70 protein-coding genes and 1 other annotated feature are annotated in these 90,001 nt (G+C 53.0%); of the genes, 52 read left to right on the forward strand and 18 right to left on the reverse strand.

Annotated features, from left to right (window positions below):
- Positions 1-29: 29 nt before the first annotated feature.
- Entirely contained in the window at positions 30-968 is a 939-nt protein-coding gene (locus BN3772_RS20835) for a tyrosine-type recombinase/integrase (protein WP_042201951.1), read from the reverse strand.
- Positions 969-1,502: 534 nt separating this feature from the next.
- Between BN3772_RS20835 and alaS the strand changes: the two genes are divergently transcribed.
- The 11 genes from alaS (at position 1,503) to BN3772_RS20890 (ending at position 13,715) form a co-directional block, all read left to right on the forward strand.
- Entirely contained in the window at positions 1,503-4,136 is a 2,634-nt protein-coding gene (gene alaS, locus BN3772_RS20840; RefSeq protein ID WP_042202039.1) for an alanine--tRNA ligase, read from the forward strand.
- 331 nt (positions 4,137-4,467) lie between these two features.
- Positions 4,468-4,743 carry an IreB family regulatory phosphoprotein gene (locus BN3772_RS20845; RefSeq protein ID WP_036696603.1) on the forward strand — a complete coding sequence of 92 codons (276 nt, stop codon included), beginning with the start codon at positions 4,468-4,470 and terminating at the stop codon, positions 4,741-4,743.
- Positions 4,743-5,159 (forward strand): Holliday junction resolvase RuvX, encoded by a 417-nt coding sequence (gene ruvX, locus BN3772_RS20850; RefSeq protein WP_197071453.1) that lies wholly within the window; start codon positions 4,743-4,745, stop codon positions 5,157-5,159. Before BN3772_RS20845 ends, ruvX begins: the two co-directional genes overlap by 1 nt.
- 13 nt (positions 5,160-5,172) lie before the next feature.
- Positions 5,173-5,481, forward strand: a complete 309-nt coding sequence (locus BN3772_RS20855) for a DUF1292 domain-containing protein (protein ID WP_039871393.1) — start codon at positions 5,173-5,175, stop codon at positions 5,479-5,481.
- Complete coding sequence (locus BN3772_RS20860) at positions 5,474-5,782, forward strand: DUF1292 domain-containing protein (RefSeq protein ID WP_042174555.1); 309 nt, start codon at positions 5,474-5,476, stop codon at positions 5,780-5,782. Before BN3772_RS20855 ends, BN3772_RS20860 begins: the two co-directional genes overlap by 8 nt.
- Before the next feature lie 167 nt (positions 5,783-5,949).
- Positions 5,950-6,999: an endolytic transglycosylase MltG gene (gene mltG, locus BN3772_RS20865; RefSeq protein ID WP_244444805.1), complete on the forward strand. Its 1,050-nt coding sequence runs from the start codon at positions 5,950-5,952 to the stop codon at positions 6,997-6,999.
- 56 nt (positions 7,000-7,055) lie between these two features.
- Positions 7,056-7,988, forward strand: a complete 933-nt coding sequence (locus tag BN3772_RS20870; protein ID WP_042201953.1) for a peptidase U32 family protein — start codon at positions 7,056-7,058, stop codon at positions 7,986-7,988.
- 319 nt (positions 7,989-8,307) lie between these two features.
- Positions 8,308-9,636, forward strand: a complete 1,329-nt coding sequence (locus BN3772_RS20875) for a peptidase U32 family protein (protein WP_042174559.1) — start codon at positions 8,308-8,310, stop codon at positions 9,634-9,636.
- A gap of 356 nt (positions 9,637-9,992) precedes the next feature.
- Positions 9,993-12,104: a methyl-accepting chemotaxis protein gene (locus tag BN3772_RS20880; RefSeq protein ID WP_244444806.1), complete on the forward strand. Its 2,112-nt coding sequence runs from the start codon at positions 9,993-9,995 to the stop codon at positions 12,102-12,104.
- A 171-nt stretch (positions 12,105-12,275) separates the two neighbouring features.
- Positions 12,276-13,340, forward strand: coding sequence for a LacI family DNA-binding transcriptional regulator (locus tag BN3772_RS20885; protein ID WP_042201957.1), 1,065 nt, complete (start codon positions 12,276-12,278; stop codon positions 13,338-13,340).
- A gap of 45 nt (positions 13,341-13,385) precedes the next feature.
- Positions 13,386-13,715 carry a hypothetical protein gene (locus BN3772_RS20890; protein ID WP_042201959.1) on the forward strand — a complete coding sequence of 110 codons (330 nt, stop codon included), beginning with the start codon at positions 13,386-13,388 and terminating at the stop codon, positions 13,713-13,715.
- Between the two features lie 127 nt (positions 13,716-13,842).
- Here BN3772_RS20890 and BN3772_RS20895 read toward each other — a convergent pair whose 3' ends face one another.
- The 4 genes from BN3772_RS20895 to BN3772_RS20910 all read right to left on the reverse strand — a co-directional run bounded on the left by BN3772_RS20895 (position 13,843) and on the right by BN3772_RS20910 (position 18,009).
- Positions 13,843-14,265: a VOC family protein gene (locus BN3772_RS20895; RefSeq protein WP_042201960.1), complete on the reverse strand. Its 423-nt coding sequence runs from the start codon at positions 14,263-14,265 to the stop codon at positions 13,843-13,845.
- 390 nt (positions 14,266-14,655) lie between these two features.
- Positions 14,656-15,828, reverse strand: a complete 1,173-nt coding sequence (locus BN3772_RS20900) for a glycoside hydrolase family 130 protein (protein ID WP_042201962.1) — start codon at positions 15,826-15,828, stop codon at positions 14,656-14,658.
- Positions 15,828-17,042, reverse strand: a complete 1,215-nt coding sequence (locus BN3772_RS20905) for an AGE family epimerase/isomerase (protein WP_042201963.1) — start codon at positions 17,040-17,042, stop codon at positions 15,828-15,830. Before BN3772_RS20905 ends, BN3772_RS20900 begins: the two co-directional genes overlap by 1 nt.
- A 10-nt stretch (positions 17,043-17,052) precedes the next feature.
- Positions 17,053-18,009 (reverse strand): glycoside hydrolase family 113, encoded by a 957-nt coding sequence (locus BN3772_RS20910; protein ID WP_042201964.1) that lies wholly within the window; start codon positions 18,007-18,009, stop codon positions 17,053-17,055.
- 302 nt (positions 18,010-18,311) lie between these two features.
- Between BN3772_RS20910 and BN3772_RS20915 the strand changes: the two genes are divergently transcribed.
- Together BN3772_RS20915 and BN3772_RS20920 are read left to right on the forward strand one after the other, a co-directional pair.
- Positions 18,312-20,378, forward strand: a complete 2,067-nt coding sequence (locus BN3772_RS20915) for a methyl-accepting chemotaxis protein (RefSeq protein ID WP_052380625.1) — start codon at positions 18,312-18,314, stop codon at positions 20,376-20,378.
- 190 nt (positions 20,379-20,568) lie between these two features.
- Positions 20,569-22,353, forward strand: coding sequence for a peptidoglycan D,D-transpeptidase FtsI family protein (locus tag BN3772_RS20920; RefSeq protein WP_042201965.1), 1,785 nt, complete (start codon positions 20,569-20,571; stop codon positions 22,351-22,353).
- Here the strand turns inward: BN3772_RS20920 and BN3772_RS20925 are convergent.
- Positions 22,314-23,522, reverse strand: coding sequence for an AI-2E family transporter (locus tag BN3772_RS20925; RefSeq protein WP_042201966.1), 1,209 nt, complete (start codon positions 23,520-23,522; stop codon positions 22,314-22,316). The two genes, BN3772_RS20920 and BN3772_RS20925, sit on opposite strands and share 40 nt — an antisense overlap.
- Before the next feature lie 290 nt (positions 23,523-23,812).
- Between BN3772_RS20925 and BN3772_RS20930 the strand changes: the two genes are divergently transcribed.
- On the forward strand, positions 23,813-25,192 hold the full coding sequence (locus BN3772_RS20930) for a polysaccharide deacetylase family protein (RefSeq protein ID WP_042201968.1): 1,380 nt from the start codon (positions 23,813-23,815) through the stop codon (positions 25,190-25,192).
- A gap of 411 nt (positions 25,193-25,603) precedes the next feature.
- Here BN3772_RS20930 and ilvD read toward each other — a convergent pair whose 3' ends face one another.
- Entirely contained in the window at positions 25,604-27,289 is a 1,686-nt protein-coding gene (gene ilvD, locus BN3772_RS20935) for a dihydroxy-acid dehydratase (RefSeq protein ID WP_042201969.1), read from the reverse strand.
- A 476-nt stretch (positions 27,290-27,765) separates the two neighbouring features.
- A complete protein-coding gene (locus BN3772_RS20940) occupies positions 27,766-28,806 on the reverse strand; it encodes an acyltransferase family protein (RefSeq protein WP_042201970.1) in 1,041 nt (346 codons plus the stop codon).
- Positions 28,807-29,002: 196 nt separating this feature from the next.
- Between BN3772_RS20940 and BN3772_RS20945 the strand changes: the two genes are divergently transcribed.
- The 4 genes from BN3772_RS20945 to mgrA all read left to right on the forward strand — a co-directional run bounded on the left by BN3772_RS20945 (position 29,003) and on the right by mgrA (position 32,408).
- Complete coding sequence (locus BN3772_RS20945; protein ID WP_042201972.1) at positions 29,003-29,743, forward strand: alpha/beta hydrolase; 741 nt, start codon at positions 29,003-29,005, stop codon at positions 29,741-29,743.
- Positions 29,744-29,773: 30 nt separating this feature from the next.
- Entirely contained in the window at positions 29,774-30,538 is a 765-nt protein-coding gene (locus BN3772_RS20950) for an HAD family hydrolase (protein WP_042201974.1), read from the forward strand.
- A gap of 33 nt (positions 30,539-30,571) precedes the next feature.
- Positions 30,572-31,309: an NAD-dependent protein deacylase gene (locus BN3772_RS20955; RefSeq protein WP_042201975.1), complete on the forward strand. Its 738-nt coding sequence runs from the start codon at positions 30,572-30,574 to the stop codon at positions 31,307-31,309.
- A 94-nt stretch (positions 31,310-31,403) separates the two neighbouring features.
- On the forward strand, positions 31,404-32,408 hold the full coding sequence (mgrA, locus tag BN3772_RS20960; protein WP_042201977.1) for an L-glyceraldehyde 3-phosphate reductase: 1,005 nt from the start codon (positions 31,404-31,406) through the stop codon (positions 32,406-32,408).
- Between the two features lie 483 nt (positions 32,409-32,891).
- On the opposite strand, the gene BN3772_RS20965 is transcribed toward mgrA, so the two are convergent.
- Complete coding sequence (locus BN3772_RS20965; RefSeq protein WP_042201978.1) at positions 32,892-33,749, reverse strand: AraC family transcriptional regulator; 858 nt, start codon at positions 33,747-33,749, stop codon at positions 32,892-32,894.
- A 234-nt stretch (positions 33,750-33,983) separates the two neighbouring features.
- Here BN3772_RS20965 and BN3772_RS20970 point away from each other — a divergent pair, with 234 nt between their 5' ends.
- The 14 genes from BN3772_RS20970 to pulA all read left to right on the forward strand — a co-directional run bounded on the left by BN3772_RS20970 (position 33,984) and on the right by pulA (position 53,557).
- The gene (locus tag BN3772_RS20970; RefSeq protein ID WP_042201979.1) at positions 33,984-35,162 is read left to right on the forward strand and encodes a galactokinase; all 1,179 of its coding nucleotides are present in this window, start codon (positions 33,984-33,986) and stop codon (positions 35,160-35,162) included.
- A gap of 1 nt (position 35,163) precedes the next feature.
- Entirely contained in the window at positions 35,164-36,150 is a 987-nt protein-coding gene (gene galE / locus BN3772_RS20975; protein WP_042174603.1) for a UDP-glucose 4-epimerase GalE, read from the forward strand.
- A 45-nt stretch (positions 36,151-36,195) separates the two neighbouring features.
- Positions 36,196-37,776, forward strand: coding sequence for a UDP-glucose--hexose-1-phosphate uridylyltransferase (locus BN3772_RS20980; protein WP_042201981.1), 1,581 nt, complete (start codon positions 36,196-36,198; stop codon positions 37,774-37,776).
- A 160-nt stretch (positions 37,777-37,936) separates the two neighbouring features.
- Positions 37,937-39,100, forward strand: a complete 1,164-nt coding sequence (locus BN3772_RS20985; protein ID WP_042201982.1) for an iron-containing alcohol dehydrogenase — start codon at positions 37,937-37,939, stop codon at positions 39,098-39,100.
- A gap of 227 nt (positions 39,101-39,327) precedes the next feature.
- Complete coding sequence (locus BN3772_RS20990; protein ID WP_042201983.1) at positions 39,328-39,864, forward strand: NfeD family membrane protein; 537 nt, start codon at positions 39,328-39,330, stop codon at positions 39,862-39,864.
- Entirely contained in the window at positions 39,864-41,405 is a 1,542-nt protein-coding gene (locus tag BN3772_RS20995) for a flotillin family protein (protein ID WP_042201984.1), read from the forward strand. The genes BN3772_RS20990 and BN3772_RS20995 overlap by 1 nt, the downstream gene beginning before the upstream one ends.
- A gap of 148 nt (positions 41,406-41,553) precedes the next feature.
- On the forward strand, positions 41,554-42,264 hold the full coding sequence (locus BN3772_RS21000) for an ABC transporter ATP-binding protein (RefSeq protein WP_042174616.1): 711 nt from the start codon (positions 41,554-41,556) through the stop codon (positions 42,262-42,264).
- The gene (locus BN3772_RS21005) at positions 42,257-43,873 is read left to right on the forward strand and encodes a hypothetical protein (RefSeq protein ID WP_042201985.1); all 1,617 of its coding nucleotides are present in this window, start codon (positions 42,257-42,259) and stop codon (positions 43,871-43,873) included. The genes BN3772_RS21000 and BN3772_RS21005 overlap by 8 nt, the downstream gene beginning before the upstream one ends.
- A gap of 132 nt (positions 43,874-44,005) precedes the next feature.
- Positions 44,006-44,881 carry a glucose PTS transporter transcription antiterminator GlcT gene (gene glcT / locus BN3772_RS21010; protein WP_042201986.1) on the forward strand — a complete coding sequence of 292 codons (876 nt, stop codon included), beginning with the start codon at positions 44,006-44,008 and terminating at the stop codon, positions 44,879-44,881.
- Between the two features lie 285 nt (positions 44,882-45,166).
- Complete coding sequence (gene ptsG, locus BN3772_RS21015) at positions 45,167-47,233, forward strand: glucose-specific PTS transporter subunit IIBC (RefSeq protein ID WP_042201987.1); 2,067 nt, start codon at positions 45,167-45,169, stop codon at positions 47,231-47,233.
- 109 nt (positions 47,234-47,342) lie between these two features.
- Positions 47,343-47,618 (forward strand): HPr family phosphocarrier protein, encoded by a 276-nt coding sequence (locus BN3772_RS21020; protein ID WP_042201989.1) that lies wholly within the window; start codon positions 47,343-47,345, stop codon positions 47,616-47,618.
- Complete coding sequence (gene ptsP / locus BN3772_RS21025) at positions 47,611-49,323, forward strand: phosphoenolpyruvate--protein phosphotransferase (RefSeq protein ID WP_042174627.1); 1,713 nt, start codon at positions 47,611-47,613, stop codon at positions 49,321-49,323. The genes BN3772_RS21020 and ptsP overlap by 8 nt, the downstream gene beginning before the upstream one ends.
- Positions 49,324-49,522: 199 nt before the next feature.
- Positions 49,523-50,725 (forward strand): MFS transporter, encoded by a 1,203-nt coding sequence (locus BN3772_RS21030; RefSeq protein WP_042201990.1) that lies wholly within the window; start codon positions 49,523-49,525, stop codon positions 50,723-50,725.
- A gap of 435 nt (positions 50,726-51,160) precedes the next feature.
- A complete protein-coding gene (gene pulA / locus BN3772_RS21035; protein WP_042201991.1) occupies positions 51,161-53,557 on the forward strand; it encodes a type I pullulanase in 2,397 nt (798 codons plus the stop codon).
- A gap of 90 nt (positions 53,558-53,647) precedes the next feature.
- Here pulA and BN3772_RS21040 read toward each other — a convergent pair whose 3' ends face one another.
- The 5 genes from BN3772_RS21040 to BN3772_RS30950 all read right to left on the reverse strand — a co-directional run bounded on the left by BN3772_RS21040 (position 53,648) and on the right by BN3772_RS30950 (position 61,717).
- On the reverse strand, positions 53,648-55,246 hold the full coding sequence (locus tag BN3772_RS21040) for a sensor domain-containing diguanylate cyclase (RefSeq protein ID WP_157643634.1): 1,599 nt from the start codon (positions 55,244-55,246) through the stop codon (positions 53,648-53,650).
- 502 nt (positions 55,247-55,748) lie between these two features.
- Positions 55,749-56,921, reverse strand: coding sequence for an ABC transporter permease (locus tag BN3772_RS21045; RefSeq protein ID WP_042201994.1), 1,173 nt, complete (start codon positions 56,919-56,921; stop codon positions 55,749-55,751).
- Positions 56,921-57,622, reverse strand: a complete 702-nt coding sequence (locus BN3772_RS21050; protein WP_042201996.1) for an ABC transporter ATP-binding protein — start codon at positions 57,620-57,622, stop codon at positions 56,921-56,923. Before BN3772_RS21050 ends, BN3772_RS21045 begins: the two co-directional genes overlap by 1 nt.
- Complete coding sequence (locus tag BN3772_RS21055) at positions 57,619-59,073, reverse strand: efflux RND transporter periplasmic adaptor subunit (RefSeq protein ID WP_042201997.1); 1,455 nt, start codon at positions 59,071-59,073, stop codon at positions 57,619-57,621. Before BN3772_RS21055 ends, BN3772_RS21050 begins: the two co-directional genes overlap by 4 nt.
- 52 nt (positions 59,074-59,125) lie before the next feature.
- On the reverse strand, positions 59,126-61,717 hold the full coding sequence (locus BN3772_RS30950) for a hypothetical protein (protein WP_052380626.1): 2,592 nt from the start codon (positions 61,715-61,717) through the stop codon (positions 59,126-59,128).
- Positions 61,718-61,973: 256 nt separating this feature from the next.
- Positions 61,974-62,242 (forward strand) — a binding site (T-box leader).
- Between the two features lie 58 nt (positions 62,243-62,300).
- Between BN3772_RS30950 and pheS the strand changes: the two genes are divergently transcribed.
- From pheS to zapA, 3 genes are all read left to right on the forward strand, one after another.
- Positions 62,301-63,335 carry a phenylalanine--tRNA ligase subunit alpha gene (pheS, locus tag BN3772_RS21060; RefSeq protein WP_042201998.1) on the forward strand — a complete coding sequence of 345 codons (1,035 nt, stop codon included), beginning with the start codon at positions 62,301-62,303 and terminating at the stop codon, positions 63,333-63,335.
- 320 nt (positions 63,336-63,655) lie between these two features.
- On the forward strand, positions 63,656-66,100 hold the full coding sequence (gene pheT / locus BN3772_RS21065; protein ID WP_042202000.1) for a phenylalanine--tRNA ligase subunit beta: 2,445 nt from the start codon (positions 63,656-63,658) through the stop codon (positions 66,098-66,100).
- Between the two features lie 212 nt (positions 66,101-66,312).
- Positions 66,313-69,087, forward strand: a complete 2,775-nt coding sequence (gene zapA, locus BN3772_RS21070; protein WP_425280450.1) for a cell division protein ZapA — start codon at positions 66,313-66,315, stop codon at positions 69,085-69,087.
- A gap of 61 nt (positions 69,088-69,148) precedes the next feature.
- Here the strand turns inward: zapA and BN3772_RS21075 are convergent, their stop codons facing one another.
- Positions 69,149-69,529 carry a cupredoxin domain-containing protein gene (locus BN3772_RS21075; RefSeq protein ID WP_042202005.1) on the reverse strand — a complete coding sequence of 127 codons (381 nt, stop codon included), beginning with the start codon at positions 69,527-69,529 and terminating at the stop codon, positions 69,149-69,151.
- Positions 69,530-69,806: 277 nt separating this feature from the next.
- Between BN3772_RS21075 and BN3772_RS21080 the strand changes: the two genes are divergently transcribed.
- Complete coding sequence (locus BN3772_RS21080; RefSeq protein ID WP_244444808.1) at positions 69,807-70,853, forward strand: GGDEF domain-containing protein; 1,047 nt, start codon at positions 69,807-69,809, stop codon at positions 70,851-70,853.
- Between the two features lie 82 nt (positions 70,854-70,935).
- Here BN3772_RS21080 and BN3772_RS21085 read toward each other — a convergent pair whose 3' ends face one another.
- Entirely contained in the window at positions 70,936-71,283 is a 348-nt protein-coding gene (locus BN3772_RS21085) for a phage holin family protein (RefSeq protein ID WP_042202008.1), read from the reverse strand.
- 142 nt (positions 71,284-71,425) lie between these two features.
- Between BN3772_RS21085 and BN3772_RS21090 the strand changes: the two genes are divergently transcribed.
- From BN3772_RS21090 to BN3772_RS21115, 6 genes are all read left to right on the forward strand, one after another.
- Positions 71,426-73,789, forward strand: a complete 2,364-nt coding sequence (locus tag BN3772_RS21090; RefSeq protein WP_042202009.1) for an endonuclease MutS2 — start codon at positions 71,426-71,428, stop codon at positions 73,787-73,789.
- A gap of 29 nt (positions 73,790-73,818) precedes the next feature.
- Positions 73,819-74,238, forward strand: coding sequence for a DUF350 domain-containing protein (locus BN3772_RS21095; RefSeq protein WP_042202012.1), 420 nt, complete (start codon positions 73,819-73,821; stop codon positions 74,236-74,238).
- 128 nt (positions 74,239-74,366) lie between these two features.
- Complete coding sequence (locus BN3772_RS21100; RefSeq protein ID WP_042202014.1) at positions 74,367-74,909, forward strand: hypothetical protein; 543 nt, start codon at positions 74,367-74,369, stop codon at positions 74,907-74,909.
- Positions 74,910-74,992: 83 nt separating this feature from the next.
- Positions 74,993-76,204 (forward strand): MFS transporter, encoded by a 1,212-nt coding sequence (locus tag BN3772_RS21105; RefSeq protein WP_042202016.1) that lies wholly within the window; start codon positions 74,993-74,995, stop codon positions 76,202-76,204.
- Positions 76,205-76,240: 36 nt separating this feature from the next.
- Complete coding sequence (gene dcuS / locus BN3772_RS21110) at positions 76,241-77,860, forward strand: DcuS/MalK family sensor histidine kinase (protein WP_042202018.1); 1,620 nt, start codon at positions 76,241-76,243, stop codon at positions 77,858-77,860.
- A complete protein-coding gene (locus BN3772_RS21115) occupies positions 77,857-78,591 on the forward strand; it encodes a response regulator (RefSeq protein WP_042202020.1) in 735 nt (244 codons plus the stop codon). The genes dcuS and BN3772_RS21115 overlap by 4 nt, the downstream gene beginning before the upstream one ends.
- A gap of 129 nt (positions 78,592-78,720) precedes the next feature.
- Here BN3772_RS21115 and BN3772_RS21120 read toward each other — a convergent pair whose 3' ends face one another.
- Positions 78,721-80,025, reverse strand: coding sequence for a hemolysin family protein (locus BN3772_RS21120; RefSeq protein ID WP_086074698.1), 1,305 nt, complete (start codon positions 80,023-80,025; stop codon positions 78,721-78,723).
- 211 nt (positions 80,026-80,236) lie between these two features.
- Here BN3772_RS21120 and BN3772_RS21125 point away from each other — a divergent pair, with 211 nt between their 5' ends.
- Positions 80,237-81,796 (forward strand): flavocytochrome c, encoded by a 1,560-nt coding sequence (locus BN3772_RS21125; protein WP_042202024.1) that lies wholly within the window; start codon positions 80,237-80,239, stop codon positions 81,794-81,796.
- Positions 81,797-81,895: 99 nt separating this feature from the next.
- Here BN3772_RS21125 and BN3772_RS21130 read toward each other — a convergent pair whose 3' ends face one another.
- A complete protein-coding gene (locus BN3772_RS21130) occupies positions 81,896-83,137 on the reverse strand; it encodes an NAD(P)/FAD-dependent oxidoreductase (protein WP_042202025.1) in 1,242 nt (413 codons plus the stop codon).
- Positions 83,138-83,315: 178 nt separating this feature from the next.
- Between BN3772_RS21130 and BN3772_RS21135 the strand changes: the two genes are divergently transcribed.
- The 9 genes from BN3772_RS21135 to BN3772_RS21175 all read left to right on the forward strand — a co-directional run bounded on the left by BN3772_RS21135 (position 83,316) and on the right by BN3772_RS21175 (position 89,947).
- Entirely contained in the window at positions 83,316-83,549 is a 234-nt protein-coding gene (locus BN3772_RS21135) for a hypothetical protein (RefSeq protein ID WP_042202027.1), read from the forward strand.
- A 64-nt stretch (positions 83,550-83,613) separates the two neighbouring features.
- The gene (locus tag BN3772_RS21140) at positions 83,614-84,006 is read left to right on the forward strand and encodes a spore coat protein (RefSeq protein WP_042202029.1); all 393 of its coding nucleotides are present in this window, start codon (positions 83,614-83,616) and stop codon (positions 84,004-84,006) included.
- Between the two features lie 277 nt (positions 84,007-84,283).
- Positions 84,284-84,784, forward strand: coding sequence for an Lrp/AsnC family transcriptional regulator (locus BN3772_RS21145; protein WP_042174684.1), 501 nt, complete (start codon positions 84,284-84,286; stop codon positions 84,782-84,784).
- Between the two features lie 13 nt (positions 84,785-84,797).
- Positions 84,798-86,018 (forward strand): aminotransferase class I/II-fold pyridoxal phosphate-dependent enzyme, encoded by a 1,221-nt coding sequence (locus tag BN3772_RS21150; RefSeq protein ID WP_042202033.1) that lies wholly within the window; start codon positions 84,798-84,800, stop codon positions 86,016-86,018.
- A 97-nt stretch (positions 86,019-86,115) separates the two neighbouring features.
- Positions 86,116-86,355, forward strand: a complete 240-nt coding sequence (locus BN3772_RS21155) for an aspartyl-phosphate phosphatase Spo0E family protein (RefSeq protein WP_086074700.1) — start codon at positions 86,116-86,118, stop codon at positions 86,353-86,355.
- A 139-nt stretch (positions 86,356-86,494) separates the two neighbouring features.
- Positions 86,495-87,124, forward strand: a complete 630-nt coding sequence (locus BN3772_RS21160; RefSeq protein WP_052380629.1) for a TetR/AcrR family transcriptional regulator — start codon at positions 86,495-86,497, stop codon at positions 87,122-87,124.
- Positions 87,125-87,153: 29 nt separating this feature from the next.
- Entirely contained in the window at positions 87,154-88,050 is an 897-nt protein-coding gene (locus BN3772_RS21165; protein ID WP_042202035.1) for an alpha/beta fold hydrolase, read from the forward strand.
- A 171-nt stretch (positions 88,051-88,221) separates the two neighbouring features.
- Complete coding sequence (locus BN3772_RS21170) at positions 88,222-88,785, forward strand: cob(I)yrinic acid a,c-diamide adenosyltransferase (protein WP_042202037.1); 564 nt, start codon at positions 88,222-88,224, stop codon at positions 88,783-88,785.
- Position 88,786: 1 nt separating this feature from the next.
- Entirely contained in the window at positions 88,787-89,947 is a 1,161-nt protein-coding gene (locus BN3772_RS21175; RefSeq protein ID WP_042202038.1) for an RluA family pseudouridine synthase, read from the forward strand.
- Positions 89,948-90,001: the final 54 nt, after the last annotated feature.

Below are 90,001 nucleotides of genomic sequence, written 5' to 3' on the forward strand. Positions count from 1 at the left end.
ATAATTCTGAGTTATTAGGAGGTTTTTTATTACAAATTCAGCCTGTTTCTTGCATTAAACCGGGTAAGCACATCCTTTTTTCGCTCGACCGACACTTCTGTATAGATTTGTGTGGTACTTACATTAGTGTGGCCAAGAATTTCCTGGACTGAGCGGAGATCTGCTCCGTTGTTCAGCAAATGAGTGGCAAAGCTGTGACGCAAATAGTGGGGAGTTGATTTTTTGCTTATATTTGCAAGATCTCTGTATTTTGCATAAATATCCTCAATGGAATAAATGGACAGCCTATCCCCGTATTTATTAATAAAGAGGGCCTCTGATTTTGGGTTTAACTTTTCCCGAAGATTAAGCCATTCTTGAATTTTTTGGATGACATCACTGCTTGAAATGTATAAGAGCCTTTCTTTACGTCCCTTCCCAAAAATCAGAATGGTCTTTTCCACGAAGTCAATATCGCCCAGATCAATTGAAACTAGTTCACCGATGCGTATTCCAATTACGTATAAGAGTTCGATGATAGCTGTATTTCTTACGCATATTAATCTTCTGAACGAGGTATGTAAATGTTTCATATGTTCGTGGGGGGAATTAAGCAGCCGCTCAATTTCACTTACGGACAATGTCTTAGGGATGCGCCTGGTTGTTTTGAAATGTCTCCCGAACCCTGCAATAGGAGAAAGGGGAAGCTCCTCTTTTTGAACCAAATAATTAAAAAAAGCTTTTATACTAATATATTTTCTTTTAATTGTAGAGTCACTCAATACGTTCTTGGAGGTCAGATCTTCTAAGTAAGAGGTAAGATTTGATTTTGTAATTGAATCTAGTGACTGAAGAATGTACCACTCATGCATTCCGTTTAGATCGGATAAATAAGCCTTTACAGATTTTACTGATAAATTACGTTCGACGCTTAAAAAAAGCTCATATTGATTTATGTATTCCTTAAAGCGAGCAATAGATAGTTCCATAGATTCTCCTTTTGTTGTTCTTGAAGTAATTAATCAGATTATACCAATTTATATAATTCAGTTTACTGTAACCTTAATATTAATTCTAGATAAGCAGTGGGTATGACGCAGAGCTAGCTCATCGAACCCCGAAACAGCCTGCCCCACACCCAAACATTGACACAATCCCCGCCGCTGGCTATACTTGAAATGTTAAAATGCAAATCGGATAAAACGTTGATGAAATGAAGTACGCCGGAGCATGGCTCCCTCAGAGAACGGGTTCCGTTACGAATTGCTCGTAATGGCTGTGAGAACCCGGAAGACAGACCGGCGGAAAGCTGATTTCGGAGTGCGGGGAAATCCCGCCGGGGGGGCGCCCGTTAACAGCCGCGACAAGGCGATCGTCTGCAGGTGTCCGTGTATATCACGGTCAAGGCGATAACCAGGGTGGTACCGCGATAATCATCGTCCCTGAATTTATTCAGGGGCGTTTTTGTGTATTCCGGCGTAAGGCCGGAATGCAGATTAATACTAAGACGGGGGCTGTACATGATGAAAGCAAGTGAAATCCGTTCCAAATGGCTGCAGTTTTTTGAGAGCAAAGGCCACAAAATCGAGCCAAGCGCATCGCTCGTTCCGCACAACGATCCATCCCTTTTGTGGATTAACGCCGGTATGGCGCCGCTGAAGGCATACTTTGACGGTCGTGAGATTCCTGAGAATCCGCGTCTGGCCAACTCGCAGAAATGTATCCGTACCAATGACATTGAGAATGTCGGCAAAACACGCCGTCACCACACATTCTTCGAAATGCTGGGGAACTTCTCGATCGGCGATTATTTCAAGGAAGAAGCCATTACCTGGGCCTGGGAATTCCTGACCGGCAAGGAATGGATCGGCTTTGACGGCGACCGTATTTCCGTTACGGTATATGCTGAGGACGAAGAAGCCTTCAAGCTGTGGAATGAAAAGGTAGGCCTGCCTGCGGAACGCATCATCAAGCTGGGCGACGAGAACTTCTGGGATATCGGCGAAGGCCCGTGCGGCCCTTGCTCGGAAATTTTCTACGACCGCGGCGAAGCTTACGGCAGCGATATGAGTGATCCAGAAATGTATCCGGGCGGCGAAAATGAACGCTGGCTGGAAGTATGGAACCTCGTATTCTCCCAGTTCAATCACAACAAGGACGGCAGCTACACGCCGCTTCCTAACAAGAACATTGATACCGGTGCAGGCCTTGAGCGTCTGACCTCCATTCTGCAGGACGTGGATTCCAACTTCGATACCGATCTGTTCCAGCCTGTGATCCAGAAGACTGCCGGTCTGGCCGGAGTGAAATATAAAGAGAGCCTTGAGCAGGATATCGCCCTGAAGGTCATTGCTGACCATGTCCGTACTGTAACTTTTGCGGTGGGTGACGGTGTGCTTCCTTCCAATGAAGGCCGCGGCTATATTATCCGCCGTCTGCTCCGCCGTGCTGTCCGTTACGGCAAAACACTCGGCCTTGACCGTCCGTTCCTGCATGAGCTGACTGAAACCGTCGGTGAAGTAATGGGCGTGTATTACCCGTCTGTTGTGGATAACCGCGAATATATCGCTAAAATCATCCGTCTGGAAGAGGAGCGCTTCCATGAGACGCTGTCCGACGGCCTGAATATTCTTGGTGAGATTTCAGCCAAAGCCAAAGCTGACGGCCTGAGCGTGATTGCCGGCGTAGATGCGTTCAAGCTCTATGATACTTACGGCTTCCCGTTTGACCTGACAGAGGATTTCGCATCCGAGCAGGGGCTGTCCGTTGACCGCGAAGGCTTCGATACAGCGATGCAGGAGCAGCGCGACCGGGCAAGAGCAGCCCGCCAGGACAATGCCAGTATGAAAATCCAGGGCGGCGCGCTTGCCGATCTGACGGTTAAAAGTGAGTTTGTTGGATATAATGACACGGTAGCAGAGTCCAAAATCCTCGCTATTGTTGTAGACGGTGAGCTTGTTGACTCCGTCAGCGAAGGTGCGGATTGCCAGGTTGTGCTCGAAGCGACTCCGTTCTACGCTGAAAGCGGCGGCCAGGTGAGCGATACCGGTCTTTTGACCGGCGGATCTGTTACGGCAAAAGTAACGGGCCTGTTCAAGGCTCCGCACGGACAGCATGTACACCTTGTAACGGTTGAAGCCGGTGACCTGAAGGTCGGCGAAAGTGTGCGTGCAGAAGTGAACCATGCTGAGCGGGAAGACATTGTTAAGAACCATACTGCGACTCACCTGCTGCATAAGGCGCTGAAGGAAGTGCTCGGCGGCCACGTGAACCAGGCAGGGTCCCTGGTAGAAGGCGCGCGCCTGCGTTTTGACTTCTCTCATTTCGGTGCCATTACACCGGAAGAGCTAAGTGATATTGAACACCGGGTGAACGCGCAGATCTGGCGCGGCCTGGATGTGGTCATTGAGAACAAGCCGATTGACGAAGCCAAGGCTATGGGCGCAATGGCACTCTTCGGCGAAAAATACGGCAACATCGTCCGCGTTGTACAGGTTGGCGATTATAGCCTTGAGCTGTGCGGCGGTATCCACGTCGGCAACACCTCGCAGATCGGGATCTTCAAGCTGGTCAGCGAGAGCGGCATCGGCTCCGGTGTACGCCGGATTGAAGCTGTAACCGGCCGTTACGCTTACCAGTTCACCGAAGGCCAGCTGGATCTGTTGAAGCAGGCTGCAGGCCTGCTGAAATCGTCGCTGAATGACGTGCCTAAGCGGATCGAAGCGCTGCATGCTCAGGTGCGGGAAATTTCCCGTGAGAATGAATCGCTACAGTCTAAGCTGAGCGCAACCTTTGCCGCTGAGCTGACCGGCAGTGTGAAGACTGTCGGCAACGGCACACAGCTGCTTGCAGTTGCTGTTCAGGCCGGCAACATGGACGCGCTGCGTTCCACCGCCGATGAGCTGAAAGCCAAGCTGCCGGATGCCATTCTGGTACTCGGCGCAGCGATGGACGATAAAGTGAACATTGTTGTCTCCGTACCGCAGACACTGGTTAAACAGGGCTTCCATGCCGGCAAACTGGTCAAGGAAGTTGCCGCAGTATGCGGCGGCGGCGGCGGCGGACGTCCGGATATGGCCCAGGCCGGAGGCAAGGATGCTTCCAAGCTGTCCGAGGCATTGGCTAAAGCTGAAGAGCTTGTAGCTGCACAGGGCTAAGCATTAATGTCCGGCTGCCTGAATGGCAGCTATCCTCTCATATAAATAAGCCCAGCGGTACTGAGAGCCTCATATCAGTACCGCTGCTTTATTGAGCGGAGATGGTGTGCATTTTAGCGAATATTCGTCCTGAAAGCGGTTATGCAATAGCTTAAAACCCAAAAATATCTATATTTTTGTAGACAAAATGCCAAAAAAAGCGCTATCTCAGAGGCAGGATTTCCAAGGCAGGGCATGAATATGTTATGATGAGGTCAGCAAGTGAGCTGTACAGCAGCAACTATGCGAAGGCGCCCTCTGAGGGTGATTTTGCAGAAGGAAGGTGTCACAGATGGACTCCATGGACAAAACGGTTAAATTCAATGTGAAGGGCGACGAAAAGGAAGCTTCTCCCCAGGAAATTCTGCTCGCCGTATACGACGCGCTGGTGGAGAAAGAATATCATCCGATCAACCAGATCGTAGGGTATCTTCTTTCCGGAGATCCGGCTTACATTCCGCGCCACAACAATGCGAGAAGTTTGGTCCGGAGAAAAGAACGTGATGAGCTGATTGAGGAACTGGTTCGTTTCTACCTGGCGAATCATCGGGTGGATCAGCCGAAATGATGAAGAAGCTGGGACTGGATTACGGCGACCGCAGAATTGGTGTCGCCACAAGTGATATTTTCGGGTGGACCGCCCAGGCTCTTGAAACCATTGAGCGCCGCGGAAACGGCAATGAATTTGAACGTATCCGTGAGCTGGTCAAGGAGCATGAGATTGGAGAGATCGTGGTTGGCCTGCCGAAGAATATGAACGGCTCAGTTGGACCCCGTGGTGAAATCTGTATAGAGTTTGCCGGTCAGCTGCGGGAGGAACTCGAAATACCCGTACACCTTTGGGATGAGCGTCTGACGACGGTATCCGCTGAGCGGGTGCTGATTGAAGGGGACGTCAGCCGGAAGAAACGCAAAGGGATTGTGGATAAAATGGCCGCAGCCCTGATTTTGCAAAATTTTTTGGATGCTAACAGTAAAAGGTGAGGGGTGCGCTATTATGACAAACGAACAGATTGGCCAAGAAGAAGAACCGGAAATTATCTATATTCCCGATGAGGAAGGTAATGAAGAGGAATTTGAGGTCATCATGAAGTTTGAAGTCGACGGTTCGGATGCAAAGTACATGATGGTTGTGCCGCTTGATTCTGAAGATGAGGACAGCGATGAAGTATATGCTTTCCGCTACGAGGAAGACGGAGACGATCTGCAGCTCTTCATGATTGAGAATGATGAAGAGTGGGCGATTGTTGAGGAGACCTTCAATACACTTGTAGACGAGCTTGACGGGGGAGCCGAGAATGACTGATTTTTCCGCCGAACAAGCGGTATGGACATCGAAGCTTAAGGAAGCCTATGGAGAAACAGTAGAACTGGAAGATGAGCAGGGCCGGTCTTCCGTTTACAATATTGTCGCCGAATTTGAAGTCGGTGACCGTGCATATGCGGTACTGGCAGGTTCCGGTAAGAATGCGGAGAGGGAGATTCTGCGGATCGTAGTTTCACCTGACGGTGTTCCGGAGCTGGAGAGTATCGTGGACGATGAAGAGTGGGAAGATGTCTCCGAGCTGTATGATGAGCTGACTTTTCCTGCCGAGGACACGGAATAAATGCTGTAGCCATATCAATGCTTGCAAGGAAGAGGGCGGAGTTTTTCCGCGCTCTTTTTGCTTGGTAGGCCATGTAAATGCGGTGAAATGTATATTTTCAGAAAATATATATTGAATTTAAATCAATACAATTCTATACTTTATAGTCGGAAAGTGAGGAGTTCTATTTGAAAGCCGCAATCCGCGCTGTGCTGATCATAATCCTTGTGCTGGTCCTGGCAGCAGGGGGAGGCGCATGGTATATCTGGAATGGAATGCAGCCGGTCCAGCCTGCAGGTCAGGCTGTAACACTTACGATAGAGAAGGGAATGGGCAGCTCTGAAATTGCTGATCTGCTCGAAGAGAACGGCATTATCCGTAACGCTTTATTCTTTAAAGGTTATCTGAGATGGGTCAAGGAAGGGTCCGGTTTCATGGCTGGCACTTATACTGCAAGCCCCGGCGATACGTATGACAACCTGATTAACCGGCTGAATGCAGGTGATGTTGTGAAGAAAGAGACGGTTGTCTTCACCATCCCGGAAGGATATACCGCGAAGCAGGTCGCGGATAAGCTTGCTGAGGCCTGGGGCCAGAAGCCGGAGGTATTCCTTGAGCTTATAGATTCGGGCGCGGGGCTGGCTGCAGCGGACCGGCTTCAGATTCCTGGGAATGCGGAGCTTCTGCACCGCCTTGAAGGATACCTGTTCCCTGAAACGTATGAATTGCTCAAGGACAGCACACCGCAGGAGGTTGTTGAGGCGCTACTGGAGCAGCTAGAGAAGAAGCTGGACAGCATTCCGGACTGGAAGCAGCAGCTGGCAGAGCGGAAGATGTCCCTGCATGAGCTGCTGACCGTGGCATCGCTGGTGGAACGTGAGGTTGTCGTCGATGATGAGCGGGCGCTGGTAGCCGGCGTTATTTATAACAGGCTGAACAAAGGCCAGAACCTGGAGATCGATGCTACCGTCCAGTATCTGCTGGATAAACAGAAGGAACGGCTGCTGTATAAGGATCTTGAGGTGGAAAGCCCGTTCAATACGTACAGGAACGCAGGGCTGCCGCCGGGGCCGATTGCAAGTCCCGGTCTAGCCTCAATCAAAGCAGCACTTGCGCCTGAAGCATCGGAGTATTACTTTTATGTGACCAAAAAAGACGGCACGCAAGGCCATCTGTTCGGCAAAACATATAAGGAACATTTAGCCAATATTAAAAAAAGTGAACAAACTGCGCCGTAACCTATTAAAATAGAGATTACTGCGGTTTGATGTACCGTAAGGCAGGAGGATGTAACATGATGAACAAACCGGAGCTGCTGGTAACAGCGGCATCCCTGGAGGAAGCGCGGGCACTGCTGAATGCAGGTGCAGATGCCCTGCTGATCGGAGACGACCGTTTCGGTATGCGGCTGGCCGGCCATTTTACGCTGGAAGATACAGCGGCCGTAATTGAACTGGCCCACGGTATGGGCCGCAAGGTATACGCCAGCCTTGGCGGGCTGATGTCTAACCGCCTGCTGGACGAGCTTCCGGCTTATGTGAAGGCAATCGGCGGACTGGGCATTGACGGAATTGAATTCGGTGACCCTGCTGTGCTGTACGCCGTGAAGTCAGAGGCACCGGAGCTGGGGCTGCACTGGAATGCCGAGATGACCTCGACGAATTACTATACGGCTAATTACTGGGGCCGCAAAGGGGCTTCACGGGTCGTTCTGGCCCGGGAGCTGAATATGGATGAGATTACCGAAATGGTACCTCTGCTTGAAGTGGAAGCCCAGGTGCAGGTGCACGGAATGACCAATATTTATCATTCCAAGCGCGGGCTGGTAGCCAGCTACATGGCGCATCAGGGACGTCCGGTGGAGGATGGCAATCTTGGCAAGGAACGCGGCCTGTTCCTGATTGAAGCAGAGCGCCAGGAAGAGAAATTCCCGATCTACGAGGATATCAACGGAACGCACATTATGAGCTCCGATGATGTCTGTATCCTTGAGGACCTGCATATCCTGCTCGCTGCCGGAGTGCACAGCCTCAAGATCGAAGGCCTGCTCAAGCCAGTTGCCTATAACGTTGCTGTCGTTAAGGCTTTCCGTCATGCAGTGGACCTGTATGCACAGGACCCGCAGGGCTATGAATTCGATGAGTCTTGGATGGATGGAATCCGTGCGCTGCAGGACCCTGAGCGTGACCTGTCGTTCGGCTTCTTCTACAAAGAACAGGTCTATTAATCAGTCTTTTTGGAAATAAAATAAGGCAATGATTTGCTGCTTTAAAATGAACTTGTAGCTTACCTTAAGGATAAAAGTAACGGAGGAAAGGTTTGGAACTGTAGGAGCGAACGCGTCCGCCTGAGAGCTTTCCGAAGGAAAGCTGGCTACGTAAGCATAAGCTATGTTTGGATTTCTACCGCGGCAGCGGATTGAAATCAGGAAATCCAAACATAACAGCGGCCGGAAGTCCAAACGCTTTCCGCAGTTACGGTCATATCCCGAAGGTTAGATTTCCGGTTTATTTTAACACAGCAAAGATATGGAGGGGAGAACATCAATGGGTACCATGACCAAGCCCCAGTACAAGGGGAAACGTTACCGTCTGGACAAACCGGAGCTCCTGGCTCCGGCGGGTAACCTCGAAAAATTGAAATTTGCCGTGCACTATGGTGCGGATGCAGTATATATTGGAGGACAGAAATACGGACTGCGCTCCGGGGCTGACAACTTCAGCTTCGAGGAAATGCGCGAGGGTGTTGAGTTCGCTAAAAAATACGGGGCAAAGGTATTTGTTGCCACTAATATCTATGCCCATAACGAAGATATCGCGGGGATCGAGGAATACCTGCGTAACCTGTATGAGGCGGGAATTGCCGCTATCATCGTAGCCGATCCGGCTATTGTTGATACCGCGCGCCGGCTGGTCCCTGGCCTGGAAGTGCATCTCAGCACACAGCAGTCTACGCTGAACTGGCAGGCGGTATCCTTCTGGAAGGAAGAAGGGCTGCCGCGTGTCGTCCTGGGCCGCGAGACCAGCCTGGAAGAGATCGCCGAGATTAAAAAGCATGTTGACATCGAAATCGAGAGCTTCATCCACGGTGCGATGTGCTCCTCGTATTCCGGCCGCTGCGTGCTGTCCAACCATTTTACAGACCGTGACTCCAACCGCGGAGGCTGCTGCCAATCCTGCCGCTGGAAGTATGACCTGTTCGAGGACGGACGTCCGGAAGGAACCTGGGTGTCGGAGGAGGATCAGGCGGAAGCTGCTCCGCCGCAGCATCTTTTACCGGGAGTAACCCAGCTGCCGCTGCATCAGCCTGAGGATAACCCGTTCACCATGGGCTCTAAGGACCTGTGCATGCTGGAGAGCATTCCCGACCTGATCGAGGTGGGCATTGACAGCTTCAAAATCGAAGGCCGGATGAAATCGATCCACTATGTAGCCACTGTCGTGAATGCATACCGCAAGGCAATTGATTCCTACATGGCGGACCCTGAGAATTACGTGCTGAAGCCGGAATGGCTGGAAGAGCTTCAGAAGGCGGCGAACCGTCCCCTGAATACCGGTTTCTTCTATGACACGCCGGATCACGAGGATCATATTTATGAGCCTGAGGAAAAAGCGGCACCGTATGATTTTGCCGGATTGGTGCTCGAATATGATTCGCAGAGCGGTACAGCGCTTGTGCAGCAGCGTAATCATTTTAAGCCGGGGCAGGAAGTTGAATTTTTCGGACCTGACAATACATTCTTTAAGCAGACCGTCGGCGAGCTGTGGGATGAAGCGGGGAATCCGCTTGATGCTGCCCGTCACCCGCTTCAAAAGGTGCGCATGAAGGTGGATCAGCCGGTTGCTTATTTTGACATGATGCGGAAAAGAAAATAACAAAAGCGTAAATGATAATATAGGATGCCTCCACCTGCGGGGCGTCCTTTTTGCGTATATGCAGAATGTGACAAAAGATTATAGAATATATAAAAATTCTCAGTTTAATTCTTGAAAAATCTAAGCATTTGGTCCTAATCAGCCGATAATAAAGGGTGAACGCTTACATACATCTTCTATTCTAACTGGCAGGTGATTGCATGGGAATTCCCGAGCAGGAGAACAGAGAGAAAAAGCAGAAGGGGAGAAGGGTAAAAGTGAGGAAGAACAATAAACAAACACTCAAAGAACAGAAAGAACATCCTGATTCGGCAAAGGGGATAAAGCCGTCAGGGAAAGGCAAGGGTAAGATAAAAATGCCTGATTTAAGCTTTAAAGGGGTGCTGCACGGCTCCGTCCGCCAGGTAAAGAGAGTAAATCCGATCCAATCAGTAGGGGTCAAGCTATTCCTGATTTTTCTCTCCTCTATCGTGGTGGTTGTGCTTCTTCTGGGACTCTTGTCGTATAACAAGGCTAAGACTACGATTAAAGATAATGTGTCGGAGGCGAACAGGCAGACCATTCTCCAGACCTCGGACAAGCTGGACATTATGCTTAACCAGTACGAGAATCTGGCGCTTCAGCTGTATTTCGATACCAAAATGCAAAGCGATCTGACCGCTCTGGTCTCTGCTGCATCCAATTATGATAGATTCGTCGCTACGGATGCAATCAGCAAGAAGCTGTCCAGCCAGACGACAACGGACTCTAATATTGTGGCGATTTCACTGATTCCGATTGAACCGGAAGAGGGCGTAATCTCAAGCGGCAATTCCAGTCTGAAGATGGAGGGAATCAGAGATCAGGAATGGTTCAAGACTGTGGTTGACCGGACTAAAGAATACACTGCTTACTATACAAAAGACGGTGAGTCGCTGCAGAACTACTGGTTCTCAACCTCTGTGCAAGGAAATGGCGGGAAGAATGTCGCAATGGTAAGATCCTTGAAGACAATGGGTTCCGGTTCAGGGTTCATCTTGCTGCTTGAGCTGAAGAACTCACTGCTTGAGGATGCTTTCAAAAGTGTGTCGCTTGGCGAAGGCTCACGGATTCAGCTGGTTGATCCGGATGGTACTGTAGTAGCCTCCTCTGTACCTGCTGATGACGGAACGGCTTCGGAATTCAGCTTCATTAAGGACAGCAAGGATGCAACTAACAGCCGGGAAGCCAAAAACGGGGAAGGCAAGGATGTGCTGGCCGTATTCGGAACGCTTACCAAGGCTGACTGGAAGCTAACCGGAATCATTCCTACAGGTGAACTGGTAAAAGCTGCGGCGCCTATTCTGTTCACCACGTTTATGGCTGCACTTGTAGCAGCTCTGCTTGCTGTAGTACTGGGCTTCTGGATGGTGCGGATGATCGCCCAGCCGCTGGCCCGCCTGAAGGACCTGATGGTTCAAGGGGCAAAAGGAGATCTTAGTGTTCGGACTGAATTTGTCTCGAAGGATGAAATCGGCCAGCTCTCAGACTCTTTTAATATGATGATGGAGCGAATTACTGATCTGGTGGCGCAGACCACCGATACAGCACGTGAAGTATTGGAGACTGCTGGTGAGCTTGGTGATGCTTCCCGCAAAACCGCTATCTCTGCCAAGGAAATTGCTGCAGCCACTGAAGAGATTGCGGGCGGCGCAGGCAGTCTGGCGCTCGAGGCAGAGCGCGGCAGTGAGCTGACCGATCTGATCGGTACCCAGATGCAGAGTGTGGTAGCTGCCAATGCGGCAATGGATGAAGCGGCGCATACGGTCGGCGAAGCCAGCGGACACGGTGCCAAGCAGCTGGAGGCCCTGCTGGAGAAGACGGGTCTGATCGGTGAGAAGACAGGGGCGCTGGTGTCCCGGGTCAACAATCTGAAGGATACAGTATACTCTGTCGTTAAAGTGCTTGACGTGATGAAGAATATTACCCAGCAGACGAATATCTTGTCGTTGAATGCAACGATTGAAGCAGCGAGAGCCGGTGAGGCAGGCCGCGGATTTATGGTGGTGGCCGGAGAAGTCCGGCAGCTGGCTGATCAGTCCAAGCAGTCGATTGCCCTGGTAGCCGGCATCATTGATAATATTGTCACTGAAATGAACGGAACCGTAGAGGAGCTGTCCGAAGTGGCTCCGCTCTTCAAAGAGCAGATGACGTCAGTGAAGAGTACAAGTGATATCTTTGTTTCGGTGCAGGCTCAAATGGAGGATTTCATTGCAAGTCTGGAGTCTGTTACAAGCGCGATAGGCAGCCTAAGCCATTCACAGGGTGTGCTGTCTGATGCCATGGGCAATGTAAGCGCAGTGGCACAGCAATCGTCGGCTACCTCCCAAGAGGTGGCTTCACTCAGCAGCGAGCAGCAGAATGTGAGCGATCAGCTGGTATCCCTGTCCGGCAAGCTGGAGGTTGCTTCGAACCAGCTGAAGGACAAGCTGGCGTTATTTACGATCTAACTTTAATTAGTATAGTTAATCCTGGCGAACATGCAGGCTGTTTCTTCCCTTGTGAAGAAGCAGCCTGTTATGCTTTTAGGGGCAGGTTCTTGTGTATAAGGGAAACGGCAAGTATAATTATTTTGTTAGGTAAAAGTTATGATAACGGAATCAACCGCTGGAGGAATACATATGGCTAAAAAAGTTACAATGCAGATCATAGCAGACCATCTCGGAGTATCCAAATTCGTCGTCTCGAAATCCCTGTCCGGCAAGGAGGGAGTTAATGAAACAACGAGAGAAAGAGTCATTCAGGCGGCCTCACAGCTTGGTTATTTCACGCAAAAAAATGCATACATGCAGAGCACCAAACGCACTGCCCAAGCGGCCGGCGGTGACCGCAACAAGCAGTCGGTGCTGGTGCTGATGCCTAATATCCGTTCCCAGACGCAGGATTCGCTGTATTGGGGCAAAATTGTAGACGGCATCGCCTTAGCACTGGATGAACAGGGGCTGGGCATGGTAATTGTCTCGGAGCACCGTGCGGACAACTTCGTTAATATTTTGAATCCCGGCGGCCTGCTGGGACTGGTCGGTGTAGGTACAATATCAACCTCACTGCTGCTGGAGGTTCACCGGATCGGCCTGCCGATGGTGCTGATTGATCACGAGGACCCGCTGATTCCAAGCGACACTGTATTTGCGAACAATATGGACTCCATGTCGAGGCTGAGCAATCATCTGCTGGGAATCGGCCACACACAGCAGCATTTCATTGGCCCGATCCGTTATTCCCGCAGCTTCCGGGACCGCTGGATCGGCTTCCGCAGTGCGCTTGAAGAAGGAGGAATCCAGCCTCAGCAGGGTAATGATGTGCTGCTGATGCAGGAAGGGATGGATTCGCTTGTTTTTCATGAGGAATTCAAGCAGTGGCTGTTGAAGCGGAAGCATGAGGGGAATGTCCCGACTGCACTGCTGTGCGGCAATGATTTTATTGCCCTGACAGTATGTGAAGTGCTTGAGGAGGAGGGGATGTCCGTTCCTGAGGCTATCTCCGTGACCGGCTTTGACAATATTGACGATGCTGCCAGAGGTATTCCCCCGCTGACTACTGTGCATGTCCCTAAGGAAGCGATGGGGCGGGCCGCGGTCGAGAAGCTGCTGCACCGGATTAACAGCCCGTCTTCACCGCTGGAAAAAATCCTAATCGCCGCTGATATTGTCCACAGGGATTCGGTGACAGAGCCGCGTAGCTGAACGTGTCTTAAAATTTATTATCTTTTAATTGGAGTGAACAAACGGATGAGTTATGATGTGCACATTACCCGGACGGAACACTGGACGGAGAGCGGAAGCAATCCGATTTCCCTGGAGGAAGCAAAAGCGTATTTTGCCGGACAGGCAGATTTTAATTACAGCAGCGGTCTTTCAGTAAAGAGTCCATTTGGAACACTGGATATTGCCGGGGACTTTTTTAACTGGCTGGCGGAAGAAGAGGAACAGATCTCTTTTAAATACACGGACGGGCGGATTACGGTAGCGGGTGCGGATGATTTTGTAATTGAGAAGATGATCGGGGTTGCTGCCGGGCTGAGTGCTAAAGTACAGGGGGACGACGGGGAGAACTATTAGATTCCGGATGCAGACCGGTCTGTGAAGATATCGATTCTGCGCTGGAGGGCACTCCGGAGGCATTTATTGCTGTCTAAGCGCTGTATGCCGCCGGTGAAGTGCCTGGCTTAAACAGTGTAAGCTGTAATCAATCTGGAAGCTCCCAGGCCGGGTTCCAGGCCACCTCCCATAAATGCCCGTCAGGGTCCTGAAAATAGGCGGCATACCCTCCATAGAAGGTATCGTGAGCAGGTACGGTAATGACCGCGCCGGCCTGCCGCACTTCGGCGATAAGCAGGTCTACTTCTTCACGGCTGCCTACATTGTGGGCCAGAGAAAACTCAGTCGGACTGGCGGGAGTCTGCGGTAGCCTGCTGTCATGGGCCAAATCCCTGCGTTTCCAGAGAGCCAGCCTGAGACCTGCCTGCAGCTCAAAAAAAGCAACAGCCCCGTGCTCGAATTCCGTCCCGATAATTCCCTCTGTCGGCAGGCCAAGCCCGTCACGGTAGAACGCCAGCGACCGCTCCAGATCATCCACCCCTAGCGTTATAACGGAAATACGCGGTTTCATCTCTTAACCTCCTCGTAGCTATTTCGGCTCTGATTCCATTGTACCCTGTTAGCAGAACTGGAAAACATCACTTCATAGGGATGGATAGTGTCTTCATCAAAATAAGTGGAATTTCACCCGCTAAATCCTTCTCAATCCCGGCTGTAAGGATATTAGTGGGAAAAAGTCCGCTAAAAATAACCGAATTACCTGAAAAGTGGTATCTCGTACGAAATAGCTGGCGGTTTTCCAACTAATCATTGAAAATACTTATTTTCCCTGGAATTAGATGGAGAAAATCGAACTAACCGGTAAACGCATATAACAAGCATATAAAAGGCGAACAGGCGCCGTCTGCAGATACGTTGAGCTCTGCCGGGCGGCGCCTGTTCTTTTGCATGTTATTAACAATTAGAGCTGCAGATTGCGGTTAATCAGTTCGATACGCTGCTGGACGCAGGCGTAGGAGCGCAGCGGATCTTCCGGCGTGTTCAGCACGTAATCGAGCATCTGGTCGACTGTGGTGGTTGCTACATGCACCCGGGTATCTGAGGATGCGTAATAGATGTAGATTTCCCCGTTGTCACGGGCGATTACACCGTTACAGAATACGACATTCGAGACATCACCGACGCGTTCTTCCCCGTCCGGTGCAATGAAGTGTCCGCCTGGAGCATGGGTAACCTTGTTAGGTTCATTAAGGTCAGAGAGGAACACATACAGCACATAACGCAGACCCGCAGCAGTATTACGTACGCCGTGGGCGATGTGAAGCCAGCCGCGCGGGGTTTTGATCGGAGCGGGTCCCTGGCCGTTCTTCACTTCCTTGACGGTATGATAGTAGCGCTGGTCGATGATCGTCTCGCTACCGATGACCGCATTCTCAATCGTATCGGATAGCCCCCAGCCAATGCCGCCGCCGGAGCCGGCATCGATGAAGCCGTCCTGCGGACGGGTGTAGAAGGCGTATTTACCTTCAATAAACTCCGGATGCAGCACGACGTTACGCTGCTGGGCGGAGCCGGTCCGCAGGTCGGCTAGACGCTCCCAGCTCTTCAGGTCTCTGGTGCGGGCGATACCGCACTGTGCCACTGCACTGGACAGGTCGCCATGCGGCGCATCGGGGTCCTTGCGCTCGGTACAGAACAGCCCGTAGATCCAGCCGTCTTCATGCTTGGTAAGGCGCATATCATAGACGTTGACGTCCGGTTCTCCGGTCTCAGGCAGAACAACCGGATGATCCCAGAAACGGAAACCGTCCACTCCGCTGTCACTCTCGGCGACGGCAAAGAAGGATTTACGGTCGTTGCCTTCAACACGGGCTATGATATAGAATTTGCCGTCCAGCTCAATTGCTCCGGGATTGAAGACACCGTTTACGCCGATCCGCTCTGCAAAGTAAGGATTAGTCTCAGGGTTATAATCATAGCGCCAGATCAGCGGAGCGTGCTCTGCGGTCAGCAGCGGATAAACGTACCGGTCGTATATCCCGTTGCCGTAGGGCAGCCTTTCATTTTTACGGGCAATCAGGGTCTCGTACCGCTGTGTCAGCTGTGCCTTGCGTTCTTCGAATGATGCTGTCATTAGTGAGTCTCCTTTACGGCGGCCTGCAGGCGTCCGATCATTTCGAAGCAGGCTCTGCTGTTATGATAAGGGCACTTCCAGGCACTGACCTTAGGCGCGTGAGCCAGAGGCTGCAGATGCTCATCCACCGCCCAGTACCATTCACCGAGCTTATGGTCAACGATATAACGGTCGATAAATTCCCATACTGCGGCCGAGGCATCCAGATAACGTGTATCCTGTGTCAGCTGATAAGCATTATAAAAGCCGACCATTGCTTCAGCCTGGGGCCACCAGTCCTTTTCCTCATTCAGCAGGCCGCTCGGTACAGCCTCGTTCCAGATTCCGCCGTCTCTATCGATTCCTTCAGCCAGAACCGCTTCGGCCATAGTAACGGCAACCTTACGCACACGCTCCAGCAGCGCTTCATCACCCAGCACCTCAACTGCCTCCACCAGCAGCCAGCTGCCTTCAATATCGTGTCCGTAGGAGGTGATGTCCGATTTGATATGCCACTCTTCATCCATGAACAGGTGGAAATGCCGGTCTTGGTCATCAACGATATGGTCAAGCATCGTGTTAATCAGCTCGGCCAGCTTCACCCGCAGCTCCTCGGATTTCCATACCCGGTACAGCCCGGTATAGCCCTCAAGGACGTGCAGATGGGTATTCATTGATTTTTTCTCATTCATATCCTTATCGCTGAGCGACAATTCATCGGTAACCTCCCATTCGCGGGAGAGTGCTTCAATATAGCCTTTATAAAGAGGGTCATAGCTGTGCTTCTCCAGGACGCGGAAGATCTCTACAGCAAGCTCAAGCGCATTCTGATCTCCGGTAGCATGATGGTATTCAGCCAACGCATAGATGGCAAAAGCCTGGCCGTACACCTGCTTCTTAGGCTGGGAAGGGGCACCGGATGCATCAACCATCCAGTACAGTCCGCCATATTCCTTATCGAGGAAATGCTCCAGCAGATAACGGTAAGCGCGTTCCGCCATACTGAGATATTCCGCTGAACCATAGGTGCGGTAAGCTGTAGCAAAGGTCCAGAGAATCCGCGCATTAAGCACCAGGCTCTTCTCGGCTCCGGCAATCACGTTGAGCTGATTATCAATTTCGCCGACAAAGCCGCCGTGCTCTTCATCCAGTGTGTGCTTGATCCAGAAGCCGAGAATATTGTTCTGCAACTCGTTCGTAAGTGCGTTCAGCCATGCTTCAGTTGTTATTGTCATAATGTAACATTCACTCCTGACTATTTATTGTAGTAGTAAAAAAGTGCTTGATAACAGGTGCGGAAGCCTTGCCGTACATACAATAATCATCATTGGCTGCCGCCTCCTCCAGCGGATAAAGCTCTGCCGGCCAGTCCCAAAGCATGAAGCCCTGCACCCAGCTGCGCTTTTGGCATGCACTGAACATCGCCTGGTAGAAGCGGCTTTGCTCCTCCTGATCCGGCCCGCCCGGCAGCGACCAGTCATTGGGGATAGCAGCGCTTCCGCTGCGGCTCGGGCATCCGGCTTCCATGAAGAAGAACGGCTTGCCGTGCGCCTGCACGACAGGTTCAATCCGGTCGAGCTGGGCTTCCCAGTCCGTTTCCGGATAATAGCCGCTGGATGATATCACATCAAGAGCATCCCACCAGGTTACATTAGCCTCCTGATACTTGTCGCAGTTGTACGTAATGACACCGGTATATACTTTGCGGACCTCAGCGATCAGCGTGCGCCATTCTGCTTCGCGCCGGTCAGTCTGGACCATTTCACAGCCGATGCAGAACATTTCGCAGCCGGTTTCTTCGGCAATCCTCGCATAATGCAGAATAAAAGCGTTATAAGAGCGGAACCAGTCTGACCATTTGGGCTCGCAAGGAACATCTTTGTCAAAAAAGTTAATATGTGCCCGCCAGGTTCCGTCAGCACAGTTGACGATCGGCTTGAGACAGACCTTCAGGCCAAGTGTTTTGGCCTTGCGGATAGCCCATAGCACTTCATCGTCAGTAACCGTCGGCGCTTCCTGGTAAGGGATATTCGTGGACTGGGCAGTCGCCTGGAAGGCGCTAAAGGCAATGGCTGTCCAGTTAGCACCCGTAACCGATTTCATAAGTTCCATTGAGGTCCCCGCAGCCTTTGTTGCCCATGTTCCGCGTTTGCCCATGAAGCCCCAGGTTACCCCTCCGATATATTCATTAAGCCGTGACATTGTACAACCTCCGCTTTACAAATTTTATCAATAACAAGTGATAATATAAGGTATTTTGTTATTATTAGTTAGCTACAATATAATAACAAAACAATAATTTAATCATACAATTTAGTTATAACCCTTTTCAGTGGTGATTTCAAGAGGGCAAACAGATGAATTAGGGTAGGGATAACAATGATTTTGAGTAATCCTCAGCGGCTATCACCGGATACAACAATATCACAGCATCTGCAGTCCTTTTCGTTTATGATTAATGGCGGCTGTGTGCAACAATAATGAAGATTTGGCGGTGGTTTTTTGTGAGCAAATTAAGAAAAGTCGGCAGCGGACCGGCGTGGCTGAATCCTTCTAAGTCGCTGGGGATGCGGTTATTTCTTTTGTTTTTTATCACGACAATGGGGATTGTTCTGTCACTCGGCTATACTTCGTATTCTGTAGCCAAACATACGATTGAGACTAACGCCCTGACGGCGAATGAACAGACGGTGCAGCAGACAGCGGAGAAGCTGGATGTGATCCTGCTGCGCTTTGAGGATAGGCTGGGTGAGCTGTTCTACAACAAAACGATCAGGCAGGCCGTCCTGTCCGGCACAGCGTCCGGTGCAGAGACGGAGGCTAAGGCAGCAGCGGCTGCCTCGATTCAAGCGGAGCTGGATGCCTGGCTTGAAGCGGCGGGAAATATGCAGGCTGTATATCTGGTGCCGCTGGAGGATAGTCTTCCGGTATTGGCATCTGGTAAGGCAGACAGCGCTTTTATAGAAGGGATGAAACAAAACGGCTGGTTCAGTCAGCTGCAGAAACAGCCTCAGAGTCTCTGGATCACGCAGGGACTCAAGCAGGGAGAGAACTCAGGAGTATTTCATTTTGCCAAATCGGCAGAAGCTTCCGGCGGCAGCGCAGGCTATATTGCTGTCTGCGATATCAAGCCTGCTGAAATTGAAAGCCAGCTAAGCAAGGTCAGTCTTGGAATGGATTCTTATATCCAGCTGCTGACAGACAAGGATGAGCTGATCGCCACCTCGCAGCACCAGGAAGCGGATTCCTATCTGCGTCTGGGCGGAACACTTTTTAATGGACTGAACAAGGATTCCGGCTCACTGCCAACCCGTGATGAACAGGGAAAATCAATTCTGGCGGTATACGGTACGCTGGCAAGCTCGGGTTGGAGAGTGCTCGGCGTTGTCCCTTCGGACAATCTGATCAAGGATGCCGGGCTAATTCTGAATACCACGTATATTGCCGTTGCAGCAGCTGCGGTTATCGCAGTGCTGATCGGCTTCTGGATGGTAAGAATGGTCTCAGGTCCGCTGAACCGGCTAAAGACATTAATGTTTCAGGGAGCCGAGGGAGACCTCAGGGTACGTACCCAAGTGAAGTCCCGTGACGAGATTGGGCAGTTATCCGGCTCATTTAATATGATGATGGAGCGGATTAACGAGCTGGTGATACACACCAATGAGACAGCGCTTGAAGTGCTTGGAACGGCGGATGCACTGGGACATGCGTCCCGCAAGACAGCAATGGCTGCGAAGGATATCGCTTCTGCGACAGAAGAGATTGCCGGCGGAGCAGGCAGTCTGGCGCTGGAGGCCGACCGCGGCAATGAAATGACGGAGAGAATATCCGGCCAGACGGCCCGGGTTATCGCTGCAGCACAGGAGATGAGCAGCACCGCACACCGTGTCGGGCAATCCAGCCAGGAGGGGGTTGCGAAGCTGCAGGAGCTGCTGGTCAGAACGGGGAACACAGGTGTAATGACAGGCACCTTGGTTCAAAAGGTGAACGAGCTGAAGGAGACAGCATCCTCAGTCATTAAGGTGCTGGATGTCATGCAAAACATTACGCAGCAGACCAATATCCTCTCACTGAATGCCACGATCGAGGCTGCACGGGCAGGCGAGGCCGGCAGCGGCTTCATGGTGGTGGCTGATGAGATCCGCCAGCTTGCCGACCAGTCCAAGCGTTCCATTGCCGTGGTCGCAGAGATTACCGAGACTATTATGCAGGATATCAACGATACTGTGAACGCTTTATCTCAAGTGGCGCCGCTATTCTCGGAGCAGATGGCTTCTGTGCAGGATACCAGTGAAATTTTCGTATCTGTGCAGGAGCGGATGAACCAGTTCATTGCCAGGCTGGATTCCGTATCGGATTCCATCGCCGGATTAAGCCAGTCGCAAAAAGGGCTGTCGGAGACGATCGGCAATGTCAGCTCCTTTGCCGAAGAATCTTCGGCAGCGTCTGAGGAGGTGGCCTCGCTCAGCGGTGAACAGCAGAATGTGAGCGATTATCTGGTCGAGCTGTCCGGCAAGCTGGAGAATGCATCCTTGAAGCTCAGGGAACGGCTGGCCAGGTTCAGTGTGTAGAATACAAAGTATATAGTGCTATTGTGGCTGTTCTGCCGTACTCTTCTTTAGAAGGGTACGGTTTTTTTGTGGTTTTCAGGATTATTTTGTATACCGCTGACGAATTTTTGGTATTTACCGGGAAGGTGGGCATAATAAAAGCCACAAGGCCTGAACCGTTGATGTACAGGCAGCAGCAGGGGGAATAACATTGCACAAGCACCTTAATAAGCGTATTGTCTGGAGCCTGCTAATACTGTCGGCTCTTATTGGAGTTCTTGTAGTCAGGTTGGCCTGGGTGCAGCTTGTGCTGAAGCACCGGGCTGTTCCGGGAGCGGCATATACTATGGCACAGATGGCGGAAATTCAAAGCGAACGGGAAACGGTACTCGATAGCGGGCGGGGGAGGCTCTATGACCGCAGCGGGAGACCGCTGGCCGGAGAGACGGTATGGACAGCGGCTTTTTTTCCGCAGGAGGAGACATCGGCGGCAGGAGACAGCAGCAAGCTGAAGCAGCTTGCTGCTGTCCTTGGAGTGTCATACGGCGAGCTTAAGAGCCGGATCAGCGGGCTGAAAGAGCCGTTGCTCTGGCCTTTGGCAGGTGGCAGGAGCCCCATGGCCTTAACTTCCGAGCAGGCGGAGCAGGTGGAGGCGCTTGCGGTCAGCGGTGTACGCGTACTGCCGTATGTCCGCAGATATGACGAAGCGGCGACAGGACGCCAGTGGCTGGGCTATTTGTCGGAGCTGGCACCGGCAGCCGCGAAGCAGTCGCCCACCGGGCTGCGGGTTCCGCTTGCCGGCATGGACGGGCTTGAGAAGACGCTGGAGCCGCTGCTGCAGGGAGTGGGACATACCGAGGTGTATGTGCAGGTCGATGCCCGCGGCAACCGCCTGCCCGGCAGCCCGCTCAAGGTAAAAGCGCCGGGCAATCCTTATTATCCGCTATCGGTCTACACTACGATTGACAAAAAGCTGCAGGAGGGGATAGAACAGCTGGCGGTGGAAGCTGGAGTGAAGGAAGGGGCTGTAGTTGTTCTGGATTCCCGGTCTGGTGACATTGAGGCAATGGTATCTCTGCCTTTATATGATCCGGACCGCATCTCGCCTGAAGGCGGCGAGTGGAATAACCGGGCGCTGCAGGCGGCGGTTCCCGGCTCGGTCTTTAAGATTGTAACGGCTGCCGCAGCGCTTGAAGCCGGCGTAACCTCACCGGAGGAACGGTTCTTCTGCTCCGGCCAATTCGGCAGGTATCACCTGTCCTGCCCGCACGGCAAAGAACACGGCTCCCTCACGCTGGCGCAAGGGTTCGCCGTGTCCTGTAACACCGTATTCGCTTCGCTGGCCGAGCGGCTCAGCGGCGCCCAGCTCCAGGCCGCAGCGCTTGCGCTCGGCCTGGGCAGAGACATCGGCTGGCAGGCCGCGGATACGCTGGGCCAGCCGGTGCTCCGGCCGCTGGCTGGCGAGCAGCCGGGCCGGATCTTCAGCACCCTGGTTCCCGACGACGCCGGGGCCAGGGTGCAGACCGCCATTGGCCAGCGGGATGTAACCATGACGCCGCTGCAGGCGGCAAATCTGGTTGTAACGCTGCTGCATGGCGGGGAAGTGCGGGCGCCGCGCATTCTGCAGCGCGTCGCCTTCCGGAACGGGCAGACGCTGCAGGAGCTGCCCGCGCACCTGGCGCCGGCTGCCGCCGGCGCCGTCTCCAGACAGACAGCACAGACACTGCTGTCCTGGATGCGGCTGGTAGTAACTGAAGGAACCGGCAGCCGCCTGCGCACTGCGCATTGGCCGGTGGCAGGCAAGTCAGGTACAGCCCAGACTCTGGTGAAGGGGATACCACGCAACAACCAGTGGTTTATCGGCTATGGTCCGGCAGATCATCCCCGGTATGCCGTATCCGTTGCCGTAGAGAATGTAGCTCCAGGCAGTCAGCATGCCGCAACCCGCCTGTTCGGTCAGATCTTTGATTTGCTGTCAGGCTCATCCGGAGCCTGATCCGGGGCCGGAGGTTCAGCTGCAGGATCGCCGGATTTCGTGCCTCCGGCAGTTGAAGGCTCAGAAGCGGCAAACGGTGACACAATGAATTCCTCCTGCGGCAGGTAAATCCAGCGCTGCAGATAACCCTGCTGAATAAGCTCTTTGATTAGAATAAGCAGAATCGGCGACAGAATCAGTCCGGCGACACCAAAGGCGGACATCGAGAAGATGACGAACGACAGCATCAGAAAAGCAGAGGAAACGCCGATCGAATTGCCGGTAATCTTCGGCTCCAGCAGCTGACGTACAATCAGCACCACAGCGAGCAGCACAATAAGCCCGATTGCAAGTGAGGTGTTGCCGACGATGAACAGGTAGATGATCCAGGGAATCAGAATGGTCGATACACCGAGCAGCGGCAGTATATCAAATACGGCACATACCAGCGCCAGCGTTAATACATTGCCGGTTCCAAGAATGAGCAGGCCGGCCAGTACAATTACAAAGGTGATGCCAATTAGAATCAGCTGTGCCTTTAGGTAGGACCCGATAGCCTTAAATACATTGCCCTGGACAAAAGCGTAAGCGGTTTTGAATGTCTTGGGCATTTTATCATGGGCAATTTTGCGCCAGTCCTTGATCTCCATGCTGAGGAAAAAGGCGAGAATAATGGCAATTCCGAAATTCCCCATAAAGGAAGAGAAGGAACCAAGCGCTCCAATCATATATTTAAAGAAAATGACCAGCCAGCCTGAGAGTACGTTGGTGGCATCGGTAAAATAGCCGTTGATTTTGTCAGTCAGATCGGCCGGCAGCGCATCAATCTGCTGTTGGAGATATGTAGTGGCTTCGGCAAAATGCTCCTGGACAATAGCCGTATATTTTGGCAGGCTTTCCTGGAACTGCATTGCTTGTGTAGCGATAAGCAGGCCGGCGCCAAACAGAATGCCGAGCAGAATGACCAGGAAGAGCAGCACCGAGATGGCTGAGGCGAAGGGCTTGCCGAGGCCTTTGCGGTTAAGGAAGCGGGCCAGCGGCTCAATCAGCAGGAAGACGAAAAAAGAGAGGAATACAGGTGCGGCGAGCTGATAGAGCTTGCTGAATGCAAGCATAACCAGATACACTGTCAGTACGACCAGCCCGATATCGAAAAATGTTCGCCAATATTTTTTGTACAGCGGCAGCATAGATTAACACGACTCCTTTTTAATAACGTCAAATTGAATTTAGTTGATTTTACGTTTGAGTATGTTCTTGGTTTCTTTTTAGAGAAATTGACAAATTTAGCTTCCATTCATTGTACACGATTTTAATATTAATGCGTCTTTTTCTTTATGACCTGTGTTAAAATAGGGGGTAATGTTTTTTTTTTGCGGAATCTGTCCGCCGGAAAAATGATGAGACATCTAACTGTTCTTCTACTTGGCCGTACCTGTAAAACGAGCCAAAGTCAACTCTGGAAAAGCGGGGAATATACATGCAGACTTTGCTGCTCTGGTTATTTTACATTTCTACCTTTTATGCTTTCATTCCCGGAATGATCAGCAGAATATTCGGCTACCGCGTCTTCCGCAAAGGCATCGGGCGCAGTGAATTTGCCTTGACCTTTGACGACGGTCCAGACCCGCGCTATACACCGCTGCTGCTGGATCTTTTGAAACGATATGATGCCAAGGCGACCTTTTTTGTCGTCGGCTCACACGCCGAGCAGAATCCGGAGATTATTAAGCGTATCCATGATGAGGGCCATCTCATCGGCATCCATAATTATGTGCACAAAACCAACTGGCTGATGCGGCCCGCCACCGTGAAGCAGCAGATTAAGCGCACAGATGACATTATTTACAGTATTACCGGTGTGCGCAGCACGTATTACCGTCCGCCGTGGGGTATCGTCAATCTGTTTGACTTCTCGAAGCGCCGTCAGGTACAGATCGTTCTGTGGTCTGCGATGTTCGGCGACTGGAAGGAAAAGCTGGGTGCTGAGCGTCTGACCGGCAAGCTGATGAGCAAGCTCGGCCCGGGTGAAGTCATGCTGCTGCATGATTGCGGTACAACGCTGGGTGCTGATCCCAATGCGCCGGAGCATATGCTGATTGCCTTGGAGCGCATGCTGCAGGAGGCGGACAGCCGCGGGCTGCGCAGCATTCGGATCGACGATATGATCAAACAGGTGCAAGCCTCTCCGATCATGCGGTTATCCTTCGGCAAACGGCTGCTCGTCGGACTGTGGCTGATCTGGGAACAATGCTTCCAGTTCATGTTCCGGATCAAGACGATCGCTCCCGCTGACCCGTTCCTGCATTACCGGCTGCGCAAGTACCAGGGGGAGCCGGTACAGATGGAGAACGGCGAGCGGCTGGTTAAAGGCGACCAGATTATCGAGCTGCATATCGACAACAGGCAGCTGTTCGAGCTCGGTGTGCACGCCCGTTCTTCTGCACAGCTCGCCATCCGGATGATCCGCCGTATGCAAAAGGACCTGCCGGTCCTGGCGGAGCGGATTGCCGCAGACGTGGAACTGGCAGAAGCCAAAGCGTTATACGGGGTAAGCATGCTGAACCGCGGGCCTGAGAAGTTCGGCTTCATGGTGCTGGATCTGCCGGACGGATGGTTTGCCCGGTCAACCAAGTTTTATCTGAGTATACTGCTCAGCGTGATACACCCGGCCGGCGGCGCACGTCTCAAAGAACGGAGTGAGGTGCTGGTGCCCAAAATGATACTGATGCCGGTATCCCAGCTGCTTGACCAGATGAACCAGCAGCGGCCGCAGAAGCAGGTTAAGGTGCGGGAGCGGGTGCGCGAAGAGGAAATGGCTCTGGAACCGGAGCTTCCGGGAGCGACGGCTGTTCATTAATCTGATTGTCCTTATGGTTTCGTTATTTGTCGGCTAAGCGGATATAATCTGCTTGGCAATCGGTTAGATATACTAATTATCAGGCAATTAATATTGTTATAACTTGAGCAGGATAGGACAGGGGCTTTTGAGCCCCTGTCCTTTTTTGGTTATCCGCAATGCTGCCGTATTTTCATTTTCGTCTATCCAGAAACGTCGTTGTACAGAATACAGCTATCTTTGCAATCCCGGGAAAAACAGGCCTTTTAATTGTACAAATTGCAGTTATTCATCTGGCAGAGCCTATACCTGTAAACGCCTGCATTAGTCTTTCACTTCAGCTAAAAGAGCCACGGACGCGTATGAAGCAAAGGCCCGCACATAAAAAAAGTCCCGGACGCATTAACGTCCGGGACCTGCACACAACAATTATTAAATCTTCAGCACGCCGCCCTTGCTTGCATTGGTAACGAGTGCGGAATAACGGGCCAGGTAGCCTTTTTTGACCTTTGGCTCAAAGCCTTTCCAGCCTGTGCGGCGGGTAGCCAGTGTCTCTTCATCGACCAGCAGCTCAATCTTACGGTTGATCAGATCCAGCTCGATGATATCGCCGTCTTCAACGAACGCAATCGGGCCGCCTTCTGCAGCTTCCGGTGAGATGTGGCCGATGCTGATCCCGCGGGATGCGCCGGAGAAACGTCCGTCCGTGATCAGGCCGACTTTGGCGCCAAGGCCCATACCGACGATCTGGGAAGTAGGGGCGAGCATTTCCGGCATGCCCGGACCGCCCTTAGGACCTTCATAACGGATAACTACGACATGGCCTTCTTTAACCTTGCCGTTTGCAATGCCTTCCAGCGCAGTTTCCTGGGAGTCGAAGCAGATTGCCGGTCCTTTGTGGTAGCCGCCGACAGAAGCGTCAACTGCACCAACCTTGATGATGGAGCCTTCCGGTGCCAGATTGCCGTACAGGACAGCCAGGCCGCCTACCTCGGAGTAAGGATTCTCCAGCTTATGAATAACGCTGGTATCCTGAATCTCGTGGCCGCGGACATTCTCGGCCAGTGTTTTGCCGGTAACGGTCATACAGTCACCGAAGATGGCTCCCGGCTTCTTGAGCAGCTCGTTCAGCACGGCGCTTACGCCGCCAGCCCGGTCAACGTCTTCGATGAAGATGTCGGAGGCAGGTGCCAGCTTGGCCAGATAAGGTACGCGGTTAGCCACTTCATTGATGCGTTCCAGCGGATAATCAATTTCAGCTTCTTGAGCCAAAGCCAATGTATGAAGCACGGTGTTTGTCGAGCCGCCCATCGCCATATCGAGTGCGAAGGCGTTGTCCAGTGACTCCTGGGTTACGATATCACGCGGCTTCAGATCAAGCTTGATCAGCTCCATCAGCTGGGTCGCTGATCTGCGGACAAAGTCTCTGCGTTCTTCAGCTACTGCGAGGATTGTGCCGTTACCCGGAAGGGCAAGGCCCATGGCCTCAGCCAGGCAGTTCATGGAGTTGGCTGTGAACATACCCGAGCAGGAGCCGCAGGTAGGACAACCGAATTGCTCAAGCTCCAGCAGCTCAGCATCGTTGATTTTACCGACCTGATGTGCGCCAACGCCTTCGAATACAGAAGTAAGCGAGAGCTTATTGCCCTTGCTGTCTACGCCGGCCTTCATCGGCCCGCCGCTGACAAAGATAGTCGGGATGTTGACGCGCAGGGCGCCCATCATCATGCCCGGGGTGATTTTATCACAGTTGGGAATGCAGACCATGCCGTCGAACCAGTGCGCGGAAACAACCGTTTCCAGTGCATCGGCGATGATCTCGCGGCTTGGCAGCGAATAGCGCATACCGATGTGGCCCATCGCGATTCCGTCGTCAACGCCGATCGTATTGAATTCAAAAGGAACGCCGCCGGCTTCCCGGATGGCATCCTTAACGATTTTGCCGAACTCCTGAAGATGTACGTGTCCAGGTACGATGTCGATGTAGGAGTTGCAGACCGCAATAAACGGTTTGCCGAAATCCTCTTCTTTTACGCCGGCGGCACGCAGGAGACTGCGGTGCGGGGCCCGGTCGAAGCCTTTTTTAATCATGTCTGAACGCATTTTCTTGGCTGCCATAATTACATTCCCTCCCGAAATTTGTTGAACGGATATAGTGTCGCATTAACGCATTGCAATCCCGAAAGATGCGCATCTGCGGTTTATAGAAAGAACGGGGTCCAGCTTCATGCAGAAGGAGGGCGGAGCCGTTTCTATAAAAAACAATGCCGTATTTAACAGGGTCTAACCAGCCTCCCGAAGCAGGCAGCCAGCCATTGTTATTAGTGAGTCTATCATAAAAGGCCTGCTTTTTCTACCGGGCAGTGTGAAGTTTGTCGGGTTATGCCGATCAGGCTGTGATCTGGATGCAATCGGTTATTGATAATCCAAAGTGATTCGGGGATTACGGACAGAACATTATAATGAAGATAAGTTATACGCAGCCCGAAATGAATTGTCTGAAGCTCTGATTAACGCATAAACGCCCGGCTCCCGGTCAGCGGATAACCGCTTAAGGAGCCAGGCGTTTATAGTTGCAGGGAATGTGGTGCCTTTTAGGGCGTGCGGCGAAGTGCGGCGCGCTGCAGGGTAATCATCCAGTCCACTGGAGGTTCAACCAGCGGGTGCAGCCAGCGCTTGACGGCCGGCCGGGCCAGCAGCACAGTGCAGAGCACGGCTGCGAGCAGCAGCAGAACGGCTCCGGCAGCATTGCCGATATAGCTGTAGATTCCTGAGACCGCAGCCAGCCGGACAACAAAGCCGTGGAGCAGGAATACATACAGCGTGCGGCGGCCCCAGTCGGTCATCCGGCTCATACCGTAAGGCACGAGTCCGAGAAAGGCCAGGGATGCTGCAATCTGCACAGCGTACAGCGCCAGCCGGTAGACACCTGCATACCATTCTGCAGCGCCAAGCTGCATATAAGTCATATTGCCGTACAGCCACCCAAGCGGCAGCTCGGGGCTTAGCAGGATTAGAACGGCCAGGAGCACCAGGGAGGCAGCGGCGGCAGCAGCCTTAACATATTTACGGTATATCCTGGTAAATGCGCCGAAAGAGAAGTGATAGCCGATTACGAAATAAGGCAGATAGACAAAGGTGCGGCTGATGCTGAACCAGACGCCGTCCACCTGAAGATAGCCTACCGCTACACCGGCTGTTACAGCAAAGGCAATCTGCGCGGCAGCAGACCATTTGCCCATTCCCAGCATCAGCAGGCGCCAGCAGGCATGGCTGGCCAGAAACCAAAGGAGCAGATAAGGTGCGAATACGGAATGATGAATGCCGTCTACTTGGAAAAGGGAAGCGTCCATTGCTGAATACAGGGTTTGGAAGATCAGGTATTGCATACCGATTTGCAGGAGTACTTTTCGTCCTGCACCGCCGGCAAGGGTTTTTTTGGCGAAATAACCGGTTACCAGCACAAACAGCGGCATATGAAAGCTGAAAATCCACATATAAAGCCCGTGCAGGCCGTCCATACGGCTGATTAGAGGCTCGATCGCATTGCCGGCAAATACAGTGACGATAAGCATAAAGCGCAGGTTAAGAAAAAAGGCTTCTCCGCGCGACTCCAGCGTGCTTTCCCTTACCATGACCTAACCCCCAAAGTTGCACTATGCAAAAATTTTAACTTAATTTTAAAATACATGATTTTGTCTTGAATTATTGTGAATTCAATCACAACAGAAAGCGCTATCAGAGCGGTTATTTGTGGCGATATGTTGAAGGTTGTTTGATTTCAGTGATTCCACTATAATTTTCGTATGCAGTATTCGGGAGTGAATCTAATTGAACAAAACGATAAAAAGACGCAGAATTCTCCTGGCACTTGCGGTGTTTCTGGTTATTGCAGGTCTTCTGCTGTGGAGGTATCTGACGCCGTATGCGCCGGCGCACAATGCCGAAACAGCGCTGCTCTCAGCCGGTGGAATCACTGTGGAGCAGACGGACGGCTGGATTTCCTTTGAACCTGCGGTCATAAGCGGGACTGCCGTTATTTTTTACCCCGGCGCGCTGGTAGAAGCGGAGGCCTACGCGCCTCTGGCCAAAAGGCTTGCCGCTGCAGGGCATCCGTTCTACATAGCCAAAATGCCGTTCAATCTGGCTGTGATCAAGGGGGATGCAGCGGAGGATATCATCCGTGAGCATCCTGAGCAGTCCTTTGTGCTGGGCGGCCACTCGCTTGGCGGTGTTATGGCTTCGCGTTATGCAGCCGGGCATGAGGAACAGCTTGAGGGTGTCTTTTTTCTGGCCTCTTATCCTGATGAAAAGGGCAGTCTGAAGGACACGACGCTGTCTGTCTTATCGGTACTCGGAACAGCGGATACAGTGGTCAACAGGGACAATTACAGTGAAGGCCGCAGCTATCTGCCCGGTAATACTGTCTATTTCTCCATTACCGGAGGCAATCACGCCCAGTTTGGCAGCTACGGGCCGCAGAAGGGCGACGGAGAGGCAGCGATTACCGAAGAGGAGCAGCAGACCCGCACTGCGCGGGCCATGCTGGATTGGCTGGGCAACCTGCGCTGATTCCCATAGGCAGCTGAGAGGAGGCGGGTGATGCCGCTACTGCATGTTAACAATCTGGCTGTACCTTGCCAGTGTATACTATTCGATAAGGACGGCACCTTGCTTGATCTGCTCGCAACCTGGGGAGTGTGGGCTGAGCTGGTGCTGGAGGGGCTGGATAATCAGCTGGCGCTCATAAGCGGCAGCCGCCCGGCTGATCTGTCCCGTGTGCTCGGGACCCGGCACGGCGCTGACGGCCGGATGACCGGCTATGACCCTGCCGGTCCGCTGGCTATGGCGACTGCTGAAGAGACCACCGGTATTCTGGCCTGGCATCTGTACGATGCCGGGGTACCCTGGAACGAAGCTGTAACCCTTATAAATAATATTGTCAAAGAGGCGATGAACGGGGTGCGTTCACGGCGCACCGCAGTGCCTCTCCCGGGCCTGCTGCCGTTTCTGCAGCAATGTGCAGCAGCAAAGCTGAAGCTGGGCGTCGTGACCTCCGACGGATCCAGGACAACCGGCGAACATCTGGAATGGATGGGTATCGCCGGATTTTTTCAGACTATAGTCACAAGAGACCGTGTCAGGCTTGGCAAGCCGGCTCCGGAGATGGCCGAAACAGCCTGCCGCGAGCTTGGTGTGCTGCCGGAGAATACCGTAATAATAGGTGACAGCAATGCGGATATGCAGCTCGGTAAGGGTGCCGGCCTGCGGCTGTCCGTCGGGATATCTCCGGAAGGCGGCTCCGGTCATCTGCTGGATGCGGATACGGTTATCGCCGGTTATCATCAGCTTGCCATTACAGGTTAATATCTGCTGAAAGAAAGGATGCGTGTGCTGGCTATGGATAAAGTGCAGACTCTGGTTTCCTGGATTAAGAACAGCGGCAATATTGTATTTTTCGGAGGAGCCGGAACCTCGACCGAAAGCGGAATTCCCGATTTCCGTTCTGCAGCAGGGCTGTATCAGTCCGAGCATAACTCCCCGTATCCGCCTGAGGTAATGCTTAGCCGGCGTTTTTTTATGTCCTCGCCGGACATTTTTTTTGATTTCTACCGCAGTAAAATGCTTCATCCGGAAGCTTCTCCGAACGGCGCGCACCGGCTGCTCGCTGAGCTTGAAGGCCAGGGTAAGCTCGAGGCGGTGATTACCCAGAATATTGACGGCCTGCACCAGCAGGCGGGCAGCCGTGCCGTATTTGAGCTGCACGGCTCAGTTCACCGCAATCACTGCATGGGCTGCGGGCGCTTTTATCCTGTAGAGGCAATTACGGGCTCAGCAGATAGTGTTCCGCGCTGCAAGGATTGCGGCGGAATCATCAAGCCGGACGTAGTGCTGTATGAAGAGGAGCTTGATCATGACGTGCTGGTAGGATCTGTTGCGGCGATTGCCGCTGCCGATCTGCTGATTATCGGCGGTACTTCGCTGACTGTGCAGCCAGCTGCCAGCCTTATTACTTATTTTAACGGCCGCCATACCGTCCTGTTGAACGGAGAGTCTACTCCCTATGATCACCGGGCTGACCTGATCATTACTGACCGGATCGGAGAGGTTATGGGAAGGATAATGGAGCAGCTGTGACACAGCTTAGGGGCAATTACAGATTATAACGGCGGCACAAGGTTTAAAATAGGGTAGTGAAGGAATCAAGGTTAGCGAGAGGCAGGGATCGGCAATGGTATATGTGGCTAGCGATGAACGTTACGAAATGATGCGTTACAACCGTACGGGGAGGTCGGGCCTCAAGCTTCCGGCAGTTTCGCTGGGGCTGTGGCATAACTTTGGCGGGATCGACGCCTACGAGAACGGCCGGGAGATGATTACACGCTCGTTTGATCTCGGCATTACCCATTTTGACCTGGCAAATAACTACGGCCCGCCTGCAGGCTCCGCTGAGGAGCTGTTCGGCAAGGTGCTGAGCCGTGAGCTGTCGTCTTACCGTGATGAGATGGTGATATCCACCAAGGCGGGATATTATATGTGGCCGGGTCCTTACGGTGACTGGGGTTCGCGGAAATATATGCTTGCCAGCCTGGACCAGAGCCTGAAGCGCCTGGGACTTGATTATGTCGATATTTTCTATTCGCACCGCCCGGACCCGGAGACACCGCTTGAAGAGACGATGGCAGCGCTTGACTATGCTGTGCGTTCGGGCAAGGCGCTCTACATCGGATTATCGAATTATACGGCGGAGCAGACGGTGGAGGCGATCCGGATTCTGAACAAGCTGGGAACGCCGCTTCTGATCCATCAGCCGCGTTATTCAATGCTGGACCGCTGGATCGAAGGCGGACTGCAGCAGGTATTGGAGGAGAACGGGGTCGGCAGCATTGCCTTTACTCCTCTGGCCCAGGGGCTGCTGAGCAATAAGTACCTTAACGGGATACCTGAAGATTCACGGGCTGCCGGCCCTTCTGCAGCACTCAATGAGAGCGGGATAACGCCGGAGGTTCAGCGTAAGATCCGTGCCCTTAACCAGCTTGCTGTTACGCGCGGCCAGAGCCTGGCGCAACTGGCTCTGCAATGGACCCTGCGGGACGGCAAGGTGACCTCGGCATTGATCGGTGCCAGCCGGATCAGCCAGATTGAGGAGAACATTGCCAGCCTGTCCCATCCGGAATTCTCGCAGGAGGAGCTGGACCGGATCGAAACGATCCTGAAGACCGAGAGCGAGGTTTGAGCCGTTGTCTGCTGACGGTACCAGGCTTAATAAAAATTTTACATGAAGCACTAAGCTGAATAGCGTGCAGGAGTGTCGTTTATTCGGAAACAGCCGGAGTTCAGCTATTGTTCAAGAACCGCAGAGACGCTGGCATTTTCGTCCCAAGTATTTAGGTGGATTTGCGCCACTTATTTTAGGTTGAACCGCCGTTTAGAGCGAAATTAGTATGATTAACTGGCATTTTTCCAGCTAGATTGTTCCAACCCGTGGGGAAGCCAAAATTAGCAGGCGGTTTTCCGCTTAGCTTAATAAGTGAGCACCTAGTTTTATTCCCGTAAGACCGGTAACCCTGAACGATCTATAATCAGCTTAACCTTAGCCCGTTTCCTGAAAGGAGGCGGGCTGTTGCTCTACATAAAGACAGGGCTGGCAGACAAGTATAAGAACGGTGGCATGAACCGTGAGCCGCTTAGGGAACGTACCCGGCGGGCAACGGCACGGCTATTTCTCCCCGTGTCTGGCTGTTACCAGACGGTAGGCAGTCGGGGACTGGGCGCAGAAGCGCTTGAACTGGCGCGAGAAGTATAGTGCATCAGTCAGTCCTACCGAAGCAGCCACCTGCTCAACAGACAGCTCAGGGCGCTCGCGCAGCAGCTGGCGTGATTTCTCAATGCGCAGCTTAAGCAGGTATGTCACCGGAGAGAGCCCCGTCTCCTGCTTGAAAATGCGTGACAGATAGGCACGGTTGTAGCCAAGGCTGGCGCACATCTGCTCAATGGATACCGGATGGGCATATTGGGAAGCCATATAATGAATCATCTGCTTCACCGTGCGCTTGACCTGGGATTCTGCCCCCGGCAGCCGGGACGCAGAGAGATGGCGTTCCGTTGCTTCGCCAATCACAAGATACAAGTAGCCGAGCGAAGTAAGGTGGGCGCTATCCTTGTTGGCGTAAAAAGCCTGCATCATCCCTTCAAGCGCAGCAGGGATTACTGTCCCTTCTGCCGTGGACAGCACCGGCTGCTGCGGCGCGAAGCCTGCCTGGAGCACGAGGCTGTCGGCACCGGCCCCTGTGAAGGCAGCCCAGCGGTAACGCCAGGGCTGCTGCCGGTCTGAGACATAGCTGACAAGCTGCCCGGGGTGGATCAGGAAGCAGTCGCCCGGCCCCAGCTCATATTTACGGTGCTCGGTTGTGAACAGGCCGCAGCCGGATTCAATGAAGTGAAGCAGGTAATAATCGTAGATTTTGGGGCCGGCCTGATGGACCGGCAGAGTCTGGCTTTCGCCGGCAAACAGCACATGCAGATTCTGGTTTTCGTAGTATACGGGATTTGATCCTACGGAATAAGTATGTTCCACGCTGACAGATCCTTTCCATGGGTTAACGCTGTCAATGCCCTGCGTGCAGGGCGGCGGCTTCAGAAGCTGAGGTCCTGCCTGAATAAAGTATAACGCGTAAAGTCACATTTATCCATACATTACACACATGATTGCATTATCAGGGCAAGTCTGATTTTATTATAATGTAACCATAAAGAACGCAAGCAAGCTTCCAAAGACGCAGCGATACAATGAAAGGATGGAGTGGCATTAATGAGCATACAGGAACTTAACAGCAAATTTATCGAGAAGTACGGAGAGAGCACAGAGGAGGCGCGGGCATTCTACGCTCCGGGCCGTGTGAACCTGATCGGTGAGCATCTGGACTACAACGGCGGATATGTGTTCCCGGCAGCACTGGATTTCGGAACAACCCTGATCGTGCGTCCGCGCAGCGACAGCAAGGTGAAGTTCGCTTCCACGAATTTCCCTTACGAAGCTTCCATCGACTGCAGTGAAATCGGTAAAGCAAAAACCGGCGAATGGGTAGACTACCCTGTCGGCGTCCTTGTTGAGCTGGCCAAAAAGGATCTTCCGCTCTCCGGCGGATATGATCTGCTGTTCCACGGAGAAATCCCGAACGGCTCCGGCCTTTCATCCTCTGCTTCCATAGAAGTGGTTACAGGCTATGCTTTCCTGTCCCTGCTGGGCGGAGATACCGACACCGTTGAAATTGCCCTCCTGTCCCAGCGTGCCGAGAACCAGTATGTCGGCGTAAACTCGGGGATTATGGACCAGTTCGCAGTAGCTAACGGCAAACGTGATCATGCAATCCTCCTGATGTGTGACACACTGGAATACAACCTGGTTCCATTTGCAACCGGAGCCTACAAGCTGGTAATCGGAAATACGAACAAAAAGAGAGGTCTTGTAGACTCCAAATATAACGAGCGCCGCAGCCAATGTGAAGAAGCCCTTGCGATCCTGAAGCAGGAAGTACCTTCCCTGTCGTATCTGGCAGAGATGAAACCAGAGCAGTTCGAGCTTCATCAGGACAAAATCACTGACGAAACTGTACGCCGCCGGGCCCGCCACGTTGTGGAAGAAAACCAGCGTGTGCTTGACTCAGTAGAAGTGCTGAAGAACAATGACTTGAAGCAGTTCGGATTGTTCATGAATGATTCCCACGTATCGCTTCGCGACCTTTACGAAGTAAGCTGTGAAGAACTGGATGTAATGGTGGAGGAAGCACAGCGCATTCCGGGTACACTCGGCTCCCGGATGACCGGAGCAGGCTTCGGCGGCTGCACCGTATCACTGGTACATGAAGATGATGTGGAACGCTTCATCCGTGAAGTGGGCGAAGCTTACACCGCAAGAACCGGCCTGACCGGCGAATTCTATGTGTGCGGCATCGGCAACGGTGTAGAAGAACTGGAAGGAGTGAAGTAAGATGGCAATTTTAGTAACAGGCGGAGCGGGGTATATCGGTTCCCACACGGTAGCGGAGCTGCTTGAACGCGGCGAGGAAGTTGTTGTAATCGACAATCTGCTGACAGGGCACCGTGAGGCGCTGCTGGGCGGCAAGCTATACGAAGGGGATCTGCGTGACAAAGAGCTGCTGGCAAAGCTTTTCTCTGAGAATAATATCGAAGCGGTTATCCACTTTGCAGCCAGCTCCCTCGTTGGCGAGAGCATGAAGGACCCGGTTAAATACTATGACAACAATGTGTACGGCACACAATGTCTTCTGGAAGCCATGCAGCATGCCGGTGTTGACAAAATCGTCTTCTCCTCCACCGCAGCGACCTACGGTGAACCGGAAAAGGTGCCAATTGAGGAAAGCGACCGCACTGAGCCGGCGAATGTCTACGGTGAAACCAAGCTTACCATGGAGCGTATGATGGCATGGTTCGATAAAGTACTGGGCATCAAATATGTGGCGCTGCGCTACTTCAACGCTGCAGGTGCACACGCCAGCGGCAAGATTGGCGAAGACCACCGTCCGGAGAGCCATCTCGTACCGCTGGTACTGCAGACAGCACTGGGACAGCGTGAGAGCATCGCGGTCTTCGGAGATGACTATCCGACTGAAGACGGAACCTGTGTACGTGACTATATCCATGTCAGCGATCTGGCGGATGCCCATATCCGTGCGGTAACGTACCTGCGCAGCGGCAGTGCCAGCAATGTATTCAACCTCGGGAACGGACTGGGCTTCTCGGTGAAGCAGGTTATCGAATCGGCCCGTAAGGTAACCGGCCGTGACATTCCGGTTGTTACCCAGGAACGCCGCGCCGGCGACCCGGCAGTGCTGGTAGCTTCCTCGGCCAAAGCACGCTCGGTGCTGGGCTGGAATCCGCAGAAGGCAGATATTGAAGAAATTATCCAGAGCGCCTGGAACTGGCATTCGGCCAACCCGCAGGGCTACGGAGAATAATACAGATAAGAGGCTACACCTGAATAAGGAGAATGGAGAGTTAACATGTCTAACGATAATACTGCCGCTCCCGCTGCGGAGCAGGCGCTGTATGCCATCGAACAGCTCGTCCTGTTCGCGCAGCACCAGCAGCTGATTCAGCCTGCGGATGTGGATTACAGCCGCAATGAGCTGCTGGACCAGTTCGGCTTCAGCGAGCCTTACCTCGAAGCGTTCAGTGAGGCTCCGCTCGAAAGCCCGCAGGCTCCGCTTGATGTGCTGATCGATTATGGCTTCACGATTGGCCTCATCCCTGAGAACACCGACACGTACCGGGACCTGCTGGATGCCAAAATCATGGGCCTGCTGATGGCACGCCCGTCGGAGGTCAATGCCGAATTCAAGAGCCTTGCGGCTGAGCAGGGAATTGCAGCGGCTACAGACCGCTTCTACAAGCTCAGCATAGATTCTAACTACATCCGGATGGACCGCGTCGCCAAGAATGTCTACTGGCTGCAGGATTCGCCGTATGGCGATATCGAGATGACGATCAACCTGTCCAAGCCGGAGAAAAGCCCGAAGGAAATTGCGATGGCCCGGCTGCTTCCGCCGCCGGTCTATCCGAAATGCCAGCTCTGCCGCGAGAATGTCGGCTATGCCGGCCGGGTCAACCACCCGCCGCGCCAGAACCTGCGCATCATTCCGCTTGAGCTGAACAAAGAGAAATGGTTCTTCCAGTACTCGCCTTACGTCTATTATAACGAGCACTGCATCGTGTTCCATCACGATCATGTTCCGATGAAGCTGACGAAGGACACGCTGAAGCGTCTGCTTGCTTTTGTTGAATCGTTCCCGCATTATTTCATCGGCTCCAATGCCGATCTGCCGATTGTCGGCGGTTCCATTCTGACTCACGACCATTTCCAGGGCGGGCGGCATTCGTTCCCGATACAGAAAGCGCCTAAGGAGGACAGCTATAATCATCCGGCTTATCCCGGCGTGAGCCTGAGTATCGTGAAATGGCCGATGTCTGTGCTGCGTCTTGGCGGAAATGATCCATCGGTGCTGCTGGAATGCGGAAATGCGCTGTACGAAGCCTGGAAGGGCTACAGTGATCCAGAAGCCGATGTACTGGCATTCAGCGATGTTGATGGTGTGCAGACACCGCACAATACCGTTACGCCGATCGTACGCCGGTCTGAAGACGGCGGCTTCGAGATGGATCTGGTGCTGCGCAACAACCGGACCAGTGAAGAATACCCGGAAGGGATCTTCCATCCGCACCGCGAAATGCACCATATCAAGAAGGAGAATATCGGCCTGATTGAGGTTATGGGTCTGGCCATTCTTCCGGGCCGCCTGAAGGAAGAGCTTGATGCCGTAGCCGGTATTCTTGCCGGAGATAAGGCACTGCTTGAGGCAGTCAAGACAGTGGGGGGGCATGCGCTGGCGCTGCACGCCTTCTGGATTGATGAGCTGGTTGAACGCTTTGGAACAGGCCTTAGCCGTGAAGAAGCCGTCAAAACAGTCCAGAACGAGGTGGGCACCAAGTTCACGCATATTCTGGAGCATGCCGGAGTATACAAACGGACACCTGAAGGCCAGGCTGCCTTCCGCCGGTTCGTGAAAAGCTTTGGCGCACAATAATTAATAGCTAACGGGAATGCCCCGGCCTCTTAAGGCCCGGGGCATTTCTTTTTCCTGCCCCGGGAGGAGAATTATCCCAGAAGCGATTTGTATGCAGCACGCCGGAGGTCTATAATATAGTCCTGCATTCAATTTTTGAAATTAACGGAGGTAAAGACATATGCGCAAGTTTGAATTTTATAATCCGACCAAACTGATTTTTGGACAAGGTACGCTGGAGGCACTGCGGACGGAAGTACCGAAGTACGGCAAGAATGTACTGCTCATGTACGGAGGCGGCAGCATCAAGCGCAGCGGGCTTTATGACAATGTGCTAGCCGAGCTGAGTGCGGCCGGAGCAGTGGTTACCGAGCTGGCCGGTGTGGAGCCTAATCCGCGCTTGTCGACGGTACATAAAGGCGTGGAGCTGTGCCGCGGGCATAATATTGATCTCATTCTTGCTGTCGGCGGCGGAAGTGTGCTGGACTGTGCCAAAGCTGTAGCGGTTGGAGCGAAGTACGACGGGGATATGTGGGACTTCGTTGAACGTAAAGCGGCTCCGCAGGCCGCCCTCCCGCTGGGTACAGTGCTGACCATGGCGGCAACAGGCTCAGAGATGAATAACGGCTCGGTAATCACTAATGAAGTTACGAAGGAAAAAATGGGCTGGGGCAGCGTTCATGCCTATCCGGCCTTCTCGATTCTTGATCCGGTGAACACCTTCTCCCTGCCGCGCGACCAGACGGTATACGGGATGGTTGACATCATGTCTCATACCCTTGAGCATTACTTCCACACCGACACCAATACGCCGCTGCAGGACGGCTTCTGTGAAGCGCTGCTGCGCACAGTCATCGATGCGGCGCCTAAGCTGATCGGGGATCTGGAGAATTATGAGCTGCGTGAGACGATTATGTACTGCGGTACGATGGCGCTGAACGGTATGGTCAGCATGGGCTTCGCCGGTGACTGGGCTACCCACAACATTGAGCATGCTGTATCGGCCGTATATGATATCCCGCATGGCGGCGGTCTGGCTATCCTGTTCCCGCAGTGGATGAAATATAACCTCAGCGTAAGTCCGGCACGTTTCCGCCAGCTTGCCGTGAATGTATTTGGAGTAGACGCTTCCGGTAAAACGGATGAGGAAGCCGGTCTTGAAGGCATTGAGGCATTGCGCAGCTTCTGGGATTCTATCGGTGCTCCGAAGACGCTTGGCGATTATGACATCGACGACAGCGAAATCGGCAGCATGGCCGATAAGGCGGTCCGCTTCGGACCGTTCGGTAACTTCCGCAAGCTGCAGCGTGACGATGTTGTAGAGATCTATAAGATGTCGCTGTAATAAGAGCAAAATGTAATTAATAATGAAAGAGGTCCGCAGGCCGTTATGAACGATAACGGCTCCACGGACCTCTTTCTGTGTAATTTTGCAAAGACCCGTCCGGCATTGAACGTACGCATGCTGGAGACATTAATGAGATAAAAATCCAACTTTGTGAAACCAAGGACATGGTTTGTGCGTTTATAGTAGTATGACAGTCCGTAATTACAAGACGGGAGGAGAAAATTATGCAAACGCTATACTTGGGCTGTTTGGCGCTGGGCGTAATTTTTGCGGCAGTTAGTGTCCTGTTCGGGGATCTGATCGGGGATGCCCTGGACGGGGTTCTTGATCTTGTTTCATTTGATTTTTTGAACCCTACAGTACTGGCCGGGGGCATTACTGTTTTTGGAGGAGCAGGCGTTATGCTGACACGCTACAGCGGACTGGAAGACGGTGCCATTCTTGCCTTGTCTCTGCTGATAGCGGCCTTTATGTCGGTACTCATGTTCCTTGCAGTTATTAAGCCAATGGATAAAAGCGAGGTGTCCACCGGCTTCTCCATGGGTGATCTGCCCGGCAGAATCGGTGAAATCACGGTGCCGGTTCCCGCAGTAGGCTATGGTGAGATTATGGTGAAGTTCGGCGCAGGCAACAGCCTGCATACGGCGGCCAGCTTCGAGCAGCTTCCGCTGCCGGCAGGCAGCAAGGTGGTTATCGTCGAAGTGAAGGAAGGCGTTGCAATGGTTACTGAATTCGAAGAGAGAATAGGAGCGGGTGTATAATGTTCAATTTAGCTGATTATGATTTCTTGTTGATTCCTGTTGTAGTTATTGCTGTTCTGTTTGTACTGGCTATTGCCTTCTGGGCACGGTACAAGACTGTCGGACCTGATGAAGGCATGATCGTTACCGGTTCGTTCCTTGGCAAAAATCATATTTCTGATGACGGTTCCGGCCGCAAAATCAAAATCGTCCGCGGCGGCGGTGCCTTTATTCTTCCTGTATTCCAGAAAGCCGAGTTCATGTCTCTGCTCTCCCATAAACTCGATGTAACTACACCGGAAGTATATACGGAGCAAGGGGTTCCGGTCATTGCCGACGGTGTGGCGATTATCAAGGTAGGCAGCTCGACTGAGGATGTTGCGACGGCCGCCGAGCAGTTCATGGGCAAGCCGATTGATGCGCTCAAGAGCGAAGCCCAGGAAGTGCTGGAGGGCCATCTGCGGGCCATTCTCGGCTCAATGACTGTTGAAGAGGTGTACCGCAACCGTGACCGTTTTGCCCAGGAGGTTCAGGGGGTTGCGGCGCGCGATCTGAAGAAGATGGGGCTGCAGATTGTTTCCTTTACGATTAAGGATGTACGCGATAAGCACGGTTACCTTGAAGCATTGGGTAAACCGCGGATCGCTGCAGTAAAGCGGGATGCGGAAATCGCCGAAGCTGAAGCAGTCCGGGATGCCCGGATTCAAAAGGCAAGCGCCGAGGAGCAGGGGCAGAAGGCGGAGCTGCTGCGTGATACGAACATTGCCGAAGCGTCCAAGGACAATCAGCTGAAGGTTGCCGCGTTTAAGCGCGACCAGGATACGGCGAAGGCGGAAGCCGACCAGGCGTACCACATCCAGGAAGCCCGTGCTAAGCAGACCGTAGTAGAGGAACAGATGAAGGTGGAGCTGGTCCGCAAGGAGCGCGAAATCGATCTGCAAGGAAAGGAAATCCAGGTCCGCGAGAAGCAGTATGATGCGGAAGTGAAGAAGAAAGCGGAGGCTGACCGTTACGCTGTAGAGCAGGCGGCAGAAGCAGATAAGGCAAAACGTATGCGTGAAGCGGATGCTCTCCAATATAGTATTGAAACTCAAGCAAAAGCGACCTCAGAGCAGAAACGGCTTGAAGGCCAGGCGATGGCGGATGCCGAGCTGGCCAAAGGTAAAGCGGAAGCCGAGGTTATCCGGGCACGCGGTCTTGCCGAAGCGGAAGCCAAGGAGAAGCTGGCTGAAGCCTTCCAGAAGTTCGGCGAAGCGGCTGTGCTCGACATTATCGTCAAGATGCTGCCAGAGCTGGCCGGCAAGATTGCTGAGCCGATCTCGGCAATTGACAAGCTTACGGTCGTGGATACCGGCAACGGCGAAGGCGCAGCGCGGGTAAGCAATTATGTGACCCAACTGATGGCGACTGCTCCGGAAATGCTGAAGAGCGTCTCCGGCATTGACGTAGAGGCGCTGATCAAGGGACTGACCCAGAAGTCTGTACCTGCAACAGCAGTCAGCACCGTTCAGGCAGTTCCGCACAGTCCCGCAGCAGGCATTGAGCCTAAGGACCAGGCATAGATACCGGTAAGGTACAATAAGGACTGTACAGACTTTCCGGCATGAACGTGATTTAAGCATCAGCACGTCTCTACACAGGCAGACGTGCTGATTTTTTTGTACCTTGACCGGAAGCATTTTGACAGTATATGGACTGGGGGAGAATGGATTGGAGCTCGTACTGGACAATATCAGAAAAAATTATAATGATAAACAGGTGCTGAAGGGCGTCGATTTTACTTTTGAAAAAGGGAAAATATACGGCCTGCTGGGCCGTAACGGAGCAGGCAAGACCTCGCTCTTCAATTGCCTGAGCGGGGAGACCCCGATGGACAGCGGAGGCGCGTTCCTGCGGCGTAATGAGATAAGCCTGCCGCTCAGCGAGAGTGAGATCGGCTATGTGTTCTCGCTGCCGATTCTGCCGGAGTTTCTGACCGGCTATGAGTTCGTGAAGTTCTATATGGACATCAACCGTGACAAGATCCAGACCGGGCGGACGATTGAGGACTACTTTAATATCATCTCCTTTGAGGAAGAAGACCGCCACCGGCTGATTAAAGGCTATTCCCACGGCATGAAGAACAAAATTCAGATGCTCTGCTTCATCATTACCAGGCCGCCGCTTATTCTGCTGGACGAGCCGTTAACCTCATTCGATGTCGTTGTGGCGCTTGAGATCAAGAAGCTGCTGCGGGAGATGAAGCAGGACCATATCATTATTTTTTCAACCCATATCCTGCAGCTTGCCGCGGATCTGTGCGATGAACTGGTTATTCTGAATAACGGTGTGCTGCAGGAAATTCCTGCTGATCTCCTGCGCAGCCCGGAATTCGAGGAGAAGGTTATTTCACTGCTGAGGGATGGCAACGGTCATGCTTAGGACGCTGAACACCGTTATGGAAGTCCGCGGCGTATCCGGAGCTAACCGGCTGATCTATTATTTCCGGGGCATCCCGGTACTGGGTAAGACGATGAAGGACAGTGTATATTCCAATTGGGCCCTTAAAAAGACCTTTACGGTCATTGCGCTCATCCTTAGGATTTTGTTCGCGTTCTCAACCCGGTTCGCCTACCTTGGGCTAATCATATATCTGCCGGTCTTAATGACTGCAGGTGATCTTCCGCTGACGCAGCAATATGATCTGTATCTTCACATTCTGGTGCTGCTGAGCTTCGCAGTCAGTGCTGTATCCAATGCAATCATTCTCGAATCCAAGCGCGACAAATATATCTGTGTCAAGCTGATGCGCATGCCGGCTGATAAATATATGCATGCGACCTTAAGCCTTAAGGGAATCAGCTTTTTTGTTTATTTTGTGCCGGCGATGATGGTGTTTGCAGGTTTGTTTGGGGCTCCGCTATGGCACGGTATCCTGCTGGCACTGCTGCTGACACTCTGGCGTACAGCCGCGGAAGCACTGCATCTGCTTGTCTTTGACCGTAAAGGGATCGTAGTGGTCAAACAAAATGCGCTGGTCTGGTCAGTTATCGGTATCGGATATGCGCTTGCGTTCCTGCCGCTCTATACGGGCAGTGCATGGCTGGATATGGACACCGTGCTGATTAGTCTGCCTGCGGTTCTGGCTGTGCTGCTGCCGGGTATCATTGCAGTTATCTATATAGCCAGGTACCCGCGATTCCGTAATGCGGTCGATGCCGTAACCAAGATTGATGATCCGCTGCTTGATATGAGCCGGATGATGAAGGAAGCCAACCGGAAGCAGGTGGAGACCAAGGAGCAGGATATCTCCGCTGAGCAGCTGCAGCCCGGGCAGTTCACCGGGAAGAATGGCTATGCTTATCTGAATGCGATTTTCTTCAGCCGGCACAGGAGGCTGCTGGTTCAGCCAATCCAGCGGCGGCTTATGATCATTGCCGGATTATCTGCTGCAGGACTGCTGCTGCAGCTTACGGCGCCTGAACTGTTCGCGCAGCTGATCCGTTATTTAATAGGCGGGCTACCGGTGTTTGTCATTGTTATGAATTTTACCTCCATCGGGGAACTGGTCTGCAAGGCGATGTTCTTTAACTGTGACCTTAGCCTGCTGCGTTACGGATTTTACCGCGAGCGGGCGGCTATTTTAAGCAATTTCCGTATCCGTCTGCTGCGCCTTAGCGGTCTTAATCTGATTCCGGCTGCAGCGATCTGCCTGGCGCTGAATCTGCTGATATTCCTGTCCGGTGAAGGCTGGAGTGCGGCTGAGGCCCTTATCTTCAGCGGAACAGTGCTGGGGCTGTCACTGTTTTTCTCAGTGCATCACCTGTTCATGTATTATATTTTCCAGCCGTACAGCACTGAGCTGAATATGCGGAATCCGTTTTTCACCATCGTAAACAGCATTATTACGGGTGTAGCGGTGATTGCGCTGCAATTCAAGGGGGCACCCGGGCAGTTTGCGCTGTTTGTCCTTCTGGCAGCTGCAGCATATACGCTTATCGCCCTGGTTCTGGTCTACCGGTATTCCCACAGAACCTTCCGGGTCAAATAAACCCTACAGTACACGCCCTTCTTTTAACCTCAAGTTGATGTTATGATGGTAGCTCTAGTATAATTACCATGCTGCTATGATAAACTGGCTGCTTTGAAGAAACAGGTATTCAGATTAAAAGAGGTGTCGGAATTGGGCAGCATAACTGTAGCCAAGGTACTTAATAACAATGTCATTATTGCCCAGCATCCCCAATACGCCGAGGTAGTCGTAATCGGCAAAGGGATCGGGTATAACCGTAAAAGCCGTGACCAAATTACACTGTCCTCCGTTGAGAAGATGTTTATTCTGCGCAATCAGGAGGAGCAGGAACAATATAAGCAGCTCGTTCCGCAGGTGGATGAGAAGCTCATAGAAGTGGTTCAGGAAATCGTCCTGCATATTATGCAGAGCAGCAACCAGCCGCTTAATGAGCATATCCACATTGCTTTAACCGATCATATTTCCTTTGCCATCCGGCGCAGCGAGCAAAATATTGCCATTCATAACCCTTTTCTGTATGAGACAAAAGAGATCTATCCCGAGGAATACCGGTTTGCGGAATATGCGGTCAGACGGATTAATGAGACGATGGCAGTGACGCTGCCGCCTGATGAGATCGGTTTCGTAGCGCTGCATATTGTCAGTGCGCTCAGCAACAGGCACATCTCTGAGGTCAGGGAGCATTCCCTGCTGATCGGGGATTTGGTAGCAATTGTTGAGGATAATCTGGACTACCGGATTCCCCGGGATTCTCTTGATTATTCGCGGCTTGTGACACATCTGCGCTTCGTGTTGGAAAGGCTGCGGCGCGGGGAAACCGTGCGGGAGACATCCTCGCTGGATGATCTAATGAAACGGGAATATCCGGAGATGTATTCGCTGTCCTGGAAGCTGACCAAGATAATTGAGCAGAGGGTCCGCATTCCGGTGTATCCGGCTGAGGTGAGCTATCTGACGATCCATCTGCAGCGTCTTGCCCAGAAAAAAGAGGATGAGGCGGATATGGAGCAGGAGCAGGGGCTCTGATTCTGCAGTTTTATTTGTAGTCATGCATAAAACTCCGTCAATACAAATTGTTGCTTGCTTTCTTTTATCATCGGTGCTACAATGATCCCTGTTATGAAAGACCAACAAAATACCAACGTGTAACTGATACGATCAGGCATGAGTGATTTGCAGTATTTTTGGTTGTAATCCCCTAACTCGGGGTAGTCTAACTTTAGTGTTGGATTGACAACCAGTATGCTGTATTACTCATGCCTTTTTTGGCGTTTTGTTCGGGGAAAATTATGATTAAGGAAGTGGCCCCTAATGTTTAAAAAGTTGTTCGGCGTATTGCAGAGGGTCGGTAAAGCGCTCATGCTTCCGGTAGCGATTCTGCCTGCGGCGGGTCTCTTGCTTGGAATCGGCAACATGCTGGTCAATCCTGACTTCCTGCAATATGTTCCTGCGCTTGAAAATGATGTAGTTCAAGCAATAGCCAATGTATTGATGAACTCGGGACAAATAGTATTTAATAACCTGTCGCTGCTCTTTGCAGTCGGTGTAGCCATTGGGCTGGCCGGCGGGGAAGGGGTAGCGGGGCTTGCAGCTATCATCGGATTCCTGGTCATGAACGTGACTATGGGTACCGTGCTAGGCATCAACGAATGGGTGCTCAGCAAACAGGATTTTGCTTATGCAAGTGTCCTGGGAATACCAACCCTGCAGACCGGGGTGTTCGGCGGTATACTCGTCGGGATACTGGCGGCATCCATGTATCAGCGGTTCTTCCGTATAGAACTCCCGTCCTATCTTGGATTCTTTGCCGGTAAGCGGTTTGTACCGATCATGACGGCTGTCACTTCTCTGATTCTCGGTCTCGCACTGACGATCATCTGGCCGCCGATCCAGCACGGGCTGAACTATGTATCGCAGAGTATGATTAATACGAACCTGACGCTATCGGCCTTTATTTTCGGGACGATCGAGCGCTCCCTGATTCCGTTCGGCCTGCATCACATTTTCTACTCGCCGTTCTGGTACGAGTTCGGAAGCTACGTCAGCACAACCACTGGTGAGCTGGTTCGCGGAGACCAGCGGATCTTCATGCAGCAGCTGCGCGACGGGGTGGAATTTACGGCCGGAACATTTACAACCGGTAAATATCCGTTTATGATGTTTGGATTGCCTGCGGCGGCGCTCGCGATCTATCATGAAGCACGGCCCGAGAACAAAAAGATTGTAGGAAGCCTAATGGTTTCCGCTGCGCTCACTTCGTTCCTGACAGGGATTACTGAGCCGCTGGAGTTCTCGTTCCTGTTTGTTGCACCGCTATTGTTCGCAGTACATGCAGTATTTGCAGGCCTCTCCTTCATGACAATGCAAATCCTGCATGTCAAAATTGGAATGACTTTCTCCGGCGGCTTCATCGACTATGTGCTGTTTGGTATTATTCCGAACCGTACGGCCTGGTGGCTGGTTATTCCGGTAGGTCTGGTGATGGCTGCTATCTACTACTTCGGATTCCGTTTTGTAATCCGCAAGTTTAACCTGAAAACTCCGGGCCGTGAGGATGCATCGGACGATGAGGAGGATGCAGGTGCAGGTGCACAAGCTGTTTCGACAGCGGGTGACGATCTGCCGCGCAACATTCTGTCAGCCCTGGGCGGCAGAGAAAACATCACTCATCTGGATGCATGTATTACGCGTCTGCGGGTCGAGGTTAAAGATAAAGCGGGCGTGGATAAGAACCGCCTGAAGAAGCTGGGTGCTTCCGGGGTGCTCGAAGTCGGAAACAACGTTCAGGCAATCTTTGGTACACGTTCCGATACTATCAAGTCACAGATTCAGGATGTCATGAACGGCAGAACGCCTGCAGCTGCACCGGTTGCCCCGCAGCCTGAGCTTGAGAAGCAGGCAGGGGAGGACGGAGCCGCAATTGTTCCTGAAGATATCGTGTCACCGGTCAACGGTGAACTGCTTGATATCACGCAGGTGCCTGATGCGGTCTTCTCGCAGAAGATGACGGGCGACGGCTTTGCCTTCCTGTCAGCTGACGGAAAGATTGCCTCGCCGGTCTACGGTAAAGTATTCAATGTATTCCCGAGCAAGCATGCCATCGGCATTATGTCCGACGGCGGCAAGGAAGTGCTTGTCCATATCGGGGTAAATACAGTGAAGCTGAAGGGGCAGGGCTTTACGGTTCTTGTTGAAGAAGGCGACCTGGTAGCAGCCGGACAGCCGATTATGGAAGTGAATCTGGAGTATGTCAAGGCGAATGCGCCTTCTGTCATTTCACCGGTCATCTTCTCCAATCTGCCGGAGGGCGCAGCTGTAACCCTAAAGAAACCGGGCAAGGTATCAATAGGCGACAAGGACATCATCACTATCCAGTAAAATGTGCAAAGGCGCAGCGCATCCATTATACTTTAGTGGAGGCGCTGCCCTCACATATATATGAGCAACACTCAACCATACCAAATAACAGAAAGCGAGTTGGATTATTATGCAAAAAACTTTCAAAATTGTTGACGAAGACGGTATTCACGCACGTCCAGCAACTGCACTGGTAAATACAGCTACTAAATTCAAAGGTACCGAAGCATTTGCAGAAGCTAAAGGCAAAAAAGTAACCCTGAAATCCATTCTGGGCGTATTGTCCCTGGGTCTGGAAGCAGGCGACACATTGACCCTGATCACTGAAGGCGCAGAAGAGGCTGAAGCACTGAGCGCACTGCAGGATGTAATGGTCAAAGAAGGGCTGGGAGAAATTAATGAGTAAAATTTCAGGAATCGCGGCTTCAGCAGGTATTGCCGTAGCCCGTGCATTTATCCTGGAACATCCGGATTATACTATTACCAAGACTGCAGTAAGCGACGTGGAAGCTGAGCTGGTCAAGTTGCAGGACGCCCTGGATAAGTCCAAGGGTGAACTGCAGGCCATCAAGGAGCGCACGCTTGCTGAGCTGGGCGAAAAGAAAGCTGAGATTTTCGAATCCCACCTGCTGATTCTTGAAGATCCTGAGCTGATTAGCCCGGTAATGGATAAAATCCGTGAAGAAGCGGTTAATGCAGACTATGCTCTTAATGAAGTTGCGTCACAGTTTGTTTCGATGTTCGAGAATATGAAGAGCGCCTACCTGCAGGAACGTGCTGCCGATATGCGCGATGTAACCAAGCGCGTACTTAATCACCTGCTGGGCATTCACTACATCAGCCCTGCTGAGATCAGTGAAGAGGTTATCGTTATTGCACAGGATCTGACACCTTCGGATACTGCGCAGCTTAACCGTAACTTCGTTAAAGGCTTCACCACCAATATCGGCGGACGTACGTCACACTCGGCAATTATGGCCCGTTCCCTGGAAATTCCGGCGGTTGTCGGCACCAAAAATGTGCTGTCCCTGGTAAAAGCAGGCGATTTGGTTATCGTTGACGGTTTGAGCGGCGATGTGCTGATCAATCCTAGCGAGGCTGAGGTGGCTGAGTACAAAACGAAGCAGGAAGCTTACGATCTGCAAATCGCCGAGTGGAAAAAGCTCCGTGATGAAGCGACCGTATCTGCTGACGGCAAGCATGTCGAGCTGGCTGCTAACATTGGTACGCCAAATGACGTTACGGGTGTTATTGAGAACGGCGGCGAAGGCGTAGGCCTGTACCGTACGGAATTCCTTTATATGGGCCGCGACAAGCTGCCTTCTGAAGAAGTACAGTACAATGCGTACCGCACCGTGCTTGAGAACATGAAAGGCAAGCCGGTTGTTGTCCGTACACTGGATATCGGCGGGGACAAGGAGCTTCCATACCTGGAGCTGCCTAAGGAAATGAATCCGTTCCTCGGATTCCGTGCGATCCGTCTTTGTCTGGACCGTCAGGATATCTTCCGTACCCAGCTGCGTGCCCTGCTCAGAGCAAGTGCCCACGGCGACCTGCGGATCATGTTCCCGATGATCGCTACACTTGGTGAATTCCGTGCAGCCCGTGACCTCCTGCTTGAGGAGAAAGCGAAGCTGCGTGAAGAAGGCAAGGAAGTGTCCGATAATATCCAGCTGGGTATTATGGTTGAGATTCCTTCAACTGCGGTACTGGCTGACCAGTTCGCGAAGGAAGTTGATTTCTTCAGTATCGGAACAAATGACCTTATTCAATATACAATGGCTGCCGACCGCATGAATGAGCAGGTATCCTACCTGTATCAGCCATACAATCCGGCAATTCTGCGTCTGGTCAAAATTGTGATCGACGCGGCACACGCTGAAGGCAAATGGACAGGTATGTGCGGTGAAATGGCCGGTGACTCCACCGCGATTCCGCTTCTGCTCGGCCTGGGTCTTGATGAATTCAGCATGAGCGCCACTTCCATCCTGCCGGCACGCAGCCAGATTTCCAAGCTGTCTGCTGCAGAAATGAAGGAAATGGCTGCCAAAGCGCTGCAGCTCGGTACTGCCGAGGAAGTAGCTGCACTTGTGCAGAGCAGCGTGAAGTAATTCTTTTTAAGCAAACTCCGTTTTGGCAAGTTCACTTTTCCAACTACTTTATGCCGGTCTCCTGACAAGGGGGCCGGTTTTTTTATTCCGCAAGCCCGGAACAGCAGAAGCCTGCCGCTTTTCTTATACTTAAGGCACATTTACGAGAAAAGGCGGATATAGTGTGCGAAAATTACAGGCTTCTGGGGTGTACCTTTTAATGATGTTCATGGCGGCGTTTGCAGGCAGTACGATATTCACCACCTACAGTATTTACTATGTGACTGAGCTTGGGCTCCGGCCGCTTGAGCTGCTGCTGATTGGGACGGTGTTAGAAATTACTGTGCTTGTCTTTGAGGGGATTACCGGTGCTGTTGCTGATCTGTACAGCCGCAGACTGTCGGTCATTATCGGGTTGACAGTCATGGGCTGCGGTTTTCTGCTGGAAGGGTGCATTATCTGGTTTGCCGGCCAGGGATCTCCTGTACCGGCAGTGGTATGGGTTATGGCTGCCCAGCTGCTGTTCGGCCTCGGCTGGACCTTTGTCAGCGGTGCCGATACAGCCTGGATCATGGATGAGCTGGGTGAGGAGAAAGCCGGGACGATCTTCATGAAGGCGGAAAAAGCTTCCCTCGCCGCATCCCTGCTCGGCGCCGGAACTAGTGTGGGCTTATCGCTTGCAGCTCCGAATCTGCCCTTAATTGCCGGAGGTGCAATGTATCTGATTCTGGGGGCCGGCCTAGTCTTCCTGATGAAGGAAACAGGATTTGTGCGGCAGGAACGGCCAGCCGGCTCTCCGCTCAAGGCTTGGGCGTGTACCTGGCGCAGCGGGGCCGGCATAATTGCCGGGAGCCCGCTGCTGCTTATGCTGGCTGTCGTCAGCCTGTTCGGCGGAGCGGCTTCAGAAGGATATGACCGGCTATGGCAGATTCATTTAATAGAAGGAATCGGTTTTCCGGACAGCGCTCTCTCGATGGCAGTATGGTTCGGCATCATCAGCGTCCTTTCTACACTGCTGGCAATACCAGCTGTACATCTGGCTGAACGCAGAATAAATATGCAGAAGGAGAAGCTGCTCACCGCAGTCCTGCTGGTGTTGATATTAGTCAGAATCGGGGCTATTCTTCTGCTTGCACTCGCCCCCGGCTTCTACACGGCCCTGGCGGCTGTGCTGCTGCTGGCAGCTGCAGGTGCTGTAAGCGGGCCGGTGCATAAGACCTGGCTCAATATGCGTCTTGAGAGCAGTACCCGGGCGACGGTGCTCTCCATGGTCAGCCAGGCGGATGCCCTTGGACAGACTGCGGGCGGTCCGGCAGTCGGATACATAGGCAGCCGGTTTTCTGTCCGTGCCTCCCTGCTGGCAGCTGCTCTGCTGCTGCTTCCGGTTGCCGGCTTATTCGGCAGACTGCTGCGCAAACAGTAGAAAGGCTGGCTGGTCCAAATAAAAAGGAAAACCCCCGAAATCCCGCTCTGCCGGGTTCGGGGGTTTTCAGCGTGGAGCTGGCTCATGCGGTTACAGCAATTGGCAGTGGCGCTCTGCCGGATTACACTCTATACTTCCGGTAAAGCAGGCGCTTTCTTATTTTCACTTAAAGGATTGACTGAAAATGTCGATATATGTAATGTAGAATGCAGAATAGGCTGCTGGACCCAAACCTGTGAACATAGTGTTACATATACTATTTTGAGCCAAGTTATTAGCTTGAACTCAGAGTACGGGCTTCCGCTACACACCGCTTGCAACTCCGTGCAAGTATGTTTTATGAATGATGTGTTAATAGATTTAATAACTGGAATGAAGCAAGGTGATCCGTTCACTGGTTGTAATCCATAGTGAGCAGCAGGATGGTGATATTGAATGAACAGTAATTATATGAATGCAGAGACCGTACTTGAAACCTATGAAGGCAATGATCTTGGCCTGACCTATACCGCAGCGCGCAGCCAGTTTAAGGTGTGGGCGCCGACAGCTTTTACCTTATCACTCGTCCTGTATGAGACTGGAGGGAGCGAAGCCGGGTCTTCGCTGATTTTCGGCAGGGACAGCGGACGGATTGTGCCGATGCAGCGCGGGGAAGGCGGCATCTGGCAGGTAGAGGTACCCGGGGATTTAAAGGGAAAATTCTATATGTACCGCACGATTTTTGAGAACGGAACGATTAATGAAGCTGCAGATCCATATGCAGCGGCTGTTTCGGCCAACGGTGTACGGTCAGCTGTTGTAGACCTGCGGGAGACTGATCCTGCAGGCTGGCAAGGTGACAAGGCGCCGCGGCTCGCGCATCCGGCTGATGCTGTTATCTATGAGCTGCATGTACGTGATTTCTCGGCGCACGAAAGCTCTGGAATGGTGCATAAGGGCAAGTTCAAGGCTTTTACCGAAACGGGTCTGAGGGACGCAGCCGGTAACGCGCTGGGCATTGATCATCTGGCTGAGCTGGGCATCACGCATGTGCATCTGCTGCCGGTATTTGATTATCAGACAGTCGATGAGCTGAACGGGGCCGGAGCCGGACCGCGGCCGGATTATTACACAGAATACAACTGGGGCTATGACCCTCAGCATTACAATGTTCCGGAAGGCTCTTACAGTACCAATCCTTCAGTGCCTGGCACGCGCATCCGTGAGTTCAAGGAGATGGTGCAGGCGCTGCACAGCAAAGGGATCGCTGTAATAATGGATGTGGTCTATAACCACACCTATGCGTATGAAAAGGGTCCTTTCGAACCGCTGGTGCCTGATTATTTCTACCGCCGGGACTATCTGGGCCGGTTATCGAACGGCTCCGGTGTCGGCAATGAGCTGGCGACGGAGCGGCCGATGGTCCGCAAATTCATCAAAGATTCGCTTGCTTACTGGGCTTCCGAATATCACATTGACGGCTTCCGCTTTGATCTGATGGGACTGATGGACAGCGTGACAATCCGTGAGATTACCGAAGAATTGCGGCTTAACATTAATCCGGAGCTGCTGATTTACGGGGAGCCCTGGACGGGCGGAGATTCGCCGCTGGCTGCGAAGACCCTCAAAGGCGTACAGCGCGGCAAAGGCTATGCGGTATTTAACGATAACTTCCGCTCAGCAATCAAGGGAGACAGCGACGGCTGGGGCAGAGGTTTCGTTACCGGTGAATATGGCAAGGAAGGAGCCGTGGCAGCGGGAATTAAGGGAGCAATCCATGATTTCACTGATTCTCCGGTAGAGACGGTCAATTATGTAACTGCACATGATAACCTCAATCTGTGGGATAAGATACTTGCCTCACAAGGGCTTAGACAGGCGGCCAATCTGCCTGAGCTGGAGAACGGCAGGCTGTTGCGGGGCGGAGATCTGGAGGCGGCTGTTCAGGCGGCCGATCCGTACTTCGCCGTCTCTCCGGATAATATTCTGGGTAATGAAACGGTGCGCCGTTCCCTGCTGGCGAACGGCCTGATACTGACCTCACAGGGCATACCGTTCATTCAGGCCGGGGATGAAATGCTGCGCAGCAAATACGGTGATCATAACAGCTACCGGAGCCCGGATGTTATTAATGCGGTGCGCTGGGGCCTTAAGCAGAGCTTTATGCCGGTCTTCCAATATTATAAAGGCCTGATTGAGCTTCGCCGGCAGCATCCCGCCTTCCGCCTGCACGGGCGTCAGGAAATTGAGCGTTCCCTGGAATTTCTCCGCTGTGACGGCGGTGTTGTGGCCTATATGCTGAAGGATCATGCAGGCGGTGATGTCTGGAACAACATTATTGTTATCTTCAATGCCAACACAGAGAAGGTCGTGCAGCAGCTTCCGCATACCGCCGGAGGCTGGAACATTGTTGCCGATCATAGCTATGCCGGAACCGAAGCCTTCCGGATTTCCGGTGAGCAAGAGGTTGAGGTAGAAGGCTTGTCGATGATGGTGCTGTATGACAGCCATGGTGAGCCTGCGCCGCACTCCAAAATCATTGAAGTCCATTATGACCGCCCTGACGGCGATTACCGGGGCTGGAATCTCTGGATCTGGGGTACAGGTATTCAGGACGGGCAATGCGATTTCAAATATATGGAGAACGGGCGGGCTGTAGCAATTATTGAAGCCGAGATCGGTGCACAATCTGTCGGCTACATTCTGAGGCTGAATGACTGGGAAGAGAAGGCGACGGACGGGGACCGGTTTATTGACTGCTCAGGCAGCGGGCAGCGGATTAAAGTGCTGGTGCGCGAACGCAAACAGAATGGAACGGGGCATGGTGATGATCCGCTGACACTGTCCTGTTAACGGATTTTGATAGATAGCTGATACTCGACATAAAGGCGCCCCTGCCGTTTTACGGCTTCAGGGGCGCCTTTATGTATAAAAACTAGGCTGCTATTTGGTATTCCGGTCTGAATACTCTTCGTCTGCCAGCTCGTTGTACAGGCTCGCCTCGTTCCCTCCGTGATTCTTGGAGCGGTACATCGCCAGGTCGGCTGCGCGGAGCAGCTCATTGATACTGGAGCCGTGCTGCGGATACAGGGCTACCCCGATACTGGCTGAAGTATGAAAGCTGGACCCGTTACTCACAGACCAGGTTTTGTTGAACAGCTGCAGCAGCCGCTGGAGGATCTCATCCAGCATTTCCGGGCTGGTGAACCGGTGCAGCACTACGGCGAATTCATCGCCGCCGATACGGAAGGCCTGGCCGGTACCCTTGACGGTCTGCTGCAGCTCACGGGACAGCAGCTGCAGAAACTCATCGCCGGCGAGGTGGCCGAGGGTATCGTTCAGCTGTTTGAACCGGTCGCAGTCAAGCAGCGCCAGTGCGATTTCCTGTCTGCGCTCTTCCGGCTGGGTAATCAGGTTCTCCATATACATTTTAAAATGCGCCCGGTTCGGGATTGCTGTCAGATGATCATAGAAGGCGAGCCTATGCAGCCGCTCCTCATGCTGCTTGCGCTGCGTAATCTCCCGGGAAACCAGCATGAATTGTACCGGAAGATCCTTCCTGCCGCTGATTGGCGATACCTTTGTTTCGAGCCATACCCAATGCCCTTCCGCAGAACGCATACGCAGCTCGGAGATCCGGGAGGTACCCTGTACAGCGCTCTTCAGCTTCGCCCAGGAAATTTCTGCTTCACGGATATAGTTGGTAAGGGGGGAGCCCTTCTCCGGAATATAACCGAGCACGCCGGCATGTGAAGGGGAGGCATACAGAATCAGGCCGTTTGGATCGGTCAAAATAATAAAGTCCGACATCGTTTCGCCAATAAGCTGGTGCAGCGATTTTTCCTCCATCATCTCATTCTGCAGTGAAATCAGCCTGCGGCAGAGGTAGATGATGACCAGAATCAGCAGGAACAGGAACAGGGAGTATACGCCAAAAACAGCGCTCTTCTTCTCCCGGAATTCAAGGGTAATCTGCTGGGCGTAGTTGTCGATCAGACTCTCTGCCTCATCCAGACTGCTGCGTGTCTCCATCAGCTGGGTATTAATAAGGGAAGGGGAATAATTGACCGGACTCCAGTCGCTTTGAACCCGCCGGGCGATGAGGTCGCGGCCTGCTTCCTTCCACGTTTCAAATGAGCTGTCAAAGCCGGCAAGCTTACTCCTCAGATCACTCAGCAGCAGCTCGCTCTGCTTCATTCCGCTGTATGGATTGTCCAGATTGTTGATATTATAGCTGGCCATAGTCAGGCGCTGCTTGATCTCGGAGTTGTTATCTTCAAAGCTCTGGGCAAAAAGGCCAAGCTGTTCGCTTGTGATGCCGGAATTCATGGCTGCATGCAGGGAGACAGCACCCTGATACAGATCGCGGTCAGCATTCAGGATCAGCTCTGAATTCTGGTACACGTCGCTATAGAGGGAATCTGAAAGCCTGTTCATTGTGTTGTTTAAATAGAGCAGGGAAGCGGTGCTGATCAATACCAGAAGCACTGAGAAAGCGGCGAATACAATAATCAATTTGCGTGTGTTTTTATTTTTGGACAAGACTGCCACAGTCATCCTCTCCCCGCATCAAACTTTAGAAAATTCATTGCTGTGTGCAAGAAACATGCGGTGCTGATCGCCTGCGGCTCTAAGCCGGACAGGGACTGGAGGAGGGGTCAAAAAGTTACAGGAAAGCTCAGCTTCCGTACGATTAACAATTCTTCTCAGCAGTCAGGGATATCCCCGAATTAGCAATAAAACGGGCAGGAGGGCTTCCGTCAGCGTATGTATCATGCTTGTATAAAGAAATTTTACTACAAACTCTAAAATTATGTATTGGACCCTACAGACTATTTGTATTCCAGCCCTTGAAACCTATTACCCAACTTTTATATAAACGATACTCCTCCCGGCATATAAAATAACTACACATAACAGCGCCTTTACAGGGATGCGGACTCAGGTGCTTTGATCGGACACCTGAAAAGTATACATTCTTCTGATTAAAAAACCCGCAGGACTCCAGTCTGGAGCCTTGCGGGTTCTGTTCGCTTATAATAGGCTAATCGTTGCGCAGCGCGTAGATCGGGCGCATTCTTGCCGCCTTGTTCGCCGGAATCATTCCAAACACGATGCCGATGATCAGGGAGAACGAGAAGGAGATCATAACCATGTTCCAGGAGGTTGCCACATTCATTGAGGTATAATTGCCTACAGCCCAGCTGGCACCAAGACCCAGACCGACCCCGATCAGCCCGCCAAAGCCGCTGAGCACTACAGACTCAATCATGAACTGCATCAGAATGTTCATTTTCTTGGCGCCGATGGCTTTGCGGATGCCGATCTCCCGGGTACGCTCATTGACAGAGACAATCATGATGTTCATAATGCCGATGCCGCCGACAAACAGGGAGATACCGGCAATTCCGCCCAGTGCGAGCGATAGGGTGGCACTCGTCTCATTGACCGTTGCCAGCATTTCCTGGGAATCAAATACCGAGTAGGCATTCTCCGCCGAGCTGAATTTGGCATCCAGAGCAGTCTCCAGTTTGCCCTTGACCTCCTCAACATTATCATTTGAGGTTGTAGTTATTGTTATCGAGCGAACACCTCTGCTCTGCAGGAACCGCTCTGCTGTAGAGATTGGGATGAGGATCTTTTCGTCGCTGGAGCCGCCGCTCGTGCTGCCCTTGCTCTCCAGCAGGCCGACGATCTTGAAGCTGGTTCCGTTGAGCTGAACCTTTTCGCCCACCGGACTGTCTGTACCGAATAAATCCTCGGCAGTATCCGAACCGATTAAGGCGACCTTCTGGCGGTACTCTGTATCAATATCGAGCAGGAACCGCCCGGACTGCACATGGAAATTCTGCACATCCTCATAGGCAGGTGTAATGCCCTCTACTGAAACCGAAACATTCTCTGTACCGTGCTTGGCGGTGACATTGCCGCTAATGACAGGAGATACGTTTTTGACGCCTTCAATCTCGCCGAGTGCAAGCGCCTCCTCATAGGTGAGGGAGGTGGTTGCTCCGCGTCCGGTGATATTGACAGTTAGCTGGTTTGTTCCCAGTGAGCTTAATGATTCTGTAATTTGTGAAGTCGTTCCCTGGCCTACGGAGACAAGCGCAATGACGGATGAAACACCGATAATGATCCCGAGCATGGTGAGAAAAGCTCTGACTTTACTGCTGAGGATGCTCTTTAATGCCATTTTCATGCTTTGATACAGCATCATTATCTGGTAATCCTCCGATCTTCGACCAGACTACCGTCCTGAATGCGGATGACCCGTTTGGCCTGCTCGGCAATTTCGAGGTCATGCGTAATCAGGATGATGGTGTGTCCCTGTTCATTAAGTTCTTTGATCATCTGCAGAACCTCCTTGCCTGTTCTGGAATCCAGGGCGCCTGTAGGCTCATCGGCCAGCAGGATCGGCGGTGTACCGGCCAGTGCACGGGCGATGGCGACGCGCTGCTGCTGGCCGCCGGACAGCTCCGAGGGCCGGTGGTCAATTCGGTCTTCAAGGCCAACTCTGATGAGGGCACCCCGGGCCACCTCTCTGCGTTCCCGGTGGGAGACTCCCCGGTAGATCAGGGGGAGCTCCACGTTTTCCACCGCAGACAGCTTCGGCAGCAGATTAAAGTTCTGAAAGATGAAGCCGATTTTTTCGTTTCGGATCTGGGCCAGCTTGTTGTCCGACAACTTGCGGACCTCCTGGCCGTCCAGAAAATAATCGCCTTCGTTGGCTATATCCAGGCAGCCTAGCATGTTCATCAATGTGGACTTGCCGGAACCCGAGGGACCGATGATGGCAACAAATTCGCCGTGTTCAATCGTAAAGCTGAGGCCTTTGAGAATGGTCATTGATTCACCGGCCATGACATACCGGTGGATCATGTTCTCAACCCTGATCAGCGGCTGTATACTGCCGGTCATTGACGGCCACCACCCATGCCGCCACCGCTGCCGCCGCCGGAAGGCGGTCCGCCTGTACCGCCGCTAAATCCTCCGCTTCCTCCGCTGAAACCTCCTGTACTGAAGCCGCCCATTCCGCCCATGCCGCCCATCTGGCTCTGTTCCGCACTCGAAGAGCTGCCTGTGCTGATAACGGTCGGGATAATGACCTCATCGCCTGCGGACAGACCGCTGACAATTTCGATGTTACTCTCATCATGGATGCCGACAGTAACCTCAACCCGTTTCTGGCCGGAAGCGGAGCTGGAGCCGCTTCTGCCGCCGGTCTGGCCTCCGCCCGGGAATCCGCCGCTTGGAGCACCGCTCGGGAAGGAGCCGCCGCGTCCTTCTGTGCCGCGTCCCTGCCAGCCCGCAGCATCACCGGAGGGCATTTCACCGCTTGGAGCCTGGCCGTCCGCAGCATCACCGGAAGGCATTTCACCGCTTGGAGCCTGGCTATCTACAGTATCACCGGCCGTACCGGCTTCGCTGTTACTTTCTTCTGATAGGGGAACGTTAACGTAGTACTTGCCGTTAACCTCAGATACGGCTTCAATCGGAACAGTGAGCACATCGTTTTTCTCTTCAATCGTGATGGCCACCTCGGCAGACATGCCGACCAGAACGCCTTCGGCTTCATTCAGGCCTACCGTGACATCGAAGAGAGAAACGCCGTTGGATGAAGTGCCTTCTTTGGCAATTTCAATAACTTTACCGTCAAATTCCTGATCCTCCAGCGCTTCCACTGTAATGGTAGCCGCCTGATCCAGCTTGATCTCTGGAATATCCAGCTCGTCCACCTGAACAGTGACGCTCAGATTCACATAATCGGTCATGGTGAACAGCTCGGACCCGTTCTGGGCCTGTTCACCTTCTGTAATGTTGACAGCAGTAATGGTGCCGTCAATCGGAGCCGTCAGCGGATCGGGAGGAAGCATATCCTCCTCAAGGTCGCTGATCGATTCCTGCTGCTCGGTAATGTCGCTTTCCGCTTTTTCAATCGCTTTTTTGGCCGAAGCCAGCTCGTCTTCTGTAGCATTGTTCATTGCCAGCGTCTTGTAATTTTCCTGCTTGTCTGTAAGCTCGGTCTTCAGGCTGGTTAAAGATTTCTCTGCGTCTTTCATTTTGTCGCTTAGATCACTTGCCACAAAGGTAATCAGTACATCTCCCTTTTTGACAACATCCCCTTTAGCTACCATCACCGAATCCACCTCTCCGGCTTCCTTGGTACGGATGCTCTCGGTATTAATGGGGGACACTGAGCCGGAGCCTGACACTCCGTTCAGAATACTGCCTTTTGTTACAAGGGCGGTGTTCAGCGTAGCCGCACTGGCTTCCTTACCGGTATCGGGCCATAGCACATACGTTAAAATACCTGCAATTGCCACAATAACGGCACTGGATGCAATGATTACCATCTTTTTCTTGTTCATTCGGGGTCCTCCACCCTTGCTCAATATAAAGAAATAAGTATTGCCCTGAAATTTAGGACGCGTTGTCTGCTGAAGCCTCTCCGGCAGTATCTGCATCTGCATCTGCATCCTTATCCTTGTCATCTGTGGCCGAAGCTGGCTGAGTGACGGTAATGTCGTAGACCTGGCTGCCAAGCTCCATGCGTTGGCCCTGGAACTCATCGTATAGCTTAAGTCTGTAATTACCGCCGTTAAGCGATTTGAACAAGGTGCTGCTGATCGTAGTGGTGTACAGGCTGTTGCTGCCGGTGATCAGATCGGTGCCGAACGTCAGCGTCTTTTCAAAAAACTGCCCATAAGGATCAATGAATTGCAGCACCAGCTTATGTCCATAAGTCCCGGTCTGGTAGGTAGAATCCTTGGTCAGGCTGTAGTTGATGGACAGTGTCAGATTCGTGGTGCCGGCAGTCAGGCTGCTCGATGAGCTGTTAACCGCAAGTGTATATGGGAACATGGATATGCCGCTGCTCAGATTACTCTGAGGAGTAACTGTCTTGACATTCAAGGTAAGAGCAGATGTATTTACATATCCGGCTGCTTCTGTTCCGGCTGAGGTCAGCTTGCCGCCTGCAACAGCTTGTCCAATGTACAGCTGCAGGGAAGAGGTATCCACCGTAGACGGAACATTCGCCGAGAAGGTGATCAGAGTTTTTCCGGCTGCACCTGTAGCCAGGTCCGACTGATTGACGTCTGCCTCAAAAAATTGTCCGTCACTGCTGCGGAAAGAAGCATAGAGCCGGGACAGGTTACTCTGGCGGGATTCCTCGCTGTTCATTTCCACCTCACTGTATACCGTTTTGGAGCTGCTGCCGGTATACACAGTTGTCACACGCTCCTGGATGCTCGCTTTTTTACCGGTGGAGGTGATCTTGATGGCCGAACCTGCTGCGAGCGGAGCAAGGCTTGTGACCGCTCCGTCTCCTGTGGTGAGTGAGAGGAACTGGCCTGTGGTATCCTGGAGAATAATTTTGGTCTGGCTGTATGCCAGTGTGTACGGAATATGAGCCAGCACTGTGACCTGTGCACTTTCACCAGGCGCAAGGATAGAGACGTCATTATCTATGACGGCCTGGGTAGAGGAGGTCAGATCATTCAAATCCGCTTTCAAAACACCAGTCAGCTTGGGCAGCGTAATCGTCTTAGAGGTACTGTTCCGGATACTGAGCTTGGCCTGAACCAGATCCTCATCGCCCCATGGAAGACGCTGCAGGGACTGAAGGGTGACGCCGAATGTGCCGTAATTGTTAATAACGCTGGCTTCGGTGGCGACATGCGTATTGCTCTCCAGCTTGTAAGGGATTTTGAAATAGGCTGCTGGCAGGACGATTGTGCTTGTGCTTTCCGTGCCTGCCGGCGGAATAACCTGAAGCTGAAGGGTGTCCTGGGCGAGCTCCAGGGGGATGCTTGCAGTAAGCTCAATCAGCTTTTCTTCCAGCGGCTTCAGCGTGAGACTGTTAAAGGCCGTGGTTGTGATTGGGAAGGTATAGCCTTCGGCTGATTTAACGGAAAGCGTATAGGCCGGCAGTGTCACTGCTGTGCTGCCTGTGTTTTTGACCCGGAACTGGTAGGTCCAGATGCCGTTTTCGTTCTCCGCATAGACAGCTGAGGATTTCAGCTGCAAATCAACTATATTGCTGTTGACGGATATCTTCTTGATGGCTCCGGCGGCAACAGTGAAGTCGGCAGTAACCGCAGCAGGCAGCGAATAGGAGGCTACCGGCAGATACAGCTTGAGGCCCTCATCCTGCTTGGCAATCTGCAGCGTCATGTTGGACAGGTTCATATAAGCCGGGATTTCGGTTATGAAATACAGCGTCTTTTTTTCCTGCGGCTGAATCTTGTATTCGGAGCTGCTCTCATCCAGAGCCAGTGTAAATACCGAGCCGCCGGAGGATTTCAGATTCATGCTGTATCCCGGATCGGTCAGTACCCGGGTGCCGAGATTCGTGATGCTATAGCCCACTTTTGCATACACCTTACCGTTATAATGGTAGATTTGCAGCGAGCTGGCCTGGGTGGTTACGGGAACGTTGTTCAGCTCGGTCTTTTTGCTTTCCCCCTGAAGTGCGGCGAGTGAATAATTGGAAGGAACCGTAAAGGTGCCGATCCGCTGCTCGTAGTTGGCTGCGCTGAAATTCCAGCCGTACATATTAATCTTGAGCCCTTTCACATTGGAGGCTTTGCCGATGTTGGCGTAGTATGTAATACTTTTTGTCTCTTTACCGGCAATTTTTTTGACCGAGCTGTCCGCTGAGACAGCCGATCCCTTGATTACGCTTCCCCCGGTTGTCACAGCCTTGGAGAAGTAATTGGCCAGATTGACACTGGTGCTGGAGCTATTGGTGTAAGTAAGGGTATACGTTAAAATATTTCCGCTGTCCTGCGCAAATACGCTGACATCGCTGAGCTTTACGCTGAAGGATGCCCCCAGATTCATTGAGCTCAGCTTGGTGAGCGTGGAGATTTCCGTGACGGCTGCCGCTGTTTTGACAGTTGCAGTGACGGCTGCTGCCGCGTACGCTGCCGGCCCCGTGAATCCGGGGAACTGGCTTACGGCAAATGTGCTGAGCAACAACAGAACATAAGCCTTACTTCGTTTATGCATGAATTTCCCTCCCTGTTTAAAAACCTGACCCTCCCTGCGTGCTGTAGAAGTAAGGATAGTCAGGCTTACTAATTAGGAAAAATATCAAGATTCGCTGAAGGTTAGCTGAAAAATTCCCGGAAAAAGCTTTCTGAAACTTAAAGGAAGATTAAAAACAGATAAAAATTTGCCTAAATTTATGTTTGCTTGTCAAACGCCTGATTTTTGCTTATACTATTGAGGCATATCTTTATGAAGATGAATACGTATAATCTGTACAAATGCAGTGATGGAGACAAGTACGCAGTGCCTGGCCAACAGGGAGGAGACGCCGCAGATTGAGAGCGTTTCTGGGAGAGCAGAGCTGCCGAAGTTCACTCCGGAGCAGTTCCCTGAATATTCGAGTAGGGGATACCGGCCGCAGACCGTTATTTCTGTTAAAGTGAGACAGGTCTTTACCGTGCCCGAAGAGGGAATACCTCTTTTTATAGGGATAGGGTGCAGCTTGTCTAACAAGGGTGGTACCACGGTCTTTTCGTCCCTTACCGGGAGAAGAGGCCTTTTTTTGTCGTACAATACATCATTAAAGGGGGCAGTGCACGCCATGAAAGAAAAGCTGGAAGCATTGAAGGTCGAGGCCTTGGCTAAGCTGCAGGAGGTTACCGATCCGCAGGCGCTAAATGATCTGCGCGTCAAATATCTGGGTAAAAAAGGCGAGCTGACTGAGGTTCTGCGCGGAATGGGCGGACTCAGCGCCGAGGAGCGCCCGGTGATCGGCCAGGTGGCTAACCTGGTGCGCAGCGCGATTGAAGAGATTATTACAGGCAGGCAGGAGGCCTTCCAGCAGCAGGAGACCCTTAACCGGCTCCAGGCTGAAAAGGTAGACGTTACCCTGCCGGGCCGCACGCTGCCGCAGGGCGGTATTCATCCGCTCAACCGTGTGGTGCAGGAGATCGAGGATATTTTCATCGGTATGGGATATAAGGTATCTGAAGGGCCTGAGGTGGAGACAGATTATTATAACTTCGAGGCGCTTAACCTGCCGAAGAACCATCCGGCGCGAGACATGCAGGATTCCTTCTACCTAACTGAAGATCTGCTGATGCGTACCCAGACCTCACCGGTCCAGGTCCGCACCATGCAGGCTATGAAGGGAGAGACTCCGGTCAAAATTATCTGTCCCGGCAAAGTATACCGCCGCGATGATGACGATGCGACCCACTCCTTCCAGTTCCATCAGATCGAAGGCCTGGTCATCGGCAGCAAAATCCGCATGAGCGACCTTAAGGGCACGCTGAACCAGTTCGTGAAGGAAATGTTTGGTCCGGCAACAGGCATCCGCCTGCGTCCGAGCTTCTTCCCGTTCACAGAGCCGAGCGTAGAGGTGGATGTCAGCTGCTTCAAATGCGGCGGCGACGGCTGCCGCCTGTGCAAGCAGAGCGGCTGGCTGGAAATCCTCGGTGCAGGTATGGTCCATCCGAACGTGCTTCGAATGGGCGGCTATGATCCTGAGAAATACAGCGGCTTCGCCTTCGGTATGGGTGTGGAGCGGATCGCAATGCTGAAATACGGCATCGACGACATCCGTTACTTCTACACTAACGATATGGGCTTTGTGAAGCAATTCAAGGGAATTTAAATTTTTGGCGGGGCTGCGGCAGAAGAAGATTGTTTTATTAGATAAGTTGAACTTGAATTCAAAATTAAGGGGAAGTGGCGGAAGGGAATTTTGGAACTGTAGGAGCGGTAGCGTCCGCCTTTGTCTTCGGATTTCGACCGCGAACAGCGGTTCTAATCAGGAAATCTGAAGACAACAGTGGCCGGAAGTCCAAACATTCGCTGGAGTCACGGCTATCCCGGAAATTGAAATCACTGGTTCGGGCTATATTTTAAAATCAATTCAGCAAGCAGAACCGGCAGGTAGATAAATACATCTGAAACAAAAGGAAGTGAGCGGACATGAAAGTATCAACCGGATGGCTGACCGATTATATATCGTTAGAGGGAGTAACCGCTGAAGAGCTGGCGGACAAAATCACAACCGCAGGCATCGAGATCGACGGCGTCGAGCGCCGCAACAAAGGACTGTCCGGCATCGTTACCGGATATGTGAAATCTAAAGAAAAGCACCCGGATGCCGACAAGCTGAATGTGTGTATCGTTGACGCTGGACAGGGCGAGGATCTGCAGATCGTCTGCGGAGCGAAGAACGTGGAAGCCGGCCAGAAGGTTCCGGTTGCCCTCGTCGGCGCTAAGCTCCCGGGCCTGGATATCAAGAAAGCCAAGCTGCGCGGTGTTCTCTCGCAAGGCATGATCTGCTCGGCTAAAGAGCTGGGCCTGAACGACAAGCTGCTGCCGAAAGAGCTGCAGGAGGGCATTCTCGTACTGCCTGAGAATACGGAGGTCGGCCAGGATATTCTGAAGGTGCTCGGCCTGAACGATGAGATCCTGGAATTTGATCTGACTCCGAACCGTTCCGACTGTCTCAGCATGATCGGTGCGGCTTACGAAGTAAGTGCCATTCTGGGCCGTGACCTGAAGCTGCCTGATCCGGCTGCGGAACTGGTTGAAGCCGGCGGTAAGGCTGCCGACTCGATCTCGGTGCAGATTGAGAACGAGGAGTTCTGCGGCCATTATGCAGTCCGTTATATTTCCGGGGTGAAGCCTGCCCCGTCTCCGCTGTGGATTCAGAACCGCCTGATGGCCGCAGGGGTTCGTCCAATCAACAACATCGTGGATATCACGAACTACGTCATGCTGGAATACGGCCAGCCGCTGCATGCGTTCGACGGTGACAAGGTGGAAGGCGGCGTTCTGGGCGTTCGTTTTGCCCGGGAAGGCGAAGGGTTGACTACCCTGGACGGGCAGGAGCGCAAGCTGGAGCCGCAAATGCTCGTAATCGCTGATGGAGCCAAAGCGGTTGCTCTGGCGGGAGTGATGGGCGGACTGGACACGGAGGTAACAGCAGACACCGTAAATATCGTTCTGGAATCAGCAAGATTTGAAGGCGGCACCGTACGCAAAACCTCGCGCCAGCTTGGTCTGCGTTCGGAAGCTTCCCTGCGCTTTGAGAAGCAGGTTGACCCTAAGGCTGTCATTCCCGCACTGAACCGTGCCGCAGCCCTGATCGCCCGCTATGCAGGCGGTGCAGTGCATGAAGGCATCGTGCAGGCAGGCAGCGATTCCGCGCCTGAGAAGATTCTGACCCTCTCGCTGGATAAGCTGAACAATTATCTGGGCACGGAGCTTTCGCTGCTCGAAGTGAAGACACTGTTCGGACGCCTAAGCTTCAAGTGCGGCGATGCGGCACAGGGCCTGGTTGAAGTTCAGGTGCCGACCCGCCGCGGAGACATCAGCTACGATGTTGATCTGATTGAAGAGGTGGCGCGCCTATACGGCTACGATAATATCCCGACTACCCTGATTGAAGGGGTTACGACACCGGGGGCACTGACAGCCCGGCAATCCGTCCGCCGCGAGCTCCGCCGTATGCTTGCCCTTGGCGGTTATCAGGAAGTAATGGGTTACTCCTTCATCCAGCCGGAGCAGAGCAAGCTGTTCCCGGCGTTCTCCGGAGGGGAAAAGGCTGTGAAGCTGGCGATGCCGATGAGTGAGGAGCGCAGTGTGCTGCGCACGAGCCTGCTGCCGCAGCTGCTGGATATTGCCCTTTATAATACGAACCGCCGGCAGAGTGATCTGGCACTGTTCGAGATCGGCAATGTGTTCTTCACTGATGAGGAGCAGCTAACCCGCCAGCCGCGTGAGCTGCCGGTGCTGGGGCTGCTGCTGAGCGGGACCCGGACAGCCAAGCAGTGGAATCTGGCTGCTGAGCCTGTTGATTTCTTCGATCTCAAGGGCGCGCTGGAAAGCGTGTTTGCCTACCTGGGGCTGACCGGACGCATTGTATATGAAGGCAATGCGCCGCAGGATTACCATCCGGGCCGCTCTGCTTCAATCTATCTGCTGGAAGGGGAGCAGCGTACGCTGGTCGGCACGGCGGGCCAGCTTCATCCTGAGCTTCAGCTCAAGCTGGATTTGGAGGATACCTATGTGGCCGAGCTGCTGCTGCAGCCGCTGTATAACAATGCCCGGACTCATCTGCAGTACAGTGAGCTGCAGCGCTTCCCGGGAATGGAGCGGGATATTGCAGTTGTCGTTGATGATACCGTTCCTGCGGGTCATCTGCTGGGCGTCATCCGTGATAACGGGGGGACGCTGCTGCAGAATGTGCAGGTATTTGACGTTTATACCGGCGGCAAAATGGAGAGCGGCAAGAAGAGCGTAGCGATCTCCCTGCTGTACCGCCACACTGAGCATACTCTGACAGATGAGGAAGTAACGGAAGTGCACGAAAAGGTTGTTTCTGCGCTTCAGCAAACTTTTGGCGCAGAATTAAGAAAGTAGCAGGAATTGTGCAGAGCCGCAGCGAATCCAATTAGAACCGGGATTCGCGCGGCTTTTCCTATTCTGAATACGCAGAATATGGAGTGCGGGATACCGGCAGAGACGATTACAAAAGCCGCTGTTTTGCCAAATGTTCAGAAATAACGCTACAATAGGAGCAGGGCAATCAGCTTAGAATCCGCACACATACAAAGGAGGGCACAACTGTGGCTATGGACCGGACCCGTGTCGCCGTGGAGATATATGGAACTTCCTATAAATTAGTCGGAAGCAGCAGCGAATATATGAAGCAAGTCGCCCGTTATGTGGACGAGCATATGCAGGCTATTTCAAAATCCCATTCCAGACTGGATACACCGAGAATAGCGGTGCTTGCAGCCGTACATATGGCAGAGCAGGCTATCCAGGTTCAGGATTTCAAAAATGAATTGAATATGCTGACAGGCGAGCGTACAGAGCTGCGGGTGGAGGTATCGCGGCTTCTGGAAGTGCAGCGCGAGCGGCAGGAGGAATATGAGCGGCTCAGCGAGTCGGCCAAGGCGGAAGCCGCGCGGCTGGTAGCGGAAGCCGAAGAAGAGCGCACACGGCATCTGGAGGCCCGCGAGCAGGAGCGCAAGGCTCACACCGAGCAGCTGGAGCAGGCTGAACGGGCGGCGGCGGCATCCCGGGAGAAGCTTGCCGGAGAGCTGCAAGCCCGTGAGGCGGAGCTGAAGGAGCTGCGTAACCATTACGAACAGGAGCAGGCGCTGAGCCGTGATTCCCGCGCTCAGGAATTGGCAGCGCTTGAAGAGCAGCGGCTGCAGCAGCTCGATGAGCTGCGGACGGCGCATGCACAGGAGCTGGAGCAGCTGCGGGAGATGCTGCTTAAGGAGAAAGCGGAAACGCTGTCTCAGCTGGAGCAGGAGCTTGCCGACACCAGAGAATCGCTCGGCGGCGAGGTTGTGGAGATCCGCACTGCACTTAGCAAGGAGCTGGCTGATACCAAGGCAGCTCTGGAGAAGGAGCTGAGTGAAGAGCGTGATGTGCTGCAGAAGGAGCAGGCAAGGGTCAAGGAGCTGCGGCAGTCCCAGGGGACGCAGGAGCACCGCCACAAGCAGCAGCTTCAGGAGCTGGACAAGCAGCTTCAGGAGCTGCGCGGCGGCAGCGGACAGCTTCAATCCCGGCTGCGTGCAGCTGAAGCAGGGCTGAAGAATGAACGCGATGCCCGCCAGAGCCTTCAGGCACAATATGAAACATTGCTGGCCCGGGAAGAGGAGCTCGCCGCCGAACAGCAGTCTGCCTCTGAGCAGATTACGCTGCTGAACGGTCAGCTGGAAGAGCTGAATCAGCTTTACGATGGGGCGCAGAACGATGCTGCCGGACTGAGAGATGCGCTGCAGGCAGCGGAGGAACAGCTTAGACGGATCAGTGAAGAGCTGCAGTCAGCGAATGAGCTCAGTGAGCTTATTAGCGCTGAGCTGGAGGAGCTGCGCCAGCAGAATGAGCAAGCGGAGCAGACGGCAGCCGAACTGCGTGAACGCTATGAGCAGTCCGGCCGGGAATCAGCAGAGCTGCGCGTTCAGCTACAGGAGAAGGATGCTGAGCTCAGTCAGACCCGCAGTGAACTGCAGTCCGCTGCAGAGCTGAACACACTGCTGAATGACGAGCTGGACGAACTTCGCCGGCAGTACGGGCAGGCACAGCAAGAATCAGCAGAGCTGCGTGAACGTTATGAGCAGTCCGGCCGGCAAGCGGCAGAGCTGCACGGACAGTTACAACAGAAGGAAGCTGAGCTTGGTCAGGCGCACAGCGGGCTGCAATCCGCAGAAGAGCTGGGCACGCTGCTGAATGACGAGCTGGAGGAGCTGCGCAGGGAATACGAACAGGCACAGCAAGAATCAGCGGGGCTGCGTGAACGTTATGACCAGACAGGACGGGATTCAGCCGTGCTGCGCAGCCAGCTTCAAGAGAAGGAAACAGAAATAAGCCAGGCGTACAGCGAATTACAGTCTGCAGAAGAGCTGAACACGCTGCTGAATGACGAGCTGGAGGAGCTGCGCAGGGAATACAAACAGACACAGCAGGAATCAGCTGCGCTTCATGAACGCAGCAGACAGGCTGATGAAGAGTCGGCCGGGTTGTCCGGCCTGCTGGAAGAGAAGGAAACTGCATTAAGCCGGGTACAGGATGAGCTCGCCCGTGCGGAAGCAGATGCGCGGAACTGGCAGGAGCTTGCCGATAAGCATATGGCAGATATAGGTGAACTGGAGATGAGCCTGCTGGAGGCGGAGGAGCAATCCGATTCCCTGAAGCGTGAGCGCGGGTCTCTTGTCAGCCAAGCGGCTGAGATGAAGCAGAAGCTGGACCGCGAAGCAAGCCTGCGTGCAGAAGCCGAGCTTCAGTCTGCTGAACAGCTCGAAGAGTCGGCGGAGGTACGTAAGCAGCTGGCGGCCCTGCGCAGCCGGTATGAGGATCTGATCGCACAGTATGATGAGCTGCTGCAGGATAAGGAGCAGCTGGAGGAAAGATACGGACTTCTGGAGGCTGAGATTGAGGAGTCTGCGCGGCGGCTTGAAGAGCTGTCTGAAGCCGCCCGTGAAGCTGCAGCAGCTGCTGCAGAGCAGCAGGAGGCCATCCGCGAAGCACGCGGGGTTGAAGCTTCCTGGAAGCAGCGATACGATGAGCTTCAGCAGCGTGAAATGCAGTGGAGCGGGACGGAAGCCGCACTGCGTGAAGAAATAGAGATCTGGCAGCAGGAAGCCGGGGAAGCTGAGGCACAGGCCAAATTGCTAAGCGAGTCCCGCAGCGAAGAGCAGCAGCAGCTGGGTGAGCTCGGGGAGAACTTTGAATTGGCCCAGAGCCAGCTGAGGCTGCTGCAGGCCCAGTTCGAGCTCCGCGAGGGAGAGCTGGATAAGCTGGCTAAGGAACACCGCGAGCTGCAGGCGGAATATGCCAAGCTGCAGAATGAATATAATGAATGGATTCAACTGATCGAACAGGACAGTTGAATGGCGGATGCAAGGCAAAAGCGGATGCTGCCCCTTAAGGGCGGCATCCGCTTTTGTATGTCTATTCCACAATCAGCTTGGCGCTCATGGAGCTGTGGCCGGAGCCGCACATAATGGCGCATGTCAATTGATAGGTTCCGGCTTTTTCAGGGATAATCACCTGCGATGGAGTTTTGGCATCCAGCCTCAGTTCCAGCCCGGGAACCAGAATTCCATGGTTACCGCTTTCATTACTGAAGATAATGGTAACCGGCACGCCCTTCTTCAGATGATATTCTTCCTGGTCAAAGCTGTAATTCGTTGCTGTAATCGTAATCTCTTCTTCCGCAGCAATGTTATCCGGTGAGGCGCCCGGAGCGGAGGAATTCTCCTGCACACTGCTGCAGGCAGCCAGAAAAATAAAGCAGATGAAAGACAATAACAGGGCCGGCCTTTTGAACATAAGCATCCTCCTTGAGAGTAGATTCCACAATAGCATAGCTTAGTTTTTGCTGGAAGTCTTTCATAAACTTTGAATAAGTGTTGAATAGTAGATAAAAGTCGTTGTTTGTCGAAATGTGCAAAAAAATGGTGCAAAGATATTTTAAATTTATTATAATAATAGCTACTATACCAGTGTTTAGAAGTAGGGGATTTACATTTATAATGCTATTGATGATCAGCAGGCGGAGGTATGGCACCGCAGAATTTTATACGGATATTGGGTGATTGTGCTGCTGATGCTCGCTGCCCAGTTTATTTTTGTGATGTCCACCCATATGCCTGAGGTGAAATCAGCTTTTTTGCCGGCCCAAGGCCATTTGTTTGTTGCCTGTAATGTATTAATCGTCATTGCGATGGTTCTGGCGGAAATGTGGCTGCGCACGGCTGCTCAATATCATAAGCATGCTGTCGTCAGCTGCGGGTTTATCGTTTCCTATTTAATGTATTTTGTGCTGGAGCCGTTTGTGGACGGGGCGCAGATGACGCTGATGATGCCGATTATGATTTCGCTGATTTATTTTGACCGGAAGCTCCTGCATTACTTGGGGATATTCAGCATCGTTTTTTATGCCGCAGTTTATTTCGGACTGGAACGTCTGGTGCTGGAGAAGCCGCTGCTTGAATTTTTCCTTGTGGAATGTGTATTCATTGTGTTTGTTGTGATGGCTCGGATGGTTATTGTCCGTGCATGGGAGGTCAGGGAACATCTGGAGCAGCTGACCAAATCGGAGCAGGAGCTGATGGTGGAGCGTGCCATTTCTGACAAGCTGCTCAAAATCGACGCGCTCACCGGCCTGTATAATCATAAAACCTTTCATGAATATCTGGATTCCCTGCTGGAGCAGTGTGAGAGCAACGGCCTGCACCTGCAGCTTGCCCTGTTTGATATTGATAGCTTTAAGCGTGTAAATGATACCTACGGTCACTGGGTCGGCGATCTGGTGCTCAAAGAGGTAGCTGCCCGGGTGAAGGGAATGATCGGACTGAATGATTTTGCTGCCAGATACGGCGGGGAAGAATTCGCGGTTATTTTTACGGACAAAAGCTTTCAGGAGGCCTGTGTCGCTGTGGAGGAAATGCGGGAGGCTATCAGCCGTATGGAGCATCCTTATGCCGGCGGCAAGCCGATTACAGTCAGTATCGGGTTATGTGATTATCAGCTTGGAGACGGTAAGGAGCTGCTGTTCCGCAAAACCGATAATGCATTGTATAAAGCCAAGCACGGAGGCAAAAACATGGTCGTCACTGTCTCCTCCACCCTGCAAGGAACCATCTATGCCTGAAGGCATACAATAAACCCCCTATTTTCCGGACAGCCGGAGAGAGGGGGTTTCGTTGTCTGCTTACTGCAAGACAGGTGAGGGATTACTTCCCGGCTTCAAACGGCGTGGATACCGGCAGGAAAAGATCGATGATCCCGATGACCAGTGCTGCCAGCAGAGCGCCGAGAATAGTGACGCTAACTCCGCTCACAATGAACTGGGCGAGCCAGATAACGAGGGCACTGACGAGAAAACCGACGATTCCGCGGCCGAACGGGGTTGCTTTTTTGCCGAAAATCCCTTCAACTACCCAGCCGAGCAGCGCAATAACAAGAGCCAGTACCAGAGCACTCCAGAAACCGCCGATCGTGAACTGCGGAACAATCCAGCCTACGACGAGCAGCACAATGGCTGCCACCACGAAACGGACTACATGACCTAAAAATCTCACTGGATAAACCTCCTTTGGCCTTCGCATAAGGATATGTGCAGTTGTTATTGTGACCTGAGTCCGGCTTTTCTATGCCTCAAATAGCGCAAATGGGCCGAATTAGGTATAATGTAAACATCTATGAAGGGAGCTGTGACTGTAATTGGACGACAAAATTTTGCATACGCTTGAATATCGCAAGATTTTAAATAAATTGATGCAATATACGCAGACCGGGATGGGAAAGCTTGCTGCGGAGGCGCTGAAGCCTTCAGGTGACTTAGAGGGAGTGAAGCAGCTGCTTCAGGCCACGGATGAGGCGGTCAATGTGGACCGGCTTAAGGGCATTCCTTCCTTTGGCGGGGTAAGCGATATCCGTCCTGCCCTGAAGCGTGCATCAATCGGGGGGATGCTCGGTACGGTTGAGCTGCTCTCTGTTGGCAATACGATCGGCGGAGCACGCCGGGTCAAGCGTTTTCTGGCCGCATTACATGAGGAAGAGCCTATTCCTATGCTGTATGCCTTGGGTGATCTGCTCTCTGAACAGAAGCATGTAGAGGATGCCATCCGCTCCTGCATCGATGAGGATGCGAATGTGCTTGATTCGGCCAGTCCTGAGCTTGCCGGCATACGCCGGGAGCTGCGCGGCGGCGAGGCGAGAATCCGCGAGAAGCTGGATTCCATGGTCCGCTCTTCCTCTGTAGCCAAGATGCTTCAGGATCAGCTTGTGACGATCCGCGGTGACCGTTTTGTCATTCCGGTCAAGGCGGAATACCGTTCCCATTTCGGCGGGATTGTACACGACCAGTCCGGCTCGGGGGCAACGCTGTTCATCGAGCCGGAATCCATTGTGGCTATGAACAACAAGCTGCGCGAGACCCGGCTGCGCGAGGAACGGGAAATTGAGATCATTCTCCACAGGCTGACCGATATGGTCGGCAGCATTGCCGAGGAAATGGCCTACGATGTCGATATTCTCGGCCAGCTGGACTTTATCTTTGCCAAGGCCCGTCTGGCCCGTGAGATGAAGGCGACCCAGCCAAGGATGAATGACCGCGGTTATCTGAAGCTGCGCAAGGGCCGTCACCCGCTGATTCCGGCAGAGCATGTGGTGCCGCTGGATGTGGAGCTGGGCAACCAGTACAGCTCCATTATCGTTACCGGACCGAATACCGGCGGTAAGACAGTAACGCTGAAGACGATCGGTCTGCTCAGCCTCATGTCGATGTCGGGCTTATTCGTCCCGGCTGAGGAAGGCAGCCAGATGTGTGTTTTCGATGCTATCTATGCCGATATCGGGGATGAACAGAGCATTGAGCAGAGTCTCAGCACCTTCTCCAGCCATATGACGAATATTATCTCCATTCTGAAGCGGATGACTCCCAAGAGTCTGATCCTGCTGGATGAGGTTGGCGCAGGAACAGATCCGGCTGAAGGCTCAGCGCTGGCAATCGCCATTCTGGAGCATATCCACCGCACCGAATGCCGGATGATTGCTACAACACACTATAGTGAGTTGAAGGCCTACGCCTATGAACGTAAAGGCGTCATTAACGCCAGTATGGAATTTGATGTGCAGACCTTAAGCCCTACATACCGGCTCCTGATTGGTGTACCGGGACGAAGCAATGCTTTTGCGATAGCTGAGCGGCTGGGCCTGCCAAGTGCTATTCTGGAGCATGCCCGCGGTGAAGTGAAGGAAGAAGATATGCGCGTGGAGCATATGATCGCTTCCCTGGAGGAAAACCGGCTTACTGCCGAGCAGGAGCGTGAGCGGGCCGAGGGTATCCGCCGCGAAGCTGAGGAATTCCGCAAACGCCAGCAGCTTGAGCTGGAGAAGCTGGAAAGCCAGCGCGACAAGCGGCTGGAGAAGGCGGAGAAGGACGCAAGCGCCATTCTCGACAAGGCGCGTAAGGAAGCCGAGGAGATTATCAGTGATCTGCGCCGCCTGGCTATGGAGGAAGGTGCTTCGGTCAAGGAGCATAAGCTGATTGAAGCACGCCGCCGCCTGGATGAAGCAGAGCCGGCACCGCGCAAGAAGGCAGTATCCCGCACCGCCAAGGCCCCGCGCCAGCTGCAGGCCGGTGATGAGGTGAAGCTGCCGAGTGTGAATCAAAAGGGCTATGTAGTGGAGCTGAGCGGAACGAAAGAGGCGGTTGTCCAGTTCGGAATCATGAAGATGAAGGTCAATGTGAGTGACCTGGAGTTCCTTGCCTCTGCACCGGATCAGCACGCGCCTGCCCTGCGCAAGGCAACGACAGTCAAGCGTACCCGTGATGAGAATATCCGCACTGAGCTGGATCTGCGCGGAACCAACCTTGAAGAAGCCATCATGGAGACAGACCGTTTTATTGATGAAGCGTTCCTTGGGAATCTCGGACAGATCCATATTATTCACGGTAAGGGGACCGGCGTACTGCGGACCGGAATCCAGGAGTATCTGCGCAAGCATAGACATGTCAAGAGCTACCGGCTTGGAAATTACAACGAAGGCGGCGCGGGAGTAACCGTGGCTGAGCTTGAGTAGCGGGGAAGCCCGGCAGAAAGAGGGGAAATATGCAAGGGAATATTGATCTTTTGCTGGATCATCCGCTGGGCGCGCTGCTCGGTTATTTCACTGTAGCCATTCTGGGTCTGGTAATCTTCCTGTCCTTTTTTGAAATGGTGACCAAGTATAAGTGCTGGGAGGAAATCCGTAAGGGGAATCTGGCAGTGGCGATGGCTACCGGCGGCAAAATATTCGGGATCTGTAACATCCTGCGCTTCAGCATTGAGGCCGGGGCCTCTATTTACGAGACAATGAAATGGTCGCTGGTCGGATTTTTACTGCTGCTGCTCGCCTACTTCCTGTTCGAATTTCTAACCCCTGTCTTTTCGATTGACGATGAAATTGCCGCGGATAACCGGGCTGTCGGGTTTACAGCACTGCTGATCTCGGTCTCGCTGTCCTATGTGATCGGAGCCGCGATATCCTGATTTAGGAGCCGAACTGATGAAAATTCTGATCCGGGTGCTGTTTATCGCCGCCGCCGCTTTTTTAGCCGCGGGAATTCTATATCTGGTATTAAACTGAACTGTATATGTGATGTATGAAGGAGATAGTGATGATGGAAACAACTGTATGCCCGTGGTGCCATACCGAAATTGTGTGGGACGAGGAATTCGGGCCTGAAGAGACCTGTCCGCATTGTAACAATGAGCTTAGCGGCTACCGGACGATTACTGTAGGTGCGGATGATCTGGAGGACGAAGAGCCTGAAGCTTCTGAGGAGGAGGAATCCGAGGAGCTCAGCAATGATAACCTGTGGGATGATGACGATAAGGAAAGCGTAGTTCCGATCTATAATACGCTTAGCCAATTCGGTGAGGACTATGACCTGCAGCAATATGAGCTAAGTGTTGCCGCAGTTCTGGCTGCACAGCTTGAAGCACCGGAATGTCCGCAATGCCACGAATTGCTGGTTCTGGCCGGCAGCCAGCCGGTAACCGGCTTTGAGCCTGCAGCTTCCGAAGCGCTGAGCGGTCCTGTGCTGAAGGCGCCGTTCTCGCTGAATCTGTATGTATGTCCGTCGTGTTTCCATGTGCAGCAGAGTCTGGCTCAGGAAGACCGCATTCAGTTTGTACGCAACCTGAGCAGCGGACAATAACAGGACTTCTTATATTAAGCCCGCCTGCCGGACAAGCTATACAGGATTGGTTGTCCAGTCCAGATGGCAGGGAGGGCGTTACATTGAGTAAAAAACCACACAATCAGGCGGCTCTGCTGCTTGCGGTGAACGGATTGTATCTGCTGGCGAGTGTGCTGGCGGGTACTTTTTTGAATGTGTATTTGTGGAAAGCCCGTCAGGATTACAGCATGATCGGCTGGTTTGCCTTCAGCCAGCAGGTGGCAGTGGGGCTAAGCTTTTGGCTGGCCGGCAAATGGGTCAAGGAGCACAATAAAATGAATGCCCTGCGGCTGGGAATCGCCGTATCGGGCATTTTTTATTTGCTGGTGCTGTGGGCCGGGGACCATACATCCCGTTATATCTGGCCGCTCGGACTGATCCTTGGCGTGTCCATCGGGTTATTCTGGCTGGCCTACAATATTATCTACTTTGAAATTACGGATGCACAGAACCGTGATCATTATAACGGCTGGATGGGGCTGCTTGGTTCGCTGACCGGCATTGCCGGCCCGTTTCTGTCCGGCTGGCTCATTTCCAGACTGCAGGGGCAACGCGGATACAGGGTAGTGTTCCTTGTCTCACTTTGTATATATGCCGCCGCGGCTGTACTTAGTTTTTGGCTGAAGAAAAGGAAAAGCGAAGGAGCCTATCTCTGGCTGGAGCCGTGGCGGGAGCTGCGGAGAAGCGGCAGCGGGTGGCGTCCGGTTGCCGGGGCACTGCTGTTTCAGGGCTTAAGGGAGGGAGTCTTCTCCTTTCTTATTGGTCTGCTGGTATACATTGCAGCGCAGGCGGAGAGCAGACTCGGGCAATTCGCCCTGATTACTTCGGCGGTCTCTTTGCTCAGCTACTATGCGGCGGGCAAATGGTTCAAGCCCCGCTACCGTTCTGCAGGCATGCTTACCGGCGGAATTCTGCTGTTGGCCGTTATGGTCCCGCTGCTCTGGAAGTTCAGCTACGGCACACTGCTGCTGATGGGAATCGGCACCTCGCTTGTCATCCCGCTGTATATGCTGCCAATGACATCTACCAGCTTCGATCTGATGGGCGAGTCGGCGGAGAGCGCCGGCAAGCGGGTTGAATGGGTGGTGCTGCGGGAGCTGAGCCTGATGAGCGGGCGGCTCCTGGGTATGCTGGTGTTCATCGCTGTGCTGTCAGTCAGCAGCTCTACCCGGGTAATTATTGTATTGCTGTTTGCTCTGGGAGCGGCCCCGCTGGGCAGCTGGCTGCTGCTCCGCCATAGGCTTCATCGCGCAGAAAGCGGCAATATGCCATAATGAAAGCAGGACAAGCCGGAGAGGACTTATCAAGAAATGGCCAGAAGAAAACTAATCGGTTTAAGGACCAAGGTTGCCATAATGGTGTCGGCTGTTGTGCTGCTGGTGCTGCTGATGCTTTATTTTATTTTCAGAAATCAGATTATTCCGCAGACCCGCCATGCACTGGAGGATAAGGCGTATGCCATTGCCCGCACCCTGGCTTTAATTCCGCTGATCTCTGACGGCTTGAATACGGGGAGCAGCAAGGAGATCCAAGCCTATACCTCAAGAATTACCCGCCGCAATGATATTATGTTTGTTGTTGTAATTGATATGAACAGTATCCGCTATTCGCATCCTGATCCTTCGCTGATCGGCAAATCGTTTGTCGGTGGCGGACAGCAGGCTGCACTGCGCGGTGAGGAGAGCATCTCGGAAGGGGAAGGCATGCTGGGGCGCTCTCTGCGCGCTTTTGTTCCTGTATATTCGGGCCAGGGGCATCAGGTGGGAGCGGTAGTTGTAGGACTCTCGATGGAAAGAGTGCAGCGGCTGGTCAGACAAAATGAATGGACGCTGATAGCCATCCTCCTGTCCGGTGCGCTGCTTGGAGCCGGCGGCGCTTTTATTCTCGGCCTCAAAATAAAACGGATGATGTTCGGCATGGAGCCTGCAGATATCTCCAAGCTGCTGCAGGAGCGCAGCGCCATGCTGCAATCCATACGCGAAGGCATCATAGCTGTAGATGATAAGGCCGTTATAACCATGGTCAATGTGGAGGCTGAACGGCTGCTGGCCAGGGCGGGTATTGCCGGCAACGGGATGACACGGAGCATTGGTGATTTTTGGCCGGAGCTCAGACTGGAGCAGGTGCTGTCCAGCGGAGAAGCCCGGCAGGACCGGGAGCTTGAGCTGAACGGTATAACTATACTGGTAAGCTGCGTCCCTGTACGTGTAGCCGGTGAGATGGTTGGGGCGATTGCCACCTTCCGCGACAAAACGGAGCTGGTTGTGCTGGCAGAACGCTTGTCCGGTATCTCGGTTTATGCCGATGCCCTGCGCGCAGGGGCGCATGAGTTCATGAATAAGCTGCATGTGATCATGGGCATGACGCATATGGGTCTTTACGTGGAGCTGCAGCAGTATATCTCAGGGACGGTCAGCAATTACCAGAATGAGATTGGCTCCATCACCCGGCAGATCAAGGACCCGGTCATGGCCGGCTTCCTGCTGGGGAAGCTCAGCAGAGCAAGGGAAACGGGGACGGAGCTTGTACTCGGCCGGGACAGTTATCTCCCTGAGGCCGCAGATCCGCAGCTGATCCATGAGCTGATTACCATTGCCGGCAACCTGCTGGATAATGCGATGGATGCGCTGGAGGGGCAGGCGGTCAAGGAGATAAGGCTTTCTTTTCACTACGACGGCGGAATTCTCCGCTGCACGGTATGGGATAACGGACCGGGTATTCCCCGGCAGCTGCAGGAGCAGATCTACACTCAGGGCTTCTCTACCAAAGGAGAAGGACGGGGCTTTGGCCTGTATCTGGTGCATAAAAGCATAGAAAAGCTGGGCGGCAGGCTGGAGATCATCTCCGGCAGCGTGAAGGGAGCGGAAGCGGCAGGAACCGAATTTACCGCAGAAGTGCCTTATGCCTTAAAGGATGGAGATCATACATGAACATTAAAGTGCTGATCGTCGAGGATGACCCGATGGTAGCTAAATTTAACCGCCATTATCTGGAGCAGGTGGAGGGCTTTGAATGTGCAGGCTGGGTAACGACAGGCGAGGAAGCCGCCAGGATGCTTGCGGAGCAGGAAATCGATCTGGTGCTGCTGGATATCTATATGCCGGGGACAAACGGCCTGCAGCTGTTGTCCGCTTTACGCGAGCAAGGCAGCACAGCCGACATTATCATTATTTCCGCCGCCAGTGACAATGCCAGCATCCGTAAGGCGCTGCAGCTTGGTGCTGTCGATTATCTGATCAAGCCGTTTGAATTCGCCCGCTTTCAGGCGGCGCTGACCGGGTATAAGGAGGAATATTATGCTCTAATGAAGCAGGAGGAGCCGCTAAGCCAGGAACAGCTGGATAAGCTGCTTAGGCATCCTGCAGGAGGGGAAGATGAAAAGACCTCCGCCCTGCTCCTGCCAAAAGGGCTGACTGAAGGAACCCTTCTGGGTATCTGGAGCATAATCTGTCAGCTGAAGCATCCGGTATTCTCCACTGAGGATATCACCGCCGGTGCGCCGATATCGCGAATCTCCGTGCGCAAGTACCTTGCTTTTCTCAAAGATGCCGGTGTGCTTGAGATGGAGATCAGCTATGGCGCGGTCGGCCGCCCGGTGTATATGTACACTGTAACCGCTGCGGGTAATGAAATTATAAATAAATATATCAGCGGACGATAAAAATTAAAAAAGCAAAAAGCCAATAAAAGGACCTCCCCGGGTCCTTTTATTGGCTGTACAAATACTGTGACAGCGATCTTTGGCAGCTTTGTTTCCGCAGGAGGGGGGGAATACCGCCCTTTAGTTCAGTCACTCCCCTGTACTATTCAGTGTGACCTTAATCTTGCGGATGCGCCGCTGTCCCACCTCCTGCACGGCAAAGGTGTAGCGGCCATAGGCAAACTCTGGTTTTTCCTGAGAAGAAGGAATCCAGCCGATCTGCCCGATTACAAATCCGCTAATCGTATCGTAGTCCTCCACCGGCAATTTGGCTGTAAGCACCTGCTGAACCTCACGCAGACTCATAGTGCCGTTGAACAGGTATGACTGGTCATCAAGCACCGTGTATTCTTCCTCGTGCTCGTCATATTCATCATAAATATTGCCGACAATCTCCTCAAGCAGATCCTCCAGCGTTACAATCCCGGCTGTGCCGCCATACTCATCAACCACCACGGCAAAATGCACGCGGTTCTGCTGCAGCTCCTCAAACAGCTCATGCGTTTTTTTGGATGCCGGGACGAAATAGGGGCGACGGGCCAATTCCCGTAAATTCCATGTGCCGCCGCTCCCCCCGTTAACAAACCGGATCAGGTCTTTACTGTGCAGAATTCCAACGATATTGTCTATGTGATTCTCATACAGCGGAAACCGGCTATAGCCTTCCTTCTCTGCCCTCCGCGCTACTTCTTCGGGTGAATCATGCACCGAGAGCGCGGTAATGTCAGTCCGGTGGGTCATGATATCCGATACCTGCTTATTGTCGAAATCAAAAATATTATTAATCATCAGCTTCTCTGCGGCCTGGATCGTTCCCAGCTGTGTGCCGCTGTCGAGCATCATCCTGATTTCTTCCTCGGATACCTCGTCGTCCTTCTCGTTCGGGTCAATACCGAATAGCCGGACCAGGAGGTTGGTGGACGCGGTTAACAATTTGACAAAAGGGGCAGCCACCTTTGACAGCAGATTGAGCGGGGCTGCAACGAACATGGCAATGGTATCGGCTTTTTTCATAGCTATACGTTTAGGTACAAGCTCACCCAGCACAAGTGTGACGTAGGACAAAATCAGGGTGATGAGTATTAAAGAAAGGGTATCCAGAATGGTAACTGCTACGGGAACACCCAGTGAAACGAGCAGGGCGGACAGGTCACCGGCAAAGTTCTCGGCAGCAAAGGCGCTGGCCATAAAGCCGGCTAGGGTAATCCCGATCTGGATCGTCGCCAGAAATCGGCTGGGCTCCTCAAGCAGTCCCTGAAGCAGCCTGGCTTTCGCGTTGCCGTCCTGGGCCATCAGTCTAATCTTGTTGTCGTTCAGTGAGATTAAAGCCATTTCTGATGCTGCAAAAAAAGCGTTAACAAGGATGAGCACTAAAACAACGACTAGCTCAATCAAATGACAAGCACCTCCCGGGTTATGTGGGATAACAGCCTGGCGGATGTTATTCCATACTATATACTTAACCTAAATATCCTTCGGACATTCCAACAGAAGGTTTCAGTTACTTTAGTTACAAAACAGTTTCTTTAATTACGTAAGCTTTCAATGCCCCCGGGCACACGCTATGATAATTGTGAAAATATGCACAAGGGGGCAGGAAATACAGATGAAAAAGAAAACAGCAGCCGCTCTTCTTCTCATTCTTTCCGTTATACTCGTTATCGCGGGATGCGGTAACGCAAACAACAGCACTAATACGGAGAATAACGCAGGCGGGAATAAGAGCACTAACAGCGCAGCAAGCGCAACAGAAGCACCTAAAGAGGCGGAAGCCGTTTCCGGGGCATCAGTTGCCAGCTATACACCACTGGATCAGTTAAAAGACAGCTACGACATTATCATTGTCGGTGCCGGCGGGGCAGGGATGACCGCTGCGCTTGAAGCGAAGGCAAAGGGCCTCAGTCCGGTTATTTTTGAAAAAATGCCGGTGGCCGGAGGGAATACTACCAAATCCTCCTCCGGGATGAACGCTTCCGAGACCAAATTCCAGAAGGAGCAGGGGATCGAGGATAAAAACGATCTTTTTTATGAGCAGACTCTAAAAGGCGGCCACGATACGAACAACACTGAAATGCTCCGTTTCTTCGTTGACAATTCCGCAGCAGCGGTTGACTGGCTGGATTCGATCGGTATCCGGCTGAACAATATCACCATCACCGGGGGTATGAACGAGAAGCGCACTCACCGTCCGGAGGACGGCTCAGCCATCGGCCAGTATCTGGTAAAAGGACTGGTGCAGAACGTTCAGGAGCAGGGGATTCCGCTGTTCGTGAACGCGGATGTGAAGGAAATTACCCAGCAGGATGGCAAGGCGGGCGGTGTAAAGGTCCTGTTCAATCAGGCCGATGAAAAAACAATTACAGGTAAAGCTGTCGTTGTAACGACAGGCGGCTTCGGCTCCAATATGGACATGATTACGGAAGTACGGCCGGATCTGGAGGGCTATGTAACCACTAACCAGATCGGCAGCACCGGTGACGGCATCAAAATGATTCTGGCCCTGGGCGGAACAACCGTTGATATGGACCAGATTCAGGTACACCCGACGGTACAGCAGGACAAATCCTATCTGATCGGCGAAGCTGTCCGCGGAGAAGGCGGATTGCTTGTCTCCAATGAAGGTACACGGTTCACCAATGAGCTGGATACCCGCGATAAGGTAACAGCAGCCATCAATACCCTGCCTGAAAAAGCGGCATATCTGGTTTTTGATTCCGGTGTGAAATCCCGCGTTAAGGCTATTGAGCAATATGAAAAAATGGGCTTTGTCATCTCGGGCGATTCGGTCCAGGCATTGGCTGAGGCAATGGAGGTGCCTGCTGACAAGCTTCAGGCTACAGTTGATACCTGGAACGCAGCAGTTGCCGGTAAACAGGACGCCGAGTTCGGCAGAAAGACCGGAATGGATAATGATCTGTCCGCCGGACCGTTTTATGCCATCCAAATCGCACCGGGGATTCACTACACCATGGGCGGAGTGAAGATCAACACCAATACTGAAGTACTGGACAAAGACGGCCAGCCGATTGCCGGACTGTTCGCTGCCGGTGAAGTAACAGGCGGACTGCACGGCGAGAACCGCATAGGCGGTAACTCTGTTGCCGAGATTATTATCTTCGGCCGCCAGGCCGGTATTAAATCTGCCGAATATGTACAGGCGCAGTAATTAGGATCATTTCCCTGAGCTGCATTCATTCATGCGGTGCGTCAGACATAGATTCACCAACAAGCAGCCCCGGCTCACATGAGCCGGGGCTGCTTGTTGTTATGTCGGTTGTACGGCAGGGGCAGGCGATGGCTTAGCGCTCCTTGTAAGCGAGAACAGTTCAAGCTCGGGGCGGCTCCGTCCGGCAAGCGTATCAGCCAGCAGATCAGCAGCAATCATGCTGTAGACAGTGCCGTTGCCGCCGTACCCTTCAATGAAGTAGCAGTGCGGATAGTCAGGATGCGGTCCCATGTACGGCAGCCCGTCCCGGGTCGAGCCGAATACAGCTCCCCAGCTGAATTCAGCTTCCACTCCTGCGATCTCCGGAAACAGGGCTTCGACCTCCTTCAGCAGCAGCTGGCATTGGGATAACACGCGGACCTCACGCCGGTCGGGATCAGTCAGCTGTTCATCTTTGCCCCCGGCAATGATACATCCGTCAGGAGTGGTGCGGAAGTACAGGTAGGGCCGGGCTGTCTCCCAGAGCAGGCTCTGCTCATGCCATTTGGGCATACTGGCCAGAGGGCGGGTTTTGATGGCATAGGTATTGATCAGCTCGGCTCCCCGGTCCTTTTTCATCTCCTGGGTCTCATAGCCCATTGCAAAGATTACATTCTTGGCAAAGATCCGGCCATGGTCGGTATAACAGATAACACCGTCAGCGCTGTATTCGTAATGCCGGGCTCTGGTATGCTCATAAATACTTACCCCGCCGGAATGTGCCTTATTAATCAGGCTGTGAACTGTACGGAACGGATTGGTCTCGGCATCACCCCTGGAGTACAATGCGGCCGGCTTCGAAAAGGAATAATGGGCCCCTATTTTGTCCGTATCCCAGAACTCCGAATCAAATCCGTGTGCTGTCAGCGTCCCGTGCTCCTGGCGGAGCATCGGAACATCCTCCGGCGTACTGGCATAGAGCAGGCTGCTGCGCGGAATGATCTGGGGGTCCATATCAAGCTTGCTTGGCAGCTCCAGTATCTTGCCCATTGCTTCCTGGCACAGCTTATAGAACAATACGCCGTTGGCTTCGCCGAAGGTGTTAATACAGGCGGTCAGCGATTTATCATTTGCAATCTGCAGCAGGCCGGTATTGGCATGGGAGCTGCCGCCGGCAACTGCTCTTTTGTCGATCAGGACGGCTGAAGCCCCGGTGAGCGACAGGCGGTAGGCTGTCATGGCTCCGCCCATACCGCCGCCGACAATCAGGCAGTCACAGGTTATATCTCCATCAAGTGTCTTATATACCGGGGGATTGGATAAAGTTGATTCCCAGGGAAGTTGTCCGCTGTCAAGTTTCATAAGTGTCTCTCCTTAATGAGATTCCGATAAGGTAGTATTAGCAGTCCCGCCCGCGCTGATGCACAGGAAGCAGGACCATTTTATTCTGTCAGGGACAGTTGCGGTAACCACATAAACCATAAGCTGCTGAAGCATAATAAGGACTGCTTGTACATCAAGAAGGAGGGAACTAAAGAACATGCAATCTAACCAAATGCAGGCTCTAAGCGGTAAAGAACTGGAATACATCGCCGACTCCATCTCTAATGAAGATCTGCTTATCAAGCAGCTGGCTGCAACTGCAGGCACAACCCAGAATCAGACAGTCCAGCAGATTTGCGTCCAGCACATCCAGAGCCACTCCCAGCACATGAATTCGCTGATTCAGCTGCTGCAGCAGCATCAGCAATACGCGCCGGCGCAGCCGCAATAATGCAATTGACTTCATTACTTGACCTTGCCTTAAGTCTATAAACAACAATCAGGAGGTAATGCTAGTGAACGCACACAACGGAACAGCCTTTATGGCAGACGAGGATTTGCTTAATACCGTTCTGGCCGATCTGAAGCGCACGGTGCGTGAATATACGACCGCTGCGACGGAATCGAATTGCCAGACTGTCCGCAGGGTCTTCAATGACCTCACCATGGACACACTGCGTCTGCAGGGTGAGCTGTATACCCGGATGTCGCAGATGAATATGTACACTCCGCCGGGAAAAGCGCTGCGCCAGGATGTCGACAAGCAGATCCAGACCGCACATCAGACACAGGCCAAGTGCCAGCAGTTCGTCCAGCAGAAAACAGGCGGGGCGGGCGCATTCAATCAGGCGGCAGGCATACCGGTGCATCAGCCGAATGTGCACAATCATAACCCATACTATATGTAAACCTGCCCAGCAGGTGATGAAGCACAGCAGGTGCTGCTGCTTCTGAGAGCTGTAAACAGTCCGTTCACACCGGGAATTCCGGCAGAACGGGCTGTTTTTACTGCTGCGGATAACGGCGGAGCCCGAAGGTGAATAGACTGTACAGCCGGCGGCCGGGCTTATGCAGGGTTATTTTGTTTGCAGAAGGGACATTTTCATGTCATATTAGTATTAAACTCTTTTCGCTGGTGCCGCGCTGAAGACGCAAGGCGGCAGGCGAACTATCCGGGGGGAAGGCATGAAGGAAATGGACGAATTAAAACGGAAAGTGCTGGAACTGCTCAAGGAGGACGCCCGAAGCTCTGCGGCGCTGATGGCGACCCTGCTCGGAGCGGAAGAAGAAGATATCAAGACAGCGATTGAGCAAATGGAAAAAGACCATGTTATTGTAAAATATGCGACTGTCGTGAACTGGGATAAGGTGGACGATGAGCGGGTAACCGCACTGATCGAGGTGCAGATTACACCGGAGCGCGGCCGCGGCTTTGAAGGTATTGCCGAGCGCATCTACCTGTATCCGCAGGTGAAGTCCGTCTATCTGATGTCAGGCGCCTATGACCTGCTGGTGGAAGTAGAAGGGCGGAATCTCCGCGAGGTCGCCAACTTCGTCTCCGAGAAGCTCTCGCCGATCGATTCGGTGCTGTCAACCAAAACCAACTTTACGCTCAAAAAATACAAACAGGACGGTATCATCTTTGAAGAGCATGAAGAGGACAACCGTCTGCTGATATCTCCGTAAAGGAAGTAATCATATGATCACGAATAATCAGAAGCAGACCGGAGAATCAGGCAAATCCATGAATTCCTATCTGGCGCCGCTGGTTCAGCAGATTCAGCCGTCAGGGATCCGCAAGTTTTTTGATCTGGCTGCAGGCAGCAAAGATATTATATCGCTTGGTGTCGGTGAACCCGATTTTAAGACGCCCTGGCATGTAAGAGAAGCCTGTGTCTATTCGCTGGAAAGAGGCTTTACAGGTTATACCTCTAATGCGGGTATGCCGGAGCTGCGTGAAGGCATTGCGAATTACCTGCATTCCCGGTTTGCAGTTACCTATGATCCCGCTAACCAGATTATTGCTACAGTAGGCGGCAGTGAAGCCATCGACCTGGCACTCCGCGCCTTAATCTCGCCCGGGGATGAAATCCTGATCCCTGAGCCCTGTTATATTTCCTATTCACCGATTACTTCTATCGGCGGGGGGATTCCGGTCGGAATTGAAACGTTTGGTGAGAATAACTTCAAGTTAACGGCTGCAGATCTGGAAGCCAAGATTACACCGCGCTCGAAGATCCTGATCCTGTGTTATCCGAGCAATCCTACAGGAGCCATCATGACGCGTGAGGACTGGGAGCCGATTGCCAAGGTAGTCGAGAAGCATGATCTGATCGTTATTTCCGATGAGATTTACGCTGAGCTGACCTACGGCAGCAATCATGTAAGCTTCCCGTCGCTGCCCGGCATGATGGACCGGACGATTCTGGTCAGCGGCTTCTCCAAAGCCTTCGCCATGACCGGCTGGCGGATGGGCTATGCCTGCGGGCATCCTGATCTGATCTCCGCGATGCTGAAGATTCACCAGTACACCGTGATGTGCGCCCCGTCCATGGGTCAGGTAGCTGCTCTCGAGGCGCTCACTAACGGGATGGAGGAGAAGGACCGGATGACGGATTCCTATAATCAGCGCCGCCGCCTGATTGTCAAAGGCCTGCGCGATGCCGGGCTGGATTGTCATGAACCCCAGGGCGCCTTTTACGCATTCCCGAGCGTCCAGCGTACCGGTCTTACATCTGACCAGTTTGCCCAGCGCCTGCTGATGGAGTACAAGGTGGCGGCAGTACCGGGCAGTGTGTTCGGTCTCGGCGGCGAAGGCTATCTTCGCTGCTCCTATGCGACATCCGTAGCCCAGCTGAATGAGGCCATCGAGCGGATCGGCGCCTTTGTCCAGCAGCTGGAACGGGAGCGGACGGAATAAGGCAGCCTGCAATAATGAACCTGTAACCCGGGCAATAGCACTTCTCTTTTGTGTATGGTATTATTTTACTATTCCATTTCATTAGGAGGGACGACTGATGCTTATGGGGGATTGTTACCTGCCTTCCTACCGTGGGGGATACTATCTGCAGACCGGACATCCTGCTGTCGATGCTGCCGCGCGCAAGCGGACGCTTGAAGATGAGATTCTGGCTCTCCGCAGCAGAATGGAGCAGATTTTTGTCCAGGAGAAATCCTTTACCTCTGAGCTTGTCATTGAGATCAGCTGTCTGCTGGACCTCAAAATTAATGAATATATGAGGGGGGCATACCACTGAGCCTGGCTTAGGTGGAGATTCCCCCTATACAGAGAGCCTTCGGGCTCTTTTTTTTATGTTTTAATATTTGCTGTTAATATCTATAAAATGACTTATAATGGAATATGAATGAACGATCATTCATTTCTAGGAGGTAGCGATGAGTATTCAGAGCAAGCAACTGGAGCAGCACTTTATAGATACGTTTGAGCAGCTGCTGCCGGACCGGGCCGGCCGGCAGATTATCCTCCATGCCGTCGAGGTGTTTTCCAGGAAAGGCTTTGCCGGCACCAAAATCAAGGATATTGCTGCCAGTGCCGGGTTCAGCCAGGGCTATGTGTACATGTATTTTAAGTCCAAGGATGAGATTTTTACCAGAATTGTGGAGCTGGCTTCAACCGGAGCAGGATTATCAGTCCGCTTTGCAGCCGGGCTGGAGGGGACGGCATGGGAGCGAATCGGCTGGCTGACGGAAGCATTTCTGGCACCGGACAGTCTGGCGATGCAGCACTGGCGGCTGATTCAGCTCCAGACAGCAACCTCGGAAGCCATTCCGGAGGAAGCAAAGCGTATTGCGAAAGCGAAAATCCGCGAGCCCTTTGAACATCTGGTTCCACTGATTGTGGAAGGCCAGCGGGACAAGGATATTGTAGAGGGTGATCCGCTGGAGCTGGCCATCGGTTACTTCTCTTTTGTACAGGGTCTGGGAATTGCCAGACTGCAGACTGCGGAGCAGCATTCTTTTCCTTCTGTAGACCTGGTGCTGCGTTTTATGAAGAAGGACCGTTAGGCTAATTTAACCGGAGGGCGGAATGGAGCATGGTCAAGGTATTCAGAAGCGAGGCCGGTAAAAAACAGGTGCTGCAATCGTATAATGAGCTTTTGGGACGGTGGGGTGTAGCGTTTAAGGAGCTGGATGTGGATACACCCTATGGGACAACGCATTGTATAACTGCCGGTGACACCGCTTTGCCGCCGCTGCTGCTGTTACACGGTGTGGGTGACAATTCGGCGGTGATGTGGCTGCTGAACATGAAGGAGTTGTCCCGGCATTTTTACTGCATAGCGGTTGATACACTGGGCGGCCCCGGTAAAAGCATGCCAAATACAAGCTTCCATAAAAAGACCTTTAATCAGGTGGACTGGATCAGCTGTGTGGCTGACGGGCTTGGACTGGAGCAGTTTTATCTTGCAGGCGTGTCAAACGGGGCGTACATGGCTTTTAACTATACAGTCAACGAGCCGGAAAAGGTGCTGAAGGCTGTCTGTATGGAGGGCGGGATGGTCACTGCACCGTTAAAAAGCATGATCCAAACGCTCCTGATGATGTTCCCGGAGATCCTTATGCCTACCCGCAACAATCTGCTAAAGGTATTTAACAAGCTCAGCTCGCCGGAATCCCGGCTGCGGGAAAAACATCCCGAAGTAGCTGAGCATGTGGTGCTTCTGATGAAGTATCACAATCAGCAGGCGATGTTTATACATAAGCCGCAATTGTATGATCAGGACCGGTCGCAGGCTGTATTAGAGAAGCTGTATTTTCTGCTGGGGGATTACAGGCTGGACCGGAAGAAGGACTTCACAAGCGTACTGGACCGCGGGAATTTCCGCTACTCCGTTATTCAGGGCTCGGGTCACGGCGTTAACCATGAGCAGCCGGAGCGTGTGCACCGGAAGATGATTGATTTTCTCAAAGAAGATCAGGTCCTGCAATAATGATGAAGATTGGCCCCGGTGAAAAGCAGCACCAGAAGCATGACATCTCTCGCTGCTCGCTGAGGCAGTTATTTACATGGCAGAAATGCCGCGCTTTATTTGCCTAATCTGCACAGATGCGATTACACTATAATTATGTGATTGATTGTGCTGAGGGGGAGGAAGATTGCTATGGCAATTTATACACGTACGGGGGACAAAGGAGAGACTTCAGTGATCGGCGGCCGGGTAGGCAAGGATGATGTCCGCGTTGAGGCCTATGGAACGATAGATGAGCTGAACTGTTTTGTAGGTCAGGCCCGCAGCCTGATGGAGGATGAACGCTTCGCCGATGTGCGGGAGCAGCTGCTGGAGGTTCAGCATGAGCTGTTTGACTGCGGCTCGGATCTGGCTTTTGTGAAGCTGAGTGAGAATAAGTATAAGGTTAAAAGCGAGATGGCTGGCCGTCTGGAAGGCTGGATCGACCAGCTGCAGGCAGAGAATCCGGTGCTGGAGCGTTTCATCCTGCCGGGAGGCAGCCAGCTGTCCTCGGTGCTGCATGTCTGCCGGACGGTCTGCCGGCGGGCCGAGCGGCGCGCGGTTACGCTCGGGCGCAGCGCAGACATTAATCCGGAGGCGGTTATTTATCTGAACCGGCTGTCTGACTATTTCTTTGCGCTTGCACGGGCCGCAAATACAAGGCTGGGGATTGCTGATGTGGAGTATGTACGCAGCAAAAAGGTGTTCCGTAACTAAAATGAGCAGCTACTACCCGCCGTTAAACTATATTGTGCCGCCGTCCGAGGACGGCTGGCTGCTCAAAACCATTCTGCAGAAGCGGATGGATATCTCCCGCAAGCTGCTGTCCCGGCTCAAAATGACTGAGCAGGGCATTATGCTGAACGGGGAACGCATCTACATCAGTGTAAAGGTAGCTGCTGGTGACCGGGTGGAGATCCGGATGGAGCAGGAGACCTCGGAGGACATTCTGCCGCAGGATATCCCCTTCGACATTCTTTATGAAGACGAGCACCTGCTGGTAGTCAACAAAGCCGCAGGGATTATTGTACACCCGACACACGGGCATTACACAGATACCCTGGCTAACGGAGTCGTCCACTATTGGGCGGCAAAAGGGGAGAAGTACCGCTTCCGGCCGGTTCACCGGCTGGATCAGGAGACCTCCGGCGTGCTGGTGATTGCGAAGAACCCGTACAGCCACCAGCATATCTCCGAACAGATGATCGCCGGCACAGTGGACAAGCGTTATGCTGCTTTTGTACACGGAGTGCCCGCTTCACCTGCCGGTGATATCGACGGTCCCATTGACCGTGACCCGGCAGAGCCGCACCGGCGGATTGTGACGCCGGACGGTTATCCCTCCTTGACCCGTTACGAGGTCAAGGAGGTCTACGGAGACCGCGCTGCGCGGGTCGAGCTGAAGCTGGAGACCGGCCGCACCCACCAGATCCGGGTGCATATGAGCTCGATCGGCTGTCCGCTGATCGGTGACGGGATGTACCGGCACCCGCTGTACGGGCGGGGGCCGGGTGCGTCCGCAGGAGCTGACGGCAATGCTGCAGAAGCGGTGCCGGCAGATGCGCAGGAGCTGGCGGGTATAGCCGGGCCAGAGCCGGCGGAATTGCCGCTGGCTGTGCAGGAGCTGACATCAGAGGAGGCGCCTGTGCTTGCAGAACTTTCCGGGCTGGACCCCGGTCGGGAGTTAACAGCAGAGGAAGCGGTACAGCTCGCGGGCGTTGCCGGACTAGATGCGGCGATCCCTCGCCAGGCACTGCATGCGGTGCGGCTGTCGTTCAAGCATCCGGTCGGGCTTGAAGAGCTGGTTTTTGAAGCACCGCTGCCGCCGGATATGGCGCTGCTGGAGCAGAAGCTGCGGGAGGATGCCGGAGGCGAGTAGGCTTGGAGCTTTTGCGTGTCGCCTATGGCGTACGGTGTACGGTGTACGGTGTAC

The organism is Paenibacillus camerounensis, assembly GCF_000723885.1.
GTDB lineage: Bacteria > Bacillota > Bacilli > Paenibacillales > Paenibacillaceae > Paenibacillus_AQ > Paenibacillus_AQ camerounensis.

Coding starts and splice junctions, on each gene's coding strand:
- BN3772_RS20835 (WP_042201951.1), bottom strand. CDS start 968: ATGGAACTATCTATTGCTCGCTTTAAGGAATACATAAATCAATATGAG.
- alaS (WP_042202039.1), top strand. CDS start 1,503: ATGAAAGCAAGTGAAATCCGTTCCAAATGGCTGCAGTTTTTTGAGAGC.
- BN3772_RS20845 (WP_036696603.1), top strand. CDS start 4,468: ATGGACTCCATGGACAAAACGGTTAAATTCAATGTGAAGGGCGACGAA.
- ruvX (WP_197071453.1), top strand. CDS start 4,743: ATGAAGAAGCTGGGACTGGATTACGGCGACCGCAGAATTGGTGTCGCC.
- BN3772_RS20855 (WP_039871393.1), top strand. CDS start 5,173: ATGACAAACGAACAGATTGGCCAAGAAGAAGAACCGGAAATTATCTAT.
- BN3772_RS20860 (WP_042174555.1), top strand. CDS start 5,474: ATGACTGATTTTTCCGCCGAACAAGCGGTATGGACATCGAAGCTTAAG.
- BN3772_RS20870 (WP_042201953.1), top strand. CDS start 7,056: ATGATGAACAAACCGGAGCTGCTGGTAACAGCGGCATCCCTGGAGGAA.
- BN3772_RS20875 (WP_042174559.1), top strand. CDS start 8,308: ATGGGTACCATGACCAAGCCCCAGTACAAGGGGAAACGTTACCGTCTG.
- BN3772_RS20880 (WP_244444806.1), top strand. CDS start 9,993: ATGCCTGATTTAAGCTTTAAAGGGGTGCTGCACGGCTCCGTCCGCCAG.
- BN3772_RS20885 (WP_042201957.1), top strand. CDS start 12,276: ATGGCTAAAAAAGTTACAATGCAGATCATAGCAGACCATCTCGGAGTA.
- BN3772_RS20890 (WP_042201959.1), top strand. CDS start 13,386: ATGAGTTATGATGTGCACATTACCCGGACGGAACACTGGACGGAGAGC.
- BN3772_RS20895 (WP_042201960.1), bottom strand. CDS start 14,265: ATGAAACCGCGTATTTCCGTTATAACGCTAGGGGTGGATGATCTGGAG.
- BN3772_RS20900 (WP_042201962.1), bottom strand. CDS start 15,828: ATGACAGCATCATTCGAAGAACGCAAGGCACAGCTGACACAGCGGTAC.
- BN3772_RS20905 (WP_042201963.1), bottom strand. CDS start 17,042: ATGACAATAACAACTGAAGCATGGCTGAACGCACTTACGAACGAGTTG.
- BN3772_RS20910 (WP_042201964.1), bottom strand. CDS start 18,009: ATGTCACGGCTTAATGAATATATCGGAGGGGTAACCTGGGGCTTCATG.
- BN3772_RS20925 (WP_042201966.1), bottom strand. CDS start 23,522: ATGCTGCCGCTGTACAAAAAATATTGGCGAACATTTTTCGATATCGGG.
- BN3772_RS20930 (WP_042201968.1), top strand. CDS start 23,813: ATGCAGACTTTGCTGCTCTGGTTATTTTACATTTCTACCTTTTATGCT.
- ilvD (WP_042201969.1), bottom strand. CDS start 27,289: ATGGCAGCCAAGAAAATGCGTTCAGACATGATTAAAAAAGGCTTCGAC.
- BN3772_RS20940 (WP_042201970.1), bottom strand. CDS start 28,806: ATGGTAAGGGAAAGCACGCTGGAGTCGCGCGGAGAAGCCTTTTTTCTT.
- BN3772_RS20950 (WP_042201974.1), top strand. CDS start 29,774: ATGCCGCTACTGCATGTTAACAATCTGGCTGTACCTTGCCAGTGTATA.
- BN3772_RS20955 (WP_042201975.1), top strand. CDS start 30,572: ATGGATAAAGTGCAGACTCTGGTTTCCTGGATTAAGAACAGCGGCAAT.
- mgrA (WP_042201977.1), top strand. CDS start 31,404: ATGGTATATGTGGCTAGCGATGAACGTTACGAAATGATGCGTTACAAC.
- BN3772_RS20970 (WP_042201979.1), top strand. CDS start 33,984: ATGAGCATACAGGAACTTAACAGCAAATTTATCGAGAAGTACGGAGAG.
- galE (WP_042174603.1), top strand. CDS start 35,164: ATGGCAATTTTAGTAACAGGCGGAGCGGGGTATATCGGTTCCCACACG.
- BN3772_RS20980 (WP_042201981.1), top strand. CDS start 36,196: ATGTCTAACGATAATACTGCCGCTCCCGCTGCGGAGCAGGCGCTGTAT.
- BN3772_RS20985 (WP_042201982.1), top strand. CDS start 37,937: ATGCGCAAGTTTGAATTTTATAATCCGACCAAACTGATTTTTGGACAA.
- BN3772_RS20990 (WP_042201983.1), top strand. CDS start 39,328: ATGCAAACGCTATACTTGGGCTGTTTGGCGCTGGGCGTAATTTTTGCG.
- BN3772_RS20995 (WP_042201984.1), top strand. CDS start 39,864: ATGTTCAATTTAGCTGATTATGATTTCTTGTTGATTCCTGTTGTAGTT.
- BN3772_RS21005 (WP_042201985.1), top strand. CDS start 42,257: ATGCTTAGGACGCTGAACACCGTTATGGAAGTCCGCGGCGTATCCGGA.
- ptsG (WP_042201987.1), top strand. CDS start 45,167: ATGTTTAAAAAGTTGTTCGGCGTATTGCAGAGGGTCGGTAAAGCGCTC.
- BN3772_RS21020 (WP_042201989.1), top strand. CDS start 47,343: ATGCAAAAAACTTTCAAAATTGTTGACGAAGACGGTATTCACGCACGT.
- ptsP (WP_042174627.1), top strand. CDS start 47,611: ATGAGTAAAATTTCAGGAATCGCGGCTTCAGCAGGTATTGCCGTAGCC.
- BN3772_RS21030 (WP_042201990.1), top strand. CDS start 49,523: ATGATGTTCATGGCGGCGTTTGCAGGCAGTACGATATTCACCACCTAC.
- pulA (WP_042201991.1), top strand. CDS start 51,161: ATGAACAGTAATTATATGAATGCAGAGACCGTACTTGAAACCTATGAA.
- BN3772_RS21045 (WP_042201994.1), bottom strand. CDS start 56,921: ATGATGCTGTATCAAAGCATGAAAATGGCATTAAAGAGCATCCTCAGC.
- BN3772_RS21050 (WP_042201996.1), bottom strand. CDS start 57,622: ATGACCGGCAGTATACAGCCGCTGATCAGGGTTGAGAACATGATCCAC.
- BN3772_RS21055 (WP_042201997.1), bottom strand. CDS start 59,073: ATGAACAAGAAAAAGATGGTAATCATTGCATCCAGTGCCGTTATTGTG.
- BN3772_RS30950 (WP_052380626.1), bottom strand. CDS start 61,717: ATGCATAAACGAAGTAAGGCTTATGTTCTGTTGTTGCTCAGCACATTT.
- pheS (WP_042201998.1), top strand. CDS start 62,301: ATGAAAGAAAAGCTGGAAGCATTGAAGGTCGAGGCCTTGGCTAAGCTG.
- pheT (WP_042202000.1), top strand. CDS start 63,656: ATGAAAGTATCAACCGGATGGCTGACCGATTATATATCGTTAGAGGGA.
- zapA (WP_425280450.1), top strand. CDS start 66,313: ATGGACCGGACCCGTGTCGCCGTGGAGATATATGGAACTTCCTATAAA.
- BN3772_RS21075 (WP_042202005.1), bottom strand. CDS start 69,529: ATGTTCAAAAGGCCGGCCCTGTTATTGTCTTTCATCTGCTTTATTTTT.
- BN3772_RS21080 (WP_244444808.1), top strand. CDS start 69,807: ATGCTCGCTGCCCAGTTTATTTTTGTGATGTCCACCCATATGCCTGAG.
- BN3772_RS21095 (WP_042202012.1), top strand. CDS start 73,819: ATGCAAGGGAATATTGATCTTTTGCTGGATCATCCGCTGGGCGCGCTG.
- BN3772_RS21100 (WP_042202014.1), top strand. CDS start 74,367: ATGATGGAAACAACTGTATGCCCGTGGTGCCATACCGAAATTGTGTGG.
- dcuS (WP_042202018.1), top strand. CDS start 76,241: ATGGCCAGAAGAAAACTAATCGGTTTAAGGACCAAGGTTGCCATAATG.
- BN3772_RS21115 (WP_042202020.1), top strand. CDS start 77,857: ATGAACATTAAAGTGCTGATCGTCGAGGATGACCCGATGGTAGCTAAA.
- BN3772_RS21125 (WP_042202024.1), top strand. CDS start 80,237: ATGAAAAAGAAAACAGCAGCCGCTCTTCTTCTCATTCTTTCCGTTATA.
- BN3772_RS21130 (WP_042202025.1), bottom strand. CDS start 83,137: ATGAAACTTGACAGCGGACAACTTCCCTGGGAATCAACTTTATCCAAT.
- BN3772_RS21135 (WP_042202027.1), top strand. CDS start 83,316: ATGCAATCTAACCAAATGCAGGCTCTAAGCGGTAAAGAACTGGAATAC.
- BN3772_RS21145 (WP_042174684.1), top strand. CDS start 84,284: ATGAAGGAAATGGACGAATTAAAACGGAAAGTGCTGGAACTGCTCAAG.
- BN3772_RS21150 (WP_042202033.1), top strand. CDS start 84,798: ATGATCACGAATAATCAGAAGCAGACCGGAGAATCAGGCAAATCCATG.
- BN3772_RS21155 (WP_086074700.1), top strand. CDS start 86,116: ATGCTTATGGGGGATTGTTACCTGCCTTCCTACCGTGGGGGATACTAT.
- BN3772_RS21160 (WP_052380629.1), top strand. CDS start 86,495: ATGAGTATTCAGAGCAAGCAACTGGAGCAGCACTTTATAGATACGTTT.
- BN3772_RS21165 (WP_042202035.1), top strand. CDS start 87,154: ATGGTCAAGGTATTCAGAAGCGAGGCCGGTAAAAAACAGGTGCTGCAA.
- BN3772_RS21170 (WP_042202037.1), top strand. CDS start 88,222: ATGGCAATTTATACACGTACGGGGGACAAAGGAGAGACTTCAGTGATC.
- BN3772_RS21175 (WP_042202038.1), top strand. CDS start 88,787: ATGAGCAGCTACTACCCGCCGTTAAACTATATTGTGCCGCCGTCCGAG.